Annotated in this window: 113 protein-coding genes, 4 tRNA genes and 1 pseudogene (2 of these 118 cut by a window edge); 63 read left to right on the top strand and 55 right to left on the bottom strand. The window is 70.2% G+C overall.

Translation table 11 applies throughout. The features are described 5' to 3' along the window. The 9 genes from MCHLDSM_RS09340 to MCHLDSM_RS09380 all read right to left on the bottom strand — a co-directional run. Positions 1 to 296: the 5' portion of an NUDIX hydrolase gene (locus MCHLDSM_RS09340; RefSeq protein ID WP_048469817.1), read on the bottom strand. Its footprint begins 742 nt before the window's first position; the window shows 296 of its 1,038 coding nt (coding positions 1-296); it begins with the start codon at positions 294 to 296; the stop codon falls past the left edge of the window. Beyond that, positions 293 to 1,423 carry a glycosyltransferase family 4 protein gene (locus tag MCHLDSM_RS09345; RefSeq protein WP_048469818.1) on the bottom strand — a complete coding sequence of 377 codons (1,131 nt, stop codon included), beginning with the start codon at positions 1,421 to 1,423 and terminating at the stop codon, positions 293 to 295. The genes MCHLDSM_RS09340 and MCHLDSM_RS09345 overlap by 4 nt, the downstream gene beginning before the upstream one ends. A 10-nt stretch (positions 1,424 to 1,433) precedes the next feature. Next, on the bottom strand, positions 1,434 to 2,363 hold the full coding sequence (locus MCHLDSM_RS09350; protein WP_048469819.1) for a phosphatidylinositol mannoside acyltransferase: 930 nt from the start codon (positions 2,361 to 2,363) through the stop codon (positions 1,434 to 1,436). Next, positions 2,360 to 3,031 (bottom strand): phosphatidylinositol phosphate synthase, encoded by a 672-nt coding sequence (gene pgsA, locus MCHLDSM_RS09355; RefSeq protein WP_048469820.1) that lies wholly within the window; start codon positions 3,029 to 3,031, stop codon positions 2,360 to 2,362. Before pgsA ends, MCHLDSM_RS09350 begins: the two co-directional genes overlap by 4 nt. Next, positions 3,028 to 3,576 (bottom strand): ATP adenylyltransferase, encoded by a 549-nt coding sequence (locus MCHLDSM_RS09360; RefSeq protein WP_048469821.1) that lies wholly within the window; start codon positions 3,574 to 3,576, stop codon positions 3,028 to 3,030. Before MCHLDSM_RS09360 ends, pgsA begins: the two co-directional genes overlap by 4 nt. Before the next feature lies 1 nt (position 3,577). Beyond that, positions 3,578 to 5,641 carry a threonine--tRNA ligase gene (thrS, locus tag MCHLDSM_RS09365; RefSeq protein ID WP_048469822.1) on the bottom strand — a complete coding sequence of 688 codons (2,064 nt, stop codon included), beginning with the start codon at positions 5,639 to 5,641 and terminating at the stop codon, positions 3,578 to 3,580. Between the two features lie 76 nt (positions 5,642 to 5,717). Next, positions 5,718 to 6,146, bottom strand: a complete 429-nt coding sequence (locus MCHLDSM_RS09370; protein ID WP_048469823.1) for a TIGR02611 family protein — start codon at positions 6,144 to 6,146, stop codon at positions 5,718 to 5,720. After that, positions 6,143 to 6,772 (bottom strand): PaaI family thioesterase, encoded by a 630-nt coding sequence (locus tag MCHLDSM_RS09375; RefSeq protein ID WP_048469824.1) that lies wholly within the window; start codon positions 6,770 to 6,772, stop codon positions 6,143 to 6,145. The genes MCHLDSM_RS09370 and MCHLDSM_RS09375 overlap by 4 nt, the downstream gene beginning before the upstream one ends. 21 nt (positions 6,773 to 6,793) lie before the next feature. Beyond that, positions 6,794 to 7,645 carry an aldo/keto reductase gene (locus MCHLDSM_RS09380; RefSeq protein ID WP_082168804.1) on the bottom strand — a complete coding sequence of 284 codons (852 nt, stop codon included), beginning with the start codon at positions 7,643 to 7,645 and terminating at the stop codon, positions 6,794 to 6,796. A 37-nt stretch (positions 7,646 to 7,682) separates the two neighbouring features. Between MCHLDSM_RS09380 and MCHLDSM_RS09385 the strand changes: the two genes are divergently transcribed. Both MCHLDSM_RS09385 and MCHLDSM_RS09390 read left to right on the top strand, forming a co-directional pair. Continuing rightward, the gene (locus MCHLDSM_RS09385; RefSeq protein ID WP_048469825.1) at positions 7,683 to 8,180 is read left to right on the top strand and encodes a DUF1990 domain-containing protein; all 498 of its coding nucleotides are present in this window, start codon (positions 7,683 to 7,685) and stop codon (positions 8,178 to 8,180) included. 110 nt (positions 8,181 to 8,290) lie between these two features. After that, positions 8,291 to 9,010, top strand: coding sequence for a GAF and ANTAR domain-containing protein (locus tag MCHLDSM_RS09390; RefSeq protein ID WP_082162258.1), 720 nt, complete (start codon positions 8,291 to 8,293; stop codon positions 9,008 to 9,010). Between the two features lie 47 nt (positions 9,011 to 9,057). On the opposite strand, the gene MCHLDSM_RS37140 is transcribed toward MCHLDSM_RS09390, so the two are convergent. Then, positions 9,058 to 9,693, bottom strand: a complete 636-nt coding sequence (locus MCHLDSM_RS37140; RefSeq protein ID WP_131722618.1) for a hypothetical protein — start codon at positions 9,691 to 9,693, stop codon at positions 9,058 to 9,060. 3,634 nt (positions 9,694 to 13,327) lie between these two features. On the opposite strand from MCHLDSM_RS37140, the gene MCHLDSM_RS09400 reads away from it, so the two are divergent. From MCHLDSM_RS09400 to dosR, 3 genes are read left to right on the top strand one after another with little or no spacing between them, the layout of a single operon-like run. Then, a complete protein-coding gene (locus tag MCHLDSM_RS09400) occupies positions 13,328 to 14,320 on the top strand; it encodes an Acg family FMN-binding oxidoreductase (RefSeq protein ID WP_048469826.1) in 993 nt (330 codons plus the stop codon). Continuing rightward, a complete protein-coding gene (locus MCHLDSM_RS09405) occupies positions 14,317 to 15,141 on the top strand; it encodes a universal stress protein (protein WP_048469827.1) in 825 nt (274 codons plus the stop codon). Before MCHLDSM_RS09400 ends, MCHLDSM_RS09405 begins: the two co-directional genes overlap by 4 nt. A gap of 31 nt (positions 15,142 to 15,172) precedes the next feature. Beyond that, positions 15,173 to 15,823 (top strand): hypoxia response regulator transcription factor DosR/DevR, encoded by a 651-nt coding sequence (gene dosR / locus MCHLDSM_RS09410; RefSeq protein WP_048421018.1) that lies wholly within the window; start codon positions 15,173 to 15,175, stop codon positions 15,821 to 15,823. 14 nt (positions 15,824 to 15,837) lie between these two features. On the opposite strand, the gene MCHLDSM_RS09415 is transcribed toward dosR, so the two are convergent. Continuing rightward, positions 15,838 to 16,830 (bottom strand): Acg family FMN-binding oxidoreductase, encoded by a 993-nt coding sequence (locus MCHLDSM_RS09415; RefSeq protein WP_407661854.1) that lies wholly within the window; start codon positions 16,828 to 16,830, stop codon positions 15,838 to 15,840. Positions 16,831 to 16,935: 105 nt separating this feature from the next. After that, a complete protein-coding gene (locus MCHLDSM_RS09420) occupies positions 16,936 to 18,573 on the bottom strand; it encodes a glycoside hydrolase family 13 protein (protein WP_048469829.1) in 1,638 nt (545 codons plus the stop codon). A gap of 219 nt (positions 18,574 to 18,792) precedes the next feature. Between MCHLDSM_RS09420 and MCHLDSM_RS09425 the strand changes: the two genes are divergently transcribed. The 5 genes from MCHLDSM_RS09425 to MCHLDSM_RS09445 are packed head-to-tail and all read left to right on the top strand — an operon-like array spanning position 18,793 to position 24,340. Continuing rightward, the gene (locus MCHLDSM_RS09425) at positions 18,793 to 20,103 is read left to right on the top strand and encodes an extracellular solute-binding protein (protein ID WP_048470257.1); all 1,311 of its coding nucleotides are present in this window, start codon (positions 18,793 to 18,795) and stop codon (positions 20,101 to 20,103) included. Continuing rightward, entirely contained in the window at positions 20,100 to 21,032 is a 933-nt protein-coding gene (locus tag MCHLDSM_RS09430; protein ID WP_048469830.1) for a carbohydrate ABC transporter permease, read from the top strand. Before MCHLDSM_RS09425 ends, MCHLDSM_RS09430 begins: the two co-directional genes overlap by 4 nt. Further along, positions 21,029 to 21,856, top strand: a complete 828-nt coding sequence (locus tag MCHLDSM_RS09435; RefSeq protein ID WP_048469831.1) for a carbohydrate ABC transporter permease — start codon at positions 21,029 to 21,031, stop codon at positions 21,854 to 21,856. Before MCHLDSM_RS09430 ends, MCHLDSM_RS09435 begins: the two co-directional genes overlap by 4 nt. 4 nt (positions 21,857 to 21,860) lie before the next feature. After that, entirely contained in the window at positions 21,861 to 23,060 is a 1,200-nt protein-coding gene (locus tag MCHLDSM_RS09440) for an ABC transporter ATP-binding protein (protein WP_048469832.1), read from the top strand. Positions 23,061 to 23,080: 20 nt separating this feature from the next. Then, on the top strand, positions 23,081 to 24,340 hold the full coding sequence (locus MCHLDSM_RS09445; protein ID WP_048469833.1) for a DUF4032 domain-containing protein: 1,260 nt from the start codon (positions 23,081 to 23,083) through the stop codon (positions 24,338 to 24,340). Positions 24,341 to 24,362: 22 nt separating this feature from the next. Here the strand turns inward: MCHLDSM_RS09445 and MCHLDSM_RS09450 are convergent, their stop codons facing one another. Next, positions 24,363 to 25,307, bottom strand: coding sequence for an anti-sigma factor RsbA family regulatory protein (locus MCHLDSM_RS09450; RefSeq protein ID WP_053082948.1), 945 nt, complete (start codon positions 25,305 to 25,307; stop codon positions 24,363 to 24,365). A gap of 185 nt (positions 25,308 to 25,492) precedes the next feature. On the opposite strand from MCHLDSM_RS09450, the gene MCHLDSM_RS09455 reads away from it, so the two are divergent. The 6 genes from MCHLDSM_RS09455 to MCHLDSM_RS09480 all read left to right on the top strand — a co-directional run bounded on the left by MCHLDSM_RS09455 (position 25,493) and on the right by MCHLDSM_RS09480 (position 32,421). Next, positions 25,493 to 25,897 carry a TOBE domain-containing protein gene (locus tag MCHLDSM_RS09455; RefSeq protein ID WP_048421010.1) on the top strand — a complete coding sequence of 135 codons (405 nt, stop codon included), beginning with the start codon at positions 25,493 to 25,495 and terminating at the stop codon, positions 25,895 to 25,897. Further along, positions 25,894 to 26,652: a molybdate ABC transporter substrate-binding protein gene (modA, locus tag MCHLDSM_RS09460; RefSeq protein ID WP_048469834.1), complete on the top strand. Its 759-nt coding sequence runs from the start codon at positions 25,894 to 25,896 to the stop codon at positions 26,650 to 26,652. The genes MCHLDSM_RS09455 and modA overlap by 4 nt, the downstream gene beginning before the upstream one ends. Further along, positions 26,649 to 27,464: an ABC transporter permease gene (locus MCHLDSM_RS09465; protein WP_048469835.1), complete on the top strand. Its 816-nt coding sequence runs from the start codon at positions 26,649 to 26,651 to the stop codon at positions 27,462 to 27,464. Before modA ends, MCHLDSM_RS09465 begins: the two co-directional genes overlap by 4 nt. Next, a complete protein-coding gene (locus MCHLDSM_RS09470) occupies positions 27,461 to 28,543 on the top strand; it encodes a sulfate/molybdate ABC transporter ATP-binding protein (protein ID WP_048469836.1) in 1,083 nt (360 codons plus the stop codon). The genes MCHLDSM_RS09465 and MCHLDSM_RS09470 overlap by 4 nt, the downstream gene beginning before the upstream one ends. Positions 28,544 to 28,633: 90 nt before the next feature. Next, positions 28,634 to 30,964, top strand: coding sequence for a putative bifunctional diguanylate cyclase/phosphodiesterase (locus MCHLDSM_RS09475; protein WP_048470259.1), 2,331 nt, complete (start codon positions 28,634 to 28,636; stop codon positions 30,962 to 30,964). Positions 30,965 to 31,623: 659 nt separating this feature from the next. After that, positions 31,624 to 32,421 (top strand): SigB/SigF/SigG family RNA polymerase sigma factor, encoded by a 798-nt coding sequence (locus tag MCHLDSM_RS09480; protein WP_082168806.1) that lies wholly within the window; start codon positions 31,624 to 31,626, stop codon positions 32,419 to 32,421. Between the two features lie 90 nt (positions 32,422 to 32,511). Here the strand turns inward: MCHLDSM_RS09480 and MCHLDSM_RS09485 are convergent, their stop codons facing one another. The 4 genes from MCHLDSM_RS09485 to MCHLDSM_RS09500 form a co-directional block, all read right to left on the bottom strand. Then, entirely contained in the window at positions 32,512 to 32,904 is a 393-nt protein-coding gene (locus MCHLDSM_RS09485; protein WP_053082949.1) for an STAS domain-containing protein, read from the bottom strand. Positions 32,905 to 33,026: 122 nt separating this feature from the next. Continuing rightward, positions 33,027 to 33,914 carry a ferredoxin family protein gene (locus MCHLDSM_RS09490; protein WP_048469838.1) on the bottom strand — a complete coding sequence of 296 codons (888 nt, stop codon included), beginning with the start codon at positions 33,912 to 33,914 and terminating at the stop codon, positions 33,027 to 33,029. Positions 33,915 to 33,925: 11 nt separating this feature from the next. Further along, entirely contained in the window at positions 33,926 to 35,134 is a 1,209-nt protein-coding gene (locus tag MCHLDSM_RS09495) for a cupin domain-containing protein (protein WP_048469839.1), read from the bottom strand. Between the two features lie 9 nt (positions 35,135 to 35,143). Then, positions 35,144 to 35,389 carry a hypothetical protein gene (locus MCHLDSM_RS09500; RefSeq protein ID WP_048469840.1) on the bottom strand — a complete coding sequence of 82 codons (246 nt, stop codon included), beginning with the start codon at positions 35,387 to 35,389 and terminating at the stop codon, positions 35,144 to 35,146. A 241-nt stretch (positions 35,390 to 35,630) separates the two neighbouring features. Here MCHLDSM_RS09500 and MCHLDSM_RS09505 point away from each other — a divergent pair, with 241 nt between their 5' ends. Continuing rightward, positions 35,631 to 36,902 (top strand): L,D-transpeptidase, encoded by a 1,272-nt coding sequence (locus MCHLDSM_RS09505; RefSeq protein ID WP_231508374.1) that lies wholly within the window; start codon positions 35,631 to 35,633, stop codon positions 36,900 to 36,902. 4 nt (positions 36,903 to 36,906) lie between these two features. Here MCHLDSM_RS09505 and MCHLDSM_RS09510 read toward each other — a convergent pair. Next, positions 36,907 to 36,981, bottom strand: a tRNA-Val gene (locus MCHLDSM_RS09510). Between the two features lie 103 nt (positions 36,982 to 37,084). Here MCHLDSM_RS09510 and MCHLDSM_RS09515 point away from each other — a divergent pair. The 9 genes from MCHLDSM_RS09515 (at position 37,085) to MCHLDSM_RS09555 (ending at position 40,604) form a co-directional block, all read left to right on the top strand. Then, positions 37,085 to 37,507 carry a DUF6636 domain-containing protein gene (locus tag MCHLDSM_RS09515; protein WP_048469842.1) on the top strand — a complete coding sequence of 141 codons (423 nt, stop codon included), beginning with the start codon at positions 37,085 to 37,087 and terminating at the stop codon, positions 37,505 to 37,507. A gap of 96 nt (positions 37,508 to 37,603) precedes the next feature. Beyond that, positions 37,604 to 37,676 (top strand) — tRNA-Gly (locus MCHLDSM_RS09520). Between the two features lie 27 nt (positions 37,677 to 37,703). Further along, positions 37,704 to 37,777 (top strand) — tRNA-Cys (locus tag MCHLDSM_RS09525). An 11-nt stretch (positions 37,778 to 37,788) separates the two neighbouring features. Continuing rightward, positions 37,789 to 37,863, top strand: a tRNA-Val gene (locus MCHLDSM_RS09530). Positions 37,864 to 38,161: 298 nt separating this feature from the next. Beyond that, positions 38,162 to 38,356 carry a hypothetical protein gene (locus MCHLDSM_RS09535; RefSeq protein ID WP_048469843.1) on the top strand — a complete coding sequence of 65 codons (195 nt, stop codon included), beginning with the start codon at positions 38,162 to 38,164 and terminating at the stop codon, positions 38,354 to 38,356. Between the two features lie 685 nt (positions 38,357 to 39,041). Further along, positions 39,042 to 39,290, top strand: coding sequence for a hypothetical protein (locus MCHLDSM_RS09540; protein WP_131722620.1), 249 nt, complete (start codon positions 39,042 to 39,044; stop codon positions 39,288 to 39,290). A 42-nt stretch (positions 39,291 to 39,332) separates the two neighbouring features. After that, the gene (locus MCHLDSM_RS09545; RefSeq protein ID WP_048417246.1) at positions 39,333 to 39,632 is read left to right on the top strand and encodes a hypothetical protein; all 300 of its coding nucleotides are present in this window, start codon (positions 39,333 to 39,335) and stop codon (positions 39,630 to 39,632) included. Between the two features lie 103 nt (positions 39,633 to 39,735). Then, entirely contained in the window at positions 39,736 to 39,936 is a 201-nt protein-coding gene (locus MCHLDSM_RS09550) for a three-helix bundle dimerization domain-containing protein (protein WP_048469845.1), read from the top strand. Between the two features lie 248 nt (positions 39,937 to 40,184). Beyond that, the gene (locus tag MCHLDSM_RS09555) at positions 40,185 to 40,604 is read left to right on the top strand and encodes a hypothetical protein (RefSeq protein ID WP_048469846.1); all 420 of its coding nucleotides are present in this window, start codon (positions 40,185 to 40,187) and stop codon (positions 40,602 to 40,604) included. A gap of 4 nt (positions 40,605 to 40,608) precedes the next feature. Here the strand turns inward: MCHLDSM_RS09555 and MCHLDSM_RS09560 are convergent, their stop codons facing one another. Next, positions 40,609 to 40,926 carry a helix-turn-helix transcriptional regulator gene (locus MCHLDSM_RS09560; RefSeq protein WP_231508373.1) on the bottom strand — a complete coding sequence of 106 codons (318 nt, stop codon included), beginning with the start codon at positions 40,924 to 40,926 and terminating at the stop codon, positions 40,609 to 40,611. Between the two features lie 116 nt (positions 40,927 to 41,042). On the opposite strand from MCHLDSM_RS09560, the gene MCHLDSM_RS09565 reads away from it, so the two are divergent. The 5 genes from MCHLDSM_RS09565 (at position 41,043) to MCHLDSM_RS09585 (ending at position 43,862) form a co-directional block, all read left to right on the top strand. Further along, complete coding sequence (locus MCHLDSM_RS09565; protein ID WP_048469848.1) at positions 41,043 to 41,537, top strand: SRPBCC family protein; 495 nt, start codon at positions 41,043 to 41,045, stop codon at positions 41,535 to 41,537. Between the two features lie 32 nt (positions 41,538 to 41,569). Beyond that, positions 41,570 to 42,292: a Clp protease N-terminal domain-containing protein gene (locus MCHLDSM_RS09570; RefSeq protein WP_048469849.1), complete on the top strand. Its 723-nt coding sequence runs from the start codon at positions 41,570 to 41,572 to the stop codon at positions 42,290 to 42,292. Positions 42,293 to 42,328: 36 nt separating this feature from the next. Beyond that, positions 42,329 to 42,763 (top strand): PPOX class F420-dependent oxidoreductase, encoded by a 435-nt coding sequence (locus MCHLDSM_RS09575; protein ID WP_048469850.1) that lies wholly within the window; start codon positions 42,329 to 42,331, stop codon positions 42,761 to 42,763. Positions 42,764 to 42,840: 77 nt separating this feature from the next. Continuing rightward, complete coding sequence (locus tag MCHLDSM_RS09580) at positions 42,841 to 43,335, top strand: hypothetical protein (RefSeq protein ID WP_048469851.1); 495 nt, start codon at positions 42,841 to 42,843, stop codon at positions 43,333 to 43,335. Then, the gene (locus MCHLDSM_RS09585) at positions 43,320 to 43,862 is read left to right on the top strand and encodes a GNAT family N-acetyltransferase (RefSeq protein ID WP_048469852.1); all 543 of its coding nucleotides are present in this window, start codon (positions 43,320 to 43,322) and stop codon (positions 43,860 to 43,862) included. Before MCHLDSM_RS09580 ends, MCHLDSM_RS09585 begins: the two co-directional genes overlap by 16 nt. Here the strand turns inward: MCHLDSM_RS09585 and zapE are convergent. Beyond that, entirely contained in the window at positions 43,838 to 44,896 is a 1,059-nt protein-coding gene (zapE, locus tag MCHLDSM_RS09590; protein ID WP_048469853.1) for a cell division protein ZapE, read from the bottom strand. The genes MCHLDSM_RS09585 and zapE overlap by 25 nt on opposite strands. Before the next feature lie 34 nt (positions 44,897 to 44,930). Here zapE and MCHLDSM_RS09595 point away from each other — a divergent pair, with 34 nt between their 5' ends. From MCHLDSM_RS09595 to msrB, 4 genes are read left to right on the top strand one after another with little or no spacing between them, the layout of a single operon-like run. Next, complete coding sequence (locus tag MCHLDSM_RS09595) at positions 44,931 to 45,719, top strand: pyrimidine reductase family protein (RefSeq protein WP_048469854.1); 789 nt, start codon at positions 44,931 to 44,933, stop codon at positions 45,717 to 45,719. A 17-nt stretch (positions 45,720 to 45,736) separates the two neighbouring features. Beyond that, positions 45,737 to 47,293 carry an alpha/beta fold hydrolase gene (locus MCHLDSM_RS09600; protein WP_048470261.1) on the top strand — a complete coding sequence of 519 codons (1,557 nt, stop codon included), beginning with the start codon at positions 45,737 to 45,739 and terminating at the stop codon, positions 47,291 to 47,293. A 37-nt stretch (positions 47,294 to 47,330) separates the two neighbouring features. Then, positions 47,331 to 48,608, top strand: coding sequence for an arabinofuranan 3-O-arabinosyltransferase (aftC, locus tag MCHLDSM_RS09605; RefSeq protein ID WP_048469855.1), 1,278 nt, complete (start codon positions 47,331 to 47,333; stop codon positions 48,606 to 48,608). Then, the gene (gene msrB / locus MCHLDSM_RS09610; protein WP_048469856.1) at positions 48,605 to 49,015 is read left to right on the top strand and encodes a peptide-methionine (R)-S-oxide reductase MsrB; all 411 of its coding nucleotides are present in this window, start codon (positions 48,605 to 48,607) and stop codon (positions 49,013 to 49,015) included. The genes aftC and msrB overlap by 4 nt, the downstream gene beginning before the upstream one ends. Here msrB and MCHLDSM_RS34970 read toward each other — a convergent pair. The 4 genes from MCHLDSM_RS34970 to hemE all read right to left on the bottom strand — a co-directional run bounded on the left by MCHLDSM_RS34970 (position 48,975) and on the right by hemE (position 54,080). Then, positions 48,975 to 50,771 carry an EAL domain-containing protein gene (locus tag MCHLDSM_RS34970; RefSeq protein WP_131722621.1) on the bottom strand — a complete coding sequence of 599 codons (1,797 nt, stop codon included), beginning with the start codon at positions 50,769 to 50,771 and terminating at the stop codon, positions 48,975 to 48,977. The genes msrB and MCHLDSM_RS34970 overlap by 41 nt on opposite strands. Positions 50,772 to 50,954: 183 nt before the next feature. Further along, on the bottom strand, positions 50,955 to 51,659 hold the full coding sequence (gene hemQ / locus MCHLDSM_RS09620) for a hydrogen peroxide-dependent heme synthase (protein ID WP_048469857.1): 705 nt from the start codon (positions 51,657 to 51,659) through the stop codon (positions 50,955 to 50,957). A gap of 4 nt (positions 51,660 to 51,663) precedes the next feature. Next, positions 51,664 to 53,019: a protoporphyrinogen oxidase gene (locus MCHLDSM_RS09625; protein WP_048469858.1), complete on the bottom strand. Its 1,356-nt coding sequence runs from the start codon at positions 53,017 to 53,019 to the stop codon at positions 51,664 to 51,666. After that, the gene (gene hemE, locus MCHLDSM_RS09630) at positions 53,016 to 54,080 is read right to left on the bottom strand and encodes a uroporphyrinogen decarboxylase (protein WP_048469859.1); all 1,065 of its coding nucleotides are present in this window, start codon (positions 54,078 to 54,080) and stop codon (positions 53,016 to 53,018) included. Before hemE ends, MCHLDSM_RS09625 begins: the two co-directional genes overlap by 4 nt. Before the next feature lie 130 nt (positions 54,081 to 54,210). On the opposite strand from hemE, the gene MCHLDSM_RS09635 reads away from it, so the two are divergent. Continuing rightward, positions 54,211 to 54,747, top strand: coding sequence for a DUF3000 domain-containing protein (locus MCHLDSM_RS09635; protein ID WP_234713954.1), 537 nt, complete (start codon positions 54,211 to 54,213; stop codon positions 54,745 to 54,747). Between the two features lie 4 nt (positions 54,748 to 54,751). Beyond that, on the top strand, positions 54,752 to 56,026 hold the full coding sequence (locus MCHLDSM_RS09640; protein WP_048469861.1) for an HRDC domain-containing protein: 1,275 nt from the start codon (positions 54,752 to 54,754) through the stop codon (positions 56,024 to 56,026). On the opposite strand, the gene MCHLDSM_RS09645 is transcribed toward MCHLDSM_RS09640, so the two are convergent. The 8 genes and pseudogenes from MCHLDSM_RS09645 to MCHLDSM_RS09675 all read right to left on the bottom strand — a co-directional run bounded on the left by MCHLDSM_RS09645 (position 56,010) and on the right by MCHLDSM_RS09675 (position 66,968). Beyond that, complete coding sequence (locus tag MCHLDSM_RS09645) at positions 56,010 to 56,915, bottom strand: alpha/beta fold hydrolase (protein WP_048469862.1); 906 nt, start codon at positions 56,913 to 56,915, stop codon at positions 56,010 to 56,012. The two genes, MCHLDSM_RS09640 and MCHLDSM_RS09645, sit on opposite strands and share 17 nt — an antisense overlap. 22 nt (positions 56,916 to 56,937) lie before the next feature. After that, positions 56,938 to 59,100 (bottom strand): thiamine pyrophosphate-dependent enzyme, encoded by a 2,163-nt coding sequence (locus MCHLDSM_RS09650; RefSeq protein WP_048469863.1) that lies wholly within the window; start codon positions 59,098 to 59,100, stop codon positions 56,938 to 56,940. A gap of 137 nt (positions 59,101 to 59,237) precedes the next feature. Continuing rightward, a partial coding sequence (locus MCHLDSM_RS39195; protein ID WP_234713940.1) for an alpha/beta hydrolase family protein occupies positions 59,238 to 59,451 on the bottom strand: 214 nt, incomplete at its 5' end. Position 59,452: 1 nt separating this feature from the next. Further along, positions 59,453 to 60,406: pseudogene (locus MCHLDSM_RS09655) on the bottom strand (lipase family protein); the annotation flags it as partial. Between the two features lie 22 nt (positions 60,407 to 60,428). Further along, on the bottom strand, positions 60,429 to 62,342 hold the full coding sequence (gene dxs, locus MCHLDSM_RS09660; RefSeq protein ID WP_048469864.1) for a 1-deoxy-D-xylulose-5-phosphate synthase: 1,914 nt from the start codon (positions 62,340 to 62,342) through the stop codon (positions 60,429 to 60,431). Between the two features lie 22 nt (positions 62,343 to 62,364). Beyond that, positions 62,365 to 63,693, bottom strand: a complete 1,329-nt coding sequence (nhaA, locus tag MCHLDSM_RS09665) for a Na+/H+ antiporter NhaA (protein ID WP_048469865.1) — start codon at positions 63,691 to 63,693, stop codon at positions 62,365 to 62,367. A 66-nt stretch (positions 63,694 to 63,759) separates the two neighbouring features. Continuing rightward, positions 63,760 to 64,968 carry a class I SAM-dependent RNA methyltransferase gene (locus MCHLDSM_RS09670; protein ID WP_048469866.1) on the bottom strand — a complete coding sequence of 403 codons (1,209 nt, stop codon included), beginning with the start codon at positions 64,966 to 64,968 and terminating at the stop codon, positions 63,760 to 63,762. Then, positions 64,965 to 66,968: an APC family permease gene (locus MCHLDSM_RS09675; RefSeq protein WP_201780370.1), complete on the bottom strand. Its 2,004-nt coding sequence runs from the start codon at positions 66,966 to 66,968 to the stop codon at positions 64,965 to 64,967. The genes MCHLDSM_RS09670 and MCHLDSM_RS09675 overlap by 4 nt, the downstream gene beginning before the upstream one ends. Positions 66,969 to 67,079: 111 nt before the next feature. On the opposite strand from MCHLDSM_RS09675, the gene MCHLDSM_RS09680 reads away from it, so the two are divergent. Beyond that, positions 67,080 to 67,748: a potassium channel family protein gene (locus tag MCHLDSM_RS09680; RefSeq protein WP_174545654.1), complete on the top strand. Its 669-nt coding sequence runs from the start codon at positions 67,080 to 67,082 to the stop codon at positions 67,746 to 67,748. Beyond that, the gene (locus MCHLDSM_RS09685) at positions 67,745 to 68,410 is read left to right on the top strand and encodes a potassium channel family protein (RefSeq protein ID WP_048469868.1); all 666 of its coding nucleotides are present in this window, start codon (positions 67,745 to 67,747) and stop codon (positions 68,408 to 68,410) included. Before MCHLDSM_RS09680 ends, MCHLDSM_RS09685 begins: the two co-directional genes overlap by 4 nt. 9 nt (positions 68,411 to 68,419) lie before the next feature. On the opposite strand, the gene MCHLDSM_RS09690 is transcribed toward MCHLDSM_RS09685, so the two are convergent. Beyond that, positions 68,420 to 69,100 (bottom strand): DUF3159 domain-containing protein, encoded by a 681-nt coding sequence (locus MCHLDSM_RS09690; RefSeq protein WP_048469869.1) that lies wholly within the window; start codon positions 69,098 to 69,100, stop codon positions 68,420 to 68,422. Continuing rightward, the gene (locus MCHLDSM_RS09695; protein WP_048417272.1) at positions 69,097 to 69,468 is read right to left on the bottom strand and encodes an OB-fold nucleic acid binding domain-containing protein; all 372 of its coding nucleotides are present in this window, start codon (positions 69,466 to 69,468) and stop codon (positions 69,097 to 69,099) included. Before MCHLDSM_RS09695 ends, MCHLDSM_RS09690 begins: the two co-directional genes overlap by 4 nt. Positions 69,469 to 69,604: 136 nt before the next feature. On the opposite strand from MCHLDSM_RS09695, the gene MCHLDSM_RS09700 reads away from it, so the two are divergent. Then, positions 69,605 to 70,318, top strand: a complete 714-nt coding sequence (locus tag MCHLDSM_RS09700) for a hypothetical protein (protein WP_048469870.1) — start codon at positions 69,605 to 69,607, stop codon at positions 70,316 to 70,318. Here MCHLDSM_RS09700 and MCHLDSM_RS09705 read toward each other — a convergent pair. Both MCHLDSM_RS09705 and dut read right to left on the bottom strand, forming a co-directional pair. After that, positions 70,315 to 71,019, bottom strand: coding sequence for a DUF3710 domain-containing protein (locus MCHLDSM_RS09705; protein WP_234713941.1), 705 nt, complete (start codon positions 71,017 to 71,019; stop codon positions 70,315 to 70,317). The two genes, MCHLDSM_RS09700 and MCHLDSM_RS09705, sit on opposite strands and share 4 nt — an antisense overlap. Positions 71,020 to 71,074: 55 nt before the next feature. After that, complete coding sequence (dut, locus tag MCHLDSM_RS09710; protein ID WP_048469872.1) at positions 71,075 to 71,539, bottom strand: dUTP diphosphatase; 465 nt, start codon at positions 71,537 to 71,539, stop codon at positions 71,075 to 71,077. Positions 71,540 to 71,564: 25 nt separating this feature from the next. On the opposite strand from dut, the gene MCHLDSM_RS09715 reads away from it, so the two are divergent. Further along, positions 71,565 to 72,038 carry a DUF3093 domain-containing protein gene (locus tag MCHLDSM_RS09715; protein WP_048421186.1) on the top strand — a complete coding sequence of 158 codons (474 nt, stop codon included), beginning with the start codon at positions 71,565 to 71,567 and terminating at the stop codon, positions 72,036 to 72,038. 20 nt (positions 72,039 to 72,058) lie between these two features. Here the strand turns inward: MCHLDSM_RS09715 and MCHLDSM_RS09720 are convergent, their stop codons facing one another. Beyond that, entirely contained in the window at positions 72,059 to 72,361 is a 303-nt protein-coding gene (locus MCHLDSM_RS09720; protein WP_043408120.1) for a DUF4193 domain-containing protein, read from the bottom strand. Positions 72,362 to 72,539: 178 nt separating this feature from the next. On the opposite strand from MCHLDSM_RS09720, the gene cei reads away from it, so the two are divergent. Continuing rightward, positions 72,540 to 73,196: an envelope integrity protein Cei gene (cei, locus tag MCHLDSM_RS09725; protein ID WP_048469873.1), complete on the top strand. Its 657-nt coding sequence runs from the start codon at positions 72,540 to 72,542 to the stop codon at positions 73,194 to 73,196. A gap of 1 nt (position 73,197) precedes the next feature. Here cei and MCHLDSM_RS09730 read toward each other — a convergent pair whose 3' ends face one another. Continuing rightward, positions 73,198 to 74,067: an inositol monophosphatase family protein gene (locus tag MCHLDSM_RS09730; RefSeq protein ID WP_048469874.1), complete on the bottom strand. Its 870-nt coding sequence runs from the start codon at positions 74,065 to 74,067 to the stop codon at positions 73,198 to 73,200. Between the two features lie 107 nt (positions 74,068 to 74,174). Between MCHLDSM_RS09730 and ppgK the strand changes: the two genes are divergently transcribed. The 3 genes from ppgK to MCHLDSM_RS09745 all read left to right on the top strand — a co-directional run bounded on the left by ppgK (position 74,175) and on the right by MCHLDSM_RS09745 (position 77,789). Next, on the top strand, positions 74,175 to 74,972 hold the full coding sequence (ppgK, locus tag MCHLDSM_RS09735) for a polyphosphate--glucose phosphotransferase (protein WP_048469875.1): 798 nt from the start codon (positions 74,175 to 74,177) through the stop codon (positions 74,970 to 74,972). 196 nt (positions 74,973 to 75,168) lie between these two features. Next, positions 75,169 to 76,644 carry an RNA polymerase sigma factor gene (locus tag MCHLDSM_RS09740; protein WP_048470264.1) on the top strand — a complete coding sequence of 492 codons (1,476 nt, stop codon included), beginning with the start codon at positions 75,169 to 75,171 and terminating at the stop codon, positions 76,642 to 76,644. A 59-nt stretch (positions 76,645 to 76,703) separates the two neighbouring features. After that, complete coding sequence (locus MCHLDSM_RS09745; protein WP_048469876.1) at positions 76,704 to 77,789, top strand: methyltransferase; 1,086 nt, start codon at positions 76,704 to 76,706, stop codon at positions 77,787 to 77,789. Here the strand turns inward: MCHLDSM_RS09745 and MCHLDSM_RS40085 are convergent. Then, entirely contained in the window at positions 77,786 to 79,435 is a 1,650-nt protein-coding gene (locus MCHLDSM_RS40085; RefSeq protein ID WP_048469877.1) for a hypothetical protein, read from the bottom strand. The genes MCHLDSM_RS09745 and MCHLDSM_RS40085 overlap by 4 nt on opposite strands. Positions 79,436 to 79,516: 81 nt before the next feature. Then, complete coding sequence (locus MCHLDSM_RS09755; RefSeq protein WP_048469878.1) at positions 79,517 to 80,299, bottom strand: hypothetical protein; 783 nt, start codon at positions 80,297 to 80,299, stop codon at positions 79,517 to 79,519. 68 nt (positions 80,300 to 80,367) lie between these two features. Here MCHLDSM_RS09755 and MCHLDSM_RS09760 point away from each other — a divergent pair, with 68 nt between their 5' ends. Then, positions 80,368 to 80,736, top strand: coding sequence for a RidA family protein (locus MCHLDSM_RS09760; RefSeq protein ID WP_082168834.1), 369 nt, complete (start codon positions 80,368 to 80,370; stop codon positions 80,734 to 80,736). On the opposite strand, the gene MCHLDSM_RS09765 is transcribed toward MCHLDSM_RS09760, so the two are convergent. Next, positions 80,733 to 81,086, bottom strand: coding sequence for a DUF952 domain-containing protein (locus MCHLDSM_RS09765; RefSeq protein ID WP_048469880.1), 354 nt, complete (start codon positions 81,084 to 81,086; stop codon positions 80,733 to 80,735). The two genes, MCHLDSM_RS09760 and MCHLDSM_RS09765, sit on opposite strands and share 4 nt — an antisense overlap. A gap of 132 nt (positions 81,087 to 81,218) precedes the next feature. Between MCHLDSM_RS09765 and MCHLDSM_RS09770 the strand changes: the two genes are divergently transcribed. Beyond that, positions 81,219 to 81,410: a DUF7455 domain-containing protein gene (locus tag MCHLDSM_RS09770; protein ID WP_043408089.1), complete on the top strand. Its 192-nt coding sequence runs from the start codon at positions 81,219 to 81,221 to the stop codon at positions 81,408 to 81,410. Positions 81,411 to 81,437: 27 nt separating this feature from the next. After that, on the top strand, positions 81,438 to 82,466 hold the full coding sequence (locus MCHLDSM_RS09775) for a YihY/virulence factor BrkB family protein (RefSeq protein WP_082168807.1): 1,029 nt from the start codon (positions 81,438 to 81,440) through the stop codon (positions 82,464 to 82,466). On the opposite strand, the gene MCHLDSM_RS09780 is transcribed toward MCHLDSM_RS09775, so the two are convergent. Beyond that, a complete protein-coding gene (locus MCHLDSM_RS09780) occupies positions 82,456 to 82,692 on the bottom strand; it encodes a DUF3039 domain-containing protein (RefSeq protein ID WP_048469881.1) in 237 nt (78 codons plus the stop codon). The two genes, MCHLDSM_RS09775 and MCHLDSM_RS09780, sit on opposite strands and share 11 nt — an antisense overlap. A 77-nt stretch (positions 82,693 to 82,769) precedes the next feature. Here MCHLDSM_RS09780 and MCHLDSM_RS09785 point away from each other — a divergent pair, with 77 nt between their 5' ends. The 8 genes from MCHLDSM_RS09785 (at position 82,770) to MCHLDSM_RS09820 (ending at position 89,923) form a co-directional block, all read left to right on the top strand. Then, complete coding sequence (locus MCHLDSM_RS09785) at positions 82,770 to 83,171, top strand: DUF3099 domain-containing protein (protein ID WP_082162089.1); 402 nt, start codon at positions 82,770 to 82,772, stop codon at positions 83,169 to 83,171. A gap of 147 nt (positions 83,172 to 83,318) precedes the next feature. Further along, positions 83,319 to 84,278: a sigma-70 family RNA polymerase sigma factor SigB gene (sigB, locus tag MCHLDSM_RS09790; RefSeq protein WP_048469883.1), complete on the top strand. Its 960-nt coding sequence runs from the start codon at positions 83,319 to 83,321 to the stop codon at positions 84,276 to 84,278. Positions 84,279 to 84,405: 127 nt separating this feature from the next. Then, entirely contained in the window at positions 84,406 to 85,347 is a 942-nt protein-coding gene (locus MCHLDSM_RS09795; RefSeq protein ID WP_048469884.1) for an ABC transporter substrate-binding protein, read from the top strand. A gap of 3 nt (positions 85,348 to 85,350) precedes the next feature. Next, a complete protein-coding gene (locus tag MCHLDSM_RS09800; protein ID WP_048469885.1) occupies positions 85,351 to 86,313 on the top strand; it encodes an amino acid ABC transporter permease in 963 nt (320 codons plus the stop codon). 20 nt (positions 86,314 to 86,333) lie between these two features. Next, the gene (locus MCHLDSM_RS09805; RefSeq protein ID WP_048469886.1) at positions 86,334 to 87,086 is read left to right on the top strand and encodes an amino acid ABC transporter ATP-binding protein; all 753 of its coding nucleotides are present in this window, start codon (positions 86,334 to 86,336) and stop codon (positions 87,084 to 87,086) included. Further along, positions 87,083 to 88,288 (top strand): M20/M25/M40 family metallo-hydrolase, encoded by a 1,206-nt coding sequence (locus MCHLDSM_RS09810; protein WP_048469887.1) that lies wholly within the window; start codon positions 87,083 to 87,085, stop codon positions 88,286 to 88,288. The genes MCHLDSM_RS09805 and MCHLDSM_RS09810 overlap by 4 nt, the downstream gene beginning before the upstream one ends. Before the next feature lie 12 nt (positions 88,289 to 88,300). After that, positions 88,301 to 89,161 (top strand): MurR/RpiR family transcriptional regulator, encoded by an 861-nt coding sequence (locus MCHLDSM_RS09815; RefSeq protein WP_048469888.1) that lies wholly within the window; start codon positions 88,301 to 88,303, stop codon positions 89,159 to 89,161. Positions 89,162 to 89,233: 72 nt separating this feature from the next. Beyond that, a complete protein-coding gene (locus MCHLDSM_RS09820; protein ID WP_043408080.1) occupies positions 89,234 to 89,923 on the top strand; it encodes an iron-dependent transcriptional repressor DtxR in 690 nt (229 codons plus the stop codon). Positions 89,924 to 89,927: 4 nt separating this feature from the next. Here MCHLDSM_RS09820 and MCHLDSM_RS09825 read toward each other — a convergent pair whose 3' ends face one another. Then, positions 89,928 to 90,968, bottom strand: coding sequence for a DUF4192 domain-containing protein (locus MCHLDSM_RS09825; protein WP_048469889.1), 1,041 nt, complete (start codon positions 90,966 to 90,968; stop codon positions 89,928 to 89,930). Between the two features lie 176 nt (positions 90,969 to 91,144). On the opposite strand from MCHLDSM_RS09825, the gene sthA reads away from it, so the two are divergent. Then, positions 91,145 to 92,551 carry a Si-specific NAD(P)(+) transhydrogenase gene (gene sthA, locus MCHLDSM_RS09830; protein ID WP_178044638.1) on the top strand — a complete coding sequence of 469 codons (1,407 nt, stop codon included), beginning with the start codon at positions 91,145 to 91,147 and terminating at the stop codon, positions 92,549 to 92,551. Here the strand turns inward: sthA and MCHLDSM_RS09835 are convergent. Then, complete coding sequence (locus MCHLDSM_RS09835; protein WP_048469890.1) at positions 92,548 to 93,333, bottom strand: trypsin-like serine peptidase; 786 nt, start codon at positions 93,331 to 93,333, stop codon at positions 92,548 to 92,550. The genes sthA and MCHLDSM_RS09835 overlap by 4 nt on opposite strands. Before the next feature lie 182 nt (positions 93,334 to 93,515). Here MCHLDSM_RS09835 and MCHLDSM_RS09840 point away from each other — a divergent pair, with 182 nt between their 5' ends. The 3 genes from MCHLDSM_RS09840 to MCHLDSM_RS09850 all read left to right on the top strand — a co-directional run bounded on the left by MCHLDSM_RS09840 (position 93,516) and on the right by MCHLDSM_RS09850 (position 96,316). Further along, entirely contained in the window at positions 93,516 to 94,505 is a 990-nt protein-coding gene (locus MCHLDSM_RS09840; RefSeq protein ID WP_048469891.1) for a proteasome assembly chaperone family protein, read from the top strand. A 75-nt stretch (positions 94,506 to 94,580) separates the two neighbouring features. Next, on the top strand, positions 94,581 to 95,603 hold the full coding sequence (locus MCHLDSM_RS09845) for an alpha/beta fold hydrolase (protein ID WP_048469892.1): 1,023 nt from the start codon (positions 94,581 to 94,583) through the stop codon (positions 95,601 to 95,603). 26 nt (positions 95,604 to 95,629) lie between these two features. Beyond that, complete coding sequence (locus MCHLDSM_RS09850; RefSeq protein WP_048469893.1) at positions 95,630 to 96,316, top strand: PhzF family protein; 687 nt, start codon at positions 95,630 to 95,632, stop codon at positions 96,314 to 96,316. A gap of 5 nt (positions 96,317 to 96,321) precedes the next feature. Here MCHLDSM_RS09850 and nrdR read toward each other — a convergent pair whose 3' ends face one another. Together nrdR and MCHLDSM_RS09860 are read right to left on the bottom strand one after the other, a co-directional pair. After that, on the bottom strand, positions 96,322 to 96,786 hold the full coding sequence (gene nrdR / locus MCHLDSM_RS09855; RefSeq protein ID WP_043408064.1) for a transcriptional regulator NrdR: 465 nt from the start codon (positions 96,784 to 96,786) through the stop codon (positions 96,322 to 96,324). Positions 96,787 to 96,944: 158 nt separating this feature from the next. After that, positions 96,945 to 97,412, bottom strand: coding sequence for a LysM peptidoglycan-binding domain-containing protein (locus tag MCHLDSM_RS09860; protein ID WP_048417553.1), 468 nt, complete (start codon positions 97,410 to 97,412; stop codon positions 96,945 to 96,947). Positions 97,413 to 97,624: 212 nt separating this feature from the next. Here MCHLDSM_RS09860 and lexA point away from each other — a divergent pair, with 212 nt between their 5' ends. Beyond that, a complete protein-coding gene (gene lexA, locus MCHLDSM_RS09865) occupies positions 97,625 to 98,326 on the top strand; it encodes a transcriptional repressor LexA (RefSeq protein ID WP_048469894.1) in 702 nt (233 codons plus the stop codon). Between the two features lie 21 nt (positions 98,327 to 98,347). On the opposite strand, the gene MCHLDSM_RS09870 is transcribed toward lexA, so the two are convergent. Both MCHLDSM_RS09870 and MCHLDSM_RS09875 read right to left on the bottom strand, forming a co-directional pair. Beyond that, positions 98,348 to 100,405: an LGFP repeat-containing protein gene (locus MCHLDSM_RS09870; protein ID WP_048469895.1), complete on the bottom strand. Its 2,058-nt coding sequence runs from the start codon at positions 100,403 to 100,405 to the stop codon at positions 98,348 to 98,350. A gap of 158 nt (positions 100,406 to 100,563) precedes the next feature. Next, a complete protein-coding gene (locus MCHLDSM_RS09875) occupies positions 100,564 to 101,745 on the bottom strand; it encodes an acyl-CoA dehydrogenase family protein (protein ID WP_048469896.1) in 1,182 nt (393 codons plus the stop codon). A gap of 103 nt (positions 101,746 to 101,848) precedes the next feature. Between MCHLDSM_RS09875 and MCHLDSM_RS09880 the strand changes: the two genes are divergently transcribed. Further along, complete coding sequence (locus MCHLDSM_RS09880; RefSeq protein WP_234713942.1) at positions 101,849 to 104,128, top strand: molybdopterin-dependent oxidoreductase; 2,280 nt, start codon at positions 101,849 to 101,851, stop codon at positions 104,126 to 104,128. Here MCHLDSM_RS09880 and hflX read toward each other — a convergent pair. The 5 genes from hflX to MCHLDSM_RS09905 are packed head-to-tail and all read right to left on the bottom strand — an operon-like array spanning position 104,118 to position 108,955. Continuing rightward, positions 104,118 to 105,530: a GTPase HflX gene (gene hflX, locus MCHLDSM_RS09885; RefSeq protein ID WP_109788777.1), complete on the bottom strand. Its 1,413-nt coding sequence runs from the start codon at positions 105,528 to 105,530 to the stop codon at positions 104,118 to 104,120. The two genes, MCHLDSM_RS09880 and hflX, sit on opposite strands and share 11 nt — an antisense overlap. Before the next feature lie 45 nt (positions 105,531 to 105,575). Next, positions 105,576 to 106,448 carry a diaminopimelate epimerase gene (dapF, locus tag MCHLDSM_RS09890; protein ID WP_048469899.1) on the bottom strand — a complete coding sequence of 291 codons (873 nt, stop codon included), beginning with the start codon at positions 106,446 to 106,448 and terminating at the stop codon, positions 105,576 to 105,578. A gap of 4 nt (positions 106,449 to 106,452) precedes the next feature. Continuing rightward, positions 106,453 to 107,364 (bottom strand): tRNA (adenosine(37)-N6)-dimethylallyltransferase MiaA, encoded by a 912-nt coding sequence (gene miaA, locus MCHLDSM_RS09895; RefSeq protein ID WP_048470266.1) that lies wholly within the window; start codon positions 107,362 to 107,364, stop codon positions 106,453 to 106,455. A 5-nt stretch (positions 107,365 to 107,369) separates the two neighbouring features. Then, a complete protein-coding gene (locus MCHLDSM_RS09900) occupies positions 107,370 to 108,056 on the bottom strand; it encodes a class III extradiol ring-cleavage dioxygenase family protein (protein ID WP_048469900.1) in 687 nt (228 codons plus the stop codon). Between the two features lie 23 nt (positions 108,057 to 108,079). After that, positions 108,080 to 108,955: a DMT family transporter gene (locus tag MCHLDSM_RS09905; protein WP_048469901.1), complete on the bottom strand. Its 876-nt coding sequence runs from the start codon at positions 108,953 to 108,955 to the stop codon at positions 108,080 to 108,082. Between the two features lie 172 nt (positions 108,956 to 109,127). Here MCHLDSM_RS09905 and MCHLDSM_RS09910 point away from each other — a divergent pair, with 172 nt between their 5' ends. Continuing rightward, positions 109,128 to 110,510, top strand: coding sequence for a DUF349 domain-containing protein (locus MCHLDSM_RS09910; protein ID WP_048469902.1), 1,383 nt, complete (start codon positions 109,128 to 109,130; stop codon positions 110,508 to 110,510). 3 nt (positions 110,511 to 110,513) lie between these two features. Here the strand turns inward: MCHLDSM_RS09910 and MCHLDSM_RS09915 are convergent, their stop codons facing one another. Together MCHLDSM_RS09915 and miaB are read right to left on the bottom strand one after the other, a co-directional pair. Further along, positions 110,514 to 111,104, bottom strand: coding sequence for an Rv2732c family membrane protein (locus MCHLDSM_RS09915; protein ID WP_048469903.1), 591 nt, complete (start codon positions 111,102 to 111,104; stop codon positions 110,514 to 110,516). Continuing rightward, positions 111,101 to 111,763: the final stretch of a tRNA (N6-isopentenyl adenosine(37)-C2)-methylthiotransferase MiaB gene (gene miaB, locus MCHLDSM_RS09920; protein ID WP_109788778.1), read on the bottom strand. It continues 879 nt past the right edge of the window; the window shows 663 of its 1,542 coding nt (coding positions 880-1,542); its start codon lies beyond the right edge, outside the window; its stop codon occupies positions 111,101 to 111,103. Before miaB ends, MCHLDSM_RS09915 begins: the two co-directional genes overlap by 4 nt.

Raw genomic sequence — 111,763 nt, forward strand, 5'->3', positions numbered from 1 at the left:
AGCGCCGCGGACAGCTCGTTCTCGGCGGCCTCCCGCGCCTGGCGCGGCGCCCGCTCGGCCGCGTCGGCCAGCGCCGCCAGCCGCTTGCCGTCGGGGCCGACCCCGTAGGCGTCGACGGCGACCGCCCGCGCCACCACCGCGCGCCGGGCCAGCGCGCCGTCGAGCGCCTGCCAGGACAGGTCGTAGCGCACGTGCAGCCGGTCGAGCCGGTTGGCGGTCTGGAACGCCCACAGCGCGACCAGCAGCACCGCGGCGACCAGCAGCGCGATCAACACCGCGGTCACCCAGGGAATCATGTGGCGACCTGCACTTTGACGCCCGCACCGGCGACCGTCTCGTAGACCCGCATGATCTGCCGGGCCACCACCGACCAGTCGTAGCGCTGCACCAGATCGGAGGCGCACTCGATGTACCGCGCCCGGCGGGCGTCGTCGGCCAGCATGTCGATCAGCCCCGCCGCCAGCGCATCGGGATCGTCGACGGCGACCAGCCGGCCGCCGCGCCCGTCGTCGAGCACCCGGCGGAACGCATCCAAGTCGCTGGCGACCACCGCGGTTCCCGCCGCCATCGCCTCCACCAGGACGATGCCGAAACTCTCGCCGCCGGTGTGCGGCGCGCAGTACACGTCGGCGCTGCGCATCGCCGACGCCTTCAGCGCGTCGTCGACCTGCCCGAGGAACCGCAGATGGCCGGCCAGCGGCCCGGCCGTCTCCCGCAGCTCGTCCTCGTCGCCGCGCCCCACCACCAGGATCTCGACGTCACCGAACCGCTCGACCACCGCGGGCAGCGCACCGATCAGCACGGCCATGCCCTTGCGCGGCTCGTCGAACCGGCCGAGGAACAGGATCGACCGGCCCGGGCGCGGATAGCCGTCGAGCAGCGGCGCCGTGGCGAACGACGCCACGTCGACGCCGTTGGGGATCTCGACGGCGTCGCTGCCCAGCGCCTCCATCTGCCAGCGCCGCGCCAGGTCGGACACCGCGATCCGACCGACGATCTTCTCGTGCATCGGGCGCAGGATCGGCTCGAACACCGACAGGGTCAGCGACTTCGTGGTCGAGGTGTGGAAGGTCGCCACGATCGGTCCCTCGGCGATGTTCAACGCCAGCATCGACAGGCTCGGAGCGTTCGGCTCGTGTAGGTGCAGCACGTCGAAATCGCCCTGCTGCAGCCACTTCTTGACCTTGCGGTGCGTCGCCGGGCCGAACCGCAGGCGCGCGACGGACCCGTTGTAGGGAATCGGGACGGCCCGCCCGCCCGACACCACGTAGTCGGGAAGCGACGCCTCGGCGTCCGGCGAGGCCGGCGCGAGAACGCTGACCTCGTGCCCCTGGGTGTGCATCACTTCGGCGAGCTGCAGCACATGCGACTGCACTCCCCCGGGCACGTCGAAGGAGTACGGGCAGACCATGCCGATGCGCATCAGCCGGTCCTCACCCGGACCCGGGGTCAGAGGGTTCCAGCCCGTCGGTCAGCCGGGCCCGGCGCTCGTCGGACAGGTCGGCCACCCACTGCGGCTGCATCATGTGCCAGTCCTCGGGATAGGTGGCGATGTTGTCGGCGAAGCGGTCGGCCAGCGCCTGGGTGATCGCGGTGACGTCGCCCGAGGAGGTGTCGATCTCCGAATACACCTTGGTCCCCCAGCCGTCGCCGTCGAACCAGCAGTGCGCCGGGAACAGGGCCGCCCCGGTCGCCAGGGCCAGCTTCGCCGGACCCGCAGGCAACCGGGTCGGCTCCCCGAAGAAGTCGACCTGCACCCCGCGGCGGCTCAGATCCCGATCCGCCATCAGGCACACGATGCCGTTGTCCCCCAGCCAATCGCACAGCACATCGAACGGCGGACGCTCACCGCCCGACGACGGCACCACCGTGAAGCCGAGGCTCTCGCGGTAGGCCAGGAACCGGTTGTAGAGCGACTCGGGCTTGAGCCGCTCGGCCACGGTCGCGAACGTGCCGAAGTTCTGCGCGAGCCACACCCCGGCCATGTCCCAGTTGCCGCTGTGCGGCAGCGCCAGGATGGCCCCGTTGCCCTTCTCCAGCGCTGTGAACGCCATGCCGATGTCGATCACGTCGAGCCGGCGGCCCAACTCGTCGTGATCCATGGACGGCAGCCGGAACGCCTCCCGCCAGTACCGGGCGTAGGAGGCCAGCGAAGCGCGCATCAAGTCGTCGGGCACCTCGGCCGGCGTCGTACCGATCACCCGGGCCAGGTTGCGGCGCAGCTGGTCGGGCCCGCCGTCGCGCGCGGCGTACCAGGCTCCGGCGGCAAAGGCGTTGCGCGCCACGATCTCCGGGGCCGCGCGGACCAGGCGCCAGCCCGTCGCGTAGCCCCAGTCGCTGAGATGCTCGCCGAACGAGATCATTGCTCGGTGGTCTCGGGTTTCTCGACGGGCGCGGCGGGCGGGATCGGGTCCATCGCACCGGTCGACACGCGCACGCTGTGCAGCCGCTGACCGACCGTCAACACGCTGGTCACGGCGAGCACCCACATGGCCACCGGCAGCAGCCACGGCATCGGCAGGAACCACAGGCCCGACAGACCCGCGCCGACCAGGACGATCACCAGCCGCTCGGGCCGCTCGATCAGCCCACCGTCGCCGGACAGGCCGCTGGCCTCGGCCCTCGCCTTGATGTAGGAGATGACCTGCGAGGACACCAGGCAGATCATCGTCGCGACCACCAGCGAGGTGCTGTGCAGCCCGAACGCCGCCCACCACAGCAGACCGCAGAAGATCGCGCCGTCGCTGATGCGGTCGCAGGTGGCGTCGAGCACCGCGCCGAAGCGGGTACCGCCGCCGCGTTCGCGCGCCATCGCACCGTCGAGCATGTCGGCGAGCACGAAGACGAACACCGTGAACGCACCCCACCACAGCTGCCCCATCGGGAACAGCGTCAGCGCGCCCAGCACCGAACCGGCGGTGCCCAGGATCGTCACACTGTCGGGCGTCAGACCCAGCCGCAGCGCGCCTTTGGCCGCGGGACGCGACAGCTTCGCGTACGCCGCCCGCGTCATCAGGTAGAAATCGCTCACGACTGCTTGTCCCATTCGCGGGCCAGCAACTGACGGGTGTCGCGCAACAACTGCGGGATGACCTTGGAGTCCCCGATGACGGTGATGAAGTTGGCGTCACCGCCCCACCGGGGCACGACGTGCATGTGCAGGTGCTCCGACAGCGAGCCCCCCGCCGAGGTGCCCAGGTTGAGCCCGACGTTGAACCCGTGCGGCCGCGACACCGCCTTCATCACCCGAATGGCCTTCTGTGTGAACGCCATCAGCTCGGCGCTCTCGGCCTCGGTGAGGTTCTCCAGCTCGGCCACCCGGCGGTAGGGCACCACCATCAGATGCCCGGGGTTGTACGGATACAGGTTGAGCACCGCGTACACCAGTTCCCCGCGCGCCACCACCAGACCGTCCTCGTCCGACATGTTGGGGATGTCGGTGAACGGTTCGGACGACGCGGCCGACCCGGGCTTGACGGCATCGACGATGTAGGTCATGCGGTGTGGCGTCCACAGCCGCTGCAGGTGGTCCGGCTCGCCGACCCCACGGTCTACGATCGTGTCGTCGGGCTCCACGTCACCCCTCGCCTACTCGGGCATCAACGGCCACGAGATCCGCTGTCGGCGCGGCGTTTTCGCGCCGTCGCACCCAGTCCACGATCGTCTGCACCGCCGCGTCGCGCGGAACCCCGTTGATCTGCGTGCGGTCTCCAAACCGGAAGCTCACCGCGCCCGCTTCGACATCACGGTCTCCCGCGAGCAGCATGAACGGCACCTTCTGGTTGGTCTGGTTGACGATCTTCTTCGCCATCCGGTCGTCGCTGGCATCCACCTCGGCGCGGATGCCGTGCGTGCGCAGCGCGGCCACCACGTCCCGCAGGTAGTCGACGTGGTCGTCGGCGACGGGGATGCCGACCACCTGGACCGGCGCCAGCCATGCCGGGAACGCACCCGCGTAGTGCTCGGTCAGGATGCCGAAGAACCGTTCGATCGACCCGAACAGCGCGCGGTGGATCATCACCGGCCGCTGCCGGCTGCCGTCGGCGGCGGTGTACTCGAGGTCGAAGCGCTCCGGGAAATTGAAGTCCAGCTGGATCGTCGACATCTGCCAGCTGCGGCCCAGCGCATCCCGGGCCTGGACGGAGATCTTCGGCCCGTAGAACGCCGCCCCGCCCGGATCGGGCACCAGTTCGAGACCCGACGCCGCCGCCACCTCGGCCAGCGTGTTGGTGGCCTCGGTCCAGATCTCGTCGGAGCCGACGAACTTCTTCGGATCCTTCGTCGACAGCTCCAGGTAGAAGTCCTCGAGGCCGTAATCGCCCAGCAGTTCCAGGATGAACTGCAGCAGCGAGGTCAGCTCGTCACGCATCTGGTCGCGGGTGCAGAAGATGTGGGCGTCGTCCATCGTCAGACCGCGCACCCGGGTCAGACCGTGCACCACACCGGACTTCTCGTAGCGGTACACCGCGCCGAACTCGAACGCGCGCAACGGAAGTTCGCGGTAGGAGCGGCCACGGGCCCGGTAGATCAGGCAGTGCATCGGGCAGTTCATCGGCTTGAGGTAGTAGTCCTGGCCGGGCTTGCGCACCGAACCGTCCTCGTTGAACTCCGCGTCGATGTGCATCGGCGGGAACATGCCGTCGGCGTACCAGTCGAGGTGACCGGAGGTGTGGAACAGCTGCGCCTTGGTGATGTGCGGGGTGTTGACGAACTCGTAGCCCGCCTCGATGTGCTTGCGCCGCGAATAGTCCTCGAGCTCGCGGCGCACGATGCCGCCCTTGGGGTGGAACACCGGCAGGCCGGAACCGATTTCGTCGGGGAAGCTGAACAGGTCGAGCTCGACACCCAGCTTGCGGTGGTCGCGGCGCTGGGCTTCCTCGAGCAGTTCGAGGTGGCGGTCGAGCGCCTCCTGGGACTCCCAGGCGGTGCCGTAGATGCGTTGCAGGCTGGCGTTCTCCTGATCGCCACGCCAGTACGCCGCCGAGCTGCGGGTCAACTTGAACGCAGGGATGTACCGCGTCGTCGGAATGTGCGGGCCGCGGCACAGATCGCCCCACTCCCGTTCGCGCGTACGGGGATTGAGGTTGTCGTAGGCGGTGAGCTCGTCGCCCCCGACCTCCATCACGTCAGGATCACCGGACTTGTCGTCGATCAGCTCGAGCTTGTACGGCTCAGCTGCCAATTCCTCGCGGGCCTCCTCCTTGGAGGCGTACACCCGTCGGGAGAACAGCTGGCCTTCCTTGACGATCTGGCGCATCCGCTTCTCGAGTGCCTCGAGGTCTTCGGGCGTGAACGGCTCGGCGACGTCGAAGTCGTAGTAGAAGCCGTCGGTGATGGGCGGACCGATACCGAGCTTCGCGTCCGGGAACAGCCCCTGCACCGCCTGGGCGAGCACGTGCGCGGCGGAGTGACGGATCACGCTGCGGCCGTCATCGGTGTCGGCCGCGACGGGCTCCACCTCGACGTCGGCGTCGGGCACCCACGAGAGGTCGCGCAGCCGTCCGTCGGCGTCGCGGACCACGACGACGGCGTCGGGCGCGCCGCGGGAGGGCAGCCCGGCGTCGCGAACCGCCTGCCCTGCGGTCGTCCCGGCAGCGACCCGGATCGGGGCTGCTGGGGCGGGGCGGGCGGGCGCGCTCATGACGGGTTCTCCAAACGGTCGGGGTGTTTCGGGGCGGGTCGGGTTCTGACCGCGACCATGCTATCGGGGCCGGGCCTCACGACCCGATACCAATGGGGCTTTGCAGCCAGGGCTGCTCGAGGCCGACCAGCCGGGCGGCGAGGTTGAGCGCTCCGAGCAGCCACAGCGTGCCGACCACGACGGCGACGGTGAACACCGCCCCCAGGATCTGCACCCACAGCCCCTGGCGCTTGAACCAGTCCATGACCTTGTCGTAGCGCTCCCGCACCCAGGCAAGCAGCCGGCGGGCCCAGTCGAACTCGGTGGCCAGGATGCCCAGCCCGACGAACACGATCGCCCAGCCGGGGCCGGGATACGGGATGGCGACGATCCCGACGGCGAAGATCAGGGTCCCCACGACACCGACGCCGACGCGGTAGGCGAGGTCGGCGGCCGGCCGGTCCCGCAACCGGTCACGCCACCGGCCCCACCGACGGGTGAGCGCGCTGCGGCGCCCGTCGCTCACGGCTGACCCGGCTTGAGCTTGACGAACAATGAGTGCGCCTCGGCGAGGACGTCGTCGCCGTCGAGCAGGCGTCCCGACACGAAGATCTTCCGGTCGACGATCTCGTCGATACCTGCTTCGACCTGCAGCTGCCGTTCGACCGGCACGATCCTGCGGTAGTCGACGTGCAGGAACGCCGTGCGCTGGGCTCTGCTGCGGCTGAGTTTGAAGGCCGTGAAGCCGAGCAGGGAGTCGAACAGATGCGCGATCGTCCCGCCGTGCGCGGCACCGTTACGGCCGAGGTGATAGCGGCGGAAGCGGGCCGTGCCGCGGATGCGCTCGTCGTCGGTGACGTGCAGATCCACCGGCACCTGCAGGATGTTGCCCCGGTTGGGCAGGTCCATCCGCCGTCCGGACGGTGACGACCATTCGTCGGCGTCGTACGGCGCTAGCAGTTCGGACACCTTCTCGATCAGCGCGGCGGCCTCGGTGATGACGTCGTCGGGCGCGTCGGCGCCGCGTGCATGATCTTGCAGGGAGCGCACCGCCTCGATGAAACGCCCGTAGTCCGGCCCGCCACGGGTGGTGGGGCGCGGCGGATTGAACCCGCCGCCTACGTGGGTGTCGACGGAGTCGTTGGCGCTCACCCGCTCACCGTATTGGTTGACTCAGCTCTGGGTTGCCCCGGCGTTGCTCAACGTGTCGAATTCGGCGTCACTCAACTCGATCTGCCCGGCGGCGACGTTCTCCTCGAGGTGAGCGACCTTCGACGTGCCGGGAATCGGCAGCATCACCGGCGAGCGCTTGAGCAGCCACGCGAGCGCCAGCTGCGACGGGGTGGCGCCGTGATCGGCGGCGATGCGCTGCAGCGGGCCGTCAGCGGCGGCCAGCGGGCCCGCCGCCAGCGGGAACCACGGGATGAACGCGATGCCCTGGGCCTCGCACGCCTCCAGCACCGGCTCGGCGGAACGCACTGTCAGGTTGTACATGTTCTGCACCGACACGATCGGCGCGACCGCGCGGGCGGCCTCGAGCTGGTCGGCGTCGACTTCCGAGAGTCCGATGTGACGGATCTTGCCCTCCTGCTGCAGCGCGAGCAGCTCACCGACCTGGTCTTCGGCGGGAAACTTGTCGTCGATGCGGTGCAGCTGGAACAGGTCGATGGTGTCCACGCCGAGGCGGCGCAGGCTCATCTCGCACTCCTGACGCAGGTAGGCCGGGTAGCCGAGCACCGGCCACTGGTCGGGACCGGTGCGCAGCAGTCCCGCCTTGGTCGCGACCACGACACCGTCGTAGGGGTGCAGCGCCTCGCGGATCAGCTCCTCCGAAACGTAGGGCCCGTACGAGTTCGCGGTGTCGATGAAGTTCACTCCGAGCTCCACGGCGCGGCGCAGCACCCGCAGACATTCGTCGCGATCGGCCGGCGGCCCCCACACGCCCTTGCCGGTCAGGCGCATCGCGCCGAAGCCGAGCCGGTTGACGGTCAGATCATTGCCCACAGTGATGGTCGCGGAGGTCACCGCACCGACGGTACGCCCGCGATGCGAAGCTGACGGGGTGAAGCTGAGCGACCTGAGCGGCCGGCCGCTGACCTACGCCGACGTGGGTGCGACCGCCGGCTCGCCGCCGCCGGGCTACCGCTTCCTGCGCAGGACCTCGGTGATCGGCCGTGGCCGCGCGCGTTTCGAGCAGGCAGCCGAAGACGGCATGCGCTTCGGGATGCTGCGCGGAGCCGGGGTGCGGGTCGAGGCGACGACGACCTCGGCCGAGGTCGGCACCGAAGTGCTGGGCCACCTGGGCCCGGTGCCCGCCCCGTGCCGGGTGGTCTACGTCGTCGACGAACCCGACCGCCGCGGATTCGCCTACGGCACCCTGCCCGGCCACGCGGTGCGCGGCGAGGAACTGTTTCTCGTGCGTTACGAGCCCGCCACCGGCGACGTCGTCGCCGAGGTCGCCGCCTTCTCCCAGCCGGCGACGTGGTGGAGCCGGCTCGGCGCGCCGGTGACCGGAGTGATGCAACGGCTGATCGCGGGACGCTACCTGCGGGCCCTCTGAACGGCCGGTCAGGCGGGGTCACGGAAGTGACATCGCCATGCCCGGGTGATCCACGGTGGTCAGCGGTAGATTGAAGACCCAAATTGACGCAAGAAGTATGGACGGTGGCGGTGAACGATCAGCCCGACCTGGAGGCGACCCATCTGCGGGTCGCCGAGCTCGTGCAGGGGCTGCACAACAGACCTGATACCGACGCCGAAACGGTGATCGCCGAACTGGCCGAGAACGCCGCGGTGGAGATTCCGGGCGCGCAGCACGCAGGCATCACGTTGACGCGGAATGCCCGCAACATCGAGACCCCGGCGGCGACGTCGCACTGGCCGGTGTTGCTCGACAAGATCCAGCAGCGCTACCGCGAGGGGCCGTGCCTGACCGCGGCATGGGAAGAGAAGACGATCCACGTGGCGAATCTGGAGACCGAGACCCGGTTTCCGAACTACCGTCGCGACGCGCTCGCGGAGACGCCGATCCGGTCCATCATGGCGTTCCAGCTGTTCATCGCCGGCGAGACGCTGGGCGCGCTGAACGTCTACTCCGAGCAGCCCGACGTGTTCACCCCCGAGTCGCGAACCATGGGCCTGATCTTCGCCGCACACTCGTCGGTGGCGTGGAACTCGGCGCGCCGCGAAGAACAGTTCCAGCGAGCGCTGTCGAGCCGCGACATGATCGGCCAGGCCAAGGGCATGATCATGGAGCGCTACCGCGTCGACGCGGTCCAGGCGTTCGAGGTGTTGCGCAAGCTGTCCCAGGATTCCAACGTGCCGCTGATCCAGGTGGCCACCGACCTGGTGGCCGGTGCGCAGTCAGAGAACGGCCGACAGGACGCGTGAGCGGCCTGGCTGAGCGACTGACTCAGCCAGGCCACCCCCGCACTTGATTACTGCCCGTCCCACCGGTCGCGGCGGTCGCCTGCCGGGGCGGCTCCGCTGACCGGCGCGCGAGGCACGTCGGCGTTCACCGGACCCCGGGCCGAATCGCCTTGCGTCGCAGACCAATCCGTTCCGACACAGAGCAGGTCGGACGGCACCGGGATCTCGTTGGGCAGCGGCACCGGAAGACCGGGGATGGACGGCAGGTTCAGCGGCGAGGGCGAGATCAGGTTGGACACCCCCGTCGCCAGCAGCGGGGTCACCGCATCCGGGATCCCCGGACCGCTCACCGAGACGGCTCCGGGCACGCCCGGCGCCGGTGCAGGCGGCGGCGGTAGCAGGCCGATCACCGACGACGCGCTGTCCTGCACGGTCCGCAGCACGCCGGGCGGGGTCAGCAGATCGGCGACCGTCATCGAGTTGCCGGGGGTTCCCGGGATCGGCGAGGACGGAACACCGGTGTTGACGCCGACCGAGGACGGCGGGGTCGGCGGTGTGCCCGGCACATTCCCGGGGACGTTGGCTGCGACCGGCACTCCCGGTGTGCCCGGGGTGGGGGGCGTCGCGGCCCCGGCGGGAACCGTCACGCTGCCACCGGGAACCGGCGGCGTCGGCGGGGTCGCAGCCCCGGCAGGAACAGTCACGTTCCCACCCGGAACCGGCGGCGTCGGCGGGGTCGCAGCCCCGGCAGGAACAGTCACGTTCCCACCCGGAACCGGCGGCGCCGGCGGGGTCGCAGCCCCGGCAGGAACCGTCACAGCCCCACCCGGAACCGGCGGCGCCGGCGGGGTCGCAGCCCCGGCAGGAACCGTCACAGCCCCACCCGGAACCGGCGGCGCCGGAGGCGTCACCACACCCGCGGGAACCGCCGCAGCCCCACCCGGAACCGGCGGCGCCGGAGGCGTCACCACACCCGCGGGAACCGCCGCAGCCCCACCTGGAACCGGCGGCGCCGGAGGAGTCACCACGCCGGCTTCGCCGAACACGGGGGCACCGGGAATCCCGGGCGTGGCACCTGGGGGGCCCGCGACTGCGGCCGCGGCTTCGACCGGGGCGCCTCCACCGACGCCCGGTCCGGCAGAACCTGCGGCAGCGGCGACCGGGGCACCTGCCCCGGGGGCGCCACCCGGCACGGCTGCGCCGGCGTCGCCGACGATGGGCGCACCCGGCATGCCCGGCGCCGGGGGTGTCGTCAGGCCGGCCTCACCGACCACCGGAGCGCCCGGAGCACCCGGAGCAGGGGGCGTCACCAGGCCGCCCTGACCGGCAACAGGAGCACCCGGGGCACCGGGAGCAGGAGGCGTAGGCAGCCCGGCTTCAGTGACCACCGGAGCGCCCGGGACACCGGGGGCCGGAGGTGTCACGACACCGGCGTCACCCACGACCGGAGCACCCGGGGCACCCGGAGCCGGAGGCGTAGGCAGCCCAGCCTCAGTAACGACCGGAGCACCCGGAACACCCGGAGCAGGAGGCGTTACGACACCAGCATCACCGACAACCGGAGCACCCGGCGCACCCGGAGCAGGAGGCGTCGGCAGCCCAGCCTCAGTAACCACCGGAGCACCCGGAACACCCGGAGCAGGAGGCGTCACCAGGCCGCCCTCGTTCACCACCGGAACACCCGGCACGCCCGGGGCCGGCGGCGTCGCCACCTCGACCGACGAACCAGCAGGCGTCGCAGGAACACCCGGAACCGGAGGCGTCACCACACTCGACGAACCCTGCACCGGCACACCCGGAACACCCGGAGCCGGCGGCGTCACCACCTCCACCGACGAACCAGCAGGCGTCGCAGGAACACCCGGAACCGGAGGCGTCACCACACTCGACGAACCCTGCACCGGCACACCCGGAACACCCGGAGCCGGCGGCGTCACCACCTCCACCGACGAACCAGCAGGCGTCGCAGGCGCCGGCGGAGCCGGCGGTGAGAACGTCTCGACACTTCCGGCCGACGGCGTCGCGGGAGCGGGCGGCGCAGGCGGAGAGAAGGTTTCGACTGAATTAGCGATCGGCGTCGCAGGCGCGGGCGGCGCCGGCGGCGTCACCACACCCGAGGAACCCTCCACCGGAGCACCCGGAGCTCCCGGCGCCGGCGGCGTCGCACCCTCCACCGACGAACCCACCGGCGTCGCAGGCACACCCGGCGCCGGCGGCGTCACCACACCCGACTCNCACCCGGAGCTCCCGGCGCCGGCGGCGTCGCACCCTCCACCGACGAACCCACCGGCGTCGCAGGCACACCCGGCGCCGGCGGCGTCACCACACCCGACTCCCCCGCGACCGGAGCACCCGGCACACCCGGCGCCGGCGTCGCACCCTCCACCGACGAACCCACCGGCGTCGCAGGAACACCCGGAACCGGAGGCGTCACCACACCCGACTCCCCCGCGACCGGAGCACCCGGCACACCCGGCGCCGGCGGCGTCGCACCCTCCACCGACGAACCCACCGGCGTCGCAGGCACACCCGGCGCCGGCGGCGTCACCACACCCGACTGCCCCGCGACNCCCGGCGCCGGCGGCGTCGCACCCTCCACCGACGAACCCACCGGCGTCGCAGGCACACCCGGCGCCGGCGGCGTCACCACACCCGACTGCCCCGCGACGGGGGCACCGGGAAGACCCGGGGCCGGCGGCGTCGCGTCACCGGCAGCGGCGGCGATCGGAGCACCCGGCGCGGGGACACCTGCGGGAGGCACGGCACCCGCCTCGCCGACGACAGGCGCACCCGGAAGACCCGGCGCCGGTGGCGCCGCCTCGCCGCCGGCGGCAGCGAGCGGCGCACCCGGTACGCCCCCGCCCGGAGCGGCCGCGCCAGCTGCAGCCTCGACAGGAGCGCCAGGCGCCGGAAGTCCAACGGGCGCAACGGCCCCGGCGTCGCCGATGACCGGCGCACCCGGAACACCCGGGGCCGGAGGCGTCGCAGCGCCGGCCGGAACACCCACCGGCAGACCGGGAACACCGGGGGCCGGAGGCGTCGCAGCCCCGGCCGGAACACCCACCGGCGCACCCGGAACACCCGGGACCGGTGGCAGCGCCGCGCCCGCGTCACCGATGACGGGAGCACCCGGGACGGGCGGTGCCGGAGGGCCGGCATTGACGACGGGCGTGCCGACCGGCGCGCCCGGAACCGGAGGCAGGGGCGGCGTACCACCGCCAGTGGAGGTCACCGCGGGCACCCCCGGCACCGGGGGTGCCGGAGGTGTCGCACCCGCGGCGGGCGTCACGACGGCCGACGGCGGCTGGGGCGGCAGCGGCGGCGTGGGCGCCCCAGCCGAACTCGCCACGGGGACACCCGGCGTGCCGGGGACGGGCGGCGTCACGCCCGACGACGACGTGGACACCGACGCGGGTGGGCGCGGGGGCACGGGCGGCAGTCCGGCCGACGACGAACTGGCCGGCGGCACCACCACCGGCGGGGTGGGCTGGCCGGGACCGGCCGTGAACGAGTTGGCGGCTTCGTGCAACGCCTGCGGAATGTCGGCGGGGTGCGTCGCGATTTGCTGCAGGATGCCCACGCACGGGACGCCGCCCCGGGTGGGATCGGCGGCGGCCAACGGACTCAACACCGGGGCGGTCAAGAACATCCCCGCGCTGCCCATCATGACAACGACGATGCCCTTCTTGGTCCGTGACATGCGCTCCCAGTCCTTTTGCGTCGTTCTGCGAATTTCGATCACCTGCTGGGCTTACTGAACCGACAATTTGCGAAATCGCCGACGCGACAAATCCGGCGTTACCCAACCGTTGCCAAGGAGAAGCGTTCCCGTTGTGGACGCAACCCCGTGAGCTGGGGAAACTCCGATTCGCCGTCCGACGGTTCTGCCAGTCGCGCATGGCGTCTTCGCCGCCACGCCTTCGCGGCGGACACGAGCCGTTTCGCTATCCGGCCAGGGCCGCCGCAGGCACCGCAAACCCGCCGCACGGAGGCGGTCACCCTGCCGGCGCGCGAGGACCTCGCGATCCCGTCTGCCTCGCCCACCGCTCCCCCGCCGCGCCGGGCGCCACCCGGAGCGGGGCCCCGCACCACGGGTCACCCGTCCCACCCCAACGTTGCTGACCGGCGTCAGACGTCCGAGGGGTCGAAATGCCGGATACTGCCACCCCAGCCGGGTGGACCGCCCGAATCGATTGTCTGACAACACGTTCGATGGCGGGGTCCACGCTGCAGGCAGACGTTCGTCTGACGGCACTCGTCACACGGTTCAAGGACCATTGGCCCTGTTTGCGGCCCGGCCCGCCGCGCACTGTGGGAGGAGACTGAGGTGGAGGTGAGATGCCCACGACGCAGATCAGGTCCGAACTGATCGTCGATGCGCTGCAGGTGGCCTGTCGGGCACCGTCTCTGCACAACACGCAGCCATGGCGCTGGGTGCTGACCGACCACAGCGTGGAGTTGTTCGCCGATCCCTCCCGCCGCGCGCGGTCCGCGGACAGCAGCGGCCGTCAAGCGGTGATCAGCTGCGGCGCAGCCCTGCACCACTTCCGCGTCGCGATGGCTGCCGCCGGATGGGACACCACGGTGCGGCGCTTTCCCGACGCCGACGATCCGCTACATCTGGCCACCGTCGAATTCACCCCGTCCGCCTCGATCTCCGAGGACCAGAGGCGTCTCGCCGACGCGATCCTCGCGCGGCGCACCGATCGCCTCCCCCTGGCCGAACCGTCCGAGGTCGAGAACCTCCTCGACGCGGTGATCGCCGACGACCATGGCGGCACGGTCAGCTTCGACCTGGTGGCCGAGGAGCTGCGGTCGGCCTTGGCCGAAGCCTCCTACCTCACCGACACGGCGCGACTTCACGACGGCGACTACCACGACGAACTCTTCTGGTGGACAGAGCAATTGGTGTCCGATGACGGAATTCCGCTCAGCGCACTGATCTCCGCACCCGAAAGTGACCGCGTCGATGTCGGGCGGACCTTCCCGGTCATCAGACACCCGGAGCGTCGTGTCGAGATCGGCGAGGACCGATCCCGGATCCTGGTGATCTCCAGTGCCGACGATTCACCGGAGAGCGTTCTCCGGTGCGGCGAGGCACTTTCCCGAGTGTTGCTGGAGGCGACGATCGCCGGCTACGCCACCTGCACGCTGACCCACCTCACCGAATTGCCCTCGGGGCGGGACGTCGTCGCATCGCTGATCGACGGCGACGCGATCCCCCAGGTACTGATCAGAGTCGGGCTGGCGCCGGCACTGGAGGCCGCGCCCCCACCGACACCGCGCCGGCACATTCGTGACGTCGTCGAAATACGCAGGGGGTCAACATGATGGAGAGCGCTCCCGCACCATGCGTGGTGGTGGGGATCGACGGATCGCCGGCGGCGGTCGACGCCGCGCTGTGGGCGATCGACGAAGCGATCGACCGCGATGTCCCGCTGCGGCTTGTCTATGTGATCGACAGCCCGGACTCCGACACGGTCGACCCGCAGGATCAGGCACGCCGCCTGGCCACCGCGGAAGTGGCCGTCCGATACGTCCTGACGGCGGTCGAATCGACCGAGCGGCCGGTCAAGATGGAAGTGGAGATCTTGCAGGGCCGGCCGGTGGAGGCGCTGTTGGAGGCCGCCCGCACCGCGGTCATGCTGTGCGTCGGCGCGCGCGGCCTGCGACACGCCACCAACGGCCGCATCGGCTCCACCGCCGCCGCACTGTCGAAGTCGGCGCACTGCCCGGTGGCCATCGTCCGCGCTCACCGGCCCCATGCCAACCGCGACCGCGCCGTGGTCATCGAGGTCGACGACAACGCCGCGGGCAACGCCGTTCTGCATCGCGGCCTGGAGGAAGCGCAGCGCCGGCACGCGCCGGTGCGGGTGCTCGCGCCCACCCACACCTTCGCCGACGTCCAGGCGCATTGGGAGCGTCGGCTCGACGAATCCCGGCGCCGCTTCCCGCAACTGGACATCTCGTCGGTGAGCAGGCACGGCGACGCACTCGACTACCTGGCCGCCAACGCCGGCGCAATCCAACTGGTGGTCACGGGACGTACGCGTCCGGGCGGACTGGGGGCTTTGGTCGGAGCGCGGGGCAACGCCGCGCTGCGCGACACCGACTGCTCGATCCTGGTCTGCGGACCGCACAGCGCACTGTGAACGAGTGCCCGATCGGACAGGGGATGACGGCATGGTGAAGGTTTTCCTGGTCGACGACCACGAGGTGGTGCGGCGCGGTCTGGTCGATCTGCTCAGCGCCGACCCGGAACTCGACGTGATCGGCGAGGCGGGGTCGGTGTCCGAAGCCCTGGCCCGCATCCCGGCCCTGCAACCAGACGTCGCGGTGCTCGACGTCCGGCTACCCGACGGCAACGGGATCGAGTTGTGCCGTGACCTGCTGTCCCGGTTGCCCGATCTGCGCTGTCTGATGCTGACGTCGTTCACCTCCGACGAGGCCATGCTCGACGCGATCCTGGCCGGCGCCAGCGGCTACGTCGTCAAGGACATCAAGGGCATGGAGCTGGCACGGGCGATCAAAGATGTCGGGTCCGGACGCTCCCTGCTGGACAACCGGGCCGCGGCGGCGCTGATGGCCAAGCTGCGCGGCGACGGACAGCCCAGCGATCCGCTGTCCGAGCTCACCGAACAGGAACGGGTCCTGCTCGACCTGCTCGGTGAGGGCCTGACCAACAAACAGATCGCGGCCCGGATGTTCCTCGCCGAGAAGACCGTCAAGAACTACGTGTCGCGGCTGCTGGCCAAGCTCGGCATGGAGCGCCGCACCCAGGCCGCCGTCTTCATCTCCAAGCTCGAGCGGCGCAAGCGGCCCGGCTCGGCCTGAGCCGACCCCGCCGCTCACTCCAGCGGCGAATCGTCCAGGTAGGCAACCACATCGGACAGGTCGCGGCGCGGCGTCGAGGGCAGCGGGTCGGCATTGATCGGTGCCCACCCCACGCGCAGCAGCATCTGCGGATGCGCGTCCGTCCCGAACACGTCCTCCCGCAACGCCTCCCGGGTCCGCGCCACCTCCAGCGGCTCGGTGATCGGGCAGCTCGCCAGCCCCAGCGCGGTCGCCGTCAACAGCACCAGGCTGGTCGCCTCCCCCGCCCGTAACCACGCCATCGCGTCGTCGTCGCGGGTGCCCAGCGCGAGGATCACGGCGTGCTCATCGGCCGGATCGGTGTGCAGCGGCTGGGTGAGCACGCCGACGGCAAAGTGCCGCGCGGGAACGCGCGCCACCCCGTCGGGGCCGGGCAGACTGCGGGCCGGTACGCCGCTCGTCGCCGCGTATCGTCCACTCCACCGGGCCAATTCGGCGAGGTACTCCTCATCAGATTCGTGGACGCGCGCCGCCTCGCCGGCGAGACCGGCGAGCCCGTCGAGATCGGCGATGCGCCGCAGCACGATTCCCGCGCGCGCGGCCCTGGCCCCCATCAACACGACGTCGCCCCGCGGCACCGGCCAGGAGCTGTAGTGCCGCCTGTCGGTGCGCCGGCGCGGTATCGCCGCGGCCAACGCGACATCGAGCTCGGCCGCCGGATAGCTGTAGAGCGTCAGCGCCGCCAGGTGATCGGGATCGGCCGGATTGGGAAAGCGCGTCACCTTGGCCTGCCAGCCGAGCGCCGCCAGCGCGACGACACAGTGGTTGAGCGCCGCCCCGCAACTGAGCATCAGGTCGCGGCCGTCGGGGTCGGTGTGCGGCAACTGCAGGCTCGGATCGGCATAGAGGTGCAGGGTCTCCTCGCCGACACGCCACCGCCACGGCTGCGAGTTGTGCACCGACGGCGCACGCGTCGCCAGCGACAGCGCGGACCGCAGCGTTTCGGTGTCCGGAAGCTCCGTCATCACTGTCACCCTCTCGAGCGTCATTCCGCCCTCCAGAGTGCGTCGCGCCGCCGGTGTTTGCGGAGGGCACAAAGGCCTCTCTCCGGTCGGCCAGTGGACAGGTTCTCGTCAGGACCGAAGCCACACCGCGGTGTCCGGAGGAAGCACGGCGCCGACGCCGGGCGCCGACGCCAGCACCACCGTCGCCGTGTCGGGCAGCGGCACGGGACCCTCGCCGGTGTTGACCCAGCACTGGGCGCCCCCGCGCTCGAAAGCGGCGACGTCGGCGTCGGTGGTGAGCCATTTCACGTCGCCGGCATCCCGCCACAGCGTCGGGCGCACCCGCAGCGCGTCGCGATAGAGATTCAGGGTCGAATCCGCATCGCGTTCCTGGGCCTCGACGCTGTATTCGCCCCAGTGCGCGGGCTGCGGCAGCCACGTGCCGGACCCGGACTCGGAACCGAAACCGAAGGGGGCGTCGGTCGCCGTCCACGGCAACGGGATTCGGCATCCGTCGCGGCCGACGTCGGTGAAACCCGACTGCACCCAGGTCGGATCCTGCCGCACGTCGTCAGGGAGGTCCTCGACCTCCTCGAGGGCCAACTCCTCGCCCTGGTAGACGTAGGCGGTGCCAGGCAGCGCGAGCTGTACCAGCGCCGCGGCCCGGGCACGGCGCCTGCCGATGACGTGGTCGGGGTCCTCGTCGGCCCATCGGCCGCGCTCCCAATCGGTTTCGATGAGGTGCGCCGGCTGGGAGCGGGAGAAGCGGGTCACGGTGCGGGTCACGTCGTGGTTGGACAGCACCCACGTCGGCGGCGCGCCGACGGTGGCAGCGGCGGCGATCGCGTCGTCGACGACCGCGCGCAGCACCTCCGCCCGCCACGGCGCGCGCAGGAAGTCGAACTGGAAGGCGGTGTGCAGTTCGTCGGGCCGCAGGTAGCGCGCCAGGCGCTCGTTACTGGGCACCCACGCTTCGGCGATGAAGATGCGCTCTGGGGTGTAGCGCTCCGCGACAGCGCGCCAGCCCCGGTAGACGTCGTGGACGCCGTCCTGGTCCCAGGCCGGGTGCCCGGCACGCGACTGCACCAGACTCTGCGCGGCGTCGTCGGGATCGGCCGTGTCGGGAAGTCCGGCCTCCTTGATCAGCCCGTGCGCCACGTCGATCCGGAAACCGTCCACACCGCGGTCGAACCAGAAGGCCAGGATGTGCTCGAATTCGGCGCGCACCTCGTCGTGGTCCCAGTTCAGGTCCGGCTGCCCGGGCGCGAAAAGGTGCAGATACCACTGCCCGTCGGCGACCCGGGTCCAGGCGGGTCCGCCGAACACGCTCTGCCAGTTGTTCGGCGGCGCGTCACCGTTCGGGCCCCGGCCGGCCCGGAAGTGGTAGCGCTGCCGCGCCCCCGGCTCGTCGGCCAGCGCGGCGCGGAACCAGGCGTGCTGATCGGAGGTGTGGTTCGGGACGATGTCGAGCAGCACGCGAATGCCCAGCTCGTGGGCTTCGGCGATCAGCGCCTGCGCCTCGGCCAGGGTGCCGTAGGCCGGCTCGATGTCGCGGTAATCGGAGACGTCGTAGCCGGCGTCGGCCATCGGCGACGGATACCAGGGGTTGATCCAGATCGCGTCCACACCCAGCCGCGCCAGATACGGCAGGCGCGTCCGCAGACCTGCGACGTCGCCGACGCCGTCGCCGTTGCCGTCGGCGAAGCTGCGGATGTAGACCTGATAGACGACGGCGGTCTGCCACCACGGTGAGACGGCGGGGGCCACGGCACTCCATTCCAGTTGACGCGCGAACGTGTTCCCACGGTAGTGAACCCGACAGATTCACGACAGCCGAAGCACGTTCGGCACCGCGCGACCGCGGGTGCCGCGCCGACGGGGTACCGCTGCGCCACCGATTCTGTGAACTGTGACACACTCGTCGCTGTACCGAATGTGCTGGTCGTGGCCCTCATCGGAGACCACAACTTCATAAACGAGGACGTGATGAAACGAATCCAGTTCGCCCACGGGCGACGACGTCGTGCAATCGCGCTGGCAAGCGCGCCTCTGGTCGCCGCCACGTTGTTGTCCGGGTGCGGTAGCGAGGGCGGCCCCCCGACGCTGACGTGGTACATCCTCCCCGACAACGGCGGCTCGGCCGCGCGGGCCCAGGAGTGCGAGGCCGCCTCCAACGGTGCCTACCGGGTGCGCATCGAGTCGCTGCCCTCCACCGCGACCGCGCAGCGGGAACAGATGGTGCGCCGCCTGGCCGCCGGGGACTCCTCGATCGATCTGGTCAGCATGGACGTGGTGTTCACCGCCGAATTCGCCAACGCCGGATTCCTGCGTCCCTACACCGCCGAGGAGACGCAGCGGCTGACCGCGGGCATGCTGCCGGCGCCGGTGAAGACCGGCACATGGGACGACAAGCTCTACGGTGCCCCGTACAAGTCCAACGCCCAGCTGCTGTGGTACCGCAAGTCGGCGGCCGCCGCGGCCGGGGTCGACCCGACCTCGCCGACGTTCACGTGGGACGAGATGATCAAAGCCGCTGTGGGACAGCAGAAGAAGGTTGCCGTCCAGGCGCAGCGCTACGAGGGCTACACCGTGCTGATCAACGCGCTGGTGCTCTCCGGCGGCGGTGCGCTGCTCCAGGACGTGGAGGCCGGCCGCAACGCCAAGCCGTCACTGGCCAGTCCGGCCGGCGAGAAGGCCGCCCAGATCGTCGGTACCCTCGGCCGCTCCCCCGCCGCGCCCACCGACATGTCGAACGCGTCGGAGGAACAGGCCCGCGCCAACTTCCAGTCCGCTCAGGGCATGTTCATGGTCAACTGGCCCTACGTCCTCGCCGCCGCCCGCAGCGCCGCCGAGGAGGGCACGCTCGATCAGGCCGTCGTCGACGACATCGGTTGGGCCCGCTATCCCCGGGTGGCACCCGACCGGCCCAGCGCACCGCCGCTGGGCGGGGCGAACCTCGGCATCGGCGCCTACACCAAGCATCCCGATCAGGCGGTCGCACTCGTCGAGTGCATCAACGCCGAACCGAAGGCCACCCAGTACATGCTCGACGAGAGCGAACCGTCGCCCTACGCCGCGTCCTACGACGATGCCAAGATCCGCGAGGAGTACGCCAACGCCGACCTGATCCGCGAATCCATCGGCGACGGCGGTCCACGGCCGCCGACCCCCTACTACACCGACATCTCGGGAGCCATTCAGCAGACGTGGCACCCGCCCGCCTCGGTGAATGACCAAACCCCGGAAAGGACAGACCAATTCATGGCTGACGTGCTCGCGGGGAGGCGCCTGCTGTGACGACGCTTCAGACCCCGCCGCTGCAGAAAGAACCTGGCAAGCCCGCGATGAGCGAGCGGGTCAAGGGTGAGCGCAGGCTCGGCATCTACCTGACGCTGCCGTCCTATGTGGTGATGCTGCTGGTCACCGCCTACCCCCTCGGCTACGCACTGGTGTTGTCGCTGTACAACTTCCGGCTCACCGACCCCGAGGGCCGCAGCTTCGTCGGGCTGCGGAACTATCTGGTGATCCTCACCGACCCGATCTGGTGGAACGACTTCCTCACCACGCTGGCGATCACCGTCGTCACGGTCGCCGTCGAACTGGTGCTCGGATTCTGGTTCGCGTTCGTGATGCTGCGCATCGTGCGCGGACGCGGTCCGCTGCGCACGGCGATCCTGATCCCGTACGGCATCGTCACGGTCGTGTCGGCGTTCATCTGGCGCTACGCCTTCGCCATCGACTCCGGGTTCGTCAACCAGTGGCTGAATCTCACCGACTTCGACTGGTTCGGCAACAGGTGGTCGGCCATCTTCGTCATCTGCCTGTCCGAGATCTGGAAGACCACCCCGTTCATCTCGCTGCTGCTGCTCGCCGGGCTGGTGCAGGTGCCCGAGGACATGCAGGAGGCGGCGAAGGTCGACGGTGCCACGGCGTGGCAGCGACTGTGGAAGGTGACGCTGCCCAACATGAAGGCCGCGATCATGGTGGCCCTGCTGTTCCGCACGCTGGACGCCTGGCGCATCTTCGACAACCCGTATGTGATGACCGCCGGCGCCAACAACACCGAGACAATCTCGTTCCTGGCCTATCGCCAGAACGTGACGCTGGTGAATCTCGGGATGGGATCCGCGGTGTCGGTGCTGCTGTTCCTCTCCGTCGTCGCGATCGCCTGGGTCTTCATCAAGGTCTTCAAGACCGACCTGTCCCAAGTCAGGGGTGACCAGTGACCAAGAGCACCAAGTGGTGGACGATCGCCGGCATCGTCATCGTGATCTACAGCTTCGTGCCGATGCTGTGGATGATCAGCCTGGCGTTCAAGCCGCCGTCGGACATCGTGTCGGGCAATCCGTCGTTCCTGCCGAGCTCGTTCACGCTGGACAACTTCGCGCAGATCTTCAGCAACGAGTTGTTCACGCGGGCGCTGCTCAACTCGATCGGCATCGCGATCATCGCGACCATCATCTCGGTCGTCATCGCGATGTTCGCCGCGTATGCGATTGCGCGGCTGGAGTTCCCGGGCAAGAAGCTGTTGCTGTCGCTGGCGCTGGGCATCGCGATGTTCCCGCAGGCGGCGCTGGTCGGCCCGCTGTTCGACATGTGGCGCGGACTGGGCATCTACGACACCTGGCTGGGGCTCATCATCCCCTACCTGACGTTCGCGCTGCCGCTGTCCATCTGGACGATGTCGGCGTTCTTCCGCCAGATCCCCTGGGAGATGGAGCATGCCGCGCAGGTCGACGGAGCGACGCAGTGGCAGGCGTTCCGCAAGGTGATCGTGCCGCTGGCTGCGCCCGGGGTGTTCACCACCGCGATCCTGACGTTCTTCTTCTGCTGGAACGACTTCCTGTTCGCGATCTCGCTGACGTCGACCGACAATGCCCGCACGGTGCCCGCGGCGCTGGCGTTCTTCCAGGGCGCCTCGTACTTCGAGTCGCCGGTCCCCTACATCATGGCCGCGTCGGTGATCGTCACGATCCCCGTCGTCATCCTCGTCCTCATCTTCCAGCGGCGCATCGTCGCCGGCCTGACCTCCGGAGCAGTGAAGGGATAACCCCATGGCAGCAATCACGATGCGCAATATCGTCAAGAAGTACGGCGACGGCTATCCGGCCGTCAACGACGTCAGCCTCGACATCGCCGACGGCGAGTTCATGATCCTGGTGGGCCCGTCGGGCTGCGGCAAGTCGACCCTGCTGCGGATGATCGTGGGGCTCGAGGACATCAGCTCGGGCGACATGCTGATCGGCGACAAGAAGGTCAACGACAAGGCCCCGCGCGACCGCAACCTGTCGATGGTGTTCCAGAACTACGCGCTGTACCCGCACCTGACCGTGTTCGAGAACATCGCCTTCCCGCTCCGGTTGTCGGGCAAGCTGTCCGACGACGAGATCCGCAAGCGGGTCACCGAGGCCGCCGACACACTCGAACTCGGCGAGCACCTGGACCGCAAACCGGCCAACCTGTCGGGCGGGCAGCGGCAGCGCGTCGCGATGGGCCGTGCGATCGTGCGCGAGGCGGATGCGTTCCTGTTCGACGAGCCGCTGAGCAACCTCGACGCGAAGCTGCGCGGCCAGATGCGCACCGAGATCCTGCGGCTGCAGCGCAAGCTCGGCGTCACCACCGTCTACGTCACCCACGATCAGACGGAGGCGATGACGCTGGGCGATCGCGTCGCGGTGCTGAAAAAGGGTGTGCTGCAGCAGGTGGCCAGTCCTCGCGAGCTGTACGACCAGCCCGTCAACCTGTTCGTCGCCGGCTTCATCGGGTCCCCGCCGATGAACTTCGTGCCCGCGCACGTCAACGGCGACAACCTCGAGCTCCCGTTCGCAACGGTGCCATTGCGCGACGAGTGGCGCACCGCCGTCGACGACCAGAAGGTGTACATCGCCGGTATCCGGCCGGGCGCGTTCGAGGACGCGGAGTTCGTCGACGACGACAAGCGCTCCCGCGGAGTGACGTTCGACGTCACCGTCGACATGGTCGAGTGGCTGGGCAACGAGCAGTACGCGTTCGTGCCGTTCGAGGCGACCCCGGAGATCACGCAGCAGCTGGCCGAGCTCGCCAACGAACTGGACAGCGAACAGCTGCGCACCCAGCTCTGTGTCGAGCTGGATCCGCTGAGCCGGGTGCGCTCGGGCGACAAGGCCACACTGTGGCTGGACGCCGAGCGTCTGCATCTGTTCGATCCGCACAGCGGTGAGAACCTCACGCGGACCGATCAGACCAATGGCCGGCACGCCGCCCCCGCCGGCTGAGCGGGCGGCCACACACGCCGATGGCGGCACCTGAGCTTCGGCTGCGGGCGGCGCGCCCCGAACTGCTGGCGCTGCCGTGGGATCGGGCGCTCGCCGAATGGACCGCGCCCGAGGTCCCATTGCGCGACCTCCCGGTGGGACCCAGCCGGCACCTGGTCAAATTCGTCGAGTGCGACGGTGAGCTGTGGGCACTCAAGGAGCTGCCCCCGCGCATCGCCGCCCGCGAGTACGAGGTGCTGCGTGCGCTTGAGGACATGGAGCTCAACGCCGTTCGTCCGGCGGGCCTGGTGTTCCAGCCCGACTTCGACACCGCGATCCTGCTGACCCGCTACCTCACCGGTTCCTGGCAGTACCGCCGGATGTTCATGCGGCTGCCGCCCGACGCGCCCAAACACCGCGCCCGGCTGTTCGACGCGATGGCGACCCTGCTGGTGGAACTCCACCGGCACGGGGTGTTCTGGGGCGACTGCTCGCTGGCCAACACGCTGTTCTCCCGGGACGGGCAGGTGCTGCAGGCCTTCCTCGTCGACGCCGAGACCAGCGAGGTCCACCCGAGTCTGTCGAACGGACAGCGCACCCAGGACATCGACATCACCGTCGAGAACGTCGCCGCCGGGCTGCTCGACGTCGCTGCGCGGCTCGAAAGACCGGATCTGGAACCGGGTTTCATCGGTGAGGCGCTGGCGATCAGGGAACGCTACGAGCGGTTGTGGGAGCTGCTGCACGCGGCGCCGACGTTCGGTTTCGCCGACCGCTACCGCGTCGAGGGCACCATTCGCAAGCTCAACGACCTCGGGTTCGCCGTCGACGAGGTGTCGCTGCAGCCGGTCACCTCCGGCGCCGACGAACTGCGGTTGCACGTCGCGGTCGGCGACCGCCGTTACCACGCCACCGAACTGCAGCGCCTCACCGGACTCGTCGTCGGTGAGGGGCAGGCCCGCATCCTGCTCGGCGATCTGCACGCTTACCAGGGGCAGTTGTGCCGCGAAGCCGGCCACGACGTCGACGAGCGCACCGCGGCGCAGCTGTGGGTGATGGAGGTGGCCACCCCGACGATGCACCGCGCACACGCCGCGGTCGGACGTTCGGGCACCCCGATCCAGGCCTACTGCGATCTGCTGGAGGTGCGGTGGCTGCTCTCGGAGCGGGCCGGCCGTGACGTCGGTACCGAGCGCGCGCTCCAGGCGTTGGCGCGCAACGTGGTTCCGTCGGAGTCAGCCGCGCAGCTGATGATCGTCGAGACGCCCACCGAGCCGTTCTCGGTACTCGACGACGACTAGTGCCGGACGCCGCGGCCTCGCATCAACCCGCCTCCGCCACACGCAGATACGCGTGAATCGTCGTGCCGTCGATCCCGGAATGGCAGCGCACCAGGTCGGCGACGGCGTTGACCACCATCAGACCCCCGGGCGCCCCCGTGCCCGCGTTCGCGCCGTCGAGCGGGTCATCGAGGCGGGCGTGGTCGCGCGCCTCGCACGCCAGGTAGCCGTCCGCACTCCAGAACGCTAGCCGGCACGGCCCGGCGTTGTGCACCAGCGCCTCGGTCGCCAGCTCGGTCACGATGAGCCGCAGATCGATCAACTTCTCGTCGTCACAACCGAACCACCGCCCGTACCGCGCGGCGAAGGTACGGGCGCGGTGCAGCTCGGCAACCGTGCGCACGGTGCAGCCCACCGCGTCGGCGGCCGCGTGCAGGGGCTCGTTGTACCGCCGCCAGGCGTCGTCCGGCGCGAAGTGCGAGCTATCGGCCTCCGGCTCCCCGTAGCGCCACAGGACCGGATGGGTGGTGCGTGCATCGTCGAGACGCTCGTCGGTCAGCGCGCCCGCGTCATAGGGGCAGAGCACCGTAACGTCCCGGCCGGTGAACGCGAGGTTGATCAGCGCTTCGTACTGCACGCACGCCGGGTACTCGAGGGCCGAGCGCCCGTCCCAGACCGGCTCACCGATCATCAGCACCGGCTGGGGAACGCTCGCCTCGACGAATCGGCTCAGCACTCCGGCGAGGATGCCGCCCGGATTGCGTCCCGCCTGGGTCATGTCGATCAGGGTGACCGCATTCTCGGACGGACCGAGCGCGGTGCGCAGCGCAGCCAGATTGGGGCCCGGGACGGCGACCAGAACGCAGTGCCCCCTGTCGAGTGCGTCGATGATCGACGGCACCAGACAGTCGACATAGGCCCTCAACGAGTCATAGAAGAACGCCGGGTGCCGGAAACGGTCGACGTCGGGATCAGACAGAACAGACAAGCACGGGCTCCCGACGTCGTCGACGCATCGGGTCGCTGCTCCGATGAATGACTCTGACATTACGCCCCCGGCTTCGCCTGCGGTGACCGAAAATGTGACGGCGACGGTGCGGCCCCATCCGCGATTTTCGACCGCTGATAGGGTTGTATTCGGTCGAATAATCCGCAGAAACGGAAAAGCCACGAATGCCGGACATCAGGATCAGGGACGCGGCGGTGTTGCTCGGCGTCAGCGACGACACCGTGCGCCGCTGGATCGACGGGGGCGCGCTGCCGGCGTCGCGGGATGAATCGGGCCGCAAGGTGATCGCCGGTGACGTGCTCGCCGACTTCGCCCGGCAACACGCCGCACCGCCACCCGACCCGGTCGGTGTCGCGAGTTCGGCGCGCAACCGGTTCGTCGGACTCGTCACCGAGGTGCGCTCGGACCGGGTGATGAGCGAGGTGCAGATGCAGTGCGGGCCGTTCACCGTGGTGTCCCTGATGAGCACCGAGTCCGTCCGCCAACTCGGTCTCGAGCCCGGGGTCGTCGCCGTGGCCATGGTCAAGGCCACCACCGTGATCGTCGAGACCGCGGGCGGAACCTCATGACGGCACCGGTGAAGGCGGTGATCGCGGCCGCGGCGGCTGCGGTGCTCGGCGCAGCCTGTTCGTCGTCACAGCCCTCGACGGGCGACGAACTCACGGTGTTCGCGGCGGCATCGCTGAAGTCGACGTTCACCGATCTGGGCGCGCGCTTCGAGAAGGACAATCCCGGCACGACCGTCACGTTCAACTTCGCCGGTTCGTCGGATCTCGTCGCGCAACTCACCCAGGGCGCACCCGCCGACGTGTTCGCCTCTGCGGACTCGGCCAACATGACCAAGGCGGTGGACGGCGGCCTGGTGTCCGGTGAGACCGTCGCGTTCGCCGCGAACACCCTGACCATCGTCACACCGCCCGGAAACCCCAGCCGCGTGGCGACATTCGCCGATCTCGCCCGCCCCGGCATCCAGGTGGTGATCTGCGCGCCCCAGGTGCCGTGCGGCGCCGCGACCGACAAGGTCGAGAAGGCCACCGGGGTATCCCTCACCCCGGTCAGCGAGGAATCCTCGGTCACCGACGTGCTGGGCAAGATCACCTCCGGCCAGGCCGACGCGGGGCTGGTGTACGTCACCGACGCCAAGAGCGCCGGAGACAAGGTCACCTCGGTCGCCTTCCCCGAAGCAGCGCGGGCCGTGAACGTCTACCCCATCGCCGTGCTGAACCAGGCCCGATCGCGTTCGGCTGCACAGCGCTTCGTCGATCTCGTCACCGGACCCCAGGGTCGCGACGTGCTGGCCGCCGCAGGTTTCGCCGAACCGTGAGAGCTCGGCCACGCGCGGGCGGTGCGGTGCCCGTCGGCCTGCCGGCCTGGATCTACCAGCCCGCACTGATCGGCGCCCTGTTCGTGGTGGTCCCGCTCGTCGCGATCCTGCTGCGGATCGACTGGCCACACTTCGTCCCCCTCGTCACCTCCGAATCCGCCCGCGCGGCACTGACTCTGAGCCTGAAGACCGCGGCGGCGAGCACGACACTGTGCGTCGTGCTCGGCGCCCCGATGGCGCTGGCACTCGCGCGCGGCCGATTCCCGGGCCGATCCGTCGTGCGCGCGCTGGTGCTGCTGCCGCTCGTACTGCCGCCGGTGGTCGGAGGCATCGCTCTGCTCTACACCTTCGGCAGACAGGGGCTGCTGGGCCACCAGCTCGAGCTGCTGGGGGTGCGCGTCGCGTTCTCCACCACCGCGGTGGTGCTTGCCCAGGCCTTCGTGTCGCTGCCGTTCCTGGTGGTGAGCCTGGAGGGCGCGCTGCGTTCCGCCGGATCGGGCTACGAGCACGTCGCCGCCACGCTGGGCGCCCGGCCCGCCACCGTCGTGCGCACGGTCACCCTGCCCCTGGTGTGGCCCGGCCTGATCTCCGGGGCGGTGCTGGCCTTCGCACGGTCCCTGGGCGAGTTCGGCGCCACGCTGACCTTCGCCGGCTCGCTGCAGGGTGTCACCCGAACGCTGCCCCTGGAGATCTACCTGCAGCGCGAGACCGACGCCGACGCGGCGGTGGCGTTGTCGCTGCTCCTGATCGCCGTCGCTGCGGTGATCGTCGTGGCCTCCGCCGGCCGCCGTCTGACGGGCGCGCTGCCGTGAGCGGCGTGCACGTGGCTGCCCGGCTGCGGCAGCGCGGACTCGACGTGGACATCTCCGTCGAAGACGGCCAGGTGCTGGCCGTCCTGGGCCCCAACGGGGTCGGCAAATCCACGCTGCTGCAGATCGTCGCCGGGCTGGTGAGACCCGACAGCGGCCGCGTCCAGATCGGTGCCGACGTCGTGACCGACACGCACACAGGCGCTTTCGTCCCCGCACACTCCCGGGGCGTGGCGCTGCTCGCCCAGCAGGCGATGCTCTTCCCGCACCTGAGCGTCGGCGCCAACGTCGCCTACGCGCCCCGCTGCCGGGGGCTGTCCCGCGCGGCGGCGCGCGAGCAGGCACGCCACTGGCTCGACGCCGTCGGCGCCGGCGATCTGGCCGGGCGCCGGCCCGCACAGCTGTCAGGCGGGCAGGCCCAACGGGTGGCGGTGGCGCGGGCGCTGGCCGCCGAGCCCCGGGTGCTGCTGCTAGACGAGCCCTTCGCGGCGCTGGACGTGACCGCGGCGCCCGCGCTGCGGCGGCTGCTGCGCGATCTCCTCCGGGAGCGGTCCCGGACAGCGATCATCGTCACCCACGACATGCTCGACGCGCTGGCCGTCGCCGACACGGCCGTGGTCCTCGAGGGCGGGCGCGTCGCCGAACGCGGACCGGTCCGCTCCGTGCTGAGCACACCCCGCAGCGATTTCGGCGCCCGCATCGCCGGGGTCAATCTGGTCTCCGGAGTCGTCTCCGCGCGGGGATCGCTACGGACCGAATGGGGTGCGGAGATCTCGGGCGCCGGCGACGTCGAGCCCGGCGTTGCTGCCATCGCGCTGTTCCGTCCGAGTTCCGTCGCCGTCCACCTCGAGCCGCCCCACGGCAGTCCCCGCAACGTCCTCGCCGTGACCCTCGCCGACATCGATGTGCACGGACCGGTCGTGCGCGTGCGCGGCGCCGAACTCCCCGACGGAGCGCCGGGCCTGGCTGCGGACGTGACCGCAGCGTCGGCGGTCGATCTGGGCCTGGAGCCGGGCCGGACCGTGTACTTCGCGATCAAGGCGCAAGAGGTGGGGCTGCACCCCGCGCACGGCATGCACTAGCGTCAATAACTGCCCTACGGTTACTCCCGTCATTTGCTGACAGAGCACCGTGGAGCGCGCAATAGTAGGTGGCATGGGAGTGTCGTGGACATGGGCCGGTATCCGCGGCAGGTGATCGCGCCGGTGGCCGCGCCGCCGGGGCTGGTGCTCGCCCTGGCGGCGCTGCTCGCCGTGGCCGGCGACCAGCCGGCCGTGCGCGTCACCGACGACCTGGTCAACTTCGGCCTGCTGGTCTATGCCACCGTGTGCGCCGTGCTGGCCGCCAGATCGGCGCTCGGCCGGCTGCACCGGGCCTGGGTGCTGCTGACTGCCGCGCTGGCGGCCTGGGCGCTCGGCGACGCCGTCTGGCTGCTGTACGAGCTGATCCTCCGGCAGGATGCGCCGGTGCCGTCGGCGGCGGACGCCTTCTACGTCGTGTTCGCGCTGCTCGCGATCGCGGCGATGACGCAGTTCGTCGCCGAACCGATGCGCGAGTCCCGGCTGCGGATCGCCCTGGACGGCATCACGGCGGCGTTGTGCCTGTTCCTGCTGGCGTGGGTCCTGGCCCTGCACACCGTGTACGACACCTACCGCGACGACCTCGCCGCTCTGTTCGTCACGCTGCTCTACCCCGCCACCGACCTGGCGATGCTGACCATCGCCGTGGTGACGCTGCTGCGGGCCGACGCCCGCCAGCGGGTGGTGCTGACATTGCTCACCGCAGCGATCGCGGTGATGGCGGTCGCGGACAGCACCTACGCCGTCCTGGTCGCCGCTGACCGCTATCAGACCGGCGACCCGATCGACGCCGTGTGGGGCGCCGCGGCGGTCATCTTTTCCGCCGCCGCGCTGATCAGCCGCCGCACGCCGGCACCGCGCCCGCCCACCCTGCACGTCCCCTCGAACGCGTCCCTCTGGCTGCCCTACATGCCCCTGCTCCTCGCGGGGACGATCGGCCCGCCGCTGGTGATGTCCGGCCTGGAACGGTTCGTGGTGCCGCTCATCGTCGTCGCCGTGTGCCTGCGGCAATCGGTCGCCGCCTGGGAGAACCGCCGGCTGCTGGCGGCCGCCGCCGACCAGGCGCTGCGGGACCCGCTGACCGGGCTGGCCAACACGGCGCTGTTCGACGACCGGTTGGCCCACGCGATGACGCTGCGCTCGCGCCTCGACCGGTCGGTCGCCGTGCTGTCCCTGGACCTCGACGACTTCAAACTGATCAACGACAACCTGGGGCATTCCGCCGCCGATCGACTCCTGGCCGACGTCGGACGACGGCTGGCGGCTTGCGCGCGGACGGGCGACACCGTGGCCCGCACGGGCGGCGACGAGTTCGCCCTGCTCCTCGAAGGGCCGTTCGACGAGTCGGAGACCATCGCCCAGCAGGTGAGTGACGCCTTCGACATCCCGTTCACCGTCGACGGGCACGACATCCTGCTGCGGCCCAGCATCGGTGTCACCGTCGCGTCGATGTCAGAGCCCGACCTGACACCCGAGATCCTCCGCGAACGTGCCGCGATCGCCATGCAGGCCGCCAAACGGGCCCGCTCCCCCGAAGTCCACACCTTCAGCGCCGACATGGTGCCCGCCGACGGTGGCGGAGCAGACGCCGCCGCGGGCCGGTCCGGCGGCGACGGTGCCGCCCAGATCCGTCTGCTCGGCGAATTGCGCCACGCCATCGACCACAACGGGCTCGACGTGGTGTATCAGCCCAAGATCGATCTGCGCACCGGCGACACCGTCGGCGTCGAAGCGCTCCTGCGCTGGCCCCACCCCCAACGGGGCCTGCTGCTGCCCGATGCGTTCCTCTCGCTGATCCGGGAGCAGGGCCTGATCCAGCGGGTGACCGAGCTGGTCCTGAACAGGGCGCTCGACGACACCGCCCACTGGTACGGCCACGAGGCTCGAATCCCCGTGGCGGTCAACCTGTTCGCACCGTCGCTACGGGAGACCGACCTGCCCGACAAGCTGTGCCGCGAGCTCGGCCGCCGGGGTCTGCCCACCGATCTGTTGACCGTCGAGATCACCGAGGACATCGTCCTGAGCGAGATGGACCTGGTGACCGCCGTGTTGCGGCGGCTGCGTGAATACGGGGTGCGGGTGGCCATCGACGACTTCGGCAGCGGCTACTCCTCGCTGTCGTATCTGCGCGACCTCCCGATCGACGAGGTGAAACTGGATCGCAATTTCATCGCTCCGGTCACCAGCGACGCCCGGGCAGCCGCCGTCGCGCAGGCCGTCATCGAGCTCACCCACGACCTGGGGGCCACCGTGGTGGCCGAGGGAATCGAAGACGCCTCGACAGCCGACTGGCTGCGCGAGCACGGGTGCGATGTGGGGCAGGGCTATCTGTTCGGCAGGCCCGTCGAAGCGGGGCGGATCGGTGGCCTTGCCGCTACGGACCCCCGGCGCACGGACGACGCTGCGGTCATCGGGCCCCCGTAGAGAGTCCCGGTGCCGCCGGGTGGCGTCTGCCCCCGCGGCGCCATCCCGGTTGCAGCCGTCGCCGTGCAGCGCGGACACGCCATCCCCTCAGTGGCGTGTTCGTGCGCATGCAACGACATAGCAATTGCACCGATCAGCCCCCGAGCGCCGGTAGGGGCGAAGGTCCCTGGGTCGCAGACGCGGCGATGTCGGTGACCCGGGCGCGAGGTTGTGTCCAAAGGGTGACGCCCTGTCGTTAGTCCTGCTCCTCATCAGGCGCCACCAGCGGTGACGTTGGTCATGACGAGAGCGACGACGCGCCGGGGGGTTTGCACATCGGTGGTGGGGCCGTATTGTCGGAGGCAGGTGCTATACGTGTCTTGTCACTGTGCCGAGCAAGAAAGCGGCGTTGCGCCGCCGACGCGGTGACTTACCTACCGTCGTAAGCGCATGTCGAGAATCCGGCGTGAGCTGTTGGTCAGATGCCAACCGTTTATGGGCGGTCCAAGACTTGACGCCAGTGTCCAGGCCCGTCAGATGCTCGCCTGCAAGAGGACAGAATTCGCGAGCGGGTCGCTCCCCTCCCCGTACCGAGGTCTCACGAGATCGGTCCGAGGTGGCCCAGCACAGCACCGACATGTCGCGCGTCACGTCGACGAACACGAGAGCCGTGATCTGCAGTGCAAACTCTTCATCAGCCGACGCCATCTGTCAGCACGTCAACGACCACCAACCCCTATGCCGACGTCGTCGTCATGTTCCGTGAACTCGCCCTGCTGGACGAGGACACCGCGGCCCACCGGCGCCTACGGGAAGCCATCATCGAACGGTGCCTGCCGCTCGCCGAACACATCGCCCGGCGGTTCCGTGGACGAGGAGAATCGCACGATGACCTCGTTCAGGTCGCCCGCGTGGGTCTGCTCAACGCGGTCAACCGATTCGACATCGACACCGCCGACGACTTCCTCGCCTTCGCCGTCCCGACCATGATGGGTGAGGTGCGCCGGTACTTCCGCGACCATGGATGGTCGCTGAAGGTTCCGCGCCGCCTCAAGGAACTCAACATGCGGCTCAAGGCCGCCCGGTCCGAACTGACCCAACAGCTCAACCGGGCGCCGTCACCCAGCGAACTCGCCGAATACCTCGGGATCGAGCGGGAAGAAGTCGTCGAAGGACTCATCGCGGCCGACGCGTATTCGACGCGGTCCACCGAACAGGAGCTCAGCGCCGCCGGTGACGGCCTGACGATGAACGACACCTTGGGCGGTCCCGATCCCAACCTGCAGAAAGTCGTCGAGATCCACACGGTGCGACCGTTGATCGCCGATCTGCCCGAGCGAGACCGCATGGTGCTCAAGATGCGGTTCTTCGACAACAAGACGCAGTCGCAGATCGCCGACGAGATCGGCGTCTCCCAGATGCATGTGTCCCGACTGCTGGCGCGCGCTCTGGCCACGGTCCGGGAGAAGGCCGGCTGAACACCCGCCGGCGGGCAAAATGTCCTGCCCGGCAAGCTCTTCGACGCAGAGATCACCCCGGTGCGGCAGCGCACCGGGGTGATCGCCGCTTTAGCGGACGATGGCGTCGAACGCCTGCTCCACGGTGGAATGCAGACTCATGATGTCGGCCAGACCGATCATCTGCATCGGCCTGCTCGTCGCCGGCCCGTCGGCGACCACCATGAATTGCGTTGCGGCACCACATCGATCGTGTGCCTCGACGAGCAGGCCCATCCCCACCGATGCGAGGAAGTCGACGGCGGTGAGGTCGATGATCATCGAGGTCGGTTTCTTCGTCAGCGCGGTGTCGATCTGACGGTCGAGCGCCGGGACGGTGAGCATGTCGACATCACCGGTGCAGCGGATCACGACGACCGAATCGTGCCAGGAATCGGTGACGATGCACTGTGAGGGCGCGCCGCTCGGCTCTGCCGCGGGCGAGGGTGAAGAGGTGGAAGACATATCAACTCCGAGATCGCATGGATGAAGCGCTGCGTCTCACGGGCTGCCTAGTCTGAACCTGAAGGATGGGGCGCGTGATGATCAGTCTATACGCGTCGGGCGAGCTATACGCGTCGGGCGAGTCAGAGCGCCGATATCGACTTCAGCGCGAAGCTGCGCACGCGGCCCGCCACCCCGGCGCGGCACATCGACAGCAGCGGCTCGGACAGCTCTTCGGCGAGCACCACCTCGACCGGACCTGACGCGCCGGCGAGCACGACCCGGACGGTGTCGTCGACGTGGTCGACCGTCACCGGCGAGAGCGCCCGGATGCGTTCGTCGCCGGACGCCTTCCGGACGAAGTACTGCGCAGCCTGCACCGCATGGGGAAGCGACGTGCGGCCCCGCAGGAACTTGTTGTCGACCAGGCCGTCGACGTACCGGGTGACCAGTGCGGCCGCGTCGGTCGAATCGATCCGGCCGTAGCAGAGCCCCTCGGGCAGGATGAGCATCGTCGCGGCGAACCGGTCACCACCCAGATGCGAACACTCCCAGGTGTTTTCGGGGTACCGCTCGGCGATCGCCGCGACCGCCTGCCGCCCCCGGACGGCGCAGCACTGGTCGTGCCGGCCGTGGGCACACACCGCGACGACGGGTTCGGTGGACCGCTCGCCGTCGCTGCCGTCGAGTGCGAGCTCGAGGTAGTCGGCCGGCCGGGACACCTCGCCGCGGTACAACGCCTCGCTCCCCTCGTCGCAGAAGGCGAGGAACCAGCGCCAGCGCGGACTCGCTGCGCGGCGGCCAGGCCTGCGGATCGCGGCGATCCGCATCCCGGCCGTCTCGAACCGGCGCGCGATCGCGCGTCCCAGAACGGGGTCGACGATCGACGGCGAGTTCAGAAACGCCGACGGACCCCAACCGCCGCTGAGTTCGAGCAGCGCCCAAGCGTGTCCGGCCGACGCAGTCCCGTACATCGCGTCGTCGCGCGCCAGGGACTGGTCGCTGCAGGGAATGCGCCTCCCGACGGCCATCGACCGCGCCCCTAGTCGGCGACGGCCACGACGACCGCCTCGCGCAGCAGTCGGCGCAACAGCACCGTGCCGTCGTGGTTATCGAGGCCGGGCAGCGTCGCCGCGTCGACGGCCTCGCCGGACTGCAGCGCCGTCAGCGCCGCCGCGCAGAAGCCCGGAAACGACATGGTGCGGTCGGGAAGCCGCAACCGGACGCGGCCGTCGGCGCTCTCGAGCGTCGCGACCAGACCCCGGCGCCACCGCACCCGCGTCGTGTCCGCCGCCGCGGCCGCATCGAGGGTGGCCAGCGGCGGAACCGCCACGGGCCGGGTGCGTTCGCTGTGCCGGCGCGCCATTCGCGCGGCCGCGCGATCGCTCAGCTCGGCACCACGGTCACGCACCGTCTCGGTCAGCGCGGCCATCACCTTCGACGCGATCGCCGCCATCTCGCCGGGGTGCGCCACATCGACACCCATGGGCAACGACTTACGGAACTCCGCGTCGTCGGCCAGTGCGTCGACGACCGCGCGCATCACGTCGAGGCCCGTCATCGCCGAGACGCCGATCGTCAGGTGGATCGATGTGGTGTCCCCCGACCGGGCGGAATGCACCCAGCCCCGGGGCAGGTAGAGCACGTCGCCGGCCGTGAGGACGGTGTCGATCACCGGAGGCTGCGCGCCACGGGCGGTGATCGCGGCGCGGTGGTCGGTCCACGGCTGGCTGGGCAGCGGGTCGGTGTGCACCGGCTCGTGGACGATCCACCGCTTGTCGCCACTGACCTGCAGCACGAAGACGTCGTGGACGTCGTAGTGCGGGTCGAAGCCCTGATTGTCGGGCGGGGTGATGTAGGCGTTGGCCTGCACCGGATGTCCGAGGTCGTCGACCGCGTCGCGGACGAAATCGATCAGCGGCGGCCACAGCCGGTGCAGCCCCTGCAGAACCAGGGTGGCGCCCGCCGCCAGCTGCGCGAGTACCCGCGCGGAATCCACCTGATCGGGCATCTCGGCGCCGAACCCTCCGGCGTCGAGGTAGCAGTCCCGGGCCAGCAGTTGGCCCGCCTTGGCCATGCGCAGAAACGGCGCGCGTACCCCGCGACGGGTGATCAGCTCGTCGACGGCATCCGGTGAGAGCAGATCGGTGAAGTCGCGGGGCAGCGCGCCGGACCGGCTGAGCAGAGGTCGTCGACCCCAGTACTGCGCCGCGAACACCTCCGGAGCGACCGCGACGCAGCGCGTCAGCACGAGACCGTCCTAGGCGGTACCGTCCGCACCGCCGTCGTGGCCGTCGGGGTTCGAGCCGCCATCGGCGGGCCCTTCGCCGCCCGCGGTGCCGTCGGCGCCGCCGTCGTGGCCGTCGGGGTTCGAGCCGCCATCGGCAGGCCCCTCGCCGCCCGCGGTGCCGTCGGCGCCGCCGTCATGGCCGCCGGGGTTCGAGCCGCCATCGGCAGGCCCCTCGCCGCCGGACTCCGTGGTGATGTCGTCGTCATCGAGTGCCATTGTCGTCACCTTTCCGCGCCACTGGGATGCCGCTGGGATGAGCCGCAGCCTACCGCGCCCCGCTGTGGTGCCCACCCGGTACGGAACCCAAACCCGACGTCGCTTTCCCGGCGGATAACGGACCGTCGGAGATGGCGTAACGATCGGGGCGTGCCGAGCGCAAAACGGGGCGCTCCCAGTACGATCGGGCCATCGATCCCGTTGGGATCGCGTGGCCGTCGCCGACAACACTGGAGAACGCTTGAGGTCTGATCGTCGTGCCCGCGCTGTCTGCCTGGCAGCCCTGCTGGCGGTGATCGCCGCCGTGGGCATCGTCTCGTCGAGCGCGCCGCAGTGCCCTGATCGCTGCCAGGCGCTGGCCGCGGGCACTGCGTCGCACTTCGCGCCGCCGGCTCCTCCGTCGCCCACGGCACCGGCCCGGCTCATCGTGACCCCGGGCGCGGGATCCGAGGACGTCAAACCTGACGCCCGGGTGCTCGTCGCGGCCGTCGACGGGACGCTCGAGAGCGTCACGATGGTCAACGACGCGGACAAGGAGATCCCCGGGGTGCTGACCCCCGACGGCAAGGCGTGGAAGCCGACGGTGCAGCTCGGGTACGGCCGCACCTACACGATGACGATCGCGGGGCGCGGTCCCGGAGGTATGCCGACCCGGCAGACCTCCAGCTTCAGCACCATCGATCCGAGCGACCAGGCCGCGGTGTACCTGAACACGGTCGGCTACGCATCCATCGAGGACGGCGGTACCTACGGCGTCGGCATGGTGATCGTGGCCCACTTCGACGAGACCGTCGACAAGGCGGCCGCCGAACGACACCTGCGCGTGCGCACGGATCCGCCGGTCCCCGGCAGCTGGTACTGGGTCGACGACCAGACGGCGCACTGGCGTCCGCAGAAGTACTACGCGCCCGGCACGAAGGTCAGCGTCGTCGCCGACATCTACGGCGACAAGCTCGGCGACGACCTCTACGGCGCCGAGGACGAGACGGTGAGCTTCGTGATCGGCGATGCGCACGTGTCGATCGCCGACGACACCACCAAGCAGGTCAGCGTCTTCGACAACGGGAAGCTCGTGCGCACGATGCCGACCTCGATGGGCATGGGCGGCACCGAGACCATCGGCGGGAACACGCTGTCGTTCTGGACGCCTCCGGGGGTCTACACCGTCATCGACAAGGCCAACCCGGTGATCATGGACTCGTCCACGTTCGGGCTGCCGGTCAACAGCCGGCTGGGCTACCGGGAGACGATTCCGTGGGCCACCAAGATCAGCTCCGACGGGATCTATCTGCACCAGCTGAACTCGACGGTGTGGGCGCAGGGCAACACCGACACCAGCCACGGCTGCCTGAACCTCAACAGCGACAACGCGCAATGGTTCTACTCGTTCTCGCGGCCGGGCGACGTCGTCGAGGTCCGCAACACCGGCGGGCCGCCCCTGCGGCTGAATCAGAACGGCGACTGGACGCTGCCGTGGGAGGAGTGGCTGAAGGGCAGTGCCCTGCGGCAGTGAGTGGTGGTGGTCCCGGCTGGGTTCGAACCAGCGACCTTCCGCGTGTGAGGCGGACGCTCTCCCACTGAGCTACGAGACCGGGGATTTCCGACGGAGTCGGACGAGGCGCAACATTAACATGCGCACCCGGCCCTCCCAGAATTCGGCCCTTCTACCAGCGACTTCACAGGTACGGTCACCGCATGACGCTGCGTGGACCGGCTCTGGCGCTGGCTGTCGCGACCGCGGGCGCGATCAGCCTCACGGCCGCTCCCGCCGCCGCCGACATCGTGGGCTTCACATCGCCCAGCGGCAACATCGGCTGCATGCTGGAGGACGACTACGTGCGCTGCGACATCGCCGCGCGGAATTGGGCGCCGCCGCCCCGCCCGGCCGACTGCCCCGACGTCACCGGATACGGACAGGGCATCGCGCTGCAGTCGACGGGTTCGGCCCGCTTCGTCTGCGCCGGCGACACCGCACTCAACAGTGGACCGGCCCTCCCCTACGGCCAATCCCGGTCCAGCGCCGCGATCGACTGCACCAGTGAGCAATCGGGTGTGCGATGTACGAATTCCGACGGCCACGGATTCAGGCTCTCGCGCGAGGGATACGCCCTGTTCTGAGGCGCGACGCGCCCCAACCGGGAGGGGATTTGTCTACGCCCAACTGCGTGGACTATCGTCGTGCATCGCGACGAGCGACGAACTCGCCCGTAGCGCGCGGATGTAGCGCAGTTGGTAGCGCATCACCTTGCCAAGGTGAGGGTCGCGGGTTCGAATCCCGTCATCCGCTCGAAGGTGCAGTGGCATCAAGCCCAGCGGTGGAGTGGCCGAGTGGTGAGGCAACGGCCTGCAAAGCCGTGCACACGGGTTCGATTCCCGTCTCCACCTCCAAGGTGTTCCCGGCGCGATTAGCTCAGCGGGAGAGCGCTTCCCTGACACGGAAGAGGTCACTGGTTCAATCCCAGTATCGCGCACCAGTATGACCGCAGTTCAGGACCTGTTCTCATGCCACGATGGCTCCCAGCAGAGCAACTGCACGCGCGGCACCCTGGCGATGATGGCGGCCCGCGGGCGCTCGAGTTGTTCGACGTCGGTCAGCGCAGACGAACCCTTTGCGGCACAACGCCCACCCCACCCTGTGGGTGTTCTGAGACCTGTCCTGTAAGTGTCCTGAGACTCTCGCGGCGCCTGGCTGCAATGGGCGCCGGAGGGCGCATGATCGGTCGCACGACCGCGGTCCAGACCCAAGCGCCCGGTCGTTGATGGGAGACAGTCATGACTGCCAGGCTGACCAATCTGACCCGCGGGGAGCGCGAGTCACTTCTGTGGACACTGCGTGGTAACCGGTCGAAGCTCGTCGTGCAGCGCATCGAGCTGACTGACCGGATGCTCGCTGACGCCCGAACATTGGAGCAGATCGACCGCCAGCTCCGCGAAATCGACGCGAGCGAGGACTACCTCACCCACTGATCGGGTCGGGCCGGCGGGTGCGGTGAGCGCGCAAGCGTCGCTGTCGCGCTCACGCAGATCGGTAGTCCCGGCGGGAGACGACGGGGAGGAGCCCATCAGGGTGGCCGACCACGTCCCGCCGGCCCGACGTCCAGGATGCGAATCTGCCTGCGCGCCAGGCCTGGGTCCCGCATCACGTTTCGCGCCGTCTCGGCTCCTCAGCCGAAGCCAGGAACGAACCGAGTGCATGCGCACTCGTCGTCGGTCACGTAGTTGATGAGACGGCAGCTCCCCCAGTCGTCCCAGTGACACATCGCGCTGTGACCGCATCTACACATCGGCGACGCCTCGGCTTCACCGACGATGACATGGCGCAGAGCCGACCACATGCTCATGGTCGCACCGAAAAGCTACTTCCCCCGCCCGGGCGTGGGATACAACCGGGCCGCGTCATAACGTGCCGAATTTTCGACCAGCCTACGCTTTCACCGCCATGGGCAGCAACGCCAGACAGGCCTGCCAGGCAAACCTGAAAACACGCTGACACTCTCCTGCACGCCCTGCGCGGTTGTCAGTGGATCGGCAGGCGATCGGGGTGGTTCATGCGGTGTTTGCGCGCCGATCATCGACCTCACCCCACGGCCGGGCCGCCCGGCCCCCGATCCCCACGGCGCAGCCCGTGGAGCGTCCCTACCAGGAGATCGCCATGTCGAACCGAATCACCGTCGCAACCGCCGGACTTCTCGCCGGCGCCGCCATGCTCGCAGCGTCCCTCGGCGGGGCCGCCGTGTCGCAGGCCGCCAGCAGCGGAGTGGACATCCAGGGCACCTATCCGAAGCCCGGCACCTACACCGGCGTCGCCGGCGGCATCTCGCTGTGCACCCAGCACGGCATCAAGATGCCGTGCGGACCGTCGTTCACCCCCGGCATCACCAAAGCCAACAACCAGGGCTGACCGCCCCTTCGCAGCGCCACTCTTCGAACATATGATCGAAGAGTGGCGCTGCAGAAGATCGGACACGGCGGACAACCGCAGCCCACCGTGTTCCGCCGGGTGCACCCACCGCTGGAGGTCCTGGTGGACCTCGTCGCGATGTTCCCGCGCGAGCCGCACGGGGCAGGCCGGTACCACCCGCACGGCCTGCAGATGGACACCGTCGTCGAGGGCCGCCTGACCTGTTGGGGCCTCGGCGAGCAGGGTGGCTGGTGGGGACTCGTGACGTACGCCGTCTGCTTCGGCAGCGACAAGCAGACCGTCACCCATTGGGCGCCGGCCTGGGTGCTCAAACTCAAGTAGCCGATTGACGTTCACCACAGGTCCACGCCGTTGTCGCAGCACGGCCGTGCGCCTGCGCTGCGGACCGGTTGACGGCCGCACGGGACGCGACCAAGCTGAGCTCGTGATCGAGTTGAGTGAGCAGCAGATCATCGACCAGCTGGCGCAGCGTCTGGCCGATGCCCATGCCACCGTGGAGCCGGACCGCGTCGCCGCCGTCGTCCACGCGCAGTACGCCCGCTTCGAGGGCCGGCCCATCCGGGATTTCATCCCGCTGTTCGTCGAACGCAGCGCGAAGGCGGAGCTGACCCGGCTCGGGGTCTGACCGACACCCGATTCGTTACCGCATTTCAAGCGCGAATCTATGTGGCTATTAGGCCACTCTCAGGTTGGGTCCGTAATTTCAGAGGCACGGAAGTCCCGATCAGACGACCCGATACGCTCGGCCCGCCACCAACCCCCCTCAGGTGGCGGGCCGAGATCGTTTGCTGAGCCGGAAAGCCCGCGACGGGGCCGCACCACCCGATAGGGTTCGGGTGCACGAGAACCGATCCGGCGACCAAGGGGTGGGACATGATTCGCGAGATGCTGACAGCGACCGCGATCGGTATCGCCGCACTGGGCACAGCGCCCGCCGCGATAGCCGAGCCGGGCCCTGCCTATCCCGACGATCCCGGCCACTACGCCACCGACGTCCCCGGCATGAGCTACGACGCCCACCTCACCGCCCCCTGCACCAACATGGAGCGGTTCACCTTCGGCCGCGGTCCCGGCGGGGAGGCCCTGCAGTGCCGGTGGATTCCGAACCAGTGGCCGCCGGTGTACACGGGCTTCTGGCAGGCGACCTACGACCTGCGCGGCGTGCAGGACATCGGCGCCCCGTGCCCCAACCCGCAGTCCGCCGCGCAGGCTCCGGACGGACGCCCGCTGGTGTGCTTCGCGAACGGATGGCAGGCCGGCATCTACAACCGCGAGGGCTTCACGCCCCTGTGAGCTGTCAGCCGCTGCGCAGGGTCCGGCTCGGCTCGGTGCCGAACACTTCCTTGTAGGCGCTGCTGAACCGGCCGGGGTGGCTGAAGCCGCAACGGCCGGCGATCGAGGTCACGGTGTCGCGGGCCGGATCCGCGGACTTCAGTTCGCGGTGCGCCCGCTCCAGGCGGACGCGCCGGAGATACTCCAGCGGTGTCGTGCCGATGTGCTCGCGGAACGCGTACTGAATCGCGCGCGGCGTCACGTCAGCGGCTGCGGAGATGTCCCGGATGGTGATCTCGTACTGGGCGTTGTCATGGATGAAGTCCAACGCCCGCCTCAACATCCGGGGATGGTGTGTCGTGGTCTTCTCGTCAGATCGCATCCCCGAACGGGTTCCCGGACTAGCCGCGTAGCGAAACCCCTCAGTGATCCAGACCACTCTCGTGACACCATCGATGCATGACCGATCGCATCGAGGTGTCCCGCACGATCGCCGCTCCCGCCCCTGACGTCTTCGCCGTGCTGTGCGACCCGCAGGGCCATGTGGCGATCGATGCGACGGGCATGCTGCAGGACGCCGACGGGGACCCGGTGCGCGGGGTCGGCGACAGCTTCGTCGTGCACATGGACCGCGAGGCCCTCAACGACTTCCCACTGGGTCGTTACGACGTCACGGTGCAGATCAGCGAGTTCGAGCAGGACCGACTCATCGCCTGGACGATCCTGGGGCAGATCCGCCCGCAGATCGGCCACGTCTACGGCTACCGCCTGGAGCCCGCCGAGGAGGGAACCGTGGTGACGTCCTTCTACGACTGGTCCGGCATCGACCAGCACTGGCGCGACGCGAAGATCTTCCCCGTGGTGTCCGAGGGCGCCCTCCGGGCCACGCTGGGCGTCCTCGATCGCACGGTGCGGCGCGGTTACCCCGGAGACTCACGGTCAACCCAGGGTTGACGATTCCCCATGCGTCAACCTAAGGTTGACGCATGAGCGACGCTGCCAAGATCAGCCACCCCGTCCGCCTCGACGACCTCATCGACGTCATCACACGCGTTCACGATCAACCCCTCGACCAGCTGACCGATGCCGTGCTGGCCGCCGAAGCACTCGGCGAGGTGGCCGACCACCTGATCGGCCACTTCGTCGACCAGGCGCGCCGCTCGGGGGCGTCGTGGACCGAGATCGGCAAGTGCATGGGTGTCACCAAGCAGGCCGCACAGAAACGTTTCGTCCCCAGGACGCCCACCGACGCGGCCGCGCTGGACCCCGACGCCGGGTTCAGCCGGTTCACCCCGCGCGCCCGTGCGGTCATCGTCGAGGCCCAGAACCGCGCGCACGCCGCGGGCAACGCCGAGATCCGCCCGGAGCACCTGGTACTCGGGCTTGTCGCCGACCCGACCGGGCTGGCCGCCCGCCTGATCGCCGACCAGGGCGTGGACGCCGCCGCCGTCGCCGCTGCCGTCACCCTGCCGCCACCGGCCGAGGATGTGCCGGCGCTCATCCCGTTCGACGCGCGCGCCAAGAAGGCCCTCGAGCTGACGTTCCGTCACGCGCTGCGGCTGGGCCACAACTACGTCGGCACCGAGCACCTCCTGCTCGCGCTACACGAGGAGGAAGACGACGACGGCGTGCTGCACCGGCTCGGAATCGACGCCGGGCGTTTCGAGAACGACCTCCGCGCTGCGCTGGAGCCCTTCACCAACCCGTGAGGGAATGAAACGGGCGGTCGCGCGGTCGCACACCACATGGAACTCAACTCCGCTGCGCGTGACCTCATCGGCCGGGGCGCCGACGCCACCTTGGTGACCCTCAACCCCGACGGCAGCCCGCAGGTGAGCCTGGTCTGGGTGGCGCTGCAGTCCACCCCGGACGGCGACGAACTGGTGGTGGCGCATCTGTCCGAACACAAGAAGGTCCGCAACGTCCGCCGCGACCCGCGGGTGGCGGTCACGATCGTCGCGCCCGAGGGCCCGACCGCCGTGATGCGGTCGTACCTGTCGATCACCGGGACGGCCCGCATCGTCGAGGGCGGCGCGCCGGAGCTGCTCGTCGAACTGGCGCAGACGCTCGCTGCGCCCGACGCGGGCTTCCCTCCCACGGACGCGCCGCCGGGTTACCTGACCCGGATCCGCATCGACAAGGTCGGCGGCGTCGGACCCTGGGTGCCTTCGACGCCATAACTCCGCCGACGGCATCGCCGGGTGTGCGATCATGCCAGGACCTGCTCGATAAGCGTGGCCCGGAGGGATCCCCACACATGCGGCGCTGGCTCGTCTTCCTGCTCGCCACCATCGCCACGCTCGGCGGCGTGCTCGCACCCCCGGCCGGCGCCGCCGTCATCCCGATCGGTCGGCTCGGCGAGACGTTGCGCGTCGAATTCAAGGGACTGGTCGCCGATGTCGCGGTCACCGGCATCGCGCCGTCGGACGTTCCGCCGGGCTTCGGCTACCCGCCCCGCGCCCCGCGCTACCAGGTGTACCGCGCCGACGTCACGATCACCCCGGTGCGACTGCCCACCCCGTACGCGATGGGCATCACCTACGGGTTCCGCGGCGTGACCCCGACCGGGGACGCCTACGAGCCCCGCAACAGCGACGCCCCCGACGCGCTGCAGTACGGACTGCAGAACGCCCAGGTGGGCCGGACGTTCAGCGGGGGCGTCTGGTGGGACTGCTACCGCGACCTGGTGTCCAACGTCGTCCTGATCGACCGGGTCACCGGCGTCCGACTGGCCCAGTGGAACGTGGCCTGAGCCTGCAGATCGGTACGGCCGACGCCGCCCGGCTGGCCGAACTCGCCGACGTCGCCGCCCGCACCTTCCCGCTGGCCTGCCCCCCGTCGTGTACCCCGGCCGACGTCGCCGCGTTCATCGCCGAGAACCTCACACCGGCCCGATTCGGCGACTACCTCGACGATCCGGACCGGACCGTGCTGACGGCCACCCGAGATGACCGAATCATCGGTTACGCCATGATGATTCGCGGCGTGCCCGACGACCCGGATGTGACGGCCGCGGTCACCCTGCGGCCGGCGGTGGAGCTGTCGAAGATGTACGTGCTGCCCGACGCCCACGGTGCGGGAGTGTCGACGGCCCTGATGAGCGCCGCCCTCCAGCACGCCGAGGCCGGGGCGGCGGCCTCGGTGTGGCTCGGCGTCAACCAGAAAAACGTTCGCGCGCAACGCTTTTACACCAAGCACGGTTTCACCGTCACCGGCACCAAGACGTTCCGGCTGGGCATCCACCTCGAGGCCGACTACGTGATGGCGCGCCCCGTCTGACCGGCGGCCGTCAGCGCCAGCAGCCGCGACGTCGCCCTCAGGTACTTCTTGCGGAACCCGCCCGCGAGCATCTCGTCGCTGAACACCGTGTCGAGCTTGGCGCCGGACGCGACCACCGGGATGCCGGCGTCGTAGAGCCGGTCGGTCAGCGACACCAGCCGCAGCGCGACGTTCTGATCGTCGAGCGGATGCACCCCGGTCAGGAACACCTCGGAGACGCCCTCGATCAGGGTCAGGTAGCGCGACGGGTGCATCGTCGCCAGGTGCGCGCACAGCGCGTCGAAGTCGTCGAGCGTCGCGCCGGGCACGTCCGCTGCCCGCTGCGCCACCTCGTCGTCGCTGAGCGGCTCCGGCGCGGGCGGCAGGCCACGGTGCCGGTAGTCCGGGCCCTCGATGCGCACCGTGGTGAACATCGCTGCGAGCGTGTTGATCTCGCGCAGGAAGTCCTGCGCGGCGAACCGGCCCTCGCCGAGCTGCTCGGGCAGCGTGTTGGAGGTGGCCGCCACCGACACGCCCTTCTCGACGAGCGCCGACAACAGCCGGGAGATCAGCGTGGTGTTGCCGGGGTCGTCGAGCTCGAACTCGTCGATGCACACCAGTGCGTAGTCGGCGAGCAGGTCGATGCATTCGACGAAGCCGAACACCCCGGCCAGCTGGGTCAGCTCCCCGAACGTGGCGAACGCTCGCTTGACGTCGTCGCCGCCGACCTCGTAGTACGACGAGGCCAGCAGGTGCGTCTTGCCCACCCCGAAACCGCCGTCGAGGTAGATGCCGACGCCGGGCAGCACCTCCCGCTTGCCGAACAGCTTCTTCTTCCCGGCCCGCCGCTCGAGCGCCTGCGCGCAGAACCGGCGACAGGCCTCCACCGCCGCGGCCTGGGTGGGCTCGGCCGGATCGGGCCGGTAGGTGTCGAAGCTGACGTCGGCGAACGTCGGCGGCGGAACCAGCTGTGCGACCAACCGTTCCGGCGTGACGCTGGGACGCCGGTCGGTCAGATGCGCGACGTCGCTGGAGCTGAAGCTGGACCCCTGCATGCAGGCACCTTAACGGCGTGCTGTGATTCTGCGTATGTCCGCAGACCACGACGGGACGCAGTTCACAGTGCTCGGTGGTGTCGGCGCGATCGACGCGGCCGGGCTGGCCGACCGGTACGCCTACCCCGACACCGATTCCGGATGCTGGGTGCGCGCCAACATGATCGCGTCGGCCGACGGCGGCGCGACGAGCGCCGGTAAATCCGGCGGCCTCGGCGGCGCCGGTGACAAGGCACTGTTCGGCATGCTGCGCGAGCTCGCCGACGTGGTGCTCGTCGGCGCGGCCACCGCACGGGTCGAGGACTACTCCGGGGTGACGTTCGACGCCGCGCAGCGCGCGGCACGGCGGGACCGCGGTCAGGCCGAGACCCCGCCGATCGCGATACTCACCCGATCGGGCTCGGTGGATCCGGACGCCAAGCTGTTCACCCGCACCGACGTCCCCCCGCTGGTCTTCACCAGTTCCGGCGCAGCGCCCGGCGCCCGCGACCGGCTGGGCGCACGCGCCGAGGTGATCGACGCCTCCGGCAGCGACCCCGACTCGCTCGATCTGGCCGGCGTGCTCGACGTGCTGGCCGGGCGCGGCCTGCGCCGCGTGCTCGCCGAGGGCGGCCCCGGCATCCTCGGCATGCTGATCGCCGAGGACCTGCTCGACGAGCTGTGCCTGAGCGTCTCGCCGGTGCTGGTCGGCGGCGCGGCGGGCCGCGTCGTCACCGGCGAGGCGGACGGCCGGACGGCCCTGCGACTGCGCCACGCGCTGACCGACGACGACGGCTACCTGTTCCTGAGCTACGTGCGCGCTGCCGCGGCCGACGCTCGCTGATCAGTACTGTGGTCGGCATGTTTCGTTCGGTGCCGGCTGTGGTGGCGGTGACGGTGTCGCTGGTCCTCTCCGCGTGCTCCCCCGGCCTGGCCGCCAATCCGCGCTACGCCACCGACTCCGGCGCGGGCCCGCAGGGCGCCACCCAGACCAGTGAGAAGCCCGCCGGTCCGCCGGGGATCGAGGCGCCGAAGAACGACCTGTCGTGGCGCGACTGCACCTCCCGGGTGTTCAGCGCGGCGGCGGTGGATCCCCTGCCGGGTGTCACGCTCGACTGCGCGAGCTACGACGCCGACCTCGATCCGATCAGCGGGGCGACCGGCAGCGTGAGCATCGGCGTGGTCCGCGCCCGCTCCGCCCAGACCCCGGCCGACGCGGGTCCGCTGGTGATGACGACCGGTTCGGACCTGCCGTCTTCGGTGCAGCTGCCGGCGTGGTTGTCGCGCGCCGGCGGCGACGTGCTGGCCAAGCATCCGATCGTCGCCGTCGACCGTCGCGGCATCGGCATGTCCGGTGCTCTGGACTGCCGCGACGTGTTCGATCGGCAGGAGATGTTCGAGCAGGCCCAGTTCCAGTCCGGCGACGATCCGGTCGCCAACCTCGGGGCGGTCACCATGACCGCGACGACGAGCTGCACCGACACCATCGCCCCCGGCGACTCGGCGTACGACAACTCCCACGCCGCCGAGGACCTCGAACGGCTGCGCACCACCTGGGACGTGCCGGCGCTGGCGCTGCTCGGCGTCGGCAACGGGGCGCAGGTGGCGCTGGCGTACGCCGGTTCCCACCCCAACAAGGTGGCTCGGCTGGTGCTGGATTCCCCGCTGCCACTGGGCATCGCGGCCGAGGCCGCCACCGAGCAGCGGGTCAGGGGCGAGCAGGCATCGCTCGACGCCTGGGCCACCCAGTGCCTGGCGACCAACTGCCCGCTCGGCCCGGACCCCAAGGGCGCCGTCGACGCCCTGCTCTCGGCGGCGCGCGCCGGCAACGGCCCCGGCGGGGCGTCGGTCGCCGCGGTCGCCGACGCGATCTCCACGGCGCTGGCGTTCCCCCAGGGCAACCGCGTGGACGCCGGCAACGAGCTGGCCCAGGCGATCGCCGATGCGAACTCCGGAGACACCAACCGGCTCAACAACCTGATCAACACCGCGGAGACACTGCGCCAGACCGACGGACAGTTCGTCAACTCCTGTAGCGACGCGCTCAACCGCCCCACCCCCGACCGGGTCCGCGAGCTCGTCGTCGAGTGGGGCAAGCGTTACCCGCAGTTCGGCACGGTCGGCGCGCTCGACATGGTCAAGTGCCTGAACTGGCCCAGCGGCACCGCCCCGAAGGAACCTCAGGGGCTGACGACGCCGACCCTGCTGCTCGGCGTGCAGAACGATCCGATCGTGGGCGGCGAAGGCGTGGCGGCCGTCGCCGCGACAGCGATCAACGCGGGGTCGACCAACAAGCGGGTGATGTGGCAGGGCATCGGCCACGGCGCGTCGATCTACTCGCGCTGCGCGCTCCCGCCGGTGCTCGCCTACCTCGACAGCGGCCAGCTGCCCGCCACCGACACGTACTGCCCGGCCTGACAGCCCGGCACCGCGCCGCTACGGTACGGTGCCTGACGTGCGTGATCTTGTGCTGAAAGCGTTCAGGCCCCGCACCAGCCCGCCCACCACCGCGTCGGTTCTGCGTTCGGTCCTGTGGCCGCTGGCGATCCTGTCGATCATCCACCGCAGCTACGTCCTGGTCTTCAACCGCTACATCACCGACGATTTCGCGCCGGTGTACCGCGCGGTCATCAACTTCAAGTTCGGCTGGGACATCTACAACGAGCACTTCGACTACGTCGATCCGCACTACCTCTATCCGCCCGGCGGCACCCTGATCATGGCGCCGTTCGGCTACCTGCCCGAGGTCGCGTCGCGCAACTGGTTCATCTTCTTCAACACCGTGGCGATCATCCTCGCCGGCTACTTCCTGCTGCGGCTGTTCGGTTTCACGTTGTCCTCGGTCGCCGCGCCCGCGCTGCTGCTGGCGATGTTCTGCACCGAGAGCGTCACCAACACCCTGGTGTTCGGCAACATCAACGGCGTCATGCTGCTGCTGGAGGTGTTGTTCTTCCGGTGGCTGCTGGACGGCAACCGCAGCCACGAGTGGTGGGCCGGGGTCAGCATCGGGCTGACCCTGGTGGTCAAACCGCTGCTGGCGCCGCTGCTGCTGCTCCCGCTGCTCAACCGTCAGTGGCGGGTGCTGGTCACCGCGATCGCGGTGCCCGTCGTGTTCAATGTCGCCGCCTGGCCGCTGATCTCCGACCCGATGAACTTCGTCACCCGCACGGTGCCCTACATCTTCTCCACCCGCGACTACTTCAACAGCTCGATCCTCGGCAACGGCCTGTACTTCGGGCTGCCGACGTGGCTGATCCTCACGTTGCGGGTGGCCTTCGCCGTCCTCGGCGCCGCCGCCCTGTGGCTGCTCTACCGCTACTACCGCACCCGCGACCCGTTCTTCTGGATGCTCACCTCCTCCGGCGTGCTGCTCACCACCTCGTGGCTGGTGCTCTCGCTGGGGCAGGGCTACTACTCGATCACGCTGTTTCCGTTCCTGATGACCGTCGTGCTGCCGAACTCGGTGATCCGCAGCTGGGTGGCGTGGCTGGCGGTCTACGGGTTCCTGACGATGGATCGCTGGTTGCTCTGGCAGCTGCCGAGCACCGGGCGCGCGCTGGAGTATCTGAAGATCACCTACGGCTGGTCGCTGATGGTGATCGTGGTCTTCACCACGCTGCTGTACCGCTACCTCGACGCCCGGGCGGACGGCCGTCTCGACGAGGGCATCGATCCGGTGTGGCTGCCTCGACGCGCTCCCGAGTCCGCGGCGCCGAGTAGCCTGGCACCATGACGGGTCCCAAACTTGAGCTGAGCGACGACCAGTGGCGCGAACGCCTGAGCCCCGAGGAGTTCGCGGTGCTGCGCCGGGCGGGCACCGAACGTCCGTTCACCGGCGAGTACACCGACACCACGACCGAAGGTGTCTACCAGTGCAGGGCGTGCGGTGCCGAATTGTTCCGCAGCAGTGAGAAATTCGAGTCGCACTGCGGCTGGCCGTCGTTCTTCGACCCCGCCGATTCCGACGCGGTGATCCTGCGCACGGACGACTCGCTGGGCATGCGTCGGGTGGAGGTGCTGTGCGCGAACTGCCACAGCCATCTGGGGCACGTGTTCGAGGGCGAGGGCTATCCGACGCCGACCGACCAGCGCTACTGCATCAACTCGATTTCACTGCGTCTGGTGCCCTCAGGACAGTGACGTCCTGCGGCAGCCCCGCGTCGTCTCGGCCCTGCGCTTCGAGCAGTGCGAGCATGTCCGGTCCCGGCAGGGGCCGGCTGAAGTAGAAGCCCTGCGCCACCCGGCAGCCGTACTGGCGCAGCAGGGCCGCGATCTCGGCGCTCTCCACCCCCTCGGCCACCGGCGTCATCCCCAGCGCGTGCGCCATCCCGATCATCGAGCGCACGATCGTCGCCGACGTCTGATGCGTCAGGATCGGGGCGATGAACTCACGATCGAGCTTGAGCTGGTCGACCGGCAGATCACGCAGGTACCACAGCGCCGAGTAACCGCTGCCGAAATCGTCGAGCGCGACGCGAATCCCTTTCTTGCGCAATGCGTCCAACGCCGACCGGGTTTCGTGCATGTCGGCGAGCAGCCGGTCCTCGGTGATCTCGACGATCAGCGCCTCCGGCGGCAGCCCGCGCCGGCGCAGGCCCGCGGTGATGTCGGAGGTGAGCTTCGGGTCGCTGATCGTCGGCGCGAAGACGTTGACCGCCACCGGCAGCCGAAAGCCCGCCGCGTGCCAGGTCGCGGCGTCGTCGAGCGCCAGGTCGAGCACGGCGCTGGTCAGTGAGCTCATCAGCGCCTGCTTGGTGACCAGCGGGAGGAACTGGTCGGGTGCGAGCAGGCCATGACAGGGGTGCGGCCACCGGATCAGCGCCTCCATCCCGACGATCCGCCCGGAGTACAGGTCGAACTGCGGTTGGTACACCACGCTCAGTCCCGAGTGGTCGATCGCGTCCCGGAGTTCGTCGAGCATGGCCGGGGCGACGGGCAGCGCCTCGGCGGCTCCGGCGCGCAGCCGGCGATTCTCGCCCAGGATCATCACCTGCCGGATCACCACGGCCACCACGATCACCGCGACGGCCACGAACACCGGCCCGAGCCCCGCGATCAGGACGGGGGTGCACAGCACCGCCGACAGCAGCACCGGCACATAGGGCAGCCACCGCGACACTGCCGTGGTCCGCGACGCGGCGTCGACGGAGGTTCCGCGGGTGGCGGACAGCGCGGCGACGCCGAGCAAAACCAGACCCCACGCCCAGCCGATGGCGATCTCGTGGTGGTCGGTGTAACCGTCCGTGGCGGTCAGATAGGCGAATGCGGTGTCGGAGGCCGCGATCGCGACCAGCCCGGCGGTCATCAGGGCCAGGTGCGCGCGCCGGGACGGCGCGGCGCGCAGGCACATGAGCGCGGCGACGGTGATCAGTGCGATGTCGACGACCGGGTAGACCAGCGACATCGCGACCGACACCACATCGCCGCCCTGGGCCGCGTACACCGTCTGCAGCCACGTCACCCAGGCGGCGCCGAAGATCGCCGCCGCGACGATCAGCCCGTCCAGCAACACCCGCAGTTGGGTGCCAGTCGGCGCAGCGGTGAGCATCAGGATCAGACACATGCCGGCACCGGCGAGGAACGTCAGGTAGCCGGCGTCCGCCCATGAGGGGAACGGCGCCTCGCCGACCACCAGGTCGTAGTAACTCCACATCGCCTCACCCGCGGCCCAGCCGGCCGTACCGGCGGCGAGGAAGGCCCAGGCGGCGCGGTCCCGGCCGGACAGGACGAACGCCGCGCGGGCGGCACAGGCCGCCGCGCCGAGCGCGAAGAGCACGAGCCCGACGTCGTCGAGAACACGGATGAGGGCCGGGCCGCCCCAACCGCCGATCAACCAGGCGCCATACCCGGCACCGACGATCACAGCACCCGCCGCCACCCCCCTGAGGAACGGCACCGGGGGATCCTAGCAACCTCGCTATACACGCGGTACCAGATCATGGGGGCCGCAGGTTGTTTGCTGCGACTAACTATTGCTTTCGAGATAGAGTCTTTGGACCCTTGAACTGCAGCTTCCTCGTCGATGAAGTATTTGCAGCAGCATCAATATCGACCGCGAAAGCCGTCTTTCAGCAAACCATCAGGGCAGTGCGTTCACGAGCTTTTCCACCGACACCCGGGGTCCGGTGAAGAACGGCGTCTCCTCGCGCACGTGCCGGCGCGCATCGGTGGCGCGCAGGTCCCGCATCAGATCCACGATCCGGTGCAGTTCCGGGGCCTCGAACGCCAGCAGCCACTCGTAGTCGCCGAGCGCGAACGCCGGCACGGTGTTGGCCCGAACGTCCTTGTAGCCGCGCGCGGCCATGCCGTGCTCGGCGAGCATCCGGCGGCGCTCGTCGTCGGGCAGCAGGTACCACTCGAGCGAGCGCACGAACGGATACACGCAGATGTAGGCGCCGGGCTCCTCGCCCGCGAGGAACGCCGGGACGTGGCTCTTGTTGAACTCGGCGGGACGGTGCAGCGCCACATTGCTCCACACCGGGGTCGACGCACGGCCCAGCGTGGTGGTGCGGCGGAAATCGGCGTAGGTGGCCTGCAGGGCCTCGATGGTCTCGGCGTGCGTCCAGATCATGAAGTCGGCGTCGGCGCGCATCCCGGCCACGTCGTAGAGCCCCCGCACGACGACGCCGTTGTCCTCCTGATGCTTGAGGAATGTCGCGGTCTCGTCGACGATCGCGGCCCGCGCATCGTCACCGTCGGCCAGCACCCCGGGCTTGACCGCGAACACCGAGAACATCAGGTAGCGGATGGTGGAGTTGATCGCGTCGAAGTCGAGCTTGGCCATGGCTCTATCGTGCCACGATGGCCGCGACCGCCCGGGTCGCGGCTGCCACGCACGCGGGCACCCCGATGCCGTCGAGGTAGGCGCCGGCGACGGCCAATCCTGCCGGCAGGCCGGCGCGCAGGTCGGCGACGAGCTCGGCGTGCCCGGGACCGTACTGCGGCATCGCGTCGAGCCAGCGCACCACGCGGCTGTCCTCCGGTGTGACGGCGACCCCGAACAGCGTCGCCAGGTCCTGCTCGGACCAGGTCAGCAACTCCTCGTCGCCCGCGCGCCGGGCCACGTCGTCACCGAACCGGCCGAAGGACAGGCGCACCATCTCGCACGAGCCGCGCCGCCCCCATTTGCGCGACGACAGGGTGACCGCCTTGGCGTGCAGCCGGCCGGGGCCCGCGACCAGGACCCCGGACTGCTCGGGCAAGGGGGTGCCCCCGGGCAGGGCCAGCGCCACCACCGCCGCCGACGCGACGCGGATGCGGCGCGCCGCCGCGGCGGTCCGCGGGGCGACATCGGCGACCAGCGCGGCGAGCCGGGGCGCCGGGACCGCGAGCACCACCGCGTCGGCAGGCCAGCGTGCGCCCTCGTCGTCGACGACCTCCCAGCCCTGCGCGGCGGCGCGCACGCCCGCGACCGCCACCTGCGCCCAGGTCAGCCCCGAACGGCGGACCAGTTCGTCGATCAGCACCGCGTAGCCGCCGTCGATCGCGCCGAACACCGACCCGGGCTGCGGCGGCGGCAGCGCGGTGCAGACCGCCTCGGTCAGGCTGCGGGCGCCGCGGTCCAGCGCGGTGGCGATCGTCGGCGCGGCCGAGCGCAGCCCGATCGTCGCCGCCGATCCGGAGTAGACACCGGCCAGCAGCGGATCCACCGAGCGGGTCACCACCTGTTCGCCGAAGCGGTCGCCGACCAGGTCGGCGACCGTCGGGTCGGCGCCCGGACTCCAGGCCAGCGGGCGCCGAGGCTCGTCGAGCATCCATCGGATCGTCGCGTCGTCGACCAGACCGGTGAGCGCAGTGGGCCGCGACGGAATGCCGTTGACGGTGTCCTTGGGCAGCGGATGCGTGCGGCCCTCGCTGTAGATCAACGGCCGGGCCCCGGTCGTCGTGAGCTGTCTGCCCGACAACCCCAACTCCCCCAGCAGCGCGGGGACCTCGGGCCTGCGGGTGACGAACGCCTCGGCGCCCACGTCGAGCGGCTGCCCGCCGATCCGTTCGGTGCGCAGCACCCCGCCAAGCCGGTCGGCCGGGTCCAGCAGCGTGATGGACGCATCCGGGCCGGCCGCGACCCGCAACCGGTACGCGGCCACCAGACCCGAGATACCCCCGCCCACAACGCAATAGCGGGCGCCCCTGGGCGCGCTCACAGCTCGTGCACCAGAGCCACCGCCTCGGTGATGACGTCGGGATCAGTGGCGGGCAGCACGCCGTGGCCGAGGTTGAACACATGCCCGACGGCGCCGGCGTCGACGGCCCGCCTGCCGTCCTCGACCACCGCGCGCACCGCACGCTCGACCACCGGCCGGCCGGCGAGCAGCACCACCGGATCCAGGTTGCCCTGCAGGGCGGTTCCCCGCTGCACCCGGCCCGCGGCGTCGGTGAGCGAGGTGCGCCAGTCCACGCCGACCACCGCCGGCACACCGTGGCCCGCCACGGCTTCCGACATCGCGCCGAGCAGTTCGGCCGTGCCCACCCCGAAGTGCGTCATCGGCACCCCGTGCCCGGCGAGCGCGGTGAACACCCGAACGCTGTGCGGCAGCACATAGGTGCGGTAGTCGGCCAGCGACAAGGTGCCGGCCCAGGAGTCGAAGACCTGGATGGCGTCGACGCCGGCCTCGATCTGGGTGCGCAGGAACGCGATCGTCACCTCCGTGAGCGCGGTCATCAGCGCGTTCCACGTGTCGGTCGCGCCGAGCATCATCGCCTTGGTGTGCTCGTGGTTGCGGCTCGGGCCGCCCTCGACCAGATACGACGCCAGGGTGAACGGCGCCCCGGCGAAACCGATGAGCGGTACGTCGCCCAGTTCGCCCACCAGTTGCCCGATCGCGGCGGCGACCGGGGCGACCTGCTGCGGATCCAGGGCCGCGACGGCCCCGACATCGGCGAGCGTGCGGATCGGATGCTCGATGACCGGCCCGACATCGGGCACGATGTCCAGCGCGATGCCGGCCGCCCGCAGCGGCACGACGATGTCGGAGAACAGGATCGCCGCGTCCACGTCGTGTCGGCGCACGGGCTGCAGCGTGATCTCCGTGATCAGGTCCGCGTCGAAGCACGCCTGCATCATCGTGTTCTTGGCCCGCAGCGCCCGGTACTCGGGCAGCGACCGCCCGGCCTGCCGCATCATCCACACCGGGATCCGGGTGGGCTTGCGGCCGGCGACGGCAGCCAGGTAGGGCGATTCGGGCAGCTCGCGGCGCGTGTTCATCGATCCCTATGCTGCCATGCCCGCTGACCCCCGATTCGGCGCGCCATGAGCACAGACCTGTGGAAATGGGCTAGCGTCTTTCGGCGTGACCACCGCCGAACCGGCTCAATTCCGTGAAGCGGTGGCGGCGATGAATGCCACCACCGTGCGACCGGAGATCGAGCTGGGGCCGATCCGGCCCCCGCAGCGCCTCGCGCCCTACAGCTACGCGCTGGGCGCCGAGGTCAAGCATGCCGAGGCGGCGGTCGTCCCCGAGCGCTCCGAAGGGGACGCCTTCGGCCGGCTGATCCTGCTGCATGATCCCGAGGGCGCCGACGCGTGGGACGGCACCATGCGGCTGGTCGCCTACATCCAGGCCGACCTGGATTCCACCGAGGCGGTCGATCCGCTGCTGCCCGAGGTGGCCTGGAGCTGGCTGGTGGACGCGCTCACCGAGCGCTCCGAGCACCTCACCGCGCTGGGCGGCACCGTCACCGCGACCACGTCGGTGCGCTACGGGGACATCTCCGGGCCGCCGCGCGCGCACCAGCTGGAACTGCGGGCCTCCTGGACCGCGACCACACTCGACCTGGGTCCGCACGTCGAAGCCTTCTGCGAGGTGCTCGAGCACGCTGCGGGACTGCCGCCGGCCGGGGTGACCGACCTGGGCTCGCGCACCCGCGCCTGACGCGATGACCGATTCCGACACATCAGGCGTGGACTCCGACGCCGAAGGACCCGACACCGACGCCGTCCCGCTGCTGGCCCCCCGCGAGGGCGTGCCGGAGGTCGCTGTCAGCCGCAGTGAGATCAGCAGGGCCGCAGACTTTCTCGCCTCGGGCACCGGCCCGTTCGCGGTCGACGCCGAGCGCGCGTCGGGGTTCCGCTACTCCAACCGCGCCTACCTCGTGCAGATCCGCCGCACCGGGGCCGGCACCGTCCTGATCGACCCGGTGAGCCACGGCGGCGACGCGGTCGAGGTCCTCGCACCGCTGGCCGAGGTGCTCGCCGAGGACGAGTGGGTGCTGCACGCCGCCGACCAGGACCTGCCGTGCCTGGCCGAGATCGGCATGCAGCCGCCCTCGCTGTACGACACCGAGCTGGCGGGACGGCTGGCCAACTTCGACCGGGTGAATCTGGCCTCGATGGTGCAGCAGCTGTTGGGTTTTCAGCTGACCAAGGGCCACGGCGCGGCGGACTGGTCGAAGCGGCCGCTGCCCGACGAATGGCTCAACTACGCCGCGCTGGACGTCGAGGTGCTCACCGAGTTGCGCGACGCGATCGACGCCCTGCTCGACGAGCAGGGCAAGTCGGAGTGGGCACGGCAGGAATTCGAGTACCTGCGGACCGTGGAGAGCTCACCCACCCGACGGGACCGCTGGAGGCGTACGTCCGGCATCCACAAGGTCCGCGATCCGCGCACGCTGGCGGCGGTGCGGGAGCTGTGGCTCACCCGAGATCAGATCGCCCGCCGCCGCGACATCGCCCCGGGGCGCATCCTGCCCGACAGCGCGATCATCAGCGCCGCCACCGCCAACCCCGACACCGTCGAGAAGCTGACGGCTCTGCCGGTGTTCGGCGGTTCCCGGCAGCGGCGCAGTGCGCAGGTGTGGCTCGACGCGCTGCAACGGGCGCGCACCGCCGAACCTCCGTCGGCCCAGGAACCGTCCAACGGCCCGCCACCGGCGTCCCGCTGGGCCCGGCGCAAACCCGAGGCGGCGGCCCGGCTGGAGGCTGCCCGCGCCGCGATCAACGAACTGGCACAGCAGGTTTCGGTGCCGCCGGAGAACCTGCTCTCCCCCGACACCGTGCGAAGGCTGTGCTGGGACTGGGTGGCGGTGGACGACACCGCCGGCGCGGTCGAAGCGTTCCTCGCCGCGTCCACCGCCCGGCAGTGGCAGCGCGAGCTGACGGTGCCCGCGCTGACCGCGGCACTGACCGCCGCGGAGCCTACCGACTCGCCGTGACGCGCTCGATGTGCGCGAGGAAGTGCTCGAGCACCGCCTCGGGCGCTTCGATCTGCGGCCAGTGCCCGATGTCGTCGGCGAGCATCACGACGTCGGGCGCAGGAACCACCTCGGTGTAGCGGCGCGCCATGTGCGCGCCGGAGTTCGGGTCGACGGGCCCGTCGATCAGCCGCATCGGCACCGAGGTCTCCCGCATGGCCCGCACCCACCGGTTGCGGTGGATCCGCCGGTCCTCGAGGAAGCGCCCGACCTGGTGCAGCACCCGCTTGCCGTCGTTCCACTCGAGGATCTCGTGGAACGTCTGCATCATCTCCCGCGTCGGTTTGGTGTTCGGACCGAACATCTCGTTGATGGTCGGCTCGAGGATGCGGCGCGACAGGGCGCTGCCCTGCAGCGGGCTCATCAGGTCGCCCAGCGGCGTCCCCGACATCAGCTTCTGCATCAGGCGCGGGGTGTAGGCCTCGGTGAACAACCCGCCGTTGAGCCAGGTGATCGACTCGATGTCCCAGCCGCCGTAGGCCTGCTCGCCGAACACCTTGCGCGCCAACAACTCCTGGGCCACCGAATCGCCGAGGTCGTGGGCCAGCACGTGGGCCGAGCGCACGCCGAGGTCGGCCAGCAGGGCCTCGTGCATGTCGGCGTGGTCACTGACCGTGTAGCGGTAGGCGTGCGGCTTGGCCGAGAACCCCATGCCCATCATGTCGGGCGCGATGACGCGGAACCGTGACGTCAGTGCCGGCCAGATCGCGGCCCAGTCGTAGCTGTTGAACGGGTAGCCGTGCACCAGCAGCAGCGCGGGGCCCTCACCTTCGCAGCGGTAGAAGACGTCGAAGCCGAGGTAGTCGAAGTACTGCCCCTGGGCTTTCCACTGCGCGAGTCCGGCGTCCACGTCTGCAGCCTAATCAGGCTGTCTACCGACGGCTCTCGACGAGCTTGATCGCCGCGGCTTCGATGGTGTCCTCACTCAACAGGACCTGCAGCGCGGCATCACCGAGCGGAATGAAGCTGTCGTGACTGGCGACGCGAGCCAGCCCGCCCCGGTATCCGCGGTCGATCAGCGCGGTGACGATCCCCTCACTCACCCCGCCGCTCTCCCGCGTCTCGTCCACGACGAGGACGCGGCCCGTCGCGTGGGCCTCTGCGAGGATGTCGGCCACAGGCAACGGCGCCAGCCACCGCAGATCCACGACTCGGGCCGAGATGTCCTGGTCGGCGAGGCGGCGCGTCACCCGCAGGCTCATCGGCACCCCGTTGCCGAACGTGAGAATGGTCAGGTCGTGTCCGTCACCGTAGGTGCGGGTGCTGCCGATCGGCACGGTGTCGCCGCGGTCGGACGCCAGCCACAGGTCGTCGCCGTCGTCGTACAGATCACGGGTGTGATAGAGCGCGATCGGTTCGAGGAACAGGCACACGACGCCCGCGGCGTCGGCAGCGGCGACACACGACCGCAGCATCCCGGCGGCATCGTCGGGTCGCGACGGCGAGGCCACCACCACTCCCGGGAGATCGCGGATCGCCGTGATCGAGTTGTCGTTGTGGAAGTGCCCGCCGAAGCCCTTCTGGTACCCGTATCCCGCGATCCGCACCACCATCGGATTGCGGTACTGCCGATCCGAGAAGAACTGCAGCGTCGCGCCCTCCCCGCGGATCTGGTCAGCCGCGTTGTGCAGGTAGGCCAGGTACTGGATCTCCGGAATCGGCAGCAACCCTGACACACCCGCCCCGAGAGCCAGTCCGAGAATCGACTGCTCGTCGAGCAGTGTGTCGAACACCCGCGCCGTACCAGCGGCTGCCTGCAGTCCGCGCGTCACCCCGTAGACGCCGCCCTTCCTGCCGACGTCCTCGCCGAACACCATCGCGCCGGGACGGGTGCTGAGCACCTCGAGCAGCGCACGGTTGATGGCCTGGGCGACGGTCACCGGCGTCGGGTCGGATAGAGGGGTGTCTACCGCGGTGTCGCGTGTCGCGGCGACGGCGTCTTCGAGGGCGCTGCGCAGCGGGGCCATCACCGCGTGGGCGCTGTCCAGCTGGGCGAACTCGGCCACCTCCGTGGCCAGCGACTGCACCTCGGAGCGCTTGTGCTCATAGGCGTCGAGCACCTGCTGCGGGCTGAGCACACCCGCCTCGATGAGCAGGCGGGCGGTGCACAGCACCGGATCGCGTGAGTAGTCGGCCGCGATCTCGTCACCCTTGCGGTAGCCGGGCTCGTAATCCGATCCCGCGTGGCCCATCAACCGCACGGTGCGCAGGTGCAGGAACGCCGGCCGGCGCTGCTCACGCACATAGTCCGCGGCCTGTCCGGCAACGGTCAGCACCTCGCAGATATCCGTTCCGTCGGCGGTGAAGTAGCGCAGATCGGCACGGCCTTGGTAGGTCCGGGCGATCCATCCCTGCGGTGTCTTGACACTGATCCCGATTCCGTTGTCCTCGCACACGAACAGCAGCGGGAGCGGAATGCCTTGGTAGGAGGTGTGCATGGCGGCGTTGATGGCGCCGACCGCCGTCGAATGATTGGCAGACGCATCCCCGAAACTGCACACCGCGAGAGCGTCAGCGGGCCAGGGACATTCGACCCCCAGCTTGCGTGACCGCGCGATCGAGAACGCCACGCCGAGCGCCCGCGGCAGGTGTGAGGCGATGGTCGAGGTCTGCGGTATGACGTGCAGATCGTGACGGCCGAACACCTTGTGCCGGCCCCCGGAGATGGGCTCGTCGATCGCGGCGACCATCCCGAGAAGGACGTCGCGGAGGGCCTCGCTGCCGTCCACCTGATGGGCGCGGGCCAGGAAGAAGCCGCCGGAACGGTAGTGCAACAGCGCTGGGTCGGTCGGGCGCAATGCCGCCGCGACAGCGGCGTTGCTCTCGTGACCGGACGAACCGATCGTGTAGAAGCCCTTGCCCTTCGACCGCAGCCAGCGGGCGGCGAGGTCGAGATGCCTGCTCCCGAGCTGCGCATCGAACACGTCGAGGCACCGTTGCGCTGAAAAGCCCTGCAGCACGTCGGCGTTCGCGGCACTCGGGGCAGCCGGCCCCGACAGTGTCGCGGTGAAGTACTCGTCGATGGGTTCGGCCACGGCGACTCCCTAGCGCTCAGCGGAACGCGGCGATGCCCGTGAGGGCCTGCCCGATCATCCGAGTATGCCTCTCACCGGTGTCCTCAGAGGTCGGTACCGACTCCGGAATGTCCGTGGCGGTACCGACCACCCCCGCGTCACCGCAACTGCTGCGCCAGGAACGGCGTCGAGTCGGGCAGCGAGGCCAGCACCGTGCCGCTGTGGTCCTCCTCGGGGTAGACCTTCAACGTGGCGGGTTGGCCGTTGGCCACCAGCTGATCGAAGAAGCGCTCGGACATGATCGGCGGCACGTCGGTGTCGCGCAACCCGACACCGAGCAGCATCGGCCGGTCGTAGCCGGTCGCCGGCAACNGCTCTGCCTCAGCGAGCTTTCCACCCTGCTGTCGGCGAAGAACTGCGGCGGCGCCATCCCCGACAGCAGGGTGGAAAGCTCGCTGAGGCAGAGCGTTTCGGCGGCCCGCGCGGCGTCGCGACCGGCGGGCGTCAGGACCCGGTCCACGTTCAGCTCCGGTCGCGCGTCGCGCAGCGACGCGAGGATGTAGGCCGTGTAGGCGTTCGCCACCGGCGCCAGATCCGGCGGGACGGCCATGTCCGGCCCGGCCTGCGTGACCAGTCCCGCGATGGTGGCCGGCGTACCGGTGGCGACCACCCCGCGATAGTCCACGTCGGAGCCGGCGCTGAAATCGGTTGCCCACCGTGCGGTGGCGACCGCTGCTCCCCCGCCCTGTGACTGCCCGACCACCGCCCACTGCGGCGCCAGCGGCAGTCCCATCCGGTGGGCCGCGAGCACCGAGTCGACGACGCCGTGGGCGGTGGTCTCGCTGTTGAGATAACTCATCAGCCCGGGCGTGCCGAGCCCGGCGTAGTCGCTGCCCACCACGGCGTACCCCTGGTCGAGCCAGTGGCTGAGGTACTCGTCGTCACGCGCGCTGCGCGGGCGCGCCGACGGTGTGCAGTCGTCGCCGAGGCCCACGGTGCCGTGCGCCCAGGCCACCACCGGCCAACCGCCTTCGGGCGCAGGGGTCTTGGGGGTGAACACCGCGGCGGTGCTGACCGCCGGCCGGCCGTGCTGGTCGACCGTCGCGTACAGGATGCGGTACGCGCGGGCCGCACCGGTGACCGACAGCCCGGGGTCCAGGTCGGTCACCGAGATCAGGCCGCCCGGCGCGGGAATGGGTCCGTCGTAGTCGCGCGCATCCAGTCCCGACCACTGGGGCGAGGCCGCCGTCGCGACGCCTGGGCCGGCGAGCAGACCCGCCAGCAGCAGGGCAACGATCAGGAAGGCAAGGCGGGCAGAGCTTCTCACGCCCCCACCCTACGCAGCGTGCTCAGTCGAGCTGGTTGCTGACTTCCTTCTCGGCGGCGCCTGCGCCCAGCGCGGCCACCCACCCGGTGATCTGACGGGCGATGTTGCGCTCGGTCAGACCGACGGAGGTGAGCACCTCGCCGCGCGATGCGTGGGCGAAGAACTCCTGCGGGAGCGCGGCGTCGCGGCAGGGGACGTCGATCTCTGCACCCCGCAGCGAGGTCGAGACCGCCGAACCGACACCGCCGTGCACACCGTTGTCCTCCAGGGTGACGACGAGCTTGTGCCGCGCGGCCAGGCTGTGCAGCACCTCGGGCACGGGCAGCACCCAGCGCGGGTCCACGACGGTCACGCCGATGCCCTGGTTACGCAGTCGCTCGGCGATCGCGAGCGCCATCGCGGCGAACGGTCCGACCGCGATGACGAGGACGTCGTCGGACAGGCCGTCGGCCGGCAGCGCCAGCACATCCACCCCGTCACGTCGTTCGATCGCCGAGATGTCTTCTCCGACATCGCCTTTGGGGAAGCGGATGGCGGTCGGACCGTCGTTGACGTCGAGCGCCTCGGCCAGCTCCTCCCGCAGGCGGGCACCGTCGCGCGGCGCCGCGACACGCATGCCCGGCACCACACCGAGGATCGACAGATCCCACATGCCGTTGTGGCTGGCGCCGTCCGGGCCGGTGACGCCCGACCGGTCGAGCACGATCGTCACCGGCAGCTTGTGCAGCGCCACGTCCATCATCACCTGGTCGAACGCGCGGTTGAGGAACGTGGAGTACACGGCGACCACGGGATGCATCCCGCCCATCGCCAGGCCGGCGGCCGAGGTGATCGCGTGCTGCTCGGCGATGCCGACGTCGAAGAACCGGTCCGGGAAGCGATCGCGGAACGCACTGAGCCCGGTCGGGCCGGGCATCGCGGCGGTGATCGCCACGACGTCACGGCGCTTGGCTCCCTGCTGGACCAGCGCCTCGGAGAAGGTCGACGTCCAGCCGGGCCCGGGCACGGTGGTGGCCAGGCCGGTCTCGGGGTCGATGACCCCGCAGGCGTGCATCTGCTCGTCCACGTCGTTCTCCGCGGGCGCGTAGCCCATGCCCTTGTGGGTGACGACGTGCACCACGACGGGCGCGTTGAACGCCCGCGCGTGCCGCAGCGCACTCTCCACCGCGTGCTCGTCGTGCCCGTCGATCGGGCCGACGTATTTCAGGCCGAGGTCGGTGAACATCACCTGGGGCGACAACGCGTCCTTGATGCCGGCCTTCACGCTGTGCATGCACTGGTAGCAGAACTCGCCGATGACGGGCAGGCCGCGCACCGCCTTGCGGCCCTCCTCGAGTACACGCTCGTAGCCGGGCTGCAGCCGCAGGCCCGCCAGGTGCTCGGCGAAGCCGCCGATGGTCGGGGCGTAGCTGCGACCGTTGTCGTTGACGACGATCACGATCGGCCGCTTGGAGGCCGCGATGTTGTTCAACGCCTCCCAGCACATCCCGCCGGTGAGCGCGCCGTCACCGACCACCGCCACGACGTGGCGGTTGCGGTGTCCGCTGAGTTCGAACGCCTTGGCCAGACCGTCGGCGTAGGACAGCGACGAGCTGGCGTGGCTGGACTCGACCCAGTCGTGCTCGCTCTCTTCGCGCGACGGGTAGCCCGACAGGCCGTCCTTCTTGCGCAGCGTCTCGAAGTCCTGGCACCGGCCCGTCAGCATCTTGTGCACGTAGGCCTGGTGGCCGGTGTCGAACAGGATCGGATCGTGCGGGGAGTCGAAGACGCGGTGCAGCGCCAACGTCAGTTCGACGACACCGAGGTTGGGTCCCAGATGCCCGCCGGTCGCCGCGACCTTGTGGATCAGGAAGTCACGGATTTCACGGGCCAGTGCGTCCACCTGTGACTGCGACAGGTGCTGCAGATCAGCGGGACCGCGGATCTGTTCAAGCATCAGATCAGTCTACGCACGGACCTCATGGCCGGTCCTGTCGAGACTGGTACACATCGGGCACCCCGTCGTGGTCGGCATCGAGGGTCTCTTCGCGGTGAATGCGCCGGTAGGCGGCGTTTCTGCTGAGCAGCAGCACAGCCGCGAAACAGGCCGCCAACAGTGATCCGGTCAACACGCCGACTTTCACCAATTCGTCACTTTCGGAGCCCGATCCGTAGGCCAGATCACCGATCAGCAGGGACACGGTGAAACCGATGCCGGCGAGCATGGACACCCCGAGCACGTCGATCCAGCGCAGCGAGGAGTCCAGGCGGGCCCGGGTCAGCGCCGCGAGCACCCGGGTGGTGAGGAAGATCCCGATCGGCTTGCCGGCGACGAGGCCCGCGATGATGCCGAGGGTGATCGGGTGGCTCAGCGCGCGGGCCAGGCCGTCGAGGCCCCCGAAGCTCACGCCCGCGGCGAAGAACGCGAACACCGGGATGGCGAACCCGGCCGAGATCGGGCGCAGCCGGTGCTCGAAGTGCTGGGCCAGGCCGGGTCCGGCGTCCGGCCCTCCCGCGGCCTCGCTGCGCAGCACCGGCACCGTGAACCCGAGCAGGACACCGGCCACCGTGGCGTGCACCCCCGACTCGTGCATCAGCACCCACGTGGCTCCCGCCAGCGGGAGCAGCAGCCACCAGGAGCGGATCCGGCGCTGCACGCACAGCGCGAACAGTCCGAGCGGCAGCAGCACGGCCGCCAGCGCGGTTACGTCGATCTCGTCGGTGTAGAACACCGCGATCACGGTCACCGCCAGCAGATCGTCGACGACGGCCAGGGTCAGCAGGAAGGTGCGCAGCGCCGACGGCAGATGGGTCGAGATCACCGCGAGCACGGCGACGGCGAACGCGATGTCGGTGGCCGTCGGGATGGCCCAGCCGCGCAGCGCCCCGCCTCCGGCGCCGGCGGTGACGGCGACGAAGATCGCCGCGGGGACCACCATGCCGCCGACGGCGGCCGCGATCGGCAGCGCCGCGCGCGCCGGGTCGCGCAGGTCGCCGGCGACGAACTCGCGTTTGAGTTCCAGCCCGACGACGAAGAAGAAGACGGCCAGCAGACCGTCGGCGGCCCAGTCGCCGACCGTGAGGCTCAGGTGCAGTCCGAACGGGTGCCCACCCACCTCGAGATCGCGCAGCGCGAAATAGGTGTCCCGCCACGGCGAATTGGCCCACACCAACGCCGCCGCCGCGGCGAACAGCAGGATGACGCCACCGACGGTCTCCTTGCGCAGGATCTCGGCGACGCGGCTGGTCTCGGTCCAGGTGCCACGGGACAGCAGTGCGCGGCGCACGCGGCGGGGAGGAGAAGTCACGGTTCACCTTCGGTTGACGTCAACGAATCGTCGCCGACCAGACTTCCCGGCACACCTGCGCTCACCTTAGCCCCGGGTGAGCGCCGCCACGCACTCGACGTGGTGGGTCAGCGGGAACGAGTCGAACACCCGCAGCTGCTCGACCTGATAGCCGCGTTCCCGGTACAGGCCGATGTCGCGCGCGAAAGATGCTGCCTCGCAACCGATGTGAACGATGCGCGGCACCTCGGCGGCGGCCAGCTGATCGATCACGTCGCGCCCCGCGCCGGTGCGGGGCGGATCGAGCACCGCGACGTCGGCCCGCGTCGAGGTGCGCTCCAGCGCCCGGCGCACCGAATCGGTGACCACCGAGACGGTGTCCAGATCGGCCAGCGCGGTGCGCGCCGCCCGCGAGGCGCCGCGTGAGGTGTCGACGCTGAGCACCTGTCCGGTCTCCCCGACCGCGCCCGCCAGCGCCGCCGCGAACACGCCCGCACCGCCGTAGAGGTCCCACGCGGTCATACCCGGTTCGAGCTGCGCCCACTCGCTCACCAAAGCGCTGTAGAGCTCCGGGGCGTCCCGGTGGGCCTGCCAGAACGCCGTCACCGGCACCCGCCACGTCCGCCCGGCGACCCGCTGCACGGTGTCGTAGTCCCCCTCGACCACCTCGGTCCGCCGGCCCCGGCCCGCGACCACCACGTGGCGCCCGCCCTCGGCGTCGATCGCCACGTGCACGGCCGCATCGGAGGGCCACGACCGTTGCGCGACGTCGGCCAGCATGCCGGCGGGCAGCTGCGCGCAATCGAGCCGGTGCACCAGTTCGGCGCTGTGATACCGGTGGAACCCGGCCCGCCCGTCCGCGGAGACGTCGAGACGCACCCGCGTCCGCCACCCGGTGTGGCCGGTCTCCCCCACCGCCTCGGCGGTCGCGTCCTCCTCGGCGCGCCAGTGGTAATTACCCAGCCGCGCAAGCTGATTGGCGACCACGGCGCCCTTGAGCCGGCGTGCCGCGGCAGGTTCGGCGAACGCGAGGTCGCAACACCCTGCACCGTCCACCCCGGCGATCGGGCACCACGGCTCGACGCGGTCGGGCGACGGTTCGAGCACCTCGAGCACCTCGGCGTTCCAGTACTTTTCGCGCGCCGCCGCGCTGCGCACCACCCGCGCCCGCACCGTCTCCCCCGGCAGGGCGTAGCGCACGAACACCACCCGGCCGTCGTGGCGGGCCACGCAGCTGCCGCCGTTGGCGGCGGCCCCGGTGGTCAGGATCAGTTCGTCCGGCCGCTCATCGCTCAATCCAGGAACCCCTTGCGCGCGTCGCCGGGTGCGGACTGCGGCGCGAGTTTCTTCAGCCGCTCCGACGAGGACAGCTGCCAGGGCACCGAGGTCACCATGACGTTGGGCTCGAACAGCAGCCGGCCCTTCAAGCGCAGCGCGCTCTGGTTGTGCAGCACCTGCTCCCACCAGTGGCCGACGACGTACTCGGGGATGAACACCGTCACCACCGTGCGCGGTGAATCCTTGCTGACCCGTTTGACGTACTCGAGCACCGGCCGGGTGATCTCGCGATACGGCGAGGCGATCACCTTGAGCGGCACGCTGATGTCACTGGCCTCCCACTTGTGCACCAGTTCGCGAGTCTCGGCGTCGTCGACGCTGACCGTGATCGCCTCCAGCACGTCGGGCCGGGTGGCCCGCGCATAGGCCAGCGCCCGCAGGGTGGGCAGGTGGACGTTGGACACCAGTACGACCGCGTGGTTGCGGCTGGGCAGCACGATGTCCACGGTCTCGGCGGCGCGGGCCTCGAGCTCCCGGCTGACCGATGCATAGTGCTTGTGGATCAACTTCATGATGACGAACAATGCGCCCATCGCCAGGATCGCGATCCAGGCACCCACCAGGAACTTGGTGAGCACCACGATGATCAGCACGGTGCCGGTGCACAGGAAGCCGATGGTGTTGATCACCCGGGACCGCATCATCCGGGCCCTCGCCGGACCGTCGGTTTCGGTGCGCAGCAACCGCGTCCAGTGCCGCACCATGCCGATCTGGCTGAGCGTGAAGGACACGAACACCCCGACGATGTAGAGCTGGATCAGCGCGGTCACCTGAGCCTGGAACGCCACGATGAACGCGACCGCACCGAACGCCAGGAACAGGATGCCGTTGGAGAACGCGAGCCGGTCACCCCGGGTGTGCAGCTGGCGCGGCAGGTAACGGTCTTGCGCCAGAATCGAACCCAGCACCGGGAACCCGTTGAACGCGGTGTTGGCGGCCAGCACCAGGATGAGCGCGGTGACGCCGGTGATCAGGTACAGCCCGATCGGGAAGTCGTGGAACACCGCGTCGGCGAGCTGGGCCACCAGCGTCTTCTGCTGATAGTCCGGCGGGGCCCCGCCGAGCTGTTCGAGCGGTCGCTCGGCGATCTGCGCCCCGGTCGCCTTGGCCAGCATGATGATGCCCATGAACAGCGTGATCGCGATGACACCCAGCAGCAGCAGGGTGGTCGCGGCATTGCGCGACTTGGGTTTCTGGAACGCGGGCACCCCGTTGCTGATCGCCTCCACCCCGGTCAGTGCCGCGCTGCCCGACGAGAACGCGCGGGCAATGAGGAACACCAGCGCGAAGCCCAGGACGTCGCCGTGCTCGGAATGCATCTCGAAACCGGCCGATTCGGCGCGCAGATGGTGACCCAGCACGTAGATCTGGAAGAACCCCCAGGCCAGCATGATGTACATGCCGATCATGAAGGCGTAGGTGGGAATCGCGAAGGCGGTCCCCGATTCGCGGATGCCGCGCAGGTTCAGCGATGCCAGGATCGTGATCGCCGCGATCGCGAACCACACCTTGTGCTGGTCGACGAACGGGATCGCCGAGCCGATGTTCGACATCGCCGAGGACATCGACACCGCGACGGTCAGCACGTAGTCGACCAGCAGCGCGCTGGCGACCGTCAGCCCCGCGGTGGGGCCCAGGTTGGTCGTCACCACCTCGTAGTCGCCGCCGCCGGACGGGTAGGCGTGCACGTTCTGCCGGTAGCTCGCGATCACGATCATCATCACCGCGGCGACCACCAGACCGATCCACGGCGCCAACGAGTACGCGGACAGGCCCGCGACCGACAGCACCAGGAAGATCTCCTCGGGGGCGTACGCGACGGAGGACAGCGCGTCGGAGGCGAAGACCGGAAGCGCGATCCGCTTGGGCAACAGGGTGTGCGCCAGCTTGTCGCTGCGGAACGGCCGGCCCAGTACGAGCCGCCGCGCGGCCGTCGAAAGCTTGGACACGAGTGCCAAGGGTAAGCCCGACGGTCACCGGACGCTGCAAAGCTGTAGCGTTCCCCTGAGCACTCCGTGGCGGTAGGTGCCAGACCGCCGCGTTCGGCCCCGCCGGAAAGGACACCCCAGGTGCGTGTAGTGGTGATGGGATGCGGCCGGGTGGGCGCCTCCCTGTCCGACAGTCTGGCCCGGATCGGCCACGACGTCGCCGTCATCGACCGCGACGCGACGGCCTTCCACCGGCTGTCCCCCGAGTTCTCCGGCGAACGCGTGCTGGGCATGGGGTTCGACCGCGACGTGCTGATCCGGGCGGGAATCGAGGGCGCGGCGGCGTTCGCGGCGGTGTCCTCGGGCGACAACTCCAACATCATCTCCGCGCGGGTGGCGCGGGAGACCTTCGGCGTGCAGCGCGTGGTCGCGCGCATCTACGACGCCAAGCGCGCCGCGGTCTACGAGCGGCTGGGCATCCCGACGGTGGCGACGGTGCCGTGGACCACCGATCGGCTGCTCAACGTGCTGATCCGTGAGACCGAGACCACCAAGTGGCGCGACCCTTCCGGCAACGTCGGCGTCGCCGAGCTCGCCCTGCACGAGAATTGGGTGGGCCGCCGCCTGACCGATCTGGAAGCCGCCACATCGGGCCGGGCCGCGTTCATCATCCGATTCGGCGCCGGTCTGCTGCCCGACGCGAAAACCGTGATCCAGGCCGGAGATCAGGTGTACCTGGCGGCGATCTCAGGGCACATCGCCGAAGCGCTGGCCATTGCGGCGCTGCCGCCGAGCGAGGAGGCGGAGTGAAAGTCGCCATCGCCGGGGCCGGCGCCGTCGGCCGGTCCATCGCCCGCGAACTGGTGGAGTCGCACGACGTCACGCTGCTGGAACGCAACCCCGAGCACATCGACGTCGAGGCGATCCCCGCGGCGCACTGGCGCCTCGGCGACGCCTGCGAGTTGAGCCTGCTGGAGTCGGTCGGGCTCCACGAGTTCGACGTCGTGATCGCCGCGACCGGCGACGACAAGGCCAACGTCGTGCTCAGCCTGCTGTCGAAGACCGAGTTCGCGGTGCCCCGCGTGGTGGCCCGCGTCAACGATCCGCGCAACGAGTGGCTGTTCGACGAGGCGTGGGGTGTCGACGTCGCGGTGTCCACTCCGCGCATGCTGGCCTCGCTGGTCGAGGAGGCGGTGTCGGTCGGGGATCTGGTGCGGCTGATGGAGTTCCGCAAGGGGCAGGCCAATCTCGTCGAGATCACGCTGCCCGACGACACCCCGTGGGGCGGCAAGCCCGTCAAGCGGCTGGAGTTGCCGCGTGACGCCACGCTGGTGACGATTCTGCGCGGGCCCCGGGTGATCGTGCCCGAGCGTGACGAACCGCTCGAGGGGGGCGACGAGTTGCTGTTCGTCGCCGTCGCCGAGGTGGAGGACCAACTGCGCGAACTGCTGCTGCATCCGCAGCAGCGCTGAGGCCGCCGCTCAGCTGCTCTCGTGCACCGCGTCGTCGGTGCCGGCCGGCGTCTGGGCGCGCACCGCCCGCTGCGCGGCACGGATCGCGCCGTAGGTGACCAGAGCAGCGATCGCGGTCAGCGGCCACCCCATCGCGATGCGGGCGACGCCGAGCCATCCCGTCTGGTCCTCTTCATAGAGGTGCTGCTGCACCAGGAAGCGCGACGCGAACACCGCCACCCAGACGAGGGTGGCGACGTCGAAGGCGTACACGGCGCGGCGCACGTCGCGCCAGCCCCGGTCCTGGGTGTGCACCCAGCCCCAGATGTAGCCGACGACCGGCCGGCGGATCACCACCGACACGGCGAACACCACCGCCCAGATCAGCGACGTCCAGATGCCGAGCAGGAAGTAGCCTTTGGAGGCGCCGACCAGGTACGCGATCAGCGCGCTGACGCCGACACCGAAGAACCCGGAGATCGCCGGCTGGACGGAGTCCTTGCGGAACAGCCGCCAGAACAGGATCAGCGTCGCGACACCGAGCGCGGCCGCGATGGCCGGCAGCAGCCCGAACGCCGTGGAGACCGGCACGAAGACCACGACCGGCAGTGACGAGTAGATCAGGCCGCTGACGCCACCCATCTGCTCGAGCACGGCGGCGCCACGTGCCGGTGAGGTCTGAGCGCCCGGATCGGTACCGGGTTCGCTCACTTCTGGATCTCGTAGTGGGGGTTGTAGATCGCCTTGGTGCCGTTGTCGAGCTTGCCGACGCGGCCGTGCACCTTGAGCGTGCGGCCGGACTCGATGCCCGGGATGCGGCGCTGGCCCAGCCAGACCAGCATCACCGAATCGGTGCCGTCGAACAGTTCGGCCTTCACGCCGCCCGAGCACCCCTTGCCGTTGCACTCGACGCTGCGCAGGGTGCCGATCATGGTCACCTCTTGGCCGCGATGGCAGTCGATCGCCTTCTGCGCCCCGGTGCTCGCCACGTCGTCGCTGAGTTCCTCGACGTCGAGCTGTTCCGGGTCCTCGGTCAACCGACGGGTGAGCCGTCGCAGGTAACCCTCGGCCGTGGCCATGGCTTCTCCTGACCTTCTGTCACATCTTTGTGGTACTACCCCAACCAAACGCCACGGTAGACCTCTTGGTTCCCAGATGCGAACCACCGCGGCGGGTCGCAGCGAAGGGTTTTCCACCACCAGGCACGATCGAAACATGGCGGTCGATCTGCGCGGCGTCACCACGGTTCTGCTCCCCGGCACCGGATCGGACGACGACTTCGTCTACCGGGCCTTCTCGCCGGCATTGCACCAGGTCGGAGCGGTCGTCGTGACCCCGCCGCCGCAGCCGCACCGGCTCGTCGAGGGGTACCGCGACGAACTGGCCGGGGCCGCGCGGTCGGGACCGATCGCGGTCGGCGGAGTGTCGATCGGCGCCGCGGTCGCGGCGGCGTGGGCCCTGTCACATCCGGGCCGGGTGGTGGCCGTGCTGGCCGCGCTGCCGGCCTGGACCGGCGAGCCCGACGCCGCACCCGCCGCGCTGGCGGCCCGGCACTCCGCGGCGGTGCTGCGCCGCGACGGCCTGGTGTCGGCGACCGCGGCGATGCAGGCCTCCAGCCCGGCGTGGCTGGCCGCGGAACTCACCCGCTCGTGGGTCGCCCAGTGGCCGGCCCTGCCCGACGCGATGGACGAGGCGGCGCGCTACGTGGCCCCCACTCTCGGCGAATTCGAGGGCCTGGGCGTGCCGATGGGCGTGGTGTCGGCCACCGACGACGCCGTGCACCCGCTGGAGGTCGGCGCTGCCTGGGTGTCCGCGGCGCCGCGCGCCGCACTGCGGACCGTGACGCTCGGCGACGTCGGCGAGGACCCCTCGGTGCTCGGCACTGCGTGCCTGGCCGCGCTGCGTGCCGCCGACCGCGAGGAGCGCTAGCCGCCGGTGATGGTGCGCAGCTGCTGCATCGCCGAGCCCTGGGCCGCGCGCCGCGCCGCCGGGTCGGCCGGGGGCTGCGGCGGCTCAGGCTGCTGCTGCCCCTGAGCCGCGGCGTCGGCCTGCGCCTGGGCCTGCGCCTGCTCGGTGGCCGCCTGCAGCTGGGCGGCCATCTGCTCGGGGAGGGCCACCGGCAGCGGCGTGCGCACCGGCAGCGGGGTGTCGCCCCGGCGGACCACCGTGTCGGCCAGCGCCTCGCGGGCCTGTTCGGCGAGTGCGCCGATGCTCTCCTCGGGTCCGTTGACCACGCAGCGGATCATCCAGCGGTAGCCGTCGACGCCGATGAAACGGACCACGGCCTGCCCCTGGCCCCCCGAACCGACCACCTCGCGGCCCCACGGGCCGTCCTCGATGCTCACCTTCGGCACGTCCTTGCGCAGCGACTCGGCCAGCTCGGAGGCCACCTCGCGCCACAGGCCGGTCGACTTCGGTGCCGCGTAGGCGGCGATGGTGAAGCGGCCGTGCTGCGTCATCACCCACACCGCGCTGGGCACGCCGGTCTCGTTGATCTCGACCTGGACCTGGCCGCCCTCGGGCATCGGGATCAGCACCGAGCCCAGGTCCAGCCGCGCCACCGTCGCGACGTCCGGATCGTCGAAGTCATCGATGTCGAACGGGCCTTCGAGTTCCTCGTCGGCTTCCACTGCTATCACCTCGGGTGTCTCACGCTGTCGCTGTCAGTCGGTCTGAAAGCCATCGTCACAGACTGGCATGCCCGCCGGAAGATCCGTGCCCCCCGTCGCCCCGCGTCGTGTCGGCGAGCCCGGCCTCGTCGAAGCTCGTCACCTCCACCAGCTCCGGCAACTCGACCCGCTGCACCAGCAGCTGGGCGATCCGGTCACCGCGGTGCACCACGATCGGGGTGTGCGGATCGAGGTTGATCAGCGACACCTTGATCTCGCCGCGATAGCCCGCGTCGATGGTCCCGGGACTGTTCACGATCGAAAGGCCAACGCGCGCAGCCAAACCCGATCGCGGATGGACCAGGCCGACCATGCCGTGCGGAATCGCGACCGCGATCCCGGTGCCGACCAGGGCCCGCGCCCCGGGCGCCAGTTCGACATCCTCCGCGCTGTACAGGTCGACACCGGCGTCACCGTCATGGGCACGCTCGGGGAGCGGCAGATCCCGATCGAGACGCACGACCGCCAAAGAACTGGGCACGACGCCAGAGATTACTCTTGGCCGCGTGTCCGACACGCGCGCCACCGCCACCAGCGTTCGCTATCGCGAGCGGCTGTGGGTGCCGTGGTGGTGGTGGCTGCCGGGGCTGGGCCTGGCCGCGCTGATCGCCCTGGAGGTCAACCAGGGCATCGCCGCTCTGCCCGACTGGCTGCCCTACGCCGTGCTGCTGCCGGTGGCGGCGGTCGCGCTGGTGTGGCTCGGCCGCGTCGAACTGCGGGTGGTGCACGACGACGGCGGCACCGAACTGTGGGTCGGTAACGCCCACCTGCCCGCCTCGGTGATCACCCGGGCCGCCGAGGTGCCGCGCTCGGCCAAGTCGGCCGCGCTGGGCCGGCAGCTCGATCCGGCCGCCTACGTCGTGCACCGGGCCTGGGTGGGCCCGCTGGTGCTGCTCGTCCTCGACGATCCGGACGATCCCACGCCCTACTGGCTCGTCAGCGCGCGGCACCCGGATCGGGTGCTCGCCGCGCTGCGCTGACTCTCGTCAGGCTCTCACCCTCAGGCCGCGCAGTCCGAGCAGATCATCATGCCGTTCTTCTCGCTCGCCAGCCGGCTGCGGTGATGCACCAGGAAACAGCTCGAGCACGTGAACTCGTCGGCCTGCTTGGGGATCACCCGCACCGAGAGCTCTTCGCCCGACAGATCGGCGCCGGGCAGCTCGAACGATTCGGCGGTCTCGGACTCATCGACGTCGACGACAGCAGACTGAGCTTCGTTGCGGCGTGCCTTCAGTTCCTCGAGCGAGTCCTCGGACACGTCGTCGGTCTCGGTGCGCCGTGGGGCGTCGTAATCAGTAGCCATGGCCAGTCCCCTCCGTGAAGCTCTATGCAGCGTTGCTTTGTACCAGCGTCGAACGCATCCACCAAACGATTCGTGCCCGTATTGACACCGGTTCTAATGTGATTTACGTCACAGAAGTCGCCATCCGTCCGTTGATGCCGGTCGGAGCCCCGCACACCCTAGCTCTAGAGTCTGTGGCGTGGTCGCGCAAATCACCGAAGGCACGGCGTTCGACAAACACGGGCGCCCGTTCCGCCGCCGGAGCTTCCTGCCCGGGGCGCTGATGTTCGCCGCGCTGGCGGTGGCGGCGCTGCTGGTCTGGGTGATCGCGCTCTCCCAGCCGCCGGACGTGCGCGAGGTCGCCGTCTGCAACCCGCCGCCGGCACCGGCGGATCCCAACGCGCCGGCTCCCACCCTGGGTGAACAGGTGTCGCGCCAGAACATGACCGACGTGACACCCGCCAAGCTCGCCGACACCCGCATCCGGGTGCTCAACACCAGCGGGCAGGGCGGGCAGGCCGCCGAAGTGGCCGGCGCGCTGCGGGATCTCGGCTTCACCGATCCCGAGGCCGCCAACGACCCTGTCTACACCGGCACCCGATTGCAATGCCAGGGTCAGATCCGGTTCGGTCCGGCCGGACGCGCCGCGGCGGCGTCGTTGTGGCTGGTCGCGCCCTGCACCGAGCTGTTCCAGGATCAGCGCACCGACGACACGGTCGACCTGGCGATCGGCACCGACTTCACCGAACTCGCCCACAGCGACGACATCGACGCGGTGCTGGCCAGCCTGATGCCCGACGCCACCCAGCCTGCCGACCCGTCGCTGCTGAGCAAGATCCACACCCAGACCTGCTGAGCTACTGCCGGCGCGGATCCAGCCCGCTGCGCAGCAGCGCCTCGTCGAACTCCGCGGCCAGACCCGGCGCGGCGGCGACCATCAGACCGGGTCCGCCCTGCCCGGGCGCCCGCACCACCGCACCCGCCTCGGCCGCGATCAGCGCACCGGCGGCCCAGTCCCAGACATGCACCCCGTCCTCGTAGTACGCGTCGAGTCGGCCCGCGGCCACCATGCACAGGTCCAGCGCGCAGGAACCGATCCGGCGCACGTCGCGGATCTCCGGGAGCAACGCCGCCATCACCGCGCCCTGGCGACGGCGATCCTCCGGCTGGTAGGAGAAGCCGGTGCCGACCAGCGCCATCGACAGCGACGTCGCGGCACTGCACCGCAACGCCGTCGTCTGCCCGTCCCGCGTCACCTGTGCGCCGTTGCCCAGCGCCGCCGAGAACACCGCACCCGCCGCGACGTCGGCGACCGCCCCGGCCACCGACACCCCGCCCCGCTGCACGCCGACCGACACCGCGAAGGCCTCGATCCCGTAGACGAAGTTCACGGTGCCGTCGATCGGATCCAGCACCCAGGTGAGTCGGCCGTCGTCGGCGCCCTCCGGGCCGCCTTCCTCCTCCCCGAGGATCGCCTCGCCGGGGCGCAGTTCGGCCAGCCGATTCCGCAGCAGGCGCTCGGTCTCGGTGTCGACGACGGTGACGGGGTCGGTCGGGGTGCTCTTCGCCCTGACCGCGCCGTCCTGGTCGGCACCGCCCGCGCCGTCGAACACCTCGGTGCGGCGGCGCCGGACGAAGGCCGCCGCCTCCGCGGCCAACTGCTCGGCCACCGCGCGCGCGGACGCCGGGTCGGTGTCGATGTCGCTCACCCGACCATCGCAACACATCCGCGGGCGCGGCGGCGGTCCGGGATGCACGACTGGCCCCCATCGCAATTCGCGAGCCGATAGTGTGTGCACCACCGGCGCCGCCCACCTGCGCAGAGGAGCCTGCATTGACCGTCACCGACTCGCCCGCCTCTGCATCCGACAGCCCGCGCCGCGGTTTCGGCGTCGACGTCGGCGGCAGCGGCGTCAAAGGCGGCATCGTCGATCTCGACACCGGACAGTTGATCGGTGAGCGCTACAAACTGCTGACCCCGCAGCCGTCCACCCCGGACGCGGTCGCCGCCACCATCGCCGAGGTGGTCAAACACTTCGGCTGGGAGGGCCCGCTGGGAGTGACCTACCCCGGCGTGGTGACCAACGGGATCGTGCGCACCGCCGCCAACGTCGACAAAGGATGGATCGGCGTGAACGCCGCCGAGGTGATCGGCGCGGCGCTCGGTGGCCGGCAGGTGACGGTGCTCAACGACGCCGACGCCGCCGGACTCGCCGAGGAGAAGTTCGGCGCCGGCAGCGGGCACACCGGGGTCATCGTGTTGCTCACGTTCGGCACCGGCATCGGGTCGGCGGTGATCCACAACGGCGTGTTGCTGCCCAACACCGAGTTCGGCCACCTCGAAGTCGGCGGCAAGGAGGCCGAACACCGCGCGGCGAGTTCGGTCAAGGAGCGCAAGGACTGGAGCTACGAGCGGTGGACCGAGGAGGTCACGAAAGTCCTGGTCGCCATCGAGAACGCCATCTGGCCCGACCTGTTCATCGCCGGCGGCGGCATCAGCCGCAAGGCCGACAAATGGATTCCGATGCTGAAGAATCGCACCCCGGTGGTGGCCGCGGCGCTGCAGAACAGCGCAGGCATCGTCGGTGCGGCGATGGCCGCCGACGTCGACGTCACCACTACTGCCCGGTAACCGGCGCGGCGCGCCGTCAAATTTGCCGCTCGGCACGGTGCGCACCCACACTGTCGTTACAATGGTCGACGGCGGCCGCCTACACCGAACAGCGGCGGAGCATCCCAGTTGAGATCGTCGCCGACATTCGACATAGCCGACACTTTTCGGCGGCGCACGAGTGCGCGCCGAAACCCGCACGATTGGAAGGGTGTACGTGGCAGCGACAAAGGCAAGCCCGGCAACCGATGAGCCGGTGAAGCGGCCCGCCGCCAAGACCCCCGCGAAGAAGGCGCCCGCCAAGGCGGCCAACGGCACTGCGCCCGCGAAGAAAGCCGCCAAGGCCGCTCCGGTGAAGGCCGCCAAGCGGGCCGCGAAGTCCGCCGACGCCCCCGCCGGCCGCGGGCGCGCCAAGAAGGGTGCCGCCGAGTCCGTCGACACCGATCTGGTCGCCGACGACCTGGAGACCACCGACGACCTCGAAGCCGAACCCGGCGAGGACCTCGACGTCGAGGACGGCGATCTCGAACTCGACGACATCGAGGTCGAGGACACCGACGACGACGCGGCCGCCGACGACGAGGACACCGACGAGGCCGAGGACGGTACCGCCGCGGCCGCGGCGACGCCCGCCGCACCCGGCAAGGTCGTCAAGGAAGCCGACGACGACATCGCCGAGCCGTCCGAGAAGGACAAGGCGTCCGGCGACTTCGTCTGGGACGAAGAGGAATCCGAGGCGCTGCGGCAGGCCCGCAAGGACGCCGAGCTCACCGCGTCGGCCGACTCGGTGCGCGCCTACCTCAAGCAGATCGGCAAGGTCGCGCTGCTCAACGCCGAGGAAGAGGTGGAGCTCGCCAAGCGCATCGAGGCGGGCCTGTACGCGACGCAGCTGATGGCCGAGCTCGCCGAGAAGGGCGAGAAGCTCCCGGCCGCGCAGCGGCGCGACATGATGTGGATCTGCCGCGACGGCGACCGCGCGAAAAACCATCTGCTGGAAGCCAACCTGCGCCTGGTGGTGTCGCTGGCCAAGCGCTACACCGGCCGCGGCATGGCGTTCCTGGACCTGATCCAGGAGGGCAACCTGGGCCTGATCCGTGCGGTCGAGAAGTTCGACTACACCAAGGGCTACAAGTTCTCCACGTATGCCACCTGGTGGATCCGTCAGGCCATCACCCGCGCGATGGCCGACCAGGCCCGCACCATCCGCATCCCGGTGCACATGGTCGAGGTCATCAACAAGCTCGGCCGCATCCAGCGCGAGCTACTCCAGGATCTGGGCCGCGAGCCCACACCGGAGGAGCTGGCCAAGGAGATGGACATCACGCCGGAGAAGGTGCTGGAGATCCAGCAGTACGCGCGTGAGCCCATCTCGCTGGACCAGACCATCGGCGACGAGGGCGATTCGCAGCTCGGCGACTTCATCGAGGACAGCGAGGCCGTGGTGGCCGTCGACGCGGTCTCCTTCACACTGCTGCAGGATCAGCTGCAGTCGGTGCTCGAGACCCTGTCCGAGCGTGAGGCCGGCGTGGTGCGGCTGCGGTTCGGCCTGACCGACGGCCAGCCCCGCACCCTCGACGAGATCGGCCAGGTCTACGGCGTCACCCGCGAGCGCATCCGGCAGATCGAGTCGAAGACGATGAGCAAGCTGCGCCACCCCAGCCGGTCGCAGGTCCTGCGCGACTACCTCGACTAGGTTTCCCGCCAAGCGTCGTCCAAGAAATCTTCAAGTCGGCTGATCTAGATTCGCCGACCATGGGACGAAGACTTCCGCCTGTCCGTCTGATCCAGGTCGTCGACCGCCTGCGCGCGGGTCTGGCCGGCCTGCACCGGTCCACGGCGCCGGGCAATGTCGCCCTGCTGGAGTTGGCCACCGGTGCGTGGACCACGCAGGTGCTCTATGTCGCCGCGAAGCTCGGGATCGCCGATCAGTTGGCGGCCGGCCCGCGGCGCGCGGACGACGTGGCCGCCGCGGTGGGCGCCGATCCCGACGCGGTGTACCGCCTGATGCGCGCCATGACCAGCCGCGGTGCGCTGCGGGAGCGGCGGGACGGACGGTTCACACTGACCGCCGTCGGCCACGCCCTGCGGGCGGACTCCGAGGGGTCGCTGCGCGACATGGTGCTGTTCATCGGACACCCTGCGCGGTGGGCGGACTGGGGCGCCCTGCTGTATTCGGTGCAGACCGGGGAGCCGGCCGCCGAGATGCTGCGCGGCATGCCCTTTTTCGCCTATCTCGACACCGACCCCGAATTCGCCGAGGTGTTCAACAACGCGATGACGGCCGCCAGCGGCTTGTCGAACGACGTTGCGCTGCAGGCGTACGACTTCTCGAGGTGCCGGCTGGTCGTCGACGTGGGCGGCGGGCACGGGGCGGTCCTGTCGACGATTCTGCGCGGTGCGCCCGACGCCCGGGGCGTGCTGTTCGACCTGCCGGCGGTGGTCGAGGGCGCGGGTGGTCTGCTCGCCGACGCCGGCGTCGCCCACCGGACCGCGATCGAGGGCGGGTCGTTCCTCGAGTCGGTGCCCGCCGGCGGCGACCTCTACGTGATGAAGAACATCATCCACGACTGGGACGACGAGCACTCGCTGACCATTCTGCGCAACATCCGCACCGGGATCGCCGAGGACGGCCGACTGCTCCTGCTGGAAATGGTTCTGCCGGAACGGGCTTCGTCGTTCATCGGGCACATGCTCGATCTCGAGATGCTGCTGATGGTGCACGGCAGGGAACGGACCCGCGCCCAGTACGCCGACCTGCTCAGCCGCGCCGGTTTCCGGCTGACCCGCGTGCTCCCGACGGTCAGCCCGATGTCGGTGATCGAGGCCGTCGCGGTCTAGTCGGCGCTGCGGCCGGCACCACCGGCCCCGCCGGAGCCTCCTGCGCCGCCCTTGGTCCCGCTCGGTCCGCTCCCACCCTGGCCCACAGAGCCCGCCGCTCCCGCACTGCGGTCGCGCGCGCCACCCGTGCCGCCAGAGCCGCCGGTGCCGCCGGTCCCGCCGCCCCCGGTCGATCCGGCCGCGCCGTCGCGTCCGACCGAGCCCTCCTGTTCGCTGCCCCCACCGCCGCGCCCGGCCGCGCCTCCGGCGCCGCCGTCGCCACCCGCACCGCCGCTGCCACCCGAGCCGCCGGCACCGCCGTCTCCCGGGGTCACGGTGCCGCGCACCGGATCGGACAGATCGACACCGCCGTCGCCGCCGTCACCGCCCTGTCCGCCCACCGCGCCGTTGCCGCCGCGGCCGCCCGTGCCACCGGATCCACCGGCACCGCCGGTCCCGGTCAGCTTGCCGGCGGAACCGCCCGCCCCGCCCGCGCCACCGGCCATGCCGGTGTTGCCCGTCGCGCCGGTACCTCCGGCGCCGCCGTCTCCCCCGGTACCGCCGAAGCCGACGGTGGAGCCGATGTCAACCGAGCCGCCGTCACCGCCGTCACCGCCGCGGGCGCCGACCCCGCCGAGCCCGCCGTTGCCGCCCCGGCCACCGAAGACCGCGGCACCGGGCACGAGCTGTTGCGCCACGCCGGCGTTGCCGCCGTCACCGCCCATGCCGCCACCGGCACCGTCACCGCCGTCACCGCCGTCGCCGCTGACGACGAACTGGTGCGGCGCCGCCAGGAAGGCGCTGGCCCCCTGCCCGGTGCCGCCCTGGCCTCCGGACTGGTTGCTGCCGGGCGTTCCGTCGCCGCCCGCGCCGCCGGCCTTGCCGGTGATCGCGCCGTCGACGACGGTGTTCGTGGTCGGGAGTCCGGTGGAGCCCAGGTAGCTCGGGGTGCCCGCGGCGGCGCGTCCCACGGGTGCCGGGTTGGCGCCGTCGAGGCCGGTTCCGCCCGCGCCGCCGTTCCCGCCGTTGCCGCCGTTGCCGTGCAGCGATCCGGCCACACCCCCGGCTCCGCCATTGCCGCCGCGGACACCGGGCCCGCCGTCGGCGCCATCACCCCCGTCGCCGCCGTTACCGGTCTGCGCGAACCTCCCGGCGTTGCCGCCGGCTCCGCCGTCCTGGCCGGGTGAGGTGCCGTCGCCCCCGCGGCCGCCGTCTCCGCCAAAGAGTCCGCCGTTGCCACCTTTGCCGCCGTTTGCGCCGTTTCCGCCGTCGCCCCACAGCAGGCCGCCGTTGCGGCCGTTGCACGCGGCGCCCGTGCAGTCGGCGGGGGCGTCGGCGCCGTCCCCGATCAGCCAGCCGCCGGTCCCGATCATCGGCGCCCGCGTTCCCGCCACGGCGGGGCCCACCGGCGTCGGCCGCGATTCCCGATGTCCCGATCCCGCGGATCCGAGCCACCAAACCTGTTCGGCGCCAGTATCTTCGGTGGACAACAGGGAATCGAAGGAGGCCAGCGCCACCTCACGGTGCGTCGTCGACGGCTCGCCCGGGTGCAGGCTGAGCGCAATCCCGGCGCCGATCATCGCCGCGCCGCCGGTGCCCACCGCCAGCCACTGCCGGACGGTTCCCCGCTGCCGATTCGTTTCCGTCCCGCGCCCGCCATCGGACATGCGCAATCCCCCCGCCGCTGGTGTCATGGATTGCTGGAATCTAACCGGCAAATCCACGAGCCAGTCAATAGGCGCGCCGGTTCAACTCCGGCGATCACGCACCTTGTAGGACGACGGCCACGACTGCCGGGTGTCGTCGCCGACCAGCGGCACACCCTTGCTGCCGATCCGGACGTCGTAGGCCTCCTTGCCCGCACCCACCTCGCGGTTGGCGTGCTCGGTGGCGAGATAGATCAGCTGATCGATCTCGGCCTCGGCGAAGGCCACGAACGTCGTCTTGCGCACGATCTCCTCTGCCGGCGGCACCATCCGCTCGGGCAGCAGCCGCGTCAGCAGTGCGGCGACGCCCAGCAGAGAGAAGGGCACCACCCAGTAGCAGACGAACGACAGCGGCGTGCGGGTGTCGAGGATCGTGGCGTCGCCCTGGACGAGCGGCGGGATCAGCGACGACACCGTCATGCCGGCGAACGCCGCGATCCACACCCAGGTCAGTGTCGAGGTGATACGGGCGAAGACGTCGCTGTCGATCACCTCTTTGGGCTGGCCCACTTCGGCGAACTCGCGGACGAACGGCTTGCCGATCAGCGCGCTGACCAAGGTGACCGCGAAGATGCCGGCGTTGCTGAGGGGCTGGATCCACGTCTCCATGAAGGACTGACTCACCGTGAACGTCAGCACCGCCAGGACCACAAACGTTGCGACAGCACCGATTTCGAGTGTGCGTCCGGGCGAGCGCCGCACCCGGGCGACGACGAATGCGGCGACAGCCACGGCCAACGCGACCAGGACCGCGGCGGTGAACGGCACGTTGCCGACCAGAACCCAGTAGACGATCCACGGTGCGAAGCCGAAGAGTATTCCCACGAGCGCTCAGTGTATTGAGCGGCGCCGGCAGCCACGACTGCACGCGGCCACCCGTTAGGTTGGTGGTCGTGACGCGACGGGTCAACGTCTCCTCCGGCTCGGCGTTCGAGTCCGAGGTCGGGTACTCGCGCGCGGTGCGCATCGGCGCGCACATCGCCGTGGCCGGGACCACCGCCGCGGGAGACAGCCCGGCGGCGCAGACCCGAGAGGCGTTGCGCCGCATCGAGGTGGCGCTCAGCGAGGTCGGCGCGTCCCTGTCCGACGTCGTGCGCACCCGGATCTTCGTCACCGACATCAGCTGCTGGCGCGAGGTCGGCGCGGTACACGCCGAGGTGTTCTCCGACATCCGGCCGGCGGCCACGATGGTCGAGGTGTCGGCGCTCATCGCGCCCGACCTCGTCGTCGAGATCGAGGTCGACGCCTACGCCGAGAGCTAAACCAGCGGCGCGAAGGCGCCGTCGGCGTCCGGCAGGTAGGGAGTGACGCGGATCACAGCCTCAACCGGCAGTTCGCCGAACAAATGTGGGAACACCATGCCATCGGGATCCCCCGGGACCCCAGGCTCCCAGCGAACAGGAGAGGTCAGCCGTGCCCCGTCGATGCGCAGCAGCACCAGGTCCGTGCGACCGGCGTACAGCCGGTTCGCGGGCAGGTGGACCTGCTGCGGGGTGGACAGGTGCACGAAGCCGACCTCGGTCAGCGACGGCGGCGAGTGCACGCCGCGCCGCTGCGCCGTTGCCCACTCCTCGGCACCGCACAGATGCACCAGTTCTTCCTCGGCTGGCATACCGGCAGCCCCTTCCGCTCGCAACGCGGGGGGTCGTGAGACACGACACACCCGTAAACCGCCGGGGAACAAGGCCGGAACCCCAAGCGTCTGACACAGTAGAAGTACGTCGCTACACCCTATGGAGGTGCCATGACCGCAACGCTCACCAGTCCCGAATTGACCAAGGCTGACCGCTGCGACCGTTGTGGTGCGGCAGCCCGGGTGCGCGCGAAGCTTCCTTCGGGAGCCGAGCTGCTGTTCTGCCAGCACCACGCCAACGAGCACGAGGCCAAGCTGGTCGAACTCGCCGCGGTCATCGAAGTGAGTCCGCTGGAGCCGTAGCGCTGAATCGGCCATGCTGGTCTGGTCATGACTGACCAGTCACAGGGGCCGGATTCGCGGCCGTCGTCGCAGAGGACGAGACCATCACGCCATCACGTCCGCCGTGTCGCCTTACGGACACTGTCGAAAAGCTGGGACGATTCCATCTTTTCGGAGTCGGCTCAGGCTGCGTTCTGGTGCGCTCTGTCACTTCCGCCACTGCTGCTCGGCATGCTCGGGAGCCTGGCCTACATCGCTCCGCTGTTCGGCCCGGACACGCTTCCGGTCATCGAGAGCCAGCTGATCAGTACGGCGGCGAGGTTCTTCTCACCGAATGTGGTGAGCGAGATCATCGAACCGACGGTGCGCGACATCGTGCGCGGCGCGCGCGGCGAGGTGGTCTCGATCGGCTTCGTGATCTCGCTGTGGGCCGGCTCGTCGGCGATCTCGGCGTTCGTCGACTCCATCACCGAGGCGCATGACCAGACCCCGCTGCGACACCCTGTGCGGCAACGGTTCTACGCGCTGGGGCTGTATGTGGTGATGCTCGTCGGGGCGATCGCCACCGCACCGTTCCTCGCCCTGGGCCCGCGCAAGGTCGCCGAGTTCATTCCGGACAGCTGGGACAACGTGCTGCGCTACGGCTACTACCCGGTGTTGTTCGTGGCGATCACGGTGGCGGTGAACGTGCTGTACCGAGTCTCGCTGCCCAAGCCGCTGCCGACGCACCGGCTGCTACTGGGGTCGGTGCTGGCGACGACGGTGTTCCTGGTCGCCACGTGGGGGCTCCGGTTGTACCTGACCTGGATCACCAGCACGGGCTACACCTACGGGGCCTTGGCTACGCCGATCGCGTTCCTGTTGTTCGCGTTCTTCCTCGGGTTCGCGATCATGATGGGCGCGGAACTCAACGCCGCGATCGAGGAGGAATGGCCGGCGCCGAGCACGCATGCCACCCGGGTGCGCGGCTGGCTCGAGGCCCGGGCGGAAGCCTTCGGCGCGAACGGCTCGGCGCCTTCGGGCGACGCGCAGACGAAGCCGGTCGTCCCCGCGGCTCCCGACTCCCCTACTTCTTGAGCTGGTCGTAGATCCGCTTGCAGTCCGGGCAGACCGGCGAGCCCGGCTTGGCCGAACGGGTGACCGGGAACACCTCGCCGCACAGCGCCACCACGTGGGTTCCCATGACCGCGCTCTCGGCGATCTTGTCCTTCTTGACGTAGTGGAAGTACTTCGGGGTGTCGCTGTCGGTGCCGTCGTCGACGCGTTCGTCGGTGTCGGTGCGCTCGATGGTGTCGGTCTGCATGAGGCCATTCTGCCTGGGAATGAAACGGTAATAAATGCGACGGGCATTGCCCGTCTCGGATGTGGAACAGTGGAGATATGAAACAAAGCCCTGAGCTGAGTTTCGACGACGAGGGCCGGCCGGTCCTGATCACCCGAGCCGCTCCCGCCTACGAGGAACAGCACCGTCAGCGGGTGCGGAAGTATCTGACCCTGATGTCCTTCCGCATCCCTTCCCTGATCCTGGCCGCGGTCGCCTACGGCATCTGGCACAACGGCCTCGTCTCCCTGGCCATCGTCGTGGTGGCGATCCCGCTGCCGTGGATGGCGGTGTTGATCGCCAACGACCGCCCGCCGCGACGGGCGGAGGAGCCCCGCCGGTACCAGAACCAGAAACGCATTCCGCTGTTCCCGACCGCCGAGCGGCCGGCTCTGGACATCGCCCCTCCCCGGGCGCCGCAACCTGACGCCGACGGTTTCGGCGGCGGGGATCGCAGCTGAGCGCGTTCTGGCTCATTTCTCAGCACATTCTCAGGTCGACCTCCGATAACCGCAGTTCAGGACGTGTGAACCGGGCGGAACGTGGGAACTCTCAGCGCGTCTAGGGCGTTGTAGCTCTTGAAAGTTCCACCCGATCAGGAGGCCGTCATGGCAAATGCCACCACCAGCCGCATGGACCAAGACCTCGACGCTCAGAGCCCTGCCGCCGACCTTGTGCGCGTGTATCTGAACGGCATCGGCAAGACGGCGCTACTCAACGCTGCCGACGAGGTCGAGCTGGCCAAGCGGATCGAGGCGGGGCTGTACGCTCGGCACCTTCTGGACACGCGGAAACGGTTGGGCGAGAACCGCAAACGCGATCTGGCCGCGGTGGTCCGGGACGGCGAGGCCGCCCGGCGGCACCTGCTCGAGGCGAACCTGCGCCTGGTCGTGTCGCTGGCCAAGCGCTACACCGGCCGCGGGATGCCGCTGCTCGACCTGATCCAGGAGGGCAACCTCGGCCTGATCCGGGCGATGGAGAAGTTCGACTACAGCAAGGGCTTCAAGTTCTCGACGTACGCGACCTGGTGGATCCGGCAGGCCATCACGCGCGGCATGGCCGACCAGAGCCGCACCATCCGGCTCCCCGTCCACCTCGTCGAGCAGGTCAACAAGCTCGCCCGCATCAAGCGGGAGATGCACCAGAACCTCGGCCGCGAGGCCACCGACGAGGAGCTGGCCGCCGAGTCGGGCATCCCGGTCGAGAAGATCACCGATCTGCTCGAGCACAGCCGCGACCCGGTGAGCCTGGACATGCCGGTCGGCAGTGACGAGGAAGCCCCGCTGGGCGACTTCATCGAGGACGCCGAGGCGATGTCGGCGGAGAACGCGGTCATCTCCGAGCTGCTGCACACCGACATCCGCTACGTGCTGGCCACCCTCGACGAGCGGGAGCAGCAGGTGATCCGGCTGCGCTTCGGCCTCGACGACGGCCAGCCCCGCACGCTCGACCAGATCGGCAAGCTGTTCGGCCTCTCGCGGGAGCGGGTGCGCCAGATCGAGCGCGAGGTGATGGCCAAGCTCCGCAACGGTGAGCGCGCCGACCGCCTGCGCTCGTACGCCAGCTGATCGCAGACATCCCGCACAGAGACGATGCCCGCCGTGTACACGGCGGGCATCGTCGCTTTCCGGGCCTGTTGAGAGATTTACGAATCGATCACTTGTGATCTGTTCTGTAATCCATTTAACATGATGTATGCGTTCCTCGCGTCTCGCCCGCACGGTGACCCTGGTCGTCGTCGCGCTGGGCGTCGCGTGCGCCGCATGTAGCAACCCGGCCAACTCGGCCGGTCCTCCCCCGATCGACGGGCTCGCCGGGATCGACGTCCCCGTCGACGAGAACGCGCGGGCCGCGCTGCCCGCCGACATCCGTACCGCCGGCGTGGTGCGCGTCGCCACGGACGTCCCCTACGCGCCGTTCGAGATGTTCGAGTCCAACGGCGGCTCGACGATCGTCGGGCTCGACTACGACCTCGGCCAGGCACTCGCCAAGACGCTGGGCATCCGGTTCGAGTTCGCCCAGCAGGCGTTCGACGGCATCATCCCCGCCATCCAGGCCCGCAAGTTCGACATCGTGATGTCGGCGATGACCGACACCAAGGAACGCCAGGGCGTGCTGGACTTCGTCGACTACTCCGTCTCCGGCAGCGGAATCCTGGTGGCCAAGGGCAACCCCCACGGCATCACGACCCTGACCGATCTGTGCGGGCGCGACGTGGCGGTGCAGAGCGGCAGCAAGCAGGCCAAGATGCTGACCGGCGACGACAACCCGTGCCGTGCGGCGGGCAAGCCCGATCCCGTCGTCGCGCAGAAGCCCAAGGACACCGACGCACAACTGGCGCTGCTGAGCGGTCAGGTGGTCGCGGACTTCATGGACAAGCCGGCCGCCGGATACGCCGCCAAGACCGCCGGGGACGGCAAGTACTTCGAGGTGGTGCACGACCCTGCCGCACCGGGCGGGATCGACGCCACCCCGAACGGCATCGGCGTCGGCAAGGACCGGCCCGAGCTGACCGAGGCGATCCGCCGGGCGCTGCAGCGCCTGATCGACGACGGCACCTACACCAGGATCCTCACCGCATGGGGCGAGTCCGGGATCGCGATCACGAAGGCAACCATCAACGCAGGCGAGAGCTGACTCATGGACATCGCGGCACGCAACGCCACCCACCGGCCGGCACCGACCACCCCGGACGCCGAGACCATGGAGACCATCCCGGCACGCCACCCGCTGCGCTGGGTGAGCGCCGCGGTGGTGGTCGCCATCGCCGTGAGCGTCGTCGTCTCGCTGGCCACCAACGACAACCTGAAGTGGTCGGTCGTCGGGGACTACCTGTTCAGCCGACTGGTCTTCGAGGGGCTGTGGACGACGCTGTGGCTCACCGTCGCCGCGATGATCATCGGCATCGTCGGCGGGGTGATGCTGGCGGTGATGCGGCTGTCGGCCAACCCGATCCTGTCCGGGCTCGCAGGGTTGTTCGTCTGGGTGTTCCGCGGCACGCCGCTGCTGGTGCAGATCATCTTCTGGGGCTACCTTGGCGCGCTGTACCCGCAGCTGATCTTCGGCATCCCGTTCACCGACATCGTCTTCTTCGACAAGTCGACGAGCACGATCGTCACCGGATCGGTGGCCGCGCTGCTCGCCCTGGGGCTCAACGAGATGGCGTACGCCTCGGAGATCGTGCGGGCCGGTCTGCTCGCCGTCGACGACGGCCAGACCGAGGCCGCGTTCTCGCTGGGCATGACGCCGGCGGCCACCACCCGGCGGATCGTGCTGCCGCAGGCGATGCGGGTGATCGTTCCGCCGATGGGCAACGAGACCATCACGATGCTCAAGTCGACGGCGCTGGTGTCGGTGATCTCCGGACACGATCTGCTGACGAACCTGCAGAACGTCTACTCGCAGAACTTCGAGGTGATCCCGCTGCTGATCGTCGCCAGCATCTGGTACCTGGTGCTGACCAGCCTGCTGTCGATCCCGCAGGCGTGGCTGGAACGGCGCTACTCACGCGGCACGCTGCCGCTCGGCAACGACGGTCCGCTGACCCGCCTGACCGGGCTGCGGCTACGGCGCCCGGCGAAGAAGTCAGGAGAACACTCGTGACGACGACACACGCGCGGCCGATGGTCGAGGCCGAGAAGGTGCACAAGCGCTTCGGCCACCTGGAGGTGCTGCGCGGAATCGACCTGACGGTGCAGACCGGCCAGGTGATGTGCCTGCTGGGGCCGAGCGGCTCCGGGAAGAGCACCTTCCTGCGGTGCATCAACCACCTCGAGAAGATCGACTCCGGCCGGCTGTCGGTCGACGGTCAACTGGTGGGCTACCGCGTCGACGGCAACAAGCTGCGCGAACTGACCACCAAGGAGGTCAGCAGGCGCCGCGCGGGCATCGGCATGGTCTTCCAGCGCTTCAACCTCTTCGGGCACATGACGGCGCTGAAGAACATCATCGAGGCCCCGATGCAGGTCAAGGGCGTCAGCCGGGACGTCGCGGTGGCCGAGGCGCGCGAGCTGCTCGACCGGGTCGGGCTCGCCGACAAGGCCGACGCGTACCCCTCGGCGCTGTCCGGCGGTCAGCAGCAGCGGGTGGCGATTGCCCGGGCCCTGGCGATGAAACCGCAGCTGATGTTGTTCGACGAGCCCACCTCGGCGCTCGACCCGGAACTCGTGGGCGACGTGCTGGCCGTGATCCGCGATCTCGCCGCCGACGGTATGACGATGGTGGTCGTCACCCACGAGATCGGGTTCGCGCGCGAGGTCGCCGACGTCGTGGTGTTCATGGACGGCGGCGTGATCGTGGAGTCCGGGGACCCGCAGCAGGTGCTGGTCGACCCGCGGGAGAGCCGCACCCGCGCGTTCCTGTCGAAGGTGCTGTGAGCCTGTCCCCCGGCGCTGCGTATGCGCTTGCCGCCGAACGGTATCCGGCGTTCGTCGCCGACCTGGCCACGTTGGTCGGCATCGATTCCGAGTCCTCCGACGCCGACGGGGTCAACCGGATCGCCGACGTCGTGTGCGACCGCGCGCTGCGGTCGGGTTGCCGTGTCGAGCGGGCCACCGGCGGGACGCACGGCGGCATCCGCCTGGGCGATCGGGTGGTCGTGCGCCGATCGGGGTCCGGCACGGCACGCGTGCTGATGCTGGCGCACATGGACACCGTGTTCGCGCGCGGCACCGCCGCGGCGCGGCCGTTCCGCGTGGCCGACGGGCGGGCGTACGGACCCGGGGTGTGTGACGACAAGGCGGGCCTGCTGGCCGGGCTGACGGTGCTGGACATCCTGGCGGGCGCGCAGGCGCACAGCGTCGCCGAGGTGGTGCTGTTGTGCGTTCCCGACGAGGAGATCGGGTCGCCGACGAGCCGGGACGAGATCGCCCGGCTGGCCGCCGAGTCCGACGTCGTGCTCAGCCTCGAAGGCGCGCGCGAAGACGGGTCGCTGGTCTCCAGCCGTAAGGGCATCGCCGACATCACCGTCACGCTGACCGGCCGCGCCGCGCACCCCGGCGTCGACTTCGAGCGCGGCGCGAACGCGGTGGTCGCCGCGGCGCTGCTGGTCGCCGACGCGCACCGCATCAATGCCGAGGTGCCCGGGGTCCGGGTCAACGTCGGCAGGATCTCCGGCGGCGAGCGGGTCAACGTCGTGGCGGCGTCGGCCGCGGTCGAACTCGAGGTCCGGGTCGATCCGCAACCCGGACTGGACGAGGCCATCGGCCGGGTCCGGCGACTCGTCGACACCCCGTACGTGCCGGGTGTCACCGCATCGATGACGGTCTCGAACGCCTGCCCGCCGATGCGGCGGGATCCGCGGCAGGACGTGGTGCTCGACGAGGTGCGCTCGGTGGCACGCGAGCTGGGATTCGCGGTCGGTGACGTGTCGACCGGCGGTGCGGCCGACGCCAACTACGCCGCCGCGGCGGGTGTGCCGACGCTCGACGGGCTGGGGCCGGTCGGCGGCGACGACCATTCGGTGGACGAGTGGCTGGACCTGGACAGCGTGGTGCCGCGGATCGCGATGCTCGCGTGCCTGATCGCCCGGCTGCCGGCCGCGATAGGTTGCGTCGGAGCCGCGACGAGAGCCGACTGAAGGACAACCGATGTGAGTGGGATCGCCGATCAGCTGCGCGACCGCCTGGGTGATGCGAGTCCCGCCGAACGCAAGGTCGGCCGCGTGCTGCTGTCCGGCTACCCGCTGCTGGCCCTCGAGACGGCGACCACGGTGGCGCACCGCGCGGAGGTCAGCACGCCGACGGTCATCCGGCTGGTGACCCGGTTGGGTTACCGCGGCTACCCCGACTTCCAGCAGGCGGTGCGGGCCGAGATGGCCGACGCGGGTGCGTCTCCGGCCGCCCTTTACGACGCGCAGGAGTTCGCGTCGACGGCCACCACCGACCCCGCGGAGCTGACCCGACGCACCGCCCCCACCGTGGCAGCCGCCGTGCACGACACGATGACCGCGCTGCCGGAGGCCGAATTGTCCGGCGCCGTGGCACTTCTCGCCGATCCGAAGCGCCGAATCCATCTGGTGGGCGGACGGTTCAGTGGGCTGATCGCGCACTACCTGTGCCTGCACCTGACCCAGATGCGCGCCGGTGTGCAGATGCTGCCCTCGACCGCGGTGGAGCGATCGGCCGTCGTCTCCGACATGGGTCGGCGCGATGTGCTGGTCGCGTTCGACTACCGGCGGTACGAGCCGTCGACGGCCGGGGTCGCCCGCTGGGTCCGCGAACGCGGCGGAGCGGTGATCTTGTTCACCGATCCGTGGTTGTCGCCCACGGCATCCCAGGCGTCGATCGTGCTGCCGTGCCGCGTCGATGCACCGTCGCCCTACGACAGCATGGTCCCGACCATGGCCGTCGCCGAGCTGCTCGTCACCGGCGTGCTCGCAGCACTGGGAGACGGGGCGCTGGCCAGAATGCGGGAGATCGACGACGCCGCGACCGCGCTGGACATGTACTGACCCGCCCGGGCCCGGGTCGGGCCATATCAGCCGCCGTTTCCCGTAGAATCGTCCGCGAAGAAGGGTGACCTAATGAACGACTTGGTCGATACCACCGAGATGTATCTGCGGACGATCTACGACCTCGAGGAAGAGGGCGTGATCCCGCTGCGCGCGCGTATCGCAGAACGCCTCGAGCAGAGCGGCCCCACCGTGAGCCAGACCGTCTCGCGGATGGAGCGCGACGGCCTGCTGCACGTCGCCGGAGACCGGCACCTCGAACTGACCGACAAGGGCCGCGCCCTGGCCGTGGCGGTGATGCGCAAGCACCGTCTCGCCGAACGCCTGCTGGTCGATGTGATCGGCCTGCCGTGGGAGGAAGTCCACGCCGAGGCGTGCCGCTGGGAGCACGTGATGAGCGAGGACGTCGAGCGCCGGCTCGTCCAGGTGCTCGACAACCCGACGACATCGCCGTTCGGCAACCCCATTCCGGGTCTGTCCGAACTCGGGGTGGACGACCTGATCAACGACGCCCAGAACCTCGTGCGGTTGACCGAACTGCCCGCCGGCATGCCCGTCGCGGTCGTGGTGCGCCAGCTGACCGAGCACGTACAGGGCGACGTCGAGCTCATCGCCCGGCTCAAGGATGCCGGCGTGGTGCCGAACGCCCGCGTCACCGTCGAGGTCAACGACCACGGCGGCGTGATGATCGTCATTCCGGGCCACGAGCAGGTCGAACTGCCCCACGAGATGGCGCACGCCGTCAAGGTCGAGAAGGTCTGAGGCACTAGCCCGCCCGCCTGCCGAACGCCTGCCGCGGCGGCAACCGCACCCCGAGTTGCGACGCCAGCCGGTAGCCGGTGCGGGCGAGCTCGCGGATCTGTTCCGGCCGCATGCCCGACTGCAGAGCCTGATCGAGCATGCCCGCCATCCGGTGCAGCGGCGCACACGTCAGCGCCGCGTCCAGCGAGATCCCCGCGAGGGGGCCGTCACCGCGCGCGTATGCCGAAAAGGCAAGCAGCACAAGCGCTTCCACGCGCCACGGCGACGGTAACCGGCGCGACAGGTCGGCCCACAACGACTCGGCGACCCCGGCCCGGTCCCCGACCGCCAGCGCATAGAGGGTGTCCCGCACCCGCGGGTCGGTGAGCGAGCGCGCCAGCCGAACGGTCTGCTCGTCGCGCAGCGCCGTGCCGGCGGCGAGCTGCTCGGCGCACGCCAGCGCGTGCTCGATGTCGCTGCGTGCCAGCGCACCCGCGCGGTCTCCATCGAGCGGCCCTGCCTGCTCGATCATCGCGGCCAGTTCCGCACTGCGCTGCGGGTCGGCCACCGCGACCACCTCCACGAGCTCGTCGCGCCGGGCGTAGAGGCGCCGCCCGTCGAGCACCGCGGCCGCCGCGACCGGCGAGGCGCTGGGATCCTCCACCCGCCCCGAGGCCCCGCAGCCGTCCGCGCACACCCAGGTGCCACCGGCGGCGACGACGTCGACGACATGGGCGGCCAGCAGCTCGACGCCCCAGCGGGCCAGCTCAACGGTCAACTCGTGCGCCAGTTCGCGGTGCTCGTCGGCGCACATCGGACAGCCCGCGCCCTCGTCGTCGACGATCACCGCGATCACCGCCTCCGCACCGGCGGTCGCCGCCATCTCGGCCAGGTGCGGCACCCGGGGGTCCGCGAGGTCGGCGCGCAGGATCGCCCCCATCTCGTCGTCGGCCGCCGTGACGACCACGATCGATTTCTCCGGCACGAAACCGAGGACGGCGGGCAGCGCCGCGATCAGGTCGCCGGGCCGGTCGAGAGGGGATTCAGGATGGGATGTCGAGGCCATGGGGCCAACCTCGCAACAACCACCGACGCTGGGCGGCCGACGGTGTCGCGGACCGGCCGATCTGTGGATGAAATCGCCTTTGGGGAGCGATCGGGCGTCAGGTGTTCACATGAAGTTGACGTCCGTCGGCATGCGCACCGTCGGCATCCGGCGTACATGTAGTGACCATGGCTTCGATGCTGGAGTACGACCTGGTCGTCATCGGTTCGGGTCCCGGCGGGCAGAAAGCCGCCATCGCCGCCGCCAAGCTCGGCAAGTCCGTGGCGGTGGTGGAACGCGGACGGATGCTCGGCGGAGTGTGCGTGAACACCGGAACCATCCCGTCCAAGACGCTGCGCGAAGCGGTCGTGTACCTGACCGGGATGAGTCAGCGCGAACTCTACGGCGCCAGCTACCGGGTCAAGGAGAAGATCACCCCGGCCGACCTGCTGGCCCGCACCACCCACGTCATCGGCAAGGAACAGGACGTGGTCCGCTCTCAGCTGATGCGCAACCGCATCGACCTGATCTCGGGCCACGGCCGGTTCGTCGATCCGCACACCGTGCTGGTGGAAGAACCCCACCGCGGCGAGCGCACCACGGTCACCGGCGAGTACATCGTCATCGCGACGGGCACCAAACCGGCGCGGCCGGACGGTGTCGAGTTCGACGAGGAGCGGGTGCTCGACTCCGACGGCATCCTCGACCTCAAGACGCTGCCGACGTCGATGGTCGTGGTCGGGGCCGGCGTGATCGGCATCGAGTACGCGTCGATGTTCGCCGCGCTCGGCACCAAGGTGACCGTCGTCGAGAAGCGCGAGAACATGCTCGACTTCTGCGACCCGGAGATCATCGAATCGCTGAAGTTCCACCTGCGGGACCTGGCGGTGACGTTCCGGTTCGGGGAGGAGGTGACGGCGGTCGACATCGGGGCGACCGGCACGGTCACGACGCTGGCCAGCGGCAAGAAGATCCCGGCCGAGACCGTGATGTACTCCGCGGGCCGCCAGGGGCAGACCGATCAGCTCGATCTGGCCAGCGCCGGACTCGAGGCCGACCACCGCGGCCGCATCTTCGTCGACGACAACTTCTGCACCAAGGTCGACCACATCTACGCCGTCGGTGACGTCATCGGCTTCCCCGCCCTGGCCGCCACGTCGATGGATCAGGGCCGGCTCGCCGCGTACCACGCCTTCGGAGAGCCCTGCAAGGGCATGACCGAGCTGCAGCCGATCGGCATCTACTCCATTCCCGAGGTGTCCTATGTCGGCGCCACCGAGGTGCAGCTCACCAAGGACGCCGTCCCGTACGAGGTGGGGGTGTCGCGCTACCGCGAGCTGGCCCGCGGCCAGATCGCCGGCGACTCCTACGGCATGCTCAAGCTGCTGGTGTCCACCGAGGACCTGCGGCTGCTCGGCGTGCACATCTTCGGCACGAGCGCGACCGAGATGGTGCACATCGGGCAGGCGGTGATGGGGTGCGGCGGCACCGTGGAGTACCTCGTCGACGCGGTGTTCAACTACCCGACGTTCTCCGAGGCCTACAAGGTCGCGGCGCTGGACGTGATGAACAAGCTGCGCGCCCTCAACCAGTTCCGCACCTAGTCGCAGCCGTCGTCGAACGCGGCCGGCGGGATGTCGGCCGGTCCGCCGGCCTCGGCCCGTGCCATCAGCGCCGGCAGGGCCCCGTCGAAGCGCGGCGAGTACGACACCTCGTCGAGGCAGCCCCCGCCGTCGAGGCCGCCGATCACGCCCACCACGGTCGAGCCCGCGATCCACGGCGCACCGGAGAACCCGGCGACGATCCCGTCGCAGTGCACCGACGGGAAGTCGTCGCGCGGGGCGACGGTGGCGGCCGTGCAGGCCGTCGGCCCGCCGCCGACCCCGTAGCCGTAGCCGACCACGGTCACGTCGGTTCCCGGCGCGGGTGCCGGACCCAGGTGCAGACCGCCGCCGGCGAGCGTCTGCAGGGCCGGCTCGTCGTCGCGGCTCACCCGCGCGATCGCGTAGTCGGCCGCCGGATCCTGATCACGCACCCAGCGTGGGTCGAGGTAGACCGCCTCGAGGTGACGGGGTTCGGCGGGGTTGGTGTCGGAGAAGCCGGGGATGAAGGTGGCGTCGAGACCGTCGGCCATGCAGTGCGCGGCGGTCAGGATCAGGTCGGCGACGGCGGAGCTCAGCACCGAGGCAGTGCAGACGTGCAGCCCGTCCGCACCCAGGAACACGGCGCCGACGCGCGGATCGGGTGGCACCGGGTGCGCCGACGGCGGCGTCGAGTTCACCGGCTCGGCCGCCTGGGGCGGAGCCGGATAGGCGGCTCCGCACGAGGTCAGCACCGCCGCGGCCAGGGCGGCCGCGGCGAGCCTGAGGAGTGCGGGCGGGCACATACCCACCGATCCTCCCCCATGCGCCGCTGTCGTGACGGCCGGCGCGGTACGCGGGCACGGAATGTCACGCCGGTGTGCGCGTGTTCGAACAAGAGGGTGACGCCCGCGGTACCGCTGTGGCGGCGATGCACCGGTGAGGGACACTGGACATTCACCCGACAGACAGTGAGGAGGCCATCGAGATGGCTGACGACGAGGAACCGGGTCAGCGCTACCAACCCGAGCAGACCGGCATGTACGAGCTCGAATTCCCCGCGCCCTCGCTCTCGTCCCCCGATGGCCGCGGCCCGGTGCTGATCCATGCGCTGGAGGGCTTCTCCGACGCGGGCAGGGCCATCAAATTGGCCGCCGAGCACCTGAAGAACACGCTGGACACCGAGTTGGTGGCGTCGTTCGCGATCGACGAGCTGCTGGACTACCGGTCCCGGCGGCCGCTGATGACGTTCAAGACCGATCACTTCACCAGCTACGACGAGCCCGAGCTCAACCTCTACGCGTTGCGCGACACCGCCGGCACGCCGTTTCTGCTGCTCGCCGGCCTGGAGCCGGATCTGCGTTGGGAGCGGTTCATCAGCGCGGTCCGGTTGCTGTCCGAGCGGCTGGCGGTGCGCCGGGTGATCGGGCTGGGCGCCATCCCGATGGCGGTGCCGCACACCCGGCCGATGACGCTGACGGCGCATTCCAACGACAAGGAACTGATCGCCGAGCACCAGCCGTGGGTCGGCGAGGTGGCGGTGCCGGGCAGCGTCTCGAACCTGCTGGAGTTCCGGATGGCCCAGCACGGCTACGAGGTGGTGGGGTTCACCGTGCACGTGCCGCACTACCTGGCCCAGACCGACTACCCCGCGGCCGCGGAGACGTTGCTCTCCGAGGTGGCCCGCAGCGGTTCCCTGCAGATCCCGACCGCCGAGCTCAGCCGGGCCGCCGCCGAGGTCGCAGAGAAGATCAACGAGCAGGTGGCGGCCAGTGCCGAGGTCGCTCAGGTGGTGGAGGCACTGGAGAGGCAATACGATGCCTTCGTTGCCGCACAGGAGAACCGGTCCCTTCTGGCGCGCGACGAGGATCTGCCCAGCGGTGAGGAATTGGGTGCCGAATTCGAACGGTTCCTCGCCCAACAGGCCGGTGAATACACCAAGGACAAGGACAAAGAGGACCCCAGGGACAACACCTAGCCGTCCCCGCCGGTCCCCAGCTTTCCGTCCCGACGACGAAGTGGGCGACATGACCGTGACGAGAGACTGTCCGCGATGACCGAACGCAAGCCGAACCTGCGCTCCGTCCGGGAACTCACACCCACGCTGCACTACCGCACCATCCACGGGTACCGCCGGGCGTACCGCATCGCGGGGTCCGGTCCGGCGATCCTGCTCATCCACGGCATCGGGGACAACTCCACGACCTGGAGCACCGTGCAGACCACGCTTGCGCAGCGCTTCACCGTCATCGCCCCCGACCTGCTGGGCCACGGCAGGTCCGACAAGCCCCGCGCCGACTACTCGGTGGCCGCGTACGCCAACGGCATGCGCGATCTGCTCAGCGTGCTCGACATCGACAGCGTCACCGTGGTCGGGCACTCCCTGGGCGGCGGCGTGGCGATGCAGTTCGCCTACCAGTTCCCCCAACTGGTCGAGCGGCTGATCCTCGTCGGGGCCGGCGGGGTCACCAAGGACGTCAACATCGCGTTGCGCTTCGCCTCACTGCCGATGGGCAGCGAAGCCCTCGCCCTGCTGCGCCTGCCGCTGGTGTTGCCGGCGCTGCAGGTGCTCGGACGGCTGGGCGGGGCACTGTTCGGTTCCACCGGCGCCGGCCGCGATATCCCGGACATGCTGCGGATCCTCGCCGATCTGCCGGAACCGACGGCGTCGTCGGCGTTCGCGCGGACGCTGCGCGCCGTGGTGGACTGGCGCGGCCAGGTGGTGACGATGCTCGACCGGTGCTATCTGACGCAATCGGTCCCGGTGCAACTGATCTGGGGCAGCGGGGATTCGGTCATCCCCGTCAGCCATGCCGAGATGGCGCACGCCGCGATGCCGGGGTCGCGGCTCGAGATCTTCCCGGGCTCCGGTCATTTCCCGTTCCATGACGACCCCGACCGGTTCGTCGAGGTGGTCGAGAAGTTCATCGACGGGACCGAACCCGCTGTCTACGACCAGGACTACCTGCGCACCCTGCTGCGCACCGGGATCAGCGAGAGCACGCTGTCGGGGTCGGTGGACACCCGGGTGGCCGTGCTCGACGCGATGGGTGCCGACGAGCGCAGCGCCACCTGACCCGGCCGGCACGTAGCATCGGCCTCATGGCCATCGATGTGACAGTGCTGCGGGTGTTCACCGATGAGAACGGCGGCTTCGGCAATCCGCTCGGCGTCGTCGACTCGGCCACCGTGGCGCCTTCTGACCGGCAGCGGATTGCGACCGAATTGGGTTACAGCGAAACGATTTTCGTGACACTGCCCGAACCGGGCACCCGTACGGCGCATGCCCACATCCACACCCCGACGGTAGAGCTGCCCTTTGCCGGCCACCCCACCGTCGGCGCCGCATGGTGGCTGAAGGATCGCGGCACGCCGGTCAGGACGCTGCAGGTTCCGGCGGGCATCGTGCAGGTGAGCCACTCCGGCGACATGACCTCGGTGAGCGCGCGCGCGGAGTGGGCGCCGGACTTCTCGTTCTACGAGATACCCACTGCCGAGGCGCTCGCCGCCGCCGATCCGGACGACTACGGCGACGCCGTCGAGCACTATCTGTGGACGTGGCTGGACCGCGAGGCAGGGACGATCAGGGTGCGGATGTTCGCCCCGCACCTCGGTATTCGCGAGGACGAAGCGACCGGTGCGGGCGCGGTGCGGATCACCGAACATCTCAGTCGCGACCTCACGATCATCCAGGGCCAGGGATCGATGATCCAGACCGTCTGGAGCCCCGAAGGGTGGGTGCAGGTGGCAGGACGCGTGGTCGAGGACAGCCACCGCGTCCTCGAGTGAGTGCGTCAGCTCCCCGCCGGCACCTCGCGGTGTGCGCGCAGGGCCTGGATCTCCCGCTCGAAGTCCTCGGCTGACGAGAACGACCGGTACACCGATGCGAACCTCAGGTAGGCCACCTCGTCCAGCTCGCTCAACGGTCCGAGAATGGCGAGACCGACCTCATGGCTGGGCACTTCGGGAGATCCGGTGGCACGCACCGCATCTTCGACCTTCTGCGCCAGCAGGTTGAGTGCGTCGTCGTCGACCTGGCGGCCCTGGCAGGCCCGGCGCACACCTTTGATGACCTTCTCGCGGCTGAAGGGTTCGGTGACGCCGCTGCGCTTGACCACGGCCAGCACCGCGCTCTCCACTGTGGTGAAGCGACGTCCGCACTCGGGGCAGGATCTGCGCCGCCGGATCGCCTGACCTTCGTCGGTCTCGCGGGAATCGACCACCCGCGAATCGGGGTGACGGCAGAACGGACAGTGCATCACCGCTCCTTCACCGCACCGGCAGACCGCTTCGAACGTCTTCGAGCGTACCTGCGCTGGGCGGACACAGCGCAGCAGCGGAGCCGACGGCGCGTTCCCCGCGGGGACAGTCCGCCCGGAGCGGGCACAGGAATGGTCGTGCACGGCGATCGCGCGGGTCAGGCGACCGGAGCGATGAGGGTCTGACCAGCGTCCAGCGCGACCGTCTGGAGCTTGTTCAGCTCGCGGATCTTGTCGACGACGTCGGCGACCGGCGCGTCGGGCGCCACCCGCTGGGCGACCTGCTGCAGGGACTCGCCGGTCTGCACCTGAACCACCGCGAGCCTGCCGGGCACCTCGGTCTGGCCGCCCAGCAGACCGCCGGCCTGGGCGACGAGGCCCAGCCACACGGTGATGGCGGCGGCGACCAGCGCGAGCAGCACCGTGGTGGCGGGCGTGATCGGACGGCGGCGGTGCGATGCCCGGGACACGAGGACACCGCTGCCGCGGTAGGCCATCGGCGCTCCCGCCGGGCGCTGCGAGCGGGGCCGGCGGGCGGCCGGCGTGCGGTGCGGCTGGCCGACCCGCACCGGACGCGCACTGCGGGCCGGCACGTCCCAGACGTCGGAAGTGTGGAGAACGGTCATCTGTCTGCCTCTCGGTCGGTGAGCCACATTCGCTCCTGTGTTCGAACAGTAGTCGATCATGTGTTCGATGGATAGAACATGTGATCGAACTGTTGCGAACGCTAACGCAGGCCACCGACAAGTCGACTCGACCGCATGTTCGACCGCGCAGATTCCGACACGCCTCGAACACATGTTTGATTCCGGCGGCGTGCCGCGTTACATTCGGGGCCATGAGCGATGACAGCGACAGCACAGCAGGCCAGGACTCCGTCGCCCGCCGCGACCGCGGAACGACGCTGACCGAACGTCAACGCACCATCCTCGAGGTGATCCGCAGCTCGGTCACCACGCGGGGCTACCCGCCGAGCATCCGGGAGATCGGCGACGCCGTCGGCCTCACGTCGACCTCCTCGGTCGCGCACCAGTTGCGCACGCTGGAGCGCAAAGGCTACCTACGCCGCGATCCGAACCGTCCTCGTGCGGTCGACGTGCGCGGCATCGACGACGCCGCCGCTCCGACCGTGTCCACCGACGTCGCCGCCTCCGACGCGTTGCCCGAGCCCACGTTCGTGCCCGTGCTGGGCCGGATCGCGGCCGGCGGCCCGATCCTGGCCGAAGAGGCCGTCGAGGACGTCTTCCCCCTGCCGCGTGAACTCGTCGGCGAGGGCTCGCTGTTCCTCCTCAAAGTGGTCGGCGAATCCATGATCGACGCGGCCATCTGCGACGGCGACTGGGTGGTCGTCCGCCAGCAGAACGTTGCCGACAACGGGGACATCGTGGCCGCGATGATCGACGGTGAGGCCACCGTGAAGACGTTCAAGCGGACCCGCGGGCAGGTCTGGCTGATGCCGCACAACCCCGCGTTCGATCCGATCCCCGGCAACGACGCCGCCGTGCTCGGCAAGGTCGTGACCGTCATCCGCAAGATCTGACGACCGCCGGCGGCGGACCGGTCATTCGCCGCGGACGAAGCCGTTCGTACGCGCGATCTCCTCGGTGGCGAACCAGATCTGGGCGGGCGCCTCCTCGTAGTCGGCACTGCCGGGAATCCAGTACAGACCCGAGCGGGTGTCGGCCTTGACGGGATAGCCGTCCGGGACCTCGTCGGGATCGTCGAGGGGAAGGTGCAGCGCGGTGCCCATCGGCGCCGGTTCGTCGATGCCGATGCGGGCGTGGCGGCCGGTGTCGGTGACGGCATCGAAAACCGGCAGCGGTACCGGCTCAGGCTCGGGTGCAGACTCGGGCTCGGGTGCAGGCTCCGGTTCCGGTTCCGGCTCGTCTGCCATCAGCGGCTCGCGATCGGCATCGGCAGGCGCAGCGCTGTCCTCGGAAGCCACCTCGGTCGGCGTCGGAACGCGCGTCGGTGCCGTGTCCACGGCGTCGGGGTCCTCCTGCTCGGCGTAGGACGGGACCTCCCCCGCGTCCGCCGATGGCTCCTGCGCTCCCCAGAAGCTCGCCCGGACCGGTTCGTAACCCTCCGACGGACTCGAGGGCGTCGCAGCGACCGTCGACCCCAGCGAGCCGAGCCCCTCCCGCGCGTAGCGGTCGCCGAAGAGAGTGTCCTCCCGGCCGTCGTCGCCTGTCGGGCCGGTGCCGTAGGCCCGGTCGTCGGCGTCGAGGTCGCCGGGCGGCGGCCCGAACAGATCGTCGTCGTCACGGCCGCGGCGCCGGTTGCGCGCCACCGCGAGTGCGACCACACCGAGAACGAGGAGCACGGGCACGATCGCCAGCAGCCACCACCACGTCCAGCGGAACCCCGAGCCCTTGCCGCTGTCGGCGGCCTGCGAGGACTGCGTGGCCTGCGGCGCCTGCTGCCCGGGCACCTCCAGCCCGGCGAGCTGCGAGGCGAGATTGCCCGGTTCGGTGGTGAACTTCTTGGTCGCCGTGTTGTAGGTGAGCGCCCCGCCGCTGAACTTCTGGGTGATGTCGTCGCCGCTCTGGCTCTGATCGGACACGGGTGCGCCGAGCGCGCCGGTGGCTCCGCCGAGTTTCTCCCAAGCCGCGTTCATCGCGCCGCGCACGATCACCGCGCCGTAGTCCGGGGTCCAGAAGATCACGGGCTTGTCCGCGGCGGCGAAGCTGCTCATCCGGCTCGCCGGCGCGACACCGCCGTCCACCTCGCCGGTGATCGGGAACCCGAGGTCGCCTTCGGGACCGCCGACGCTCTCGTATTTGGCCAGCACCTGCCCGGTGACCACATTCGCGCCGGTGTCCGGGCTGTAGAAGATCTTGCCGTTGACGAAGTCCTGGCCCATCCCGTCGGAGCCGATCTTGTAGGGCTCCCCGTCGCTGGCGCCGAGCGGGCCGAGCGGACCGCCCGCGGCGCGGCGCGCAGCGTTGATCGCGACGACCGGGTCCTCGGGGATCGACAGATCGCCCAACTGGTCGGCCAGTTCGGGTGGGTCGGTGGTGAACTTCTTGGTCCGCGAGTCATAGGACACCTGGCCGCCGGTGAACTTCTGACTCACCACCGAGCCGTCGTAGGTCTCGTCCTCGCTGGGTACACCCAGCACAGCCGAGGATCCGCCCAGCTTGTCCCACGCCGCGTTGAGCGGGCCGCGGACCACGTGGGCGCCGGTGTCGGGCGTCCAGAAGATGACCGGGTTGTCCGGCGCGCTGAACGTGCTGTTGCGGCTGCCGGGCGCGCGGCCGTCGCCTTCGTCGATGGTGGGGAAACCCAGATCGCTGTCGGCGGGGCCGCCGAGGGACTCGTACTTCTCCAGGATGGCGCCCTGCATCGCGTGGGCGCCGGTCGCGGGGGTGAAGAACACCTTCCCGGACGCGAAGTTCTGCGCGAAACCCGCTCCGACGGGATAGACGTCGCCGGACTGGGGCCCCAGCGGGCCGGCGTCGCCGCCGGTGGCCTGCCAGGCCGCGGTGATGGCGTTGTTGGCATCGACGTCGGGCTGCGCCGCGGCGACCGGAGAGAGCAGGAGCGCGGTGGCGACCCCCAACAGTCCGATGGCCCATCGACCGGCTGAACGTCGGCGCAGCATCGGCTGCCGGATCATGCATCCTCCCCGCGGTCGGCGACTCGGTCGCTGAAAAGGTTCAGCGAAAATTACCGCGTGCGTTCACTCTGCGTCAGCGGACGACGATTACCAAGGCACCTCGCCGTGCGGGCAGAGAATATGCGCCGTCACCCGAACCACCGCCGCGGCCCTGCAAACTAGACACCGAGGCTGCGCCCGATGATCTCCTTCATGATCTCGGTGGTGCCGCCGTAGATCGTCTGCACCCGGGCGTCGAGGTAGGCCCGGGCCACGTCGTACTCCCGCATGTAGCCGTAGCCGCCGTGCAGCTGCAGGCAGCGGTCGATCAGGTGCACCTGCTTCTCCGTGGAGTACCACTTGGCCATCGCGGCCTGCTCCACGGTCAGCTTCTCGTCCAGGTGCAGCCGGATGAACTCGTCGACCATCAATCGCACCACGGTCGCCTCGGTGGACAGCTCGGCGAGCAGAAAGCGGCTGTTCTGCTGGCTGCCGATCGGCCTGCCGAAGGCCTTGCGCTCCTTGGTGTACTGCAGGGTCCCGTCGAGCACGGCCTCCATCGCCGCCGCCGCCATGATCGCGATGCTGATGCGTTCCTGCGGCAGGTTCTGCATGAGGTAGATGAAGCCCTGCCCCTCCTCGCCGAGGAGGTTCTCGACCGGCACCTTGACATCGGTGAACGACAGCTCGGCGGTGTCCTGGGCGTCGAGGCCGACCTTGTCGAGCTTGCGGCCGCGCTCGAAGCCCTCCATGCCGCGCTCGACCACGAGCAGCGAGAAGCCCAGCGCACCCTTCTCCGGATCGGTCTGCGCCACGACGATCACCAGGTCGGAGAGGATCCCGTTGGTGATGAACGTCTTCGAACCGTTGAGCACGTAGTGGTCGCCGTCGCGGACCGCGCGGGTCTTGATGCCCTGCAGGTCGCTGCCCGTGCCCGGCTCGGTCATCGCGATGGCGCTGATGTACTCGCCGCTGCAGAACTTCGGAAGCCAGCGCTGCTTCTGCTCCTCGGTGGTCAGGCGGATGAAGTACGGCGCGACGACGTCGTTGTGCAGGCTGAAGCCCAGCCCGCTGTAGCGGCCCGCGGTGATCTCCTCGGTGATGACGGTGTTGTAGCGGAAGTCGTCGACCCCGCCGCCGCCGTACTCCTCGGGCACGGCCATGCCGAGGAAGCCCTGCTTGCCGGCCTCCAGCCAGACCTGCCGATCGACGAGCTTGTCGGCCTCCCACTGGTCGTGGAACGGCGCGACGTGGCGGGCGAGGAATTCGCGGAACGATTCGCGGAACATCTCGTGCTCGGGTTCGAACAGCGTGCGCTCGTAGGCGATGACGGACTTGGCAGCAGCGGCAGAAGAGCCCATGGAGATCCTCGCGTCGATGGTCGGCAGGTGTTGCCGCCAAGGTACCCCATCCAACCGGATGGTTGGTCGGGCACACGCGGCAGGACGCCCTAGACTCACCGCCATGGGCACCAGCCTCACCCACTGGGGTGCCTTCACCGCCACCGTCGAGTCCGGCGACATCGCCTCGGTCACCCCGTTCGCCGGGGACGCCGATCCGTCACCCGCACTGGGCAATCTGCCCGGCTCGGTCCGCCACGTCTCGCGGATCACCGGCCCCGCGGTGCGCCGCGGCTGGCTCGACGACGGGCCGGGACCCAGCACGCGCCGCGGCGCCGACGACTTCGTCGCCGTCAGCTGGGAACAGCTCACCGAACTGCTGGCCGGTGAACTGCGCCGGGTCGTCGACCGCCACGGCAACGAGGCGATCTACGGCGGGTCGTACGGCTGGTCGAGTGCGGGCCGCTTCCACCACGCCCAGAGCCAGGTGCACCGATTCCTGAACTGCCTTGGCGGATACACGTTCTCGCGGCACTCCTACAGCCTGGGCGCGACCGGCGTGATCATGCCGCGGGTCGTCGGAACCCACGACGACCTGTTCAAGCGGTCCACCCAGTGGGACGTCATCGTCGAGCACACCGACCTGCTGGTGTGCTTCGGCGGCCTGGCGCTGAAGAACACCGGCGTCAATCACGGCGGCACCACCGCGCACCCGGCACGCGATGCGCTGCACCGCTTCCGCGCCCGCGGCGGGCAGATCGTGTCGTTCTCGCCGCTGCGTGACGACGTCGACGGACCGTGCGACTGGCGCGCCCCGGTGCCCGGCACCGACGTGGCGGTCATGCTCGGCCTGGCGCACGTGCTGGCCACCGAGTCACTGGCCGATCGGGACTTCCTCGCGCGGTACTGCACCGGATACGAGCGTTTCGAGCGCTACCTGCTGGGCACCGACGACGGGGTGCCGAAGTCCCCGCAGTGGGCGGCCGAGCGCAGCGGCCTGGACGCCGACGAGCTGACCGCGCTGGCCCGCCGGATGGCCGCGAACCGGACGATCGTGACGGTCAGCTGGTCGTTGCAGCGCACCAGGTTCGGCGAGCAGGCGCCGTGGATGGGACTGACGCTCGCCGCGATGCTCGGCCAGATCGGCCTCCCCGGCGGCGGCTTCGGCCACGGCTACGGCTCGATGAACGAGCCGGGCCTACCGCCGCTGCGCTGCGCGCTGCCCCGCCTGCCCCAGGGCCTCAACCCGGTCGGATCCTTCATTCCGGTGGCGGCGATCAGCGACATGCTGCTCCATCCGGGAGAAGCGTTCGACTACAACGGGTTACGACTCACCTATCCGGACATCAAGCTGGTCTACTGGGCGGGCGGCAACCCGTTCCACCACCACCAGAACATCCCGCGGTTGCGGCGGGCGCTGGGCCGGCCGGACACCGTCGTGGTGCACGACCCGTACTGGACGCCGATGGCCCGGCACGCCGACATCGCGATACCGTCGACCACCTTCGCCGAACGCGACGACTTCTCGGGCTCCCGCAACGATCCGCTGCTGATGGCGATGCCGAGGCTGACCGAGCCCTACGCGCAATCCCGCGACGACTACGACACGTTCGCTGCGCTGGCGCGCGAGCTCGGCGTCGAGGAGGCCTTCACCGAAGGCCGCACCTCACACGAATGGCTGCGCCATCTCTATGAAACCTGGTGGCAGACACTGGATTTCGATGTCCCGACGTTCGAGGAGTTCTGGCGGACCGGCTCCGTGCGGCTGCCGGTCGAGGACGGCCTGACCCTGCTCGCCGACTTCCGGGCGGATCCGCAGACCCACCGGCTCGGCACCCGCAGCGGTCTGATCGAGATCTTCAATGACGACATCGACAGGTTCGGCTACGCCGACTGCGCGGGCCACCCGCGCTGGTTCGAGCCGACCGACTGGCTGGGCGGCGCGCGGGCACAGCGGTACCCGCTGCACCTGGTGGCGAATCAGCCGGCCGCCCGGCTGCACAGTCAGCTCGACGGCGGCGCAGCCAGCCAGAAATCGAAAGTGGCGGGCCGGGAACCGATTCGGATACATCCCGCCGACGCGCAGGCAAGGGGCCTGAGCGCCGGCGACGTGGTGCGGGTGTTCAACGACCGCGGCGCCTGCCTGGCCGGGGTGATCGTCGACGCCGGTGTGCGCCCCCGGGTCGTGCAGCTCTCGACCGGGGCCTGGTACGACCCGGCCGATCCGGCCGACCCCGATGCCCTGTGCGTGCACGGCAACCCGAACGTGCTGACCGACGACGTCGGCACCTCGTCGCTGGCCCGCGGCTGCAGCGGGGCACACGCCCTCGTCGAAGTCGAGAAGTACACCGCGACGCCGCCTCCGGTGCGCGCGCATCAGCCGCCGCGGATCGTCAGGAGGTAGCGAACTCGGCCAAGCCGGCCGCCAGGGCGACCGGCACCCGCGCCGTGATCCGGGTGCCGCGCTCGGTGTGTTCGGTGGCGTCCACCCGGCCTTCGGAGTGCACCCGCGCGACCAGATCACCGCGGTCGTAGGGAATCGTCACGTCGACGCCGGTGTCGGTGGGCACCACGAGTTCGGCCATCCGACTGCGCAGCCGGTCCAGCCCGTCGCCGGTGTGCGCGGACACGAACACCGCACCGGGCAGCGCCCGTCGCAGCGTGGCCAGCGTCAGCCCGCTCGCCGCATCGGTCTTGTTCACCACCAGCAGTTCGGTGGGCGGGGTGATGCCGTACTCGGCGACCACGTCGTTGATCACCTGCCGGACCGCGTTGATCTGCGCCAGCGGGTTCACGTCGGATCCGTCGACCACGTGCACCAGCAGGTCCGCGTCGACGACCTCTTCCAGTGTCGAGCGGAAGGCCTCCACCAACTGAGTGGGCAGGTGCCGCACGAACCCGACGGTGTCGGTCAGCACGAACTGCCGACCGTCGTCGAATTGCCCACGGCGCGTGGTGGGTTCGAGCGTGGCGAACAACGCGTTCTCGACCAGCACACCCGCCCCGGTGAGCGCGTTGAGCAGACTCGACTTGCCGGCGTTGGTGTAGCCGACGATCGCGACCGACGGCGTCTCGCTGCGCTTGCGCCCACTGCGCTGGGTGTCGCGGATCTTCTTCATGTCCTTGATGTCCCGACGCAGCTTGGACATCCGTTCCCGGATCCGGCGCCGATCGGTCTCGATCTTGGTCTCGCCGGGTCCGCGGGTACCCACGCCGCCGCCGGCGCCGCCCGCGCGGCCACCGGCCTGCCGGGACATCGACTCGCCCCAGCCGCGCAGCCGGGGCAGCATGTACTCCATCTGGGCCAGCGACACCTGGGCCTTGCCCTCGCGGCTGGTGGCGTGCTGGGCGAAGATGTCGAGGATCAGCGCGGTCCGGTCGATCACCTTGACCTTGACGACCTTCTCCAGCGCGTTGAGCTGCGCGGGGCTGAGCTCACCGTCGCAGATCACGGTGTCGGCGCCGGTGGCCAGCACGACCTCGCGCAGTTCGGCGGCTTTGCCGGAGCCGATGTAGGTGGCCGGGTCGGGCTTGTCGCGGCGCTGGATCACGCCCTCGAGCACCTCGGAGCCGGCGGTCTCGGCGAGCGCGGCCAGTTCGGCCAGGCTCGCGTCGGCGTCGGCCGCCGTGCCCTCGGTCCAGACCCCCACCAGCACGACGCGCTCGAGGCGCAGCTGGCGGTACTCGACCTCGGAGACGTCGGCCAGTTCGGTGGACAGCCCCGCGACGCGGCGCAGCGCCGCGCGGTCTTCGAGCGCGAGTTCGCCCGCGCTGGGGTTGTCGTTGAGGAATTCGGGATACGTCATAGGCGAACCAAGGTTCGCACGGAGATCACTGTTCATGCACCTCGTTTAACGTGCGCACGCTGCCCACCATTCCTCGGAGAGTTCGCCCGCGGCCACCAGAACCGACGGTCCGCGCAGGTAGCTGGTGGCGTCGGTGATCGTCACGACGACCTCGCCACCGGGGATGCGCACGGTCAGCGCACCGGTGGCCGCACCCTGGTGGGCCAGCGCGGCGACGGCCGCCGCGACGGTTCCGGTGCCGCAGGACCGGGTCTCCCCCACGCCGCGCTCGTGCACCCGCATCGACACCGCGCCGTCGGCGGGGGCGGTGAGGACCTCGACGTTCACCCCGTCGGGGAACTGCGCGGCGTCGAACGCGACCGGCGCCGCGACGTCGAGGGCCGCCAGCGCCCCGGTGCTCAGCGCAGGATCGACGCAGGCCAGGTGCGGGTTGCCGACGTCGACGGCCAGGCCGGTGAACGGGTGCCCGCCCACGGTCGCCGCGCCGGATCCGGTCACGTTGGCCTTGCCCATCTCGACGGTCACGTCGGCGCGCACCGCGTCGGCGGCGTGCAGCACCACCGGCCGCGGTCCCGCCAGCGAGCCGACCACGAACTCGGTGCGGGTTTCCAGCCCGCTGGCGCGCAGGTAGTGCGCGAACACCCGCACGCCGTTGCCGCACATCTGCGCGAGGGAACCGTCGGCGTTGCGGTAGTCCATGTACCAGTCGTCGTCGGCCAGGCCCTCGGGCAGCCGGTCGAACACGCCGGCGGCCCGGGCCGCGCCGGCAGTGGTGACCCGCAGCACCCCGTCAGCGCCCAGGCCCCGCCTGCGGTCGCACAGCGCGGCAACCGCGGCCGGCGCCAGCGCCAGCCCGGCGTCCAGGTCGGGCAGCACGACGAAGTCGTTCTGCGTCCCGTGCCCTTTGGCGAACCTCACGAGGTCAGGATACGTCGCGCCAGATCCCCAAGGCCGTTTCGGCGTTTCCGGCTGCGCCACCGTCGAGCCAGGTGATGCGGTGGTCGCGGCGGAACCAGGACCTCTGCCGACGCACGTACCGGCGGGTGCCCAGGAAGGTGGGCTCGCGCGCCGCGCTGCCGTCCCCACCGGCGTCCAGGTCGGCCAGCACCTGCGCGTAGCCCAGCGCGCGCGCCGCGGTGACGCCGTCGCGCAGGCCGCGGGCCTGCAGGGCGATGACCTCGTCGACCAGTCCGGCGTCGAACATGGTGTCGGTCCGGCGGGCCAGCCGCTGGTCGAGAACCTCGGTGGGCCAGTCCAATCCGATGATCGCGGTGTTCCAGCGGGGCGCTCCGATGGTCGGCGCCGACGCGGCGAACGGCCGGCCGGTCAGTTCGACGACCTCCAGTGCCCGCACGATGCGCCGGCCGTCGGTGGGCAGGATCGACGCCGCCGCGGCCGGGTCCACCCCCGCGAGTTCGCGGTGCAGTGCGGCGACCCCGACCTCGGCCAGCCGCGCCTCCCAGCGCGCCCGGACCGCCGGATCGGTGGCGGGAAACGACCATGCGTCGAGCAGCGACTGGATGTAGAGCATCGATCCGCCGACGATGACGGGCACCGCCCCGCGCGCCGCGATCGCCTCGACATCGGCGGTCGCGGCCTGCTGGTAGCGGGCGACCGTCGCGGTCTCGGTGACGTCGAGGACGTCGAGTTGGTGGTGCGGGATTCCGCGCCGCTCGGCGACGGTGAGCTTCGCGGTGCCGATGTCCATGCCGCGGTAGAGCTGCATCGCGTCGGCGTTCACCACCTCGGCGGGCTGGTCCAGCAGGTCGGCGACGGCCAGCGCGAGCTCCGACTTGCCCGTTCCGGTCGGCCCGATGATGGCCAGCGGCCGCACCGCTGTCACGGTGTCCAGAGGCCGACGAAGTAGCCGACGCCGTAGGGCGCGCCGCGGTGGCGTTCCTCGGCCGTGCGCGGCGCCGGTTCGGCCAGCCCGGCCAGCACCTGGTAGGCGACCCGGCCGACGATCCCGTCGGGCAGCCCGGCCAGGTCGGCGACGTGCCCGGCGGCGAGCGCGCCGTCGAGCGCGGCCTGCACGGGCACCGAATCCGGGTCGTGACCGCCCGGGGCCGCCGCGGTCAGCGTGTTGGCGCCGTCGGCGACGACGAGCACCCCCACGGCTTCGTCGGTGCCGTCGAGTTCGGCGCGCAGGGCCCGCCCGGCGGTCAGCGCGGCCTGCGCCGGCGTGCCTGCGCCGAAGGCACGCACCTCGGCGACGGCCTCGGGGCGCGCGAGTCCGCGCAGCCACCCGGTGATCAGCGCGCACAGCGGGAGCGCGGTCGGCGCGCCCTCGGCGGTGCCGGACAGCCGGACCGGCACGTCGACGCCGTAGCCGGCGAAGGTGCCGACGGCGCCGGGCCCACTGACGCCGTCGGTCGCCGCGACGCCGACGGCCACCCAGCGCGGCGGAAGCGCGCCGGCGACGGCGATCGCGGCGGCCCGCAGATCGGCTGTCTCCGCGGCCGCGGCGCCGGCCAGCTCGGGCACCATCACGGGCGCCGACGGGACGATCGCGATGGCGCTCAGCACGCCACCAACCTAGTCACAGCGACTCAGGCGGGTTCGCGGGTGGCGGCTTCGCCGCGGGCCAGTGCCGCGGTGGCGACCACCATCACGGCCACGGCGGCGACCAGCGCAAAGACCCCTGTCTCCCCGGGCCGCAGCGTCTCCCCGAGCACGGCCACGCCCAGGGCGCTGGCGACGACCGGTTCGACGACCGTCATCGTCGGCAGCGAGGCCGTCAGCGCACCCGACCGGAACGACGCCTGTTGCATCGCGGTGCCCGCGATCGCCACCGCCGCCCAGACGTACAGCTCGGGGGTGCTCAGCAGCGCGACGATGCCCGCCCAGCTCGTCACGTCCAGCCGGTCCACCACCGCCTTGGTCAGCACCGCGAACAGCCCCCACAGCCCGCCGGAGACCACGGCCAGCAGCACCGCGCTGACCGGGGGCGAGGCCATCTGGGCCCCGAGCAGACACAGCGCCAGCACCGGGCCGAGCACGGCGGCCACCCACAGCCAGGTGTGCAGCGATGCCCGCGACGCGCCGGCGGTCGGATCGCCGACCGTCACGATGACCGCGACGGCCGCGGCCAGCAGCGCCGCCCACAGCCACTGCCAGCGGGTCACCCGCCGACCCGCCAGCCGAGCGCTGATCGGCAGGGCGAACAGCAGCGATGTCACCAGCAGCGCCTGCACCAGCAGCACCGACCCCAGTCCCAGCGCTGCGGCCTGCAGCGCGAACCCGATCGCCGCGACGCCGCTGCCCAGCCACCACCGGCCGTCGCGCAACAACCGGCCGAACAGCTCGAGATGGCCGACGGGTTCATCGGTCACCTCGTGCGCGGACCGCTGATGGATGACGTCGCCGACGGCGATGAAGAACGCCGCGGCCAGCGCCAGCACCGCGGCGATGTCGGCCTTCGCCATCGGCCAGCTCCTCCCCCGTCCGGACGGTTTTCGCACCGAGCCTAGAGATCACCGGCGCCAAGGCGTGGGCGCAGCGCCGGGCAACCTGTTTGAATAGCGGTCGGAGCTTGTGAGGCGCCGCGCTGCGCGGCACGGTGCGCGGAGACCGCGCGGAGGACATGAGGTAACTGACATGACGATCACCGAACCCGGCGGATCCTCCGAGGCCGGGCAGCAGGAACCGGATCCCACGCCGTCGCCGGCGCCGACTCCCGGTCCGTCCTCCGCCCGCCCGAAACCGGGGCCGGCGCGCCCCGGCCCGCGCCCGGCGCCGCCGGTGGCCGCGGCGGCGGTCGCAGCGGTGCCGTCCAGCGATCCGCACCGGTTCGGTCGCGTCGACCCGGACGGCACGGTGTGGTTGATCACCGCGGCGGGCGAACGCACGATCGGTTCGTGGCAGGCCGGCGACGCCGAGGCCGCCTACGTGCATTTCGGCCGCCGCTTCGATGACCTGCAGACCGAGGTGGTGCTGCTCGAACGCCGGTTGGCGTCGGGATCGGGCGACGCCCGCAAGATCCGGTCGGCCGCCTCGGCGCTGGCCGAGAGCCTGCCTGAGGCGCACGTGCTCGGCGACGTGGACGCGCTGGCAGCCCGGCTCGCGGCGATCGTCGAGCAGGCCGAGGGCGCCTCGCAGGAGGAGAAGGCCAAACGCGAGGAGTTCCGGGCGCAGCAGACGGCCCGCAAGGAGGCGCTGGCCGCGGAGGCGGAGGAACTGGCCGCCACCGCGTCGCAGTGGAAGGCCGCGGGCGACCGGCTGCGGGCGATCCTCGACGAGTGGAAGACGATCAGCGGTGTCGACCGCAAGACCGACGACGCGCTGTGGAAGCGGTACTCGGCGGCGCGCGAGACGTTCAACCGGCGCCGCGGCTCGCATTTCGCCGAGCTCGACCGCGAACGCGCCGGCGCCCGGCAGGCCAAGGAGGCGCTGTGCGTGCGCGCCGAGGAGCTGTGCGATTCGACCGACTGGGGTGCCACCTCGGCGGTCTTCCGCGACCTGCTCGGCGAGTGGAAGGCCGCGGGCCGGGCCGCCAAGGACGTCGACGACGCGCTGTGGCAGCGGTTCAAGAGCGCCCAGGACCGGTTCTTCTCCGCCCGTAACGCCGCGACCGCGGAGCGGGACGCCGAGTTCCGCGCGAACGCCGACGCGAAAGAGGCCCTGCTGGTCGAGGCGGAACGGCTCGATCCCGCTGACCGTGACGCGTCGCGGGCGGCGTTGCGCGCGATCGGCGACAAGTGGGACGCGATCGGCAAGGTGCCGCGGGAGCGCGCCGCCGAGCTGGAGCGGCGGATGCGCGCGGTGGAGAAGAAGATCCGCGACGCGCCGACCGGCGGGGTGGACCCCGAGGCGCAGGCCCGCGCCGACCAGTTCCGGGAACGCGCCGAACAGTTCGAACGCCAGGCGGAGAAGGCCGAGGCGGCGGGCCGCACGAAGGACGCCGAGCAGGCACGCGCGAACGCAGAACAGTGGCGTCAGTGGGCCGAGGCGGCCGCGGACGCGCTGGGCAGGAAGCGTTAGCGGCTAGGACGCGGGCGGCTCGTCGTCGCCGAAGCGGTCGAGCAGTCCCTTGCGGTCACGCTCGGCGGTAAGCCGTCGGCGGTGTTCCTCGGTGGCCAGTTGCAGCGCGCTTCGGGCGGCGACCACGCGGGCCCAGTGATAGGCCAGCAGGATCATCGCGAACCACGCGATGAGCAGCCCGATCCCGGGGCCGGGGTACTGCGAGGCGGCGGTCTGGCGCGACCACACCGCGAGCAACCCCAGGAACGACGCGACGGTCGATCCGGCCAGCGCGATCCAGGCCAGCGCCCACCGCCGGGTCAGCAGCGCCAGGATGGAGAAGCCGCCGCCGAAGACCAGGGCCAGCCAGGCGAACACCCGATGCGGCAGCGCGATGCCGCTGGCGTGCGCGGCGTCGGAGCCGACCAGCACGTCGAGCCCGCGGGCGTCGCCGGCGTGCGGCAGCACCAGCGTGGTCAGCAGCGCGAACACGAAGATCGCGATGGCCAGCGCGCGGGGGCCGGGATCGATCTCGCGGGCGATGCGGCGTTCGGCGGCTTCGATGTCCTCCCGGAGGTAATCGAAGTCGTCGTCGCGGCGGGGTTCCTCGCTCATCGGGCACACCCGCCGGTCGGCTGCACCGGGGCGGGGACGCCGATCGACGGCATGCCGAGGCCGACGCCGGTGCGGGGCCGCTGTCCGGCCGCGTGCGCGTCGCCGGCGCGGGTGGTGCGGTGCGTGATCGGCCCGGTGTCGGCGATCAGGTGGTGCGGCGCGGCTCCGGTCACGGTGGTCACGACGACGTCGCCGGGCCGGATCCGGTCCGCGTTCGGGCCGGGGGCGAAGTGCACAAGCCTGCCGTCGCGGGCGCGGCCGGACATCCGGGCCGTGGCGGCGTCCTTGCGCCCCTCGCCGGTGGCGACCAGCACCTCGACCGTCCGACCGACCTGCGCGACGTTCTCCTCCAGCGAGATTCTCTCCTGCAGCTCGATCAGCCGCTGATAGCGTTGCGACACAACTTCTTTCGGGATCTGACCGGGCAGTTCCGCGGCGGGTGTGCCGGGGCGCTTGCTGTACTGGAAGGTGAACGCGCTGGCGAAGCGCGCGGCCGCCACGACGTCGAGGGTGGCCTGGAAGTCCTCCTCGGTCTCCCCCGGGAACCCGACGATCAGATCGGTGGTGATCGCGGCGTGCGGAAGGGCGGCGCGCACGCGGTCGATGATGCCGAGGTACCTGTCCGCCCGGTAGGAGCGCCGCATCGCGCGCAGGATGCG

Origin of the sequence: Mycolicibacterium chlorophenolicum (assembly GCF_001044235.1) — a bacterium.
GTDB lineage: Bacteria > Actinomycetota > Actinomycetes > Mycobacteriales > Mycobacteriaceae > Mycobacterium > Mycobacterium chlorophenolicum.

Bases quoted from the DNA above. Each gene is read 5' to 3' on its own strand.
- MCHLDSM_RS09345 (WP_048469818.1), bottom strand. From the start codon at position 1,423: ATGCGCATCGGCATGGTCTGCCCGTACTCCTTCGACGTGCCCGGGGGA.
- MCHLDSM_RS09350 (WP_048469819.1), bottom strand. From the start codon at position 2,363: ATGATCTCGTTCGGCGAGCATCTCAGCGACTGGGGCTACGCGACGGGC.
- thrS (WP_048469822.1), bottom strand. From the start codon at position 5,641: ATGAGCGCGCCCGCCCGCCCCGCCCCAGCAGCCCCGATCCGGGTCGCT.
- MCHLDSM_RS09400 (WP_048469826.1), top strand. From the start codon at position 13,328: ATGCCCACGACGCAGATCAGGTCCGAACTGATCGTCGATGCGCTGCAG.
- MCHLDSM_RS09405 (WP_048469827.1), top strand. From the start codon at position 14,317: ATGATGGAGAGCGCTCCCGCACCATGCGTGGTGGTGGGGATCGACGGA.
- dosR (WP_048421018.1), top strand. From the start codon at position 15,173: ATGGTGAAGGTTTTCCTGGTCGACGACCACGAGGTGGTGCGGCGCGGT.
- MCHLDSM_RS09425 (WP_048470257.1), top strand. From the start codon at position 18,793: ATGAAACGAATCCAGTTCGCCCACGGGCGACGACGTCGTGCAATCGCG.
- MCHLDSM_RS09440 (WP_048469832.1), top strand. From the start codon at position 21,861: ATGGCAGCAATCACGATGCGCAATATCGTCAAGAAGTACGGCGACGGC.
- MCHLDSM_RS09445 (WP_048469833.1), top strand. From the start codon at position 23,081: ATGGCGGCACCTGAGCTTCGGCTGCGGGCGGCGCGCCCCGAACTGCTG.
- MCHLDSM_RS09455 (WP_048421010.1), top strand. From the start codon at position 25,493: ATGCCGGACATCAGGATCAGGGACGCGGCGGTGTTGCTCGGCGTCAGC.
- modA (WP_048469834.1), top strand. From the start codon at position 25,894: ATGACGGCACCGGTGAAGGCGGTGATCGCGGCCGCGGCGGCTGCGGTG.
- MCHLDSM_RS09475 (WP_048470259.1), top strand. From the start codon at position 28,634: ATGGGCCGGTATCCGCGGCAGGTGATCGCGCCGGTGGCCGCGCCGCCG.
- MCHLDSM_RS09485 (WP_053082949.1), bottom strand. From the start codon at position 32,904: ATGTCTTCCACCTCTTCACCCTCGCCCGCGGCAGAGCCGAGCGGCGCG.
- MCHLDSM_RS09490 (WP_048469838.1), bottom strand. From the start codon at position 33,914: ATGGCCGTCGGGAGGCGCATTCCCTGCAGCGACCAGTCCCTGGCGCGC.
- MCHLDSM_RS09500 (WP_048469840.1), bottom strand. From the start codon at position 35,389: ATGGCACTCGATGACGACGACATCACCACGGAGTCCGGCGGCGAGGGG.
- MCHLDSM_RS09515 (WP_048469842.1), top strand. From the start codon at position 37,085: ATGACGCTGCGTGGACCGGCTCTGGCGCTGGCTGTCGCGACCGCGGGC.
- MCHLDSM_RS09535 (WP_048469843.1), top strand. From the start codon at position 38,162: ATGACTGCCAGGCTGACCAATCTGACCCGCGGGGAGCGCGAGTCACTT.
- MCHLDSM_RS09540 (WP_131722620.1), top strand. From the start codon at position 39,042: ATGTCGAACCGAATCACCGTCGCAACCGCCGGACTTCTCGCCGGCGCC.
- MCHLDSM_RS09555 (WP_048469846.1), top strand. From the start codon at position 40,185: ATGATTCGCGAGATGCTGACAGCGACCGCGATCGGTATCGCCGCACTG.
- MCHLDSM_RS09560 (WP_231508373.1), bottom strand. From the start codon at position 40,926: ATGTTGAGGCGGGCGTTGGACTTCATCCATGACAACGCCCAGTACGAG.
- MCHLDSM_RS09565 (WP_048469848.1), top strand. From the start codon at position 41,043: ATGACCGATCGCATCGAGGTGTCCCGCACGATCGCCGCTCCCGCCCCT.
- MCHLDSM_RS09570 (WP_048469849.1), top strand. From the start codon at position 41,570: ATGAGCGACGCTGCCAAGATCAGCCACCCCGTCCGCCTCGACGACCTC.
- MCHLDSM_RS09575 (WP_048469850.1), top strand. From the start codon at position 42,329: ATGGAACTCAACTCCGCTGCGCGTGACCTCATCGGCCGGGGCGCCGAC.
- MCHLDSM_RS09580 (WP_048469851.1), top strand. From the start codon at position 42,841: ATGCGGCGCTGGCTCGTCTTCCTGCTCGCCACCATCGCCACGCTCGGC.
- zapE (WP_048469853.1), bottom strand. From the start codon at position 44,896: ATGCAGGGGTCCAGCTTCAGCTCCAGCGACGTCGCGCATCTGACCGAC.
- MCHLDSM_RS09595 (WP_048469854.1), top strand. From the start codon at position 44,931: ATGTCCGCAGACCACGACGGGACGCAGTTCACAGTGCTCGGTGGTGTC.
- MCHLDSM_RS09600 (WP_048470261.1), top strand. From the start codon at position 45,737: ATGTTTCGTTCGGTGCCGGCTGTGGTGGCGGTGACGGTGTCGCTGGTC.
- msrB (WP_048469856.1), top strand. From the start codon at position 48,605: ATGACGGGTCCCAAACTTGAGCTGAGCGACGACCAGTGGCGCGAACGC.
- hemQ (WP_048469857.1), bottom strand. From the start codon at position 51,659: ATGGCCAAGCTCGACTTCGACGCGATCAACTCCACCATCCGCTACCTG.
- hemE (WP_048469859.1), bottom strand. From the start codon at position 54,080: ATGAACACGCGCCGCGAGCTGCCCGAATCGCCCTACCTGGCTGCCGTC.
- MCHLDSM_RS09635 (WP_234713954.1), top strand. From the start codon at position 54,211: ATGAATGCCACCACCGTGCGACCGGAGATCGAGCTGGGGCCGATCCGG.
- MCHLDSM_RS09640 (WP_048469861.1), top strand. From the start codon at position 54,752: ATGACCGATTCCGACACATCAGGCGTGGACTCCGACGCCGAAGGACCC.
- dxs (WP_048469864.1), bottom strand. From the start codon at position 62,342: ATGCTTGAACAGATCCGCGGTCCCGCTGATCTGCAGCACCTGTCGCAG.
- MCHLDSM_RS09695 (WP_048417272.1), bottom strand. From the start codon at position 69,468: ATGGCCACGGCCGAGGGTTACCTGCGACGGCTCACCCGTCGGTTGACC.
- MCHLDSM_RS09700 (WP_048469870.1), top strand. From the start codon at position 69,605: ATGGCGGTCGATCTGCGCGGCGTCACCACGGTTCTGCTCCCCGGCACC.
- MCHLDSM_RS09720 (WP_043408120.1), bottom strand. From the start codon at position 72,361: ATGGCTACTGATTACGACGCCCCACGGCGCACCGAGACCGACGACGTG.
- MCHLDSM_RS09730 (WP_048469874.1), bottom strand. From the start codon at position 74,067: ATGTGTTGCGATGGTCGGGTGAGCGACATCGACACCGACCCGGCGTCC.
- MCHLDSM_RS09745 (WP_048469876.1), top strand. From the start codon at position 76,704: ATGGGACGAAGACTTCCGCCTGTCCGTCTGATCCAGGTCGTCGACCGC.
- MCHLDSM_RS40085 (WP_048469877.1), bottom strand. From the start codon at position 79,435: ATGTCCGATGGCGGGCGCGGGACGGAAACGAATCGGCAGCGGGGAACC.
- MCHLDSM_RS09765 (WP_048469880.1), bottom strand. From the start codon at position 81,086: ATGCCAGCCGAGGAAGAACTGGTGCATCTGTGCGGTGCCGAGGAGTGG.
- MCHLDSM_RS09770 (WP_043408089.1), top strand. From the start codon at position 81,219: ATGACCGCAACGCTCACCAGTCCCGAATTGACCAAGGCTGACCGCTGC.
- MCHLDSM_RS09775 (WP_082168807.1), top strand. From the start codon at position 81,438: ATGACTGACCAGTCACAGGGGCCGGATTCGCGGCCGTCGTCGCAGAGG.
- MCHLDSM_RS09780 (WP_048469881.1), bottom strand. From the start codon at position 82,692: ATGCAGACCGACACCATCGAGCGCACCGACACCGACGAACGCGTCGAC.
- MCHLDSM_RS09785 (WP_082162089.1), top strand. From the start codon at position 82,770: ATGAAACAAAGCCCTGAGCTGAGTTTCGACGACGAGGGCCGGCCGGTC.
- sigB (WP_048469883.1), top strand. From the start codon at position 83,319: ATGGCAAATGCCACCACCAGCCGCATGGACCAAGACCTCGACGCTCAG.
- MCHLDSM_RS09795 (WP_048469884.1), top strand. From the start codon at position 84,406: ATGCGTTCCTCGCGTCTCGCCCGCACGGTGACCCTGGTCGTCGTCGCG.
- MCHLDSM_RS09800 (WP_048469885.1), top strand. From the start codon at position 85,351: ATGGACATCGCGGCACGCAACGCCACCCACCGGCCGGCACCGACCACC.
- MCHLDSM_RS09805 (WP_048469886.1), top strand. From the start codon at position 86,334: ATGGTCGAGGCCGAGAAGGTGCACAAGCGCTTCGGCCACCTGGAGGTG.
- MCHLDSM_RS09820 (WP_043408080.1), top strand. From the start codon at position 89,234: ATGAACGACTTGGTCGATACCACCGAGATGTATCTGCGGACGATCTAC.
- MCHLDSM_RS09825 (WP_048469889.1), bottom strand. From the start codon at position 90,968: ATGGCCTCGACATCCCATCCTGAATCCCCTCTCGACCGGCCCGGCGAC.
- sthA (WP_178044638.1), top strand. From the start codon at position 91,145: ATGCTGGAGTACGACCTGGTCGTCATCGGTTCGGGTCCCGGCGGGCAG.
- MCHLDSM_RS09835 (WP_048469890.1), bottom strand. From the start codon at position 93,333: ATGTGCCCGCCCGCACTCCTCAGGCTCGCCGCGGCCGCCCTGGCCGCG.
- MCHLDSM_RS09840 (WP_048469891.1), top strand. From the start codon at position 93,516: ATGGCTGACGACGAGGAACCGGGTCAGCGCTACCAACCCGAGCAGACC.
- MCHLDSM_RS09845 (WP_048469892.1), top strand. From the start codon at position 94,581: ATGACCGAACGCAAGCCGAACCTGCGCTCCGTCCGGGAACTCACACCC.
- MCHLDSM_RS09850 (WP_048469893.1), top strand. From the start codon at position 95,630: ATGGCCATCGATGTGACAGTGCTGCGGGTGTTCACCGATGAGAACGGC.
- nrdR (WP_043408064.1), bottom strand. From the start codon at position 96,786: ATGCACTGTCCGTTCTGCCGTCACCCCGATTCGCGGGTGGTCGATTCC.
- MCHLDSM_RS09860 (WP_048417553.1), bottom strand. From the start codon at position 97,412: ATGACCGTTCTCCACACTTCCGACGTCTGGGACGTGCCGGCCCGCAGT.
- lexA (WP_048469894.1), top strand. From the start codon at position 97,625: ATGAGCGATGACAGCGACAGCACAGCAGGCCAGGACTCCGTCGCCCGC.
- MCHLDSM_RS09870 (WP_048469895.1), bottom strand. From the start codon at position 100,405: ATGATCCGGCAGCCGATGCTGCGCCGACGTTCAGCCGGTCGATGGGCC.
- MCHLDSM_RS09875 (WP_048469896.1), bottom strand. From the start codon at position 101,745: ATGGGCTCTTCTGCCGCTGCTGCCAAGTCCGTCATCGCCTACGAGCGC.
- MCHLDSM_RS09880 (WP_234713942.1), top strand. From the start codon at position 101,849: ATGGGCACCAGCCTCACCCACTGGGGTGCCTTCACCGCCACCGTCGAG.
- hflX (WP_109788777.1), bottom strand. From the start codon at position 105,530: ATGACGTATCCCGAATTCCTCAACGACAACCCCAGCGCGGGCGAACTC.
- MCHLDSM_RS09905 (WP_048469901.1), bottom strand. From the start codon at position 108,955: ATGGCGAAGGCCGACATCGCCGCGGTGCTGGCGCTGGCCGCGGCGTTC.
- MCHLDSM_RS09910 (WP_048469902.1), top strand. From the start codon at position 109,128: ATGACGATCACCGAACCCGGCGGATCCTCCGAGGCCGGGCAGCAGGAA.
- MCHLDSM_RS09915 (WP_048469903.1), bottom strand. From the start codon at position 111,104: ATGAGCGAGGAACCCCGCCGCGACGACGACTTCGATTACCTCCGGGAG.